The 115343-nt window shown below is 63.3% G+C and carries 98 protein-coding genes, 4 tRNA genes and 3 rRNA genes (2 of these 105 only partly in view); 66 read left to right on the top strand and 39 right to left on the bottom strand.

What is annotated here, in order from left to right; all coding sequences use genetic code 11:
• From AC1TXO_RS23200 to AC1TXO_RS23190, 3 genes are all read right to left on the bottom strand, one after another.
• Positions 1–2325, bottom strand: partial view of an FAD-binding and (Fe-S)-binding domain-containing protein gene (locus AC1TXO_RS23200; protein WP_486403891.1) — the 5' portion only. It extends 486 nt beyond the left edge of the window; 2325 of the gene's 2811 nt are visible here — the first part of the coding sequence; the start codon lies at positions 2323–2325; its stop codon lies beyond the left edge, outside the window.
• 74 nt (positions 2326–2399) lie between these two features.
• Entirely contained in the window at positions 2400–3545 is a 1146-nt protein-coding gene (lldD, locus tag AC1TXO_RS23195) for an FMN-dependent L-lactate dehydrogenase LldD (RefSeq protein WP_486403890.1), read from the bottom strand.
• A 63-nt stretch (positions 3546–3608) separates the two neighbouring features.
• The gene (locus AC1TXO_RS23190) at positions 3609–5279 is read right to left on the bottom strand and encodes a lactate permease LctP family transporter (protein WP_486403889.1); all 1671 of its coding nucleotides are present in this window, start codon (positions 5277–5279) and stop codon (positions 3609–3611) included.
• A gap of 248 nt (positions 5280–5527) precedes the next feature.
• Between AC1TXO_RS23190 and AC1TXO_RS23185 the strand changes: the two genes are divergently transcribed.
• Positions 5528–6295 (top strand): FCD domain-containing protein, encoded by a 768-nt coding sequence (locus tag AC1TXO_RS23185; protein WP_486403888.1) that lies wholly within the window; start codon positions 5528–5530, stop codon positions 6293–6295.
• 60 nt (positions 6296–6355) lie between these two features.
• Here the strand turns inward: AC1TXO_RS23185 and smpB are convergent, their stop codons facing one another.
• The gene (smpB, locus tag AC1TXO_RS23180; protein ID WP_317659921.1) at positions 6356–6838 is read right to left on the bottom strand and encodes an SsrA-binding protein SmpB; all 483 of its coding nucleotides are present in this window, start codon (positions 6836–6838) and stop codon (positions 6356–6358) included.
• 160 nt (positions 6839–6998) lie between these two features.
• Here smpB and AC1TXO_RS23175 point away from each other — a divergent pair, with 160 nt between their 5' ends.
• On the top strand, positions 6999–7433 hold the full coding sequence (locus tag AC1TXO_RS23175; RefSeq protein WP_486403887.1) for a type II toxin-antitoxin system RatA family toxin: 435 nt from the start codon (positions 6999–7001) through the stop codon (positions 7431–7433).
• A 136-nt stretch (positions 7434–7569) separates the two neighbouring features.
• Positions 7570–8901: an IS4 family transposase gene (locus tag AC1TXO_RS23170; protein WP_486403472.1), complete on the top strand. Its 1332-nt coding sequence runs from the start codon at positions 7570–7572 to the stop codon at positions 8899–8901.
• A 42-nt stretch (positions 8902–8943) separates the two neighbouring features.
• Here AC1TXO_RS23170 and AC1TXO_RS23165 read toward each other — a convergent pair whose 3' ends face one another.
• Positions 8944–9465: an outer membrane protein assembly factor BamE gene (locus AC1TXO_RS23165; protein WP_486403886.1), complete on the bottom strand. Its 522-nt coding sequence runs from the start codon at positions 9463–9465 to the stop codon at positions 8944–8946.
• Positions 9466–9562: 97 nt separating this feature from the next.
• Between AC1TXO_RS23165 and fur the strand changes: the two genes are divergently transcribed.
• Positions 9563–9967 (top strand): ferric iron uptake transcriptional regulator, encoded by a 405-nt coding sequence (gene fur / locus AC1TXO_RS23160; RefSeq protein WP_046788147.1) that lies wholly within the window; start codon positions 9563–9565, stop codon positions 9965–9967.
• Positions 9968–10056: 89 nt separating this feature from the next.
• Here the strand turns inward: fur and recN are convergent, their stop codons facing one another.
• On the bottom strand, positions 10057–11730 hold the full coding sequence (gene recN, locus AC1TXO_RS23155) for a DNA repair protein RecN (protein ID WP_486403885.1): 1674 nt from the start codon (positions 11728–11730) through the stop codon (positions 10057–10059).
• A 180-nt stretch (positions 11731–11910) separates the two neighbouring features.
• Between recN and grpE the strand changes: the two genes are divergently transcribed.
• The 8 genes from grpE to AC1TXO_RS23115 all read left to right on the top strand — a co-directional run bounded on the left by grpE (position 11911) and on the right by AC1TXO_RS23115 (position 22353).
• Positions 11911–12465, top strand: a complete 555-nt coding sequence (gene grpE, locus AC1TXO_RS23150) for a nucleotide exchange factor GrpE (protein ID WP_486403884.1) — start codon at positions 11911–11913, stop codon at positions 12463–12465.
• A gap of 101 nt (positions 12466–12566) precedes the next feature.
• Positions 12567–14492: a molecular chaperone DnaK gene (dnaK, locus tag AC1TXO_RS23145; protein WP_486403883.1), complete on the top strand. Its 1926-nt coding sequence runs from the start codon at positions 12567–12569 to the stop codon at positions 14490–14492.
• A gap of 202 nt (positions 14493–14694) precedes the next feature.
• Positions 14695–15819, top strand: coding sequence for a molecular chaperone DnaJ (gene dnaJ / locus AC1TXO_RS23140; RefSeq protein WP_486403882.1), 1125 nt, complete (start codon positions 14695–14697; stop codon positions 15817–15819).
• 13 nt (positions 15820–15832) lie between these two features.
• The gene (dapB, locus tag AC1TXO_RS23135) at positions 15833–16639 is read left to right on the top strand and encodes a 4-hydroxy-tetrahydrodipicolinate reductase (protein WP_486403881.1); all 807 of its coding nucleotides are present in this window, start codon (positions 15833–15835) and stop codon (positions 16637–16639) included.
• 343 nt (positions 16640–16982) lie between these two features.
• Complete coding sequence (carA, locus tag AC1TXO_RS23130; RefSeq protein WP_486403880.1) at positions 16983–18119, top strand: glutamine-hydrolyzing carbamoyl-phosphate synthase small subunit; 1137 nt, start codon at positions 16983–16985, stop codon at positions 18117–18119.
• 106 nt (positions 18120–18225) lie between these two features.
• Positions 18226–21447, top strand: coding sequence for a carbamoyl-phosphate synthase large subunit (gene carB, locus AC1TXO_RS23125; RefSeq protein ID WP_486403879.1), 3222 nt, complete (start codon positions 18226–18228; stop codon positions 21445–21447).
• Positions 21444–21926 (top strand): transcription elongation factor GreA, encoded by a 483-nt coding sequence (gene greA / locus AC1TXO_RS23120; RefSeq protein WP_081255197.1) that lies wholly within the window; start codon positions 21444–21446, stop codon positions 21924–21926. The genes carB and greA overlap by 4 nt, the downstream gene beginning before the upstream one ends.
• Entirely contained in the window at positions 21904–22353 is a 450-nt protein-coding gene (locus tag AC1TXO_RS23115) for an MFS transporter (protein WP_486403878.1), read from the top strand. The genes greA and AC1TXO_RS23115 overlap by 23 nt, the downstream gene beginning before the upstream one ends.
• Positions 22354–22365: 12 nt before the next feature.
• On the opposite strand, the gene yhbY is transcribed toward AC1TXO_RS23115, so the two are convergent.
• A complete protein-coding gene (yhbY, locus tag AC1TXO_RS23110; protein ID WP_486403877.1) occupies positions 22366–22674 on the bottom strand; it encodes a ribosome assembly RNA-binding protein YhbY in 309 nt (102 codons plus the stop codon).
• 102 nt (positions 22675–22776) lie between these two features.
• Here yhbY and rlmE point away from each other — a divergent pair, with 102 nt between their 5' ends.
• The 16 genes from rlmE (at position 22777) to AC1TXO_RS23030 (ending at position 38770) form a co-directional block, all read left to right on the top strand.
• The gene (gene rlmE / locus AC1TXO_RS23105; RefSeq protein ID WP_486403876.1) at positions 22777–23403 is read left to right on the top strand and encodes a 23S rRNA (uridine(2552)-2'-O)-methyltransferase RlmE; all 627 of its coding nucleotides are present in this window, start codon (positions 22777–22779) and stop codon (positions 23401–23403) included.
• 203 nt (positions 23404–23606) lie between these two features.
• On the top strand, positions 23607–25514 hold the full coding sequence (ftsH, locus tag AC1TXO_RS23100) for an ATP-dependent zinc metalloprotease FtsH (protein WP_486403875.1): 1908 nt from the start codon (positions 23607–23609) through the stop codon (positions 25512–25514).
• A gap of 8 nt (positions 25515–25522) precedes the next feature.
• Positions 25523–26374, top strand: coding sequence for a dihydropteroate synthase (gene folP, locus AC1TXO_RS23095; protein WP_486403874.1), 852 nt, complete (start codon positions 25523–25525; stop codon positions 26372–26374).
• Between the two features lie 17 nt (positions 26375–26391).
• A complete protein-coding gene (gene glmM / locus AC1TXO_RS23090; protein ID WP_486403873.1) occupies positions 26392–27732 on the top strand; it encodes a phosphoglucosamine mutase in 1341 nt (446 codons plus the stop codon).
• 66 nt (positions 27733–27798) lie between these two features.
• Positions 27799–28554 carry a triose-phosphate isomerase gene (gene tpiA, locus AC1TXO_RS23085; protein WP_486403872.1) on the top strand — a complete coding sequence of 252 codons (756 nt, stop codon included), beginning with the start codon at positions 27799–27801 and terminating at the stop codon, positions 28552–28554.
• 4 nt (positions 28555–28558) lie between these two features.
• Entirely contained in the window at positions 28559–28951 is a 393-nt protein-coding gene (gene secG / locus AC1TXO_RS23080; RefSeq protein WP_486403871.1) for a preprotein translocase subunit SecG, read from the top strand.
• Between the two features lie 21 nt (positions 28952–28972).
• Positions 28973–29058 (top strand) — tRNA-Leu (locus tag AC1TXO_RS23075).
• A gap of 98 nt (positions 29059–29156) precedes the next feature.
• Positions 29157–29233: transfer RNA gene (locus AC1TXO_RS23070), tRNA-Met, on the top strand.
• A 130-nt stretch (positions 29234–29363) separates the two neighbouring features.
• Positions 29364–29822, top strand: coding sequence for a ribosome maturation factor RimP (rimP, locus tag AC1TXO_RS23065; protein ID WP_402764248.1), 459 nt, complete (start codon positions 29364–29366; stop codon positions 29820–29822).
• 59 nt (positions 29823–29881) lie between these two features.
• A complete protein-coding gene (gene nusA / locus AC1TXO_RS23060) occupies positions 29882–31363 on the top strand; it encodes a transcription termination factor NusA (protein WP_486403870.1) in 1482 nt (493 codons plus the stop codon).
• Positions 31364–31390: 27 nt separating this feature from the next.
• Positions 31391–33928 (top strand): translation initiation factor IF-2, encoded by a 2538-nt coding sequence (gene infB, locus AC1TXO_RS23055; protein ID WP_486403869.1) that lies wholly within the window; start codon positions 31391–31393, stop codon positions 33926–33928.
• 117 nt (positions 33929–34045) lie between these two features.
• The gene (rbfA, locus tag AC1TXO_RS23050; protein ID WP_486403868.1) at positions 34046–34444 is read left to right on the top strand and encodes a 30S ribosome-binding factor RbfA; all 399 of its coding nucleotides are present in this window, start codon (positions 34046–34048) and stop codon (positions 34442–34444) included.
• 3 nt (positions 34445–34447) lie between these two features.
• A complete protein-coding gene (gene truB / locus AC1TXO_RS23045; protein ID WP_486403867.1) occupies positions 34448–35365 on the top strand; it encodes a tRNA pseudouridine(55) synthase TruB in 918 nt (305 codons plus the stop codon).
• 151 nt (positions 35366–35516) lie between these two features.
• Positions 35517–35786, top strand: a complete 270-nt coding sequence (gene rpsO, locus AC1TXO_RS23040; protein ID WP_029613930.1) for a 30S ribosomal protein S15 — start codon at positions 35517–35519, stop codon at positions 35784–35786.
• Positions 35787–36045: 259 nt separating this feature from the next.
• Positions 36046–38151 (top strand): polyribonucleotide nucleotidyltransferase, encoded by a 2106-nt coding sequence (pnp, locus tag AC1TXO_RS23035; RefSeq protein WP_486403866.1) that lies wholly within the window; start codon positions 36046–36048, stop codon positions 38149–38151.
• A gap of 265 nt (positions 38152–38416) precedes the next feature.
• A complete protein-coding gene (locus AC1TXO_RS23030) occupies positions 38417–38770 on the top strand; it encodes a BON domain-containing protein (RefSeq protein ID WP_402764259.1) in 354 nt (117 codons plus the stop codon).
• Between the two features lie 89 nt (positions 38771–38859).
• On the opposite strand, the gene AC1TXO_RS23025 is transcribed toward AC1TXO_RS23030, so the two are convergent.
• From AC1TXO_RS23025 to dksA, 16 genes are all read right to left on the bottom strand, one after another.
• Positions 38860–41796, bottom strand: coding sequence for a DUF748 domain-containing protein (locus AC1TXO_RS23025; RefSeq protein ID WP_486403865.1), 2937 nt, complete (start codon positions 41794–41796; stop codon positions 38860–38862).
• A 77-nt stretch (positions 41797–41873) separates the two neighbouring features.
• Positions 41874–42743 carry an oxygenase MpaB family protein gene (locus tag AC1TXO_RS23020; protein WP_486403864.1) on the bottom strand — a complete coding sequence of 290 codons (870 nt, stop codon included), beginning with the start codon at positions 42741–42743 and terminating at the stop codon, positions 41874–41876.
• 30 nt (positions 42744–42773) lie between these two features.
• Positions 42774–43145: an antibiotic biosynthesis monooxygenase family protein gene (locus AC1TXO_RS23015; protein ID WP_486403863.1), complete on the bottom strand. Its 372-nt coding sequence runs from the start codon at positions 43143–43145 to the stop codon at positions 42774–42776.
• Between the two features lie 33 nt (positions 43146–43178).
• Positions 43179–44162: a zinc-dependent alcohol dehydrogenase family protein gene (locus AC1TXO_RS23010; protein ID WP_486403862.1), complete on the bottom strand. Its 984-nt coding sequence runs from the start codon at positions 44160–44162 to the stop codon at positions 43179–43181.
• 164 nt (positions 44163–44326) lie between these two features.
• Complete coding sequence (locus tag AC1TXO_RS23005) at positions 44327–44629, bottom strand: ArsR/SmtB family transcription factor (RefSeq protein WP_486403861.1); 303 nt, start codon at positions 44627–44629, stop codon at positions 44327–44329.
• Positions 44630–44725: 96 nt separating this feature from the next.
• Positions 44726–46660, bottom strand: coding sequence for an acetate--CoA ligase (acs, locus tag AC1TXO_RS23000; RefSeq protein WP_486403860.1), 1935 nt, complete (start codon positions 46658–46660; stop codon positions 44726–44728).
• 130 nt (positions 46661–46790) lie between these two features.
• Entirely contained in the window at positions 46791–48455 is a 1665-nt protein-coding gene (gene pgi / locus AC1TXO_RS22995; RefSeq protein ID WP_486403859.1) for a glucose-6-phosphate isomerase, read from the bottom strand.
• Positions 48456–48692: 237 nt separating this feature from the next.
• Positions 48693–49556, bottom strand: coding sequence for a pantoate--beta-alanine ligase (panC, locus tag AC1TXO_RS22990; protein WP_486403858.1), 864 nt, complete (start codon positions 49554–49556; stop codon positions 48693–48695).
• Positions 49553–50353, bottom strand: a complete 801-nt coding sequence (panB, locus tag AC1TXO_RS22985) for a 3-methyl-2-oxobutanoate hydroxymethyltransferase (RefSeq protein WP_486403857.1) — start codon at positions 50351–50353, stop codon at positions 49553–49555. The genes panC and panB overlap by 4 nt, the downstream gene beginning before the upstream one ends.
• Before the next feature lie 251 nt (positions 50354–50604).
• Positions 50605–51081, bottom strand: a complete 477-nt coding sequence (gene folK, locus AC1TXO_RS22980) for a 2-amino-4-hydroxy-6-hydroxymethyldihydropteridine diphosphokinase (RefSeq protein ID WP_486403856.1) — start codon at positions 51079–51081, stop codon at positions 50605–50607.
• Positions 51082–51083: 2 nt separating this feature from the next.
• Positions 51084–52472, bottom strand: a complete 1389-nt coding sequence (locus AC1TXO_RS22975) for a polynucleotide adenylyltransferase PcnB (protein WP_486403855.1) — start codon at positions 52470–52472, stop codon at positions 51084–51086.
• A 733-nt stretch (positions 52473–53205) separates the two neighbouring features.
• Entirely contained in the window at positions 53206–54654 is a 1449-nt protein-coding gene (locus AC1TXO_RS22970) for a sigma-54-dependent transcriptional regulator (protein WP_486403854.1), read from the bottom strand.
• 4 nt (positions 54655–54658) lie between these two features.
• Entirely contained in the window at positions 54659–57634 is a 2976-nt protein-coding gene (locus AC1TXO_RS22965; RefSeq protein ID WP_486403853.1) for a sensor histidine kinase, read from the bottom strand.
• Entirely contained in the window at positions 57618–57794 is a 177-nt protein-coding gene (locus tag AC1TXO_RS22960) for a hypothetical protein (RefSeq protein WP_003250005.1), read from the bottom strand. The genes AC1TXO_RS22965 and AC1TXO_RS22960 overlap by 17 nt, the downstream gene beginning before the upstream one ends.
• Positions 57795–57936: 142 nt before the next feature.
• Positions 57937–58824, bottom strand: a complete 888-nt coding sequence (gene gluQRS, locus AC1TXO_RS22955) for a tRNA glutamyl-Q(34) synthetase GluQRS (protein WP_486403852.1) — start codon at positions 58822–58824, stop codon at positions 57937–57939.
• A 63-nt stretch (positions 58825–58887) separates the two neighbouring features.
• Positions 58888–59334 (bottom strand): RNA polymerase-binding protein DksA, encoded by a 447-nt coding sequence (gene dksA, locus AC1TXO_RS22950; protein WP_486403851.1) that lies wholly within the window; start codon positions 59332–59334, stop codon positions 58888–58890.
• A gap of 210 nt (positions 59335–59544) precedes the next feature.
• On the opposite strand from dksA, the gene AC1TXO_RS22945 reads away from it, so the two are divergent.
• Together AC1TXO_RS22945 and sfsA are read left to right on the top strand one after the other, a co-directional pair.
• Positions 59545–60717 (top strand): pyridoxal phosphate-dependent aminotransferase, encoded by a 1173-nt coding sequence (locus tag AC1TXO_RS22945; protein WP_486403850.1) that lies wholly within the window; start codon positions 59545–59547, stop codon positions 60715–60717.
• Complete coding sequence (gene sfsA, locus AC1TXO_RS22940) at positions 60717–61430, top strand: DNA/RNA nuclease SfsA (protein ID WP_486403849.1); 714 nt, start codon at positions 60717–60719, stop codon at positions 61428–61430. Before AC1TXO_RS22945 ends, sfsA begins: the two co-directional genes overlap by 1 nt.
• Here the strand turns inward: sfsA and AC1TXO_RS22935 are convergent.
• Complete coding sequence (locus AC1TXO_RS22935; RefSeq protein WP_486403848.1) at positions 61420–61737, bottom strand: Rieske (2Fe-2S) protein; 318 nt, start codon at positions 61735–61737, stop codon at positions 61420–61422. The two genes, sfsA and AC1TXO_RS22935, sit on opposite strands and share 11 nt — an antisense overlap.
• Positions 61738–61885: 148 nt before the next feature.
• Here AC1TXO_RS22935 and AC1TXO_RS22930 point away from each other — a divergent pair, with 148 nt between their 5' ends.
• From AC1TXO_RS22930 to AC1TXO_RS22915, 4 genes are read left to right on the top strand one after another with little or no spacing between them, the layout of a single operon-like run.
• Positions 61886–62770: a heme/hemin ABC transporter substrate-binding protein gene (locus AC1TXO_RS22930; protein WP_486403847.1), complete on the top strand. Its 885-nt coding sequence runs from the start codon at positions 61886–61888 to the stop codon at positions 62768–62770.
• A 50-nt stretch (positions 62771–62820) separates the two neighbouring features.
• Positions 62821–63804 (top strand): FecCD family ABC transporter permease, encoded by a 984-nt coding sequence (locus AC1TXO_RS22925; protein WP_486406892.1) that lies wholly within the window; start codon positions 62821–62823, stop codon positions 63802–63804.
• On the top strand, positions 63804–64571 hold the full coding sequence (locus tag AC1TXO_RS22920) for a heme ABC transporter ATP-binding protein (protein ID WP_486403846.1): 768 nt from the start codon (positions 63804–63806) through the stop codon (positions 64569–64571). The genes AC1TXO_RS22925 and AC1TXO_RS22920 overlap by 1 nt, the downstream gene beginning before the upstream one ends.
• 22 nt (positions 64572–64593) lie before the next feature.
• Complete coding sequence (locus tag AC1TXO_RS22915; RefSeq protein WP_486403845.1) at positions 64594–65493, top strand: ChaN family lipoprotein; 900 nt, start codon at positions 64594–64596, stop codon at positions 65491–65493.
• Between the two features lie 204 nt (positions 65494–65697).
• On the opposite strand, the gene AC1TXO_RS22910 is transcribed toward AC1TXO_RS22915, so the two are convergent.
• The 3 genes from AC1TXO_RS22910 to AC1TXO_RS22900 form a co-directional block, all read right to left on the bottom strand.
• A complete protein-coding gene (locus AC1TXO_RS22910; protein WP_486403844.1) occupies positions 65698–65976 on the bottom strand; it encodes a TfoX/Sxy family protein in 279 nt (92 codons plus the stop codon).
• Positions 65977–66137: 161 nt separating this feature from the next.
• Complete coding sequence (locus AC1TXO_RS22905) at positions 66138–66485, bottom strand: pentapeptide repeat-containing protein (RefSeq protein ID WP_486403843.1); 348 nt, start codon at positions 66483–66485, stop codon at positions 66138–66140.
• Between the two features lie 98 nt (positions 66486–66583).
• Complete coding sequence (locus AC1TXO_RS22900; protein WP_486403842.1) at positions 66584–68146, bottom strand: bifunctional aminoglycoside phosphotransferase/ATP-binding protein; 1563 nt, start codon at positions 68144–68146, stop codon at positions 66584–66586.
• A gap of 114 nt (positions 68147–68260) precedes the next feature.
• Between AC1TXO_RS22900 and mrcB the strand changes: the two genes are divergently transcribed.
• The 17 genes from mrcB (at position 68261) to AC1TXO_RS22815 (ending at position 87547) form a co-directional block, all read left to right on the top strand.
• Positions 68261–70582, top strand: a complete 2322-nt coding sequence (mrcB, locus tag AC1TXO_RS22895) for a penicillin-binding protein 1B (protein ID WP_486403841.1) — start codon at positions 68261–68263, stop codon at positions 70580–70582.
• 26 nt (positions 70583–70608) lie between these two features.
• Positions 70609–71388: a tetratricopeptide repeat protein gene (locus AC1TXO_RS22890; RefSeq protein WP_486403840.1), complete on the top strand. Its 780-nt coding sequence runs from the start codon at positions 70609–70611 to the stop codon at positions 71386–71388.
• Positions 71388–71717 (top strand): YqcC family protein, encoded by a 330-nt coding sequence (locus AC1TXO_RS22885; protein WP_486403839.1) that lies wholly within the window; start codon positions 71388–71390, stop codon positions 71715–71717. Before AC1TXO_RS22890 ends, AC1TXO_RS22885 begins: the two co-directional genes overlap by 1 nt.
• Before the next feature lie 408 nt (positions 71718–72125).
• Positions 72126–73850 carry an acetolactate synthase 3 large subunit gene (locus tag AC1TXO_RS22880; protein ID WP_486403838.1) on the top strand — a complete coding sequence of 575 codons (1725 nt, stop codon included), beginning with the start codon at positions 72126–72128 and terminating at the stop codon, positions 73848–73850.
• A 1-nt stretch (position 73851) separates the two neighbouring features.
• A complete protein-coding gene (gene ilvN, locus AC1TXO_RS22875) occupies positions 73852–74343 on the top strand; it encodes an acetolactate synthase small subunit (RefSeq protein WP_003250040.1) in 492 nt (163 codons plus the stop codon).
• 53 nt (positions 74344–74396) lie between these two features.
• On the top strand, positions 74397–75413 hold the full coding sequence (gene ilvC, locus AC1TXO_RS22870) for a ketol-acid reductoisomerase (RefSeq protein WP_486403837.1): 1017 nt from the start codon (positions 74397–74399) through the stop codon (positions 75411–75413).
• Between the two features lie 151 nt (positions 75414–75564).
• Positions 75565–76416, top strand: coding sequence for a CDP-diacylglycerol--serine O-phosphatidyltransferase (gene pssA, locus AC1TXO_RS22865; protein ID WP_486403836.1), 852 nt, complete (start codon positions 75565–75567; stop codon positions 76414–76416).
• Between the two features lie 78 nt (positions 76417–76494).
• Entirely contained in the window at positions 76495–77508 is a 1014-nt protein-coding gene (gene msrP, locus AC1TXO_RS22860) for a protein-methionine-sulfoxide reductase catalytic subunit MsrP (RefSeq protein WP_486403835.1), read from the top strand.
• Positions 77508–78110 carry a protein-methionine-sulfoxide reductase heme-binding subunit MsrQ gene (gene msrQ / locus AC1TXO_RS22855; RefSeq protein WP_486403834.1) on the top strand — a complete coding sequence of 201 codons (603 nt, stop codon included), beginning with the start codon at positions 77508–77510 and terminating at the stop codon, positions 78108–78110. Before msrP ends, msrQ begins: the two co-directional genes overlap by 1 nt.
• Before the next feature lie 516 nt (positions 78111–78626).
• Positions 78627–80163: ribosomal RNA gene (locus AC1TXO_RS22850) — 16S ribosomal RNA — on the top strand.
• A gap of 85 nt (positions 80164–80248) precedes the next feature.
• A tRNA-Ile gene (locus tag AC1TXO_RS22845) sits at positions 80249–80325 on the top strand.
• 26 nt (positions 80326–80351) lie between these two features.
• Positions 80352–80427: transfer RNA gene (locus tag AC1TXO_RS22840), tRNA-Ala, on the top strand.
• A 226-nt stretch (positions 80428–80653) separates the two neighbouring features.
• Positions 80654–83546 (top strand): 23S ribosomal RNA (locus AC1TXO_RS22835).
• A gap of 133 nt (positions 83547–83679) precedes the next feature.
• Positions 83680–83795, top strand: a 5S ribosomal RNA gene (gene rrf, locus AC1TXO_RS22830).
• The 16S, 23S and 5S rRNA genes sit together here with 2 tRNA genes alongside, the layout of an rRNA operon.
• Before the next feature lie 189 nt (positions 83796–83984).
• Positions 83985–84644 (top strand): paraquat-inducible protein A, encoded by a 660-nt coding sequence (locus tag AC1TXO_RS22825; RefSeq protein WP_486403833.1) that lies wholly within the window; start codon positions 83985–83987, stop codon positions 84642–84644.
• On the top strand, positions 84631–85254 hold the full coding sequence (locus AC1TXO_RS22820; protein WP_486403832.1) for a paraquat-inducible protein A: 624 nt from the start codon (positions 84631–84633) through the stop codon (positions 85252–85254). Before AC1TXO_RS22825 ends, AC1TXO_RS22820 begins: the two co-directional genes overlap by 14 nt.
• Positions 85247–87547 (top strand): PqiB family protein, encoded by a 2301-nt coding sequence (locus AC1TXO_RS22815; RefSeq protein ID WP_486403831.1) that lies wholly within the window; start codon positions 85247–85249, stop codon positions 87545–87547. The genes AC1TXO_RS22820 and AC1TXO_RS22815 overlap by 8 nt, the downstream gene beginning before the upstream one ends.
• Before the next feature lie 119 nt (positions 87548–87666).
• Here the strand turns inward: AC1TXO_RS22815 and rpsT are convergent, their stop codons facing one another.
• Entirely contained in the window at positions 87667–87945 is a 279-nt protein-coding gene (rpsT, locus tag AC1TXO_RS22810) for a 30S ribosomal protein S20 (RefSeq protein ID WP_029614579.1), read from the bottom strand.
• A 253-nt stretch (positions 87946–88198) separates the two neighbouring features.
• On the opposite strand from rpsT, the gene murJ reads away from it, so the two are divergent.
• From murJ to ispH, 6 genes are all read left to right on the top strand, one after another.
• Entirely contained in the window at positions 88199–89737 is a 1539-nt protein-coding gene (gene murJ / locus AC1TXO_RS22805; RefSeq protein ID WP_486403830.1) for a murein biosynthesis integral membrane protein MurJ, read from the top strand.
• 118 nt (positions 89738–89855) lie between these two features.
• Positions 89856–90806 (top strand): bifunctional riboflavin kinase/FAD synthetase, encoded by a 951-nt coding sequence (ribF, locus tag AC1TXO_RS22800; protein WP_486403829.1) that lies wholly within the window; start codon positions 89856–89858, stop codon positions 90804–90806.
• Positions 90803–93634 carry an isoleucine--tRNA ligase gene (ileS, locus tag AC1TXO_RS22795; RefSeq protein ID WP_486403828.1) on the top strand — a complete coding sequence of 944 codons (2832 nt, stop codon included), beginning with the start codon at positions 90803–90805 and terminating at the stop codon, positions 93632–93634. The genes ribF and ileS overlap by 4 nt, the downstream gene beginning before the upstream one ends.
• On the top strand, positions 93627–94142 hold the full coding sequence (gene lspA / locus AC1TXO_RS22790) for a signal peptidase II (protein ID WP_486403827.1): 516 nt from the start codon (positions 93627–93629) through the stop codon (positions 94140–94142). Before ileS ends, lspA begins: the two co-directional genes overlap by 8 nt.
• The gene (locus AC1TXO_RS22785) at positions 94135–94572 is read left to right on the top strand and encodes an FKBP-type peptidyl-prolyl cis-trans isomerase (RefSeq protein ID WP_486403826.1); all 438 of its coding nucleotides are present in this window, start codon (positions 94135–94137) and stop codon (positions 94570–94572) included. The genes lspA and AC1TXO_RS22785 overlap by 8 nt, the downstream gene beginning before the upstream one ends.
• Positions 94573–94586: 14 nt before the next feature.
• Positions 94587–95534, top strand: a complete 948-nt coding sequence (gene ispH, locus AC1TXO_RS22780; RefSeq protein WP_486403825.1) for a 4-hydroxy-3-methylbut-2-enyl diphosphate reductase — start codon at positions 94587–94589, stop codon at positions 95532–95534.
• On the opposite strand, the gene AC1TXO_RS22775 is transcribed toward ispH, so the two are convergent.
• A complete protein-coding gene (locus tag AC1TXO_RS22775) occupies positions 95535–96023 on the bottom strand; it encodes a GspH/FimT family pseudopilin (RefSeq protein WP_486403824.1) in 489 nt (162 codons plus the stop codon).
• Positions 96024–96131: 108 nt separating this feature from the next.
• Here AC1TXO_RS22775 and AC1TXO_RS22770 point away from each other — a divergent pair, with 108 nt between their 5' ends.
• From AC1TXO_RS22770 to thiO, 5 genes are read left to right on the top strand one after another with little or no spacing between them, the layout of a single operon-like run.
• Positions 96132–96494, top strand: coding sequence for a hypothetical protein (locus AC1TXO_RS22770; protein ID WP_486403823.1), 363 nt, complete (start codon positions 96132–96134; stop codon positions 96492–96494).
• Positions 96494–97156, top strand: coding sequence for a PilW family protein (locus tag AC1TXO_RS22765; protein WP_486403822.1), 663 nt, complete (start codon positions 96494–96496; stop codon positions 97154–97156). The genes AC1TXO_RS22770 and AC1TXO_RS22765 overlap by 1 nt, the downstream gene beginning before the upstream one ends.
• Positions 97153–97629 carry a hypothetical protein gene (locus tag AC1TXO_RS22760; RefSeq protein ID WP_486403821.1) on the top strand — a complete coding sequence of 159 codons (477 nt, stop codon included), beginning with the start codon at positions 97153–97155 and terminating at the stop codon, positions 97627–97629. The genes AC1TXO_RS22765 and AC1TXO_RS22760 overlap by 4 nt, the downstream gene beginning before the upstream one ends.
• Position 97630: 1 nt before the next feature.
• Entirely contained in the window at positions 97631–98020 is a 390-nt protein-coding gene (locus AC1TXO_RS22755) for a type IV pilin protein (RefSeq protein WP_486403820.1), read from the top strand.
• A 30-nt stretch (positions 98021–98050) separates the two neighbouring features.
• Positions 98051–99148 (top strand): glycine oxidase ThiO, encoded by a 1098-nt coding sequence (gene thiO, locus AC1TXO_RS22750; protein ID WP_486403819.1) that lies wholly within the window; start codon positions 98051–98053, stop codon positions 99146–99148.
• A gap of 44 nt (positions 99149–99192) precedes the next feature.
• Here thiO and AC1TXO_RS22745 read toward each other — a convergent pair whose 3' ends face one another.
• From AC1TXO_RS22745 to AC1TXO_RS22700, 10 genes are all read right to left on the bottom strand, one after another.
• Positions 99193–100602 carry an amidase gene (locus AC1TXO_RS22745; RefSeq protein ID WP_486403818.1) on the bottom strand — a complete coding sequence of 470 codons (1410 nt, stop codon included), beginning with the start codon at positions 100600–100602 and terminating at the stop codon, positions 99193–99195.
• 1 nt (position 100603) lies between these two features.
• Positions 100604–101881, bottom strand: coding sequence for a Zn-dependent hydrolase (locus tag AC1TXO_RS22740; RefSeq protein WP_486403817.1), 1278 nt, complete (start codon positions 101879–101881; stop codon positions 100604–100606).
• 111 nt (positions 101882–101992) lie between these two features.
• The gene (locus AC1TXO_RS22735) at positions 101993–102688 is read right to left on the bottom strand and encodes an ABC transporter ATP-binding protein (RefSeq protein WP_486403816.1); all 696 of its coding nucleotides are present in this window, start codon (positions 102686–102688) and stop codon (positions 101993–101995) included.
• A complete protein-coding gene (locus tag AC1TXO_RS22730) occupies positions 102688–103440 on the bottom strand; it encodes an ABC transporter ATP-binding protein (protein ID WP_486403815.1) in 753 nt (250 codons plus the stop codon). The genes AC1TXO_RS22735 and AC1TXO_RS22730 overlap by 1 nt, the downstream gene beginning before the upstream one ends.
• Positions 103440–104444, bottom strand: a complete 1005-nt coding sequence (locus tag AC1TXO_RS22725) for a branched-chain amino acid ABC transporter permease (protein WP_486403814.1) — start codon at positions 104442–104444, stop codon at positions 103440–103442. The genes AC1TXO_RS22730 and AC1TXO_RS22725 overlap by 1 nt, the downstream gene beginning before the upstream one ends.
• Before the next feature lie 2 nt (positions 104445–104446).
• Positions 104447–105307: a branched-chain amino acid ABC transporter permease gene (locus tag AC1TXO_RS22720; protein ID WP_486403813.1), complete on the bottom strand. Its 861-nt coding sequence runs from the start codon at positions 105305–105307 to the stop codon at positions 104447–104449.
• 65 nt (positions 105308–105372) lie between these two features.
• Entirely contained in the window at positions 105373–106575 is a 1203-nt protein-coding gene (locus tag AC1TXO_RS22715; protein ID WP_486403812.1) for an ABC transporter substrate-binding protein, read from the bottom strand.
• A 91-nt stretch (positions 106576–106666) separates the two neighbouring features.
• The gene (locus AC1TXO_RS22710) at positions 106667–107431 is read right to left on the bottom strand and encodes a FadR/GntR family transcriptional regulator (protein WP_486403811.1); all 765 of its coding nucleotides are present in this window, start codon (positions 107429–107431) and stop codon (positions 106667–106669) included.
• Positions 107432–107614: 183 nt separating this feature from the next.
• Positions 107615–107845: a PP0621 family protein gene (locus AC1TXO_RS22705; RefSeq protein ID WP_486403810.1), complete on the bottom strand. Its 231-nt coding sequence runs from the start codon at positions 107843–107845 to the stop codon at positions 107615–107617.
• Positions 107846–107941: 96 nt separating this feature from the next.
• The gene (locus tag AC1TXO_RS22700) at positions 107942–108961 is read right to left on the bottom strand and encodes an outer membrane protein assembly factor BamD (protein WP_486403809.1); all 1020 of its coding nucleotides are present in this window, start codon (positions 108959–108961) and stop codon (positions 107942–107944) included.
• Positions 108962–109108: 147 nt separating this feature from the next.
• On the opposite strand from AC1TXO_RS22700, the gene rluD reads away from it, so the two are divergent.
• The 4 genes from rluD to AC1TXO_RS22680 form a co-directional block, all read left to right on the top strand.
• Positions 109109–110071 carry a 23S rRNA pseudouridine(1911/1915/1917) synthase RluD gene (gene rluD / locus AC1TXO_RS22695; protein ID WP_486403808.1) on the top strand — a complete coding sequence of 321 codons (963 nt, stop codon included), beginning with the start codon at positions 109109–109111 and terminating at the stop codon, positions 110069–110071.
• The gene (pgeF, locus tag AC1TXO_RS22690) at positions 110068–110808 is read left to right on the top strand and encodes a peptidoglycan editing factor PgeF (RefSeq protein ID WP_486403807.1); all 741 of its coding nucleotides are present in this window, start codon (positions 110068–110070) and stop codon (positions 110806–110808) included. The genes rluD and pgeF overlap by 4 nt, the downstream gene beginning before the upstream one ends.
• A gap of 192 nt (positions 110809–111000) precedes the next feature.
• Positions 111001–113718, top strand: a complete 2718-nt coding sequence (locus AC1TXO_RS22685) for a winged helix-turn-helix domain-containing protein (protein ID WP_486403806.1) — start codon at positions 111001–111003, stop codon at positions 113716–113718.
• A 154-nt stretch (positions 113719–113872) separates the two neighbouring features.
• Positions 113873–115343: the 5' portion of a tetratricopeptide repeat protein gene (locus tag AC1TXO_RS22680; protein ID WP_486406891.1), read on the top strand. 137 nt of this gene lie beyond the right edge of the window; 1471 of the gene's 1608 nt are visible here — the first part of the coding sequence; the start codon lies at positions 113873–113875; its stop codon lies beyond the right edge, outside the window.

The following is a 115343-nucleotide window of genomic DNA, read 5'->3' as shown; positions in this document are numbered from 1 at the left end:
CGCGGCAATCAGTTCTTGGCGCTTGTGCTCGGCCTGCTCGGCATAGCCTTTGGAGGCGAACGGCTGACCGCAGCAGAGGCTGTCGGCGTTCTCCGGGAACACCACCTGATAGCCAGCTTTTTCCAGCAGCGCGCGGGTCTTGTCGAGCAGCGAACTTTGCTCGCGGTCGGCATAGGCCGGGCCCATGACGCGTGACACGCAGGCCGCCAAGTAGACGACACGAGGGCGTGCGTCGTGGCTGGCCGGGCCGAAACCGATCGGCTTGAGCGGCTGCGGCATGGCCGGCGTCCACTGCGGCAGGCGGTCGTTGCTGACCTTGCGCAGCACGCCGCTGATACGCTCCAGGCGCGGGGCGCCCAGTAGTCGGCGGGCGCCGTTGGCGGCAGCCAGGGTCAGGTGTGCGCCACTGAGGGCCGACTGGAAGTGCTCGGCCAGCCAGTCGGCGCTCTTGAGGTGCCGGGCCGCCTGGCCGCGCAGCTTCTTCACCAGTTCGCCGGTGTTGATCCCCACCGGGCAGCGCTGGGCGCACAGGCCGGTAGCGGCACAGGTGTCTATACCCTGGTATTGATAGGTCTGCAGCAGATCGCGCGTGTCCAGGCCAGCACGACGCTTGGCCTGGATATCGCGCCACATGACGATGCGCTGACGCGGGCTGAGGGTGAGGCCCTTGGATGGGCAGACCGGCTCGCAGAAACCGCACTCGATGCATTTGTCGACGATCTCGTCGGCGGCCGGCAGTGGCTTGAGGTTCTTCAGGTGAATGGCCGGATCGCTGCTGAGCACCACGTCCGGGTTGAGAATGCCATTGGGGTCGAGCAGCCGCTTGAGCGTCCACATCAGCTGATAGGCGTCCTTGCCCCATTCCAGTTCGACGAAGGGCGCCATGTTGCGTCCGGTACCGTGCTCGGCCTTGAGCGAGCCGCCAAACTCGACTGCCACCAGTTGCGCGACGTCATCCATGAACGCCTGGTAGCGCGCCACTTCCTCGGCACTGTTGAAGCCCTGGGTGAAGACGAAGTGCAGGTTGCCTTCCAGCGCGTGGCCGAAAATGATCGCCTCGTCATAGCGGTGCCGGTCGAACAGCTGGAGCAGACGGTTGACCCCCTCGGCCAGTTGCTCGACCGGAAAGGTCACGTCTTCGATGATCACCGTGGTGCCGGTCTGGCGCACCGCGCCGACGGCGGGGAAGGTGTCCTTGCGGATCTTCCACAGCAGGTTGTATACCGACGGGTCTTCGCTGAACTCGACTTTCTGCTCCAGCGGGAACTCGGCGATCGACCCCATCACCTGCGCCAGTTGCTCGTGCAGCAGGCTCTGGCTGGCGGCGCGCGACTCGATCAGCAGGGCACAGGCGTTGTCCGACAGCCCGCTCACCCAGGCCGGCATGCCCGGCATCGCCTGCACCGAGCGCAGGCTGCGGCGGTCGAGCAACTCGACCGCCGACACCGGCTGGCGCTTGAGCACGGTGACCGCGCGGCAGCAGCTCTCGACACTGGGGAACACCAGCAGCGCACTGGCCTTGTGCGGATGGTCGGGCACGGTGTCGTAGGTCACTGCACTGATGAAGCCCAGGGTGCCTTCGGAGCCGACCAGCAGGTGCTGGAGGATATCCAGTGGCTGGTCGTAGTCCACCAGTGCATTGAGCGACAGACCGGTGGTGTTCTTCAGCCGGTACTTGTGGCGGATGCGGTCGGCCAGTTCGGTGTTGGCGCGGGTCTCGCGGCCGAGGCGGGCAAGTGCGTCGAGCAGTGCGGCGTGGCTCTGCTCGAAGGCGGCGACGCTGGCCGGGTCTTCACTGTCCAGGCGCGTGCCGTCGGCCAGTACCAGGCGCAGTCCTGCCAGGGTGTGATAGGTGTTCTGCGCGGTGCCGCAGCACATGCCGCTGGCGTTGTTGGCGACGATGCCGCCGATCTTGCAGGCGTTGATCGACGCCGGGTCTGGCCCGATCTTGCGCCCATAGGGGGCCAGCCAGGCATTGGCCTGGGCGCCGATGACGCCGGGTTGCAGACGAATCTGTTCGCCCTGGTTGCGAATCTCGCGGCCGTTCCAGTTGTCGCCGAGCACGATCAGCACCGAGTCGCTGATGGCCTGGCCGGAGAGGCTGGTGCCAGCGGCCCGGAAGGTGATCGGCACGCGCTCGCGCTGGGCCAGGCGGATCAGCTCGACCACTTCGTCCTCGGACTCGACGCGCACCACCAGCTTGGGGATCAGCCGGTAGAAGCTGGCGTCGGTGCCGAAGGCCAGGGTCGAGGTCGGGTCGTCGAAACGGCGTTCGGCAGGGATCAGGCGTTCGGCATCACGCAGGAACGCAGCGGGCAGGCTCATGCTATCTCCTCGCGGGGCCGGCGCATCTGGCGCGCGACGTGCCCCGGACTATCAGGCGTTTGTTTCGCAAGGGCTCAGGCGCCCAGTTCGCGTACCAGCGAGTCGCGGCTGATCTCGCCGATCGACTTGGCGCCGGTCAGCACCATGGCCACGCGCATTTCTTTCTCGAACAGTTCCAGCAGATTCTTCACCCCGGCCTGGCCATGCACGGCCAGGGCCCAGAGGAAGGCGCGGCCGATCAGCACCGTGTCGGCGCCCATGGCGATCATGCGCACCACGTCCAGGCCGCTGCGGATGCCCGAGTCGGCGAGGATCTTGATGTCGCCCTTGACCGCGTCGGCGATCGCCGGCAAGGCACGGGCGCTGGATAGCACGCCGTCGAGCTGGCGGCCGCCGTGGTTGGACACGACGATGCCGTCGGCGCCGAACTTCACCGCGTCGCGAGCGTCATCGGCATCGAGGATGCCCTTGATGATCATCGGGCCATCCCAGAACTCGCGGATCCACTCCAGGTCCTTCCAGGAAATCGACGGATCGAAATTGTTGCCCAGCCAGCCGATGTAGTCGGCAAGGCCGGTCGGGTTGCCGCGGTACGTGGAAATGTTGCCCAGGTCGTGCGGGCGCCCCATCACGCCGACGTCCCAGGCCCACTGCGGGTGGGCCATGGCTTGCAGCACACGGCGCATCGGGCCGTTGGCGCCACTCATGCCGGAGTGGGCGTCGCGGTAGCGGGCGCCAGGCACCGGCATGTCGACGGTGAACACCAGCGTCTTCACCCCGGCGGCCCTGGCGCGCTCCAGGGCATTGCGCATGAAACCGCGGTCCTTGAGCACATACAGCTGGAACCACATGGGCCGGTCGATGGCCGGCGCCACTTCCTCGATCGGGCACACCGACACCGTGGACAGGGTGAAGGGAATGCCGTGCGCTGACGCCGCTCGCGCCGCCTGCACTTCGCCACGGCGGGCGTACATGCCGGTGAGGCCGACAGGGGCCAGGGCCACGGGCATGCTCAGGGTTTCATCGAACAGACGGGTCTGCAGGCTCAGCTCGGACATGTTCTTCAGCACCCGCTGGCGCAGGGCGATGCCGGCCAGGTCCGAGACGTTGTGGCGCAGGGTGTGCTCGGCGTAGGCGCCGCCGTCGGCGTAGTGGAAGAGGAAGGGGGGCAGCTTGCGCTGGGCCGCGGCGCGATAATCGGTGGAGGCGGAAATGATCATGAGTTCTCGCAGCGTGGGTTGAAGGACATGCCGGACGCCGATCAGCGTCCGGCCCCTCTCACTTTAGTGATGAACCAGCATGCCGGTCAGCCAATAGGCCTGGATCAGGGTGATCAGGCCGACGATGGTGGCGAAGAACAGGCTGTGCTTGACGGTGAAACGGAACAGGTCCGACTCCTTGCCGACCAGGCCGGTGGCGGCGCAGGCCACGGCGATCGACTGCGGCGAGATCATCTTGCCGGTCACGCCACCGCTGGTGTTGGCGGCGACCAGCAGGGTGTCGCTGACGCCGATCTGGTGCGCGGTGGTGGCTTGCAGCGAGCTGAACAGGGCATTGGACGAGGTATCGGAACCGGTGAGGAACACGCCCAGCCAGCCGAGGAACGGCGAGAAGAACGGGAACGCCGCGCCGGTGCCGGCCAGCACCAGGGCCATGGTCGAGGACATGCCCGAGTAGTTGGTGACGAAGGCGAACGCCAACACCATGCCAATCGACAGGATCGGCCAGCGCAGCTCCCAGAGCGTCTCCTTGAAAGTGGTCAGACCAGTTTTGACGTTGATCTTCAGTACCGCCATGGACACCAGCGCCGAGAGGAAGATCGCGGTGCCGGTGGCTGAGATCGGGTCGAGCTTGAACACCGCCGGCATCGCGGTGGGTGCGGTGACAATCGGCGCGGTCTTGATCACCAGTTGGTCGAGGTGGGGGATGGCGAAGTTGAACACGAAGTCGTACATCGCGCCGCCCGGGGCGAAGGCGGCCTTGAAGGGCTTGAGGGTCCAGATGGTCACCAGCACGGTGAGGATCAGGAATGGCGACCAGGCCTTGAAGATCTCGCCGAAACTGTACGGCGAAGGCTGGCTGCCGCCACTGCCGACCACGGCCGCGCCGACGCTGCCCTTGGCCTGGGCGAACGAGCGCTTGGGTTGCCAGACCTTGAGGAACAGGGTCAGGGCGATCAGGCTGGCCAGCGCCGAGGTGATGTCCGGCAGCTCCGGGCCGATGAAGTTGGAGGTGAGGTACTGGGTCACGGCAAAGCTCAGGCCGGCGACCAGGGCGGCGGGCCAGGTCTCTTTCACGCCGCGCAGGCCGTCCATCATGAACACCAGCCAGAACGGCACGAACAGCGACAGCAGCGGCAACTGGCGACCGGTCATGGCACCGATGTGGAAGGCGTCGATACCGGTCACTTGCCCGGCGACGATGATCGGGATGCCCAGGGCGCCGAAGGCCACCGGCGCGGTGTTGGCGATCAGGCACAGGCCGGCGGCGTACAACGGGTTGAAGCCCAGGCCCACCAGCAGCGCGGCGGTGATGGCCACGGGTGCGCCGAAGCCGGCTGCACCTTCGAGGAAGGCACCGAAGCAGAAACCGATCAGCAGCACCTGCAGGCGCTGGTCGTCGGTGATCGATAGCACCGAACTGCGGATCACTTCGAACTGGCCGCTCTTGACCGTCAATTTGTACAGGAACACCGCCGCGACGATGATCCAGGCAATCGGCCAGAGGCCGTAGAGGAAGCCGTAGCCTGCGGCGGCCAGGGCCATGTCGACAGGCATCTGGAAGGCAAGGATCGCCACCAGGATCGACAGGCCGAGGGTGATGCTGCCGGCCACGTGGCCCTTGAGGCGGAACACGGCCAGGGCAAGAAAGAAGAACACGATCGGAATGACTGCAGCCAGTGCGGACAGGCCGAGGCTACCGAGCGGTGTATAGAGTTGTTGCCAGGTTTGCATATGGGGTGACCCCTAATTGTTGTTGGTCAGCACTGGCATTGGATAATTGGTAATACCAATTTACAATGACTGGCCGCTAGGTTAAAAGCCTGATCAGGGGTGTGTCAATTTGTCCCAAGCAAAACTTTGGTCGGATACCGATGGGTGGACACTCCCATGGCTCGAGGAATACCTGTCGGGCTGGCGCGGATAGGCGCAGAATAGGGCGCCCCGAAATCGGTCCCGGGGTTTGTTGTGGAGAGCATGTGATGGTTTTTGATCAGGTCCGCCAACGGCGCCTGTCCGACGATATTGTCGATCGCCTGGAAGGGATGATTCTCGAGGGCACGCTGACCTCGGGGCAGCGCCTGCCTGCCGAGCGCGCCCTGGCCGAGCAGTTCGGCGTATCGCGCCCATCGCTGCGCGAGGCAATCCAGAAGCTGGTGGCCAAGGGGCTGCTGGTCAGTCGCCAGGGGGGCGGCAACTATGTGGCCGAGTCGCTGGGCTCGACCTTCAGCGACCCCTTGCTGCAGTTGCTCGAGCGCAATCCCGAGGCGCAGCGTGACCTGCTGGAGTTTCGCCACACCCTGGAAGCTTCATGCGCCTACTACGCCGCCCAGCGTGCCACCGAACCTGATCGGGCGCGGTTGAAGGCAGCCTTCGATGAGCTGCAGGACTGCTATGCCCGCGTCGATGAGGTCAGCCGGGCGGAGGAGGGCGCCGCGGATGCGCGCTTTCATTTGGCGATCGCCGAAGCCAGCCACAACGCAGTGCTGTTGCATACCATCCGTGGCTTGTTCGACCTGCTCAAGCGCAACGTGGTGACCAACATCGGCGGCATGTACCAGCAGCGCACGGAAACCCGCGACATGCTGATCAGTCAGCATCGTGAGTTGTACCAGGCCATCGTCGAGGGGCGGGCGGAGGATGCGCGCGAGGTGTCGAGCCGGCACATCCTGTATGTGCAGGAAGTGCTGGAGGAGGCGCAGCAGGAGGCTCAGCGGGTGGCGCGGGCTGAGCGGCGCAGCGGGCGCTAGATCGGTGTTGCGGCATTCGCGGGCAAGCCCGCGAAGAGGCTCTTGCAGGTCGAGGAGGGTCTACTCTTCCTTGCCCTTGTTGCGCACCGCACGCTGCAGCTCGCGGTTGGAGTCGCGTTCGCGCATGGTGTCGCGCTTGTCGAACTCCTTCTTGCCCTTGCCAAGCGCGATCTCGCACTTGATCAGGTGCTTGCTCCAGTACAGCGCCAGGGCAACGCAGGTGTAGCCCTTCTGCGCCACGGCCGCCTCCACGCGCTCGAGCTCGCGCTTGTTCAGCAGCAGCTTGCGGGTGCGGGTGGGGTCGGCGATGACGTGGGTGCTGGCGGTGTTCAGCGGGGTGATGTGGCTGCCGAACAGCCAGGCTTCGCCATCCTTGAGCAGCACGTAGCTGTCGGTCAGGTGCGCCTTGCCGGCCCGCAGGCTTTTTACTTCCCAACCGGACAGGACCAGCCCGGCCTCGAACTTGTGTTCGATGAAGTAATCGTGTCGCGCTTTCTTGTTCTGCGCGATGGTCCCGGTCGGATGTTTCTTTTGCTTAGCCATAGGGGCGGCATTATAGGCAGTCGCCGGGTCCTCTGGCTATGGGGTTCGGTGCGCTTGAGCCTGCAGGATGAATCCCGGACAATGCAGGTCTCGTTCCGTCATGCGGAACCGTTCCGAAGCGCTGCGATGCGCTGCCGCCCAGCTTGGAAGTGATGCCTGGATGACTACCCATATTCAACGCTCCGCCCTGCTGCCATACCCTGCCCAGGCGCTCTACGACCTGGTCAACGACGTGGCCAGCTACCCTGAGTTTCTTCCCTGGTGCTCGGACTCGACGGTGCTCGAGTCGGGCGACACGCACATGCGGGCGAAGCTGGAGGTGGCCAAGGGCGGGATGAGCCAGCAGTTCGTCACGCGCAATGTGCTGGTGCCGGGGCAATCGATCGAGATGAACCTGGAAGAGGGGCCGTTCACCCAGCTGCATGGTGTGTGGGTGTTCAAGGCGCTGGGCGAGAAAGCCTGCAAGATCAGCCTCGACCTGTCGTTCGACTACGCCGGGCCGCTGGTGCGTGCCACGCTTGGGCCGCTGTTCAACCAGGCGGCCAACACGCTGGTCGATGCTTTCTGCCAGCGCGCCAAGCAGCTGCACGGCTGAAGCACTGCCGCTCACAGCGTTTCGCTGCACCATGAAAAACCCCGGCGCAGGGCCGTAATGCTGTTCACTTAAGCATTTGAGTCCAAGCCGGGGTTTCTAGAAAATCCGATACCAGCCCTCTGGTATCGGATTTTTTATGCCCATTCAGCAGCAGTTGCTCGACCTCGGCGATCTCTTCAACTTCTCTGACCTCAGCACTTTTACCCAGAACATCCCTGTTGAGTGGGTTGCCAGTGCGCTTAATCTTTCGACACAAGCCACCATCCGGAGGCGCCGCTTGCCGAGCGATCAGGTGCTTTGGTTGGTGCTGGGCATGGCCTTGTTCCGTGATGAACCTGTGCACGAGGTGGCCAGACGCCTGAATATCTGTGCCCAAGGATTGGCTTCTGATCAGTTGTTAGCGCGCAGCGGCGTGACTGAGGCGCGTAAACGGCTGGGTGCCGACCCAGTCGAGTCGCTGTTCCGCCAGACTGCCAAGCAGTGGGGCTGCGAGCGATACGAAGGTGATGACTGGGGTGGCCTACAAGTGTTCGCGGTGGACGGCGCATTGATGCGAACGCCTGACTCACCTGAGTTGCGAGAGCATTTTGGCTCAGGCAACACCGGCACCGAGCGCCAGACACCGTTCCCGATGCTGCGCCTCGTTGCGCTGATGAATGTGCGCTCCCATGTGATCCTCGACGCCCAGCTCAGTCCTTACCGGGGCAGCGAAATGCGCCTGGCCGAAAGCTTCCTCGGGCAGATTCCAGATGACTCGATCACGTTATTCGATAAGGGCTTTTGGGGTGCCGACCTGCTATTGAGCGTCGCTGAAGGGGGTATAAATCGTCACTGGTTGACGCCGGCTCGCAAGAATCTGGTCATGGAAGAAGTTGAGCGTTATGGCGAGCACGACCGGCGTGTTCGCATGAAGGTCTCCCCCCAGGCTCGCAAACGAAACCCGGATTTGCCCACGCACTGGGAAGTGCGTGAAGTCACTTATGAAAGCCAGGGGCACGTCAGATCGCTGCTCACCTCATTGCCTGCCGACCGTTACAGCGCAGACGCGGTAGCCGAGCTGTACCTGGAGCGCTGGGAGATCGAGCTAGGTTTCCGGGACATCAAAAGCTCCATGCAACAGAATGCCGTGACGCTGCGCAGCAAGAAAATCGAGCTGATCTATCAGGAGGTCTGGGGACTCTTGCTGGCTTACAACATCATCCGTCGGGAGGCTAGCCAAGCGGCTGTAGCCTTTGGCCGAACGCCTTCTGACATACGTTTCAAGCCGGCCTGCCAGTACATCGCCGTGCAGTTGATCGTCATGGCTGCGGCCAATCCGGTATCGGCTACAGGTAGAAGGTTGGCTGAGATGCGGGGAGGTGTCGCGGGGATGTTTCTGGATCACCGCCCAAGGCCAGGGCGGCCAAGGACGGTGAAGATTTCCAAAACCCGGTATCCGGTGGACCGTAAGGCTGTTCCGCTTAAGTGAACAGCATTAGGACCAGGTCCGGGCTTTTTCGTGAGCCTGCCGTTATTGCGGCGAGGTTTCCAGCGGCGCCGGCGTAGGTACCGGGGTCGTCTCGATGGTGTCGATCTCGCGCTGGATCGACTCTTCGGTGGAACCGGCCTTGGCTGGCTTCTCCGCCTGGCGCGACGGCTGTTCGCCCGGGCTGACGGTGGTGTCGCTGCTGCCGCCGAGGATCTCCTGGTCGCGGCTCACACCCGGCATGAAGTCGCCGGACAGGCTGACCAGCTGGTCGCTCTCGTTGAAGAAGATGCTCATGCGTTCCTGCTGACGCTTACCGCCGCCAGGCTGGATGCTGTAGAGATAATCCCAGCGATTGGTATTGAAAGTGTCCTGCAGGAGCGGGTTGCCCATGATAAACCTTACTTGCCGTCGGGTCATTCCGGGGCGCAATTGGTCTATCATGTCCTGCGTGACGACATTGCCCTGCTGGATGTCGATTTTGTAAACCCCGGGAAACGAGCAACCGGCGAGTGCGAGCAGTCCCGCGAGGGCGAGGCTGTTTAGCAAGAGCTTGGTGTTTTGCATCGGTGGGCGACTTCCACTATCTTGGCTGGACAACGTAAACCCCGATCATACCCGTATTAAGAGAAGCTGCGAAGCAGCATCGGCGAGAAAGCTGACCATGGTTGAAAATAGCGAATTGCGCAAAGCCGGTCTCAAGGTGACCCTGCCTCGAGTCAAGATCCTTCAGATGCTCGATTCCACCGAGCAGCGTCACATGAGCGCCGAGGATGTCTACAAGGCGCTGATGGAAGCAGGCGAGGACGTCGGTCTGGCGACCGTCTACCGTGTACTGACCCAGTTCGAAGCTGCAGGCCTGGTGGTTCGCCACAACTTCGACGGCGGTCATGCGGTATTCGAGCTGGCCGATGGCGGCCACCACGACCACATGGTCAACGTGGACACCAGTGAAGTGATCGAATTCATGGATGCTGAGATCGAACGCCGTCAGAAAGAGATCGTGGCCGAACATGGCTACGAGCTCGTGGACCACAACCTGGTCCTGTATGTACGTAAAAAGAAGTAACGATTTCTGATCGTTATTGATGACAAAGGCGACCTCAAGGTCGCCTTTGTGCTTTCTGGATAACATCGCGCGCCCATACAGGGGCGCCGTCACGCCTTGCCGCTGACCACCATCTTGCGCGCATGGGCCAGGGATTCCTTGGTCAGGTCGATCCCGCCCAGCATCCGCGCCACTTCCTCGACCCGCTCGCGCTTGCCGAGGTTGGCCACTGCGGTGTGGGTGGTGTCGCTGTTGCGCACCTTGTGCACGAACAGGTGATGGTGCCCCTGCGCTGCCACCTGCGGCAGGTGGGTCACGGTCAGCACTTGGCCGCGTTCGCCGAGGCGGCGCAGCAGCTGGCCGACGATCTCGGCAGTCGGGCCGCCGATACCTACGTCCACTTCGTCGAACACCAGGGTCGGAATGCGAGAGGTCTGTGCGGTGATCACCTGGATCGCCAGGCTGATGCGCGACAGCTCGCCCCCGGATGCCACCTTGGCCAGGCCCTTGAGCGGTTGCCCGGGGTTGGCGCTGACCAGCAGCTCGATCTGCTCCAGCCCGTGCGGCGAAAGCTCGCCAGCCTCGTGTGCGGACAGTTCGATGCAAAAACGCCCGCCGGGCATGCCCAGGCGCTGGATTTCCTGCTCGACCGCCACCGCCAGTTGCGCCGCAGCCTGGCGACGCAGGCCGCTGAGTTCGGTTGCCTTCTCTTTATAGTGCTGGGCGTAGGCGGCCAGTTCCTCGCCCAGCCGCTCGATCGATTCGTCGCTGGCGTTGAGCCCTTCGAGCTCTTCCATCAGCCGCTGCTGCAGGTGCGGCAGTTCGGTCGGGTGCACCCGATGCTTGCGGGCGAGCGTATAGATGGTGTCGAGCCGTTCCTCGAGTGCCTGCAGGCGCAGCGGGTCGGCATCGAAGTGGTCGAGGAAGCGGTTGAGTTCGCCGACCGCTTCCTCGACCTGGATCTGCGCACTGGCGAGCAGGTTGACCGCCTCGCCCAGGGCCTTGGGTGCGTTGTTCACCGCAGTCAGGCGATTGAGGCTGACGGTCAGCGCGCTGAGCACGTTGCCGGAGTCGCTTTCGCTGCAGTGGTCGATGACCTGGCGGCAGATACCGAACAGCGCCTCGGCGTTGGTCAGGTTCTTGTGTTCGTGCTCGAGCTGCTCCAGCTCGTTTTCACCAAGCCCCAGGTTGTCGAGTTCTTCGAGCTGGTAGCTCAGCAGCTGGTGGCGCGCGCGCTGCTCGTCGCCGGAGTTGGACAGGCGCTCCAGTTCCAGGCGGGTCTGGCGCCAGCGCTGGGCGGCCAGCTGGACCTGGCGCGCCAGGTCGACGGCACCGGCGTACTCGTCGACCAGTCGGCGGTGGGTGTCGGTCTTGAGCAGCGACTGGTGCTCATGCTGGCTGTGGATGTCGATCAGCAGTTCGCCGAGGGCCTTGAGATCGGCCAGCGGGCAGGGGGTGCCGTTGATGTAGCCGCGGCTGCGGCCCTCGGCGGTGATGACCCGGCGCAGGATGCATGGCCCGTCGCTGTCGAGGTCGCGGTCGGCCAGCCAGGTGCGCGCTTCGGGAATGTCGACCAGGTCGAAGGTGGCCAGCAGGTCGGCCTTGTCTGCGCCGGGGCGGACCACGCCGCTGTCGGCGCGGTCGCCCAGGGCCAGGCCGAGGGCGTCGAGCATGATCGACTTGCCGGCGCCGGTTTCGCCGGTGATCACCGACATGCCGCGGGCAAGTTCGAGGTCGAGGTGTTCGACGATGGCGTAGTTGTGGATGGACAGGTGCACCAGCATGAAGGCCACTCCCGAGGGTCATGTCTGGTTATTTATACAGTACTTTTTTCCTCCCTGCCAATGCCTGCCCGGCGAACGGGAAAAGCCGCCTGCCCCTTGAACCTGGTTTTTCCGGCCCCATATATCCGGCAAACAAGGCAGGCATGGCCTGTACACCAGAAATTGCGGAGGAGAGACCCGATGGCTGACGAACAGCTGGATGAACAAAACCTTAACGCCGAAGAAGCCGGTTCCGAGGATCTCGGTGCCCGCGTCCAGGTGCTCGAGGAGCAGCTGGCCGCCGCCAAGGATCAGTCGCTGCGCGTGGCTGCCGACCTGCAGAACATCCGTCGCCGTGCCGAGCAGGATGTCGAGAAGGCGCACAAGTTCGCCCTGGAGAAGTTCGCTGGCGACCTGCTGCCGGTGATCGACAGCCTGGAGCTGGCCCTGGCCCACTCCAGCGCCGATGACGAAAACGTCAAGCAGATCCGCGAAGGCGTCGAGCTCACCCTGAAGATGTTCCAGGACACGCTCAAGCGCTACCACCTCGAAGCCGTCGACCCGCACGGCCAGCCGTTCAATCCCGAGCATCACCAGGCGATGGCGATGCAGGAAAACGCCGAGGTCGAGCCCAACAGCGTGCTCAACGTGTTCCAGAAAGGCTACCTGCTCAACGGCCGTCTGCTGCGCCCCGCCATGGTGGTGGTCAGCAAGGCGCCGGCAGCGCCGCAGCCTTCGATCGATGAAAAGGCTTGAAATCTGCCGGGGCATCCCCATCTAGATGTCAAGCCTTCAAGTATTACTGCAGTTGGCCAAAGTAGTCGCTGCTACCAAATTCAAGTTTCGGGAGAGTTAACATGGGCAAAATCATCGGTATCGACCTGGGGACCACCAACTCGTGCGTCTCCATTCTGGAAAACGGTAACGTCAAGGTCATCGAGAACGCCGAAGGTGCGCGTACCACCCCTTCGATCGTGGCCTACGCCAACGACGGTGAAATCCTGGTCGGCCAGTCGGCCAAGCGTCAGGCCGTCACCAACCCGCACAACACCCTGTTCGCAGTGAAGCGCCTGATTGGCCGCCGCTTCGAAGAAGATGTCGTGCAGAAAGACATCAAGCTGGTCCCGTACAAGATCGTCAAGGCCGGTAACGGTGACGCCTGGGTCGAAGCTGCCGGCAAGGAAATGGCTCCGCCGCAGATCAGCGCCGAAGTCCTGAAGAAGATGAAGAAGACCGCCGAAGACTACCTCGGCGAGCCGGTCACCGAAGCGGTCATCACCGTTCCGGCCTACTTCAACGACAGCCAGCGCCAGGCCACCAAGGATGCCGGCCGCATCGCCGGTCTGGACGTCAAGCGCATCATCAACGAACCGACCGCCGCTGCTCTGGCCTATGGCATGGACAAGGCCAAGGGCGACCACACCGTCATCGTCTATGACCTGGGTGGCGGTACCTTCGACGTGTCGGTCATCGAAATCGCCGAAGTCGACGGTGAGCACCAGTTCGAAGTACTGGCTACCAACGGCGACACCTTCCTGGGTGGCGAAGACTTCGACATGCGCCTGATCGACTACCTCGTCGACGAGTTCAAGAAAGAGTCCGGCATGGACCTGAAGAACGATCCGCTGGCCCTGCAGCGCCTGAAAGAAGCCGCTGAAAAGGCCAAGATCGAGCTGTCTTCCGCCCAGTCGACCGACGTCAACCTGCCGTACATCACTGCAGATGCAACCGGTCCGAAGCACCTGAACGTGAAGATCTCCCGCGCCAAGCTGGAGTCGCTGGTCGAAGACCTGGTCAGCCGCACCATCGAGCCTTGCCGCATCGCCCTGAAAGATGCCGGCATCGATGCGAGCAAGATCGACGACGTGATCCTGGTAGGCGGTCAGACCCGCATGCCGCTGGTGCAGAAAGCCGTTGCCGACTTCTTCGGCAAGGAAGCGCGCAAGGACGTCAACCCGGACGAAGCCGTCGCCATGGGTGCCGCCATCCAGGGCGCAGTACTGGCCGGTGACGTCAAGGACGTGCTGCTGCTGGACGTCAGCCCGCTGACCCTGGGTATCGAAACCATGGGCGGCGTGATGACTGCGCTGATCGAGAAGAACACCACCATCCCGACCAAGAAGTCGCAGGTGTTCTCGACTGCCGACGACAACCAGGGCGCCGTGACCATCCACGTGCTGCAGGGCGAGCGCAAGCAAGCCGCGCAGAACAAGTCGCTGGGCAAGTTCGACCTGGCTGACATTCCGCCAGCGCCGCGCGGCGTTCCGCAGATCGAAGTGACCTTCGACATCGACGCCAACGGCATCCTGCACGTCGGCGCGAAAGACAAGGCCACCGGCAAGGCCCAGTCGATCGTGATCAAGGCCAACTCCGGCCTGTCCGACGAGGAAGTCGAGCGCATGGTGCGTGACGCCGAGGCCAACGCCGAGGAAGACCGCAAGTTCGAAGAGCTGGCCGCTGCCCGCAACCAGGGTGATGCGCTGGTTCACTCGACCCGCAAGATGGTCGTCGACGCCGGTGACAAGGCGACTGCCGAGGAAAAGGCTGCGATCGAAGCTGCAGTGGTTGCCCTGGAAGCCGCCCTCAAGGGCGACGACAAGGCCGCCATCGACGCCAAGGTCGAGGAGCTGTCCAAGGTCTCCGCGCCGGTTGCCCAGAAGATGTACGCCGAGCAGCAGGCCCAGCAGCCTCAGGGCGGCGCCCAGCAGGCCGAGCCGGAAGCCAAGCACGACGACGTGGTCGACGCCGAGTTCGAGGAAGTGAAAGACAACAACAAGCAGTAATTTCTGCATGTTGTCGGCCAGCTCATCGTCATTTGACGGTGAGCTGGTAGGATGTCGCCGCGCGGGGGCTTGCTCCCGCGTTGGCGTGTCTGGAACACGGGAAATATTTCCAGCATCTGTCAGGGCGCATTCGGCGTGTTGCGGCAGGTGCTGACGGCACGGTGCACAGATGCCGAAAGCCCCTCAAGAGTGCAAATGACCTATGGCAAAGCGTGATTTTTATGAGGTCCTGGGTGTCGAGCGTGGCGCCAGTGAAGGTGATCTCAAGAAGGCCTATCGCCGCCTGGCGATGAAATTCCACCCGGACCGCAACCCGGGCGACAAGGAGTCGGAAGAGAAATTCAAGGAGGCCAACGAGGCCTACGAAGTGCTCTCCGACGCCAGCAAGCGCGCGGCATACGACCAGTACGGCCATGCCGGCGTCGACCCGAGCATGGGTGGTGGCGGTGCCGGATTCGGCGGCGCCAACTTCTCCGATATCTTCGGTGACGTATTCAGTGACTTCTTCGGTGGTGGCCGAGGCGGTGGTCGTGGGGGCGCCCAGCGTGGCAGCGACCTGCGCTACACCCTCGAGCTGAACCTGGAAGAAGCGGTGCGTGGCACCACGGTCAATATCCGTGTGCCGACGCTGGTCAACTGCCAGCCGTGCGATGGTACCGGCGCCAAGAAGGGCTCGACCCCTTCGACCTGTCCGACCTGTGGCGGCATCGGCCAGGTGCGCATGCAGCAGGGCTTCTTCTCGGTGCAGCAGACCTGCCCGCGTTGCCATGGTGCGGGCAAGATCATTACCGACCCCTGCAATGCCTGCCACGGCGAAGGCCGTGTCGAAGAATACAAGACGCTCTCGGTCAAGGTGCCGGCGGGTGTCGATACCGGCGACCGCATCCGCCTGTCCGGCGAGGGCGAGGCCGGGGCGCATGGCGGCCCGACCGGAGACCTCTACGTGGTCATCAGCGTGCGTGAGCATTCGATCTTCCAGCGCGATGGCAAGCACCTGTACTGCGAAGTGCCGATCAGCTACACCGATGCGGCGCTGGGTGGCGAGCTGGAAGTGCCGACCCTGGACGGCCGGGTCAAGCTGAAGATCCCGGAAGGCACCCAGACCGGCAAGCAGTTCCGCCTGCGCGGCAAGGGTGTGGCGCCGGTGCGCGGTGGTGCGGCGGGCGACCTGCTGTGCCGCGTGGCGGTGGAGACGCCGGTCAACCTGAGCCGTCGCCAGCGCGAGTTGCTCGAAGAGCTGCGCGATTCGCTGGAAGGCGACAGCTCCCATTCGCCCAAGGCCAGTGGCTGGTTCGAGGGTGTGAAGCGCTTCTTCGGCGATCTCTGACAAGGAACAGGCTATGCGACGTATTGCGGTAATGGGCGCGGCAGGACGGATGGGCAAGACCCTCGTCGAGGCCGTGCAGCACCAGGCGCCCCAGGCTGGCCTGACGGCGGCGATCGATCGCCCGGACAGCACCCTGGTCGGGGCTGACGCCGGCGAGCTGGCGGCACTGGGCCGGATCGGCGTGCCGATCTCCGACGACCTGACCAAGGTCGCCGACGAGTTCGACGTGCTGATCGACTTCACTCACCCGTCGGTGACCCTGAAGAACCTGGCGTTCTGCCGCAAGGCGGGCAAGGCCATGGTCATCGGTACCACCGGCTTCACCCCGGAAGAAAAGCGGCTGCTGGCCGAGGCGGGCAAGGAGATCCCGATCGTCTTCGCCGCCAACTTCAGCATCGGCGTCAACCTGTGCCTGAAGTTGCTCGATACCGCCGCGCGCGTGCTGGGTGACGAAGTGGACATCGAGATCATCGAGGCCCACCACCGGCACAAGGTCGACGCACCGTCGGGCACCGCGCTGCGCATGGGTGAAGTGGTTGCCCAGGCGCTGGGGCGCGACCTGCAGGAGGTGGCGGTCTACGGTCGCGAAGGCCAGACCGGCGCGCGTGACCGCCAGACCATCGGCTTTGCCACCGTGCGTGCCGGTGATGTGGTCGGCGACCACACCGTGCTGTTCGCGGCTGAAGGCGAGCGGGTGGAGATCACCCACAAGGCCTCGAGCCGCATGACCTTTGCCAAGGGGGCGGTGCGTGCGGCGCTGTGGCTGGATGGGCGCGAGCCGGGGCTGTATGACATGCAGGACGTGCTCGAGCTGCGTTGAGCCGTCGGCGCGGCGGTGGCTTCTTCGCGGGCAAGCCCGCTCCCACAGGATTTGTGCACGCTTTCAGGCTCATGCATTTACTGTGGGAGCGGCGGTTCGCCGCTGCGACTTGTCCCGCGAAGAAGCCACTGCCGATGCCAGTCTGTCGCAATCATGTGTTTTAGAGGCACATATGCGGTAGACCGAAACCTCACTTTTCTGTAAACTACAGCTTTAGTGTATCCACTAAAAGCGCGCAGAGAATTGAATTCAGCACATAAAAGCGGGGTGACGTATCCATACGGCACTCCGCTTTTTTGCAACCTGCGATCGCCCCTTCATGCGTCATTTACGGGAGGTCTTCTTGACAAAGCCAGCCATACTCGCCCTTGCTGATGGCAGCATTTTTCGCGGTGAGGCCATTGGGGCCGACGGGCAAACCGTTGGTGAGGTGGTGTTCAACACCGCTATGACCGGCTACCAGGAAATCCTTACAGACCCTTCCTACGCCCAGCAAATCGTCACCCTGACTTACCCGCACATCGGCAACACCGGCACCACCGCCGAAGACGCCGAGTCCGATCGCGTCTGGTCTGCCGGCCTGGTGATCCGCGACCTGCCGCTGCTGGCCAGCAACTGGCGCAACACCCAGTCCCTGCCGGACTACCTCAAGGCCAACAACGTCGTGGCCATCGCCGGTATCGACACCCGTCGCCTGACCCGCATCCTGCGTGAGAAAGGCGCCCAGAACGGCTGCATCCTGGCCGGTGACGACATCAGCGAGGAAGCCGCCATCGCCGCTGCCCGCGCCTTCCCGGGCCTCAAGGGCATGGACCTGGCCAAGGTGGTCAGCACCAAGGAGCGCTACGAATGGCGTTCCAGCGTGTGGGAGCTGAAGACCGACAGCCACCCGACCCTCGAAGCCTCCGAGCTGCCGTACCACGTCGTCGCCTACGACTACGGCGTCAAGCTGAACATCCTGCGCATGCTGGTCGCCCGCGGCTGCCGCGTGACCGTGGTGCCTGCCCAGACCCCGGCGAGCGAAGTGCTGGCGCTGAATCCGGACGGCGTGTTCCTGTCCAACGGTCCTGGCGATCCCGAGCCGTGCGACTACGCGATCCAGGCCATCAAAGAGATCCTCGAGACCGAGATTCCGGTGTTCGGCATCTGCCTCGGCCACCAGCTGCTGGCCCTGGCCTCCGGCGCCAAGACCGTGAAGATGGGCCACGGCCACCACGGTGCCAACCACCCGGTCCAGGACCTGGACACCGGCGTGGTCATGATCACCAGCCAGAACCACGGTTTCGCCGTTGACGAAGCCACCCTGCCGGGCAATGTCCGCGCCATCCACAAGTCGCTGTTCGACGGTACCCTGCAGGGTATCGAACGCACCGACAAGAGCGCGTTCAGCTTCCAGGGCCACCCTGAAGCGAGCCCAGGCCCGACCGACGTCGCGCCACTGTTCGATCGTTTCATCGATGCCATGGCCAAGCGCCGCTGAGCATCCTGCATCAAGGCCCCGGACCGGCATGCGCCGCGTCCGGAAGCGCCTGACCCAGATTGTTCAAGACGGCTTGCCGACTGACCCGCGGATTTGAGTGACAACCATGCCAAAACGTACAGACATCAAAAGCATCCTGATTCTCGGCGCCGGCCCGATCGTGATCGGCCAGGCCTGCGAATTCGACTACTCCGGCGCCCAGGCCTGCAAGGCCCTGCGCGAGGAAGGTTTCCGCGTCATCCTGGTGAACTCCAACCCGGCCACCATCATGACCGACCCGGCCATGGCCGACGCCACCTACATCGAACCGATCAAGTGGCAGTCGGTGGCCAAGATCATCGAAAAAGAGCGCCCGGACGCGGTGCTGCCGACCATGGGTGGCCAGACTGCACTGAACTGCGCCCTGGACCTGGAGCGCCACGGCGTTCTGGAGAAGTTCGGTGTCGAGATGATCGGTGCCAACGCCGATACCATCGACAAGGCCGAAGACCGCTCGCGTTTCGACCGGGCGATGAAGGACATCGGCCTGGAATGCCCGCGTTCCGGTATCGCCCACAGCATGGAAGAGGCCAACGCGGTGCTCGAGAAGCTGGGCTTCCCGTGCATCATCCGTCCTTCGTTCACCATGGGTGGCACCGGTGGCGGCATCGCCTACAACCGTGAAGAATTCGAAGAAATCTGCACCCGTGGTCTGGACCTGTCGCCGACCAAGGAATTGCTGATCGACGAGTCGCTGATCGGCTGGAAGGAATACGAGATGGAGGTGGTCCGCGACAAGAAGGACAACTGCATCATCGTCTGCTCCATCGAAAACTTCGACCCGATGGGCGTGCACACCGGTGACTCCATCACCGTGGCGCCGGCACAGACCCTGACCGACAAGGAATACCAGATCATGCGCAACGCCTCGCTGGCGGTGCTGCGTGAGATCGGTGTCGAAACCGGCGGCTCCAACGTGCAGTTCGGCATCTGCCCGAACACCGGCCGCATGGTCGTGATCGAGATGAACCCGCGGGTTTCGCGCTCGTCGGCCCTGGCTTCGAAAGCCACTGGCTTCCCGATCGCCAAGATCGCCGCCAAGCTGGCCATCGGCTACACCCTCGACGAGCTGCAGAACGACATCACCGGTGGCCGCACCCCGGCGTCCTTCGAGCCGTCGATCGACTACGTGGTTACCAAGCTGCCACGCTTCGCTTTCGAGAAATTCCCGAAAGCCGACGCCCGCCTGACCACCCAGATGAAGTCGGTCGGTGAAGTCATGGCCATCGGCCGTACCTTCCAGGAGTCCCTGCAGAAAGCCCTGCGCGGCCTGGAAGTCGGCGCCTGTGGCCTGGACCCGAAAGTCGACCTGGCCAGCGCCGACGCTTCCAGCATCCTCAAGCGCGAGCTGACCGTACCGGGCGCCGAGCGTATCTGGTACGTGGCCGACGCCATGCGTGCCGGCATGACCATCGAGGAAATCTTCGAGCTGACCGGCATCGACCTGTGGTTCCTGGTGCAGATGGAAGACCTGATCAAGGAAGAAGAGAAGGTCAAGACCCTGGCCCTGTCGGCGATCGACAAGGACTACATGCTGCGCCTCAAGCGCAAGGGCTTCTCGGACCAGCGTCTGGCCAAGCTGCTGGGCATCACCGACAAGAACCTGCGCCGCCACCGCCACAAGCTGGAAGTGTTCCCGGTGTACAAGCGCGTCGACACCTGCGCCGCCGAGTTCGCCACCGATACCGCCTACCTGTACTCGACCTACGAGCAAGAGTGCGAGGCCAACCCGTCGACCCGCGACAAGATCATGATCCTGGGTGGCGGCCCGAACCGTATCGGCCAGGGCATCGAGTTCGACTACTGCTGCGTGCACGCGGCACTGGCCCTGCGTGAAGACGGTTACGAGACCATCATGGTCAACTGCAACCCGGAAACCGTCTCCACCGACTACGACACCTCCGACCGCCTGTACTTCGAGCCGCTGACCCTGGAAGACGTGCTGGAAGTCTGCCGCGTCGAGAAGCCCAAGGGCGTGATCGTCCACTACGGCGGCCAGACCCCGCTGAAACTGGCTCGCGCCCTGGAAGAGGCCGGCGTACCGATCATCGGTACCAGCCCTGACGCCATCGACCGCGCCGAAGACCGCGAGCGCTTCCAGCAGATGGTTCAGCGCCTGAACCTGCTGCAGCCGCCAAACGCTACCGTGCGCAGCGAAGACGAAGCCATCCGTGCGGCCGGTGACATCGGTTATCCGCTGGTGGTGCGTCCGTCCTACGTACTGGGCGGTCGCGCCATGGAGATCGTCTACGAGCTGGACGAGCTCAAGCGTTACCTGCGTGAAGCGGTGCAAGTGTCCAACGACAGCCCGGTCCTGCTCGACCACTTCCTCAACTGCGCCATCGAGATGGACGTGGATGCGGTGTGCGACGGCACCGACGTGGTGATCGGCGCGATCATGCAGCACATCGAGCAGGCCGGCGTTCACTCCGGTGACTCGGCGTGCTCGCTGCCACCTTACTCGCTGAGCAAGGAAGTGCAGGACGAAGTCCGCGTCCAGGTCAGGAAAATGGCCTTGGAGCTGGGTGTTGTCGGCCTGATGAACGTGCAGCTGGCCCTGCAGGGCGACAAGATCTACGTGATCGAAGTCAACCCGCGTGCCTCGCGTACCGTGCCGTTCGTATCGAAGTGCATCGGCACCTCGCTGGCCATGATCGCCGCGCGCGTCATGGCGGGCAAAACCCTGAAGGAACTGGGCTTCACCCAGGAAATCATCCCGAACTTCTACAGCGTCAAGGAAGCCGTCTTCCCGTTCGCCAAGTTCCCGGGGGTTGACCCGATCCTCGGCCCTGAGATGAAATCCACCGGTGAAGTCATGGGTGTCGGCGACAGCTTCGGCGAAGCCTTCGCCAAGGCCCAGATGGGCGCCAGCGAAGTGCTGCCAAGCGGCGGTACCGCCTTCATCAGCGTGCGTGACGACGACAAGCCCCAGGTGGCTGGCGTTGCCCGCGACCTGATCAGCCTGGGCTTCGAAGTGGTCGCCACTGCCGGCACCGCCAAGGTGATCGAAGCGGCCGGCCTGAAAGTACGCCGTGTGAACAAGGTGACCGAAGGTCGTCCGCACGTGGTCGACATGATCAAGAACGACGAAGTGTCGCTGATCATCAACACCACCGAAGGCCGCCAGTCGATCGCCGATTCCTACTCGATTCGTCGCAATGCGCTGCAGCACAAGATCTACTGCACGACCACCATTGCGGCAGGTGAAGCCATCTGCGAGGCGCTGAAATTCGGTCCCGAGAAGACCGTTCGTCGCCTGCAGGATCTGCATGCAGGACTCAAAGCATGAGCATTACCAAGTACCCGATGACCGTCCAGGGCGCTCGCGCCCTGGAAGAAGAGCACCTGTTCCTGAGCAAGACCGAGCGTCCACGCCTGAGCCAGGCGATTGGCGAGGCCCGTGAGCTCGGCGATCTCAAGGAAAACGCCGAATATCATGCCGCCCGCGAGGAGCAGGGCATGGTCGAGGCCCGCATCCGCGACATCGAAGGTCGTCTGCAGAATTCGGTGGTGATCGACGTCACCACCATCGCCCACACCGGCAAGGTGATTTTCGGGACCACCGTGGACCTGGAAAATACCGAGACCGGCGATCAGGTCACCTACCAGATCGTTGGCGAGGACGAAGCGGATATCAAGAAGGGCAAGCTCTCGGCGAGTGCGCCTATCGCCCGTGCCATCATTGGCAAGGAAGAGGGTGATACGGTCGTGGTCAAGACGCCGAGCGGCACCGTCGAGTACGAGATTGTCGAAGTCAAGCACATCTGACCGGCGCCAGCGCGCGCCGTCCCTGGAGGGGATCCTCTGGCAACTGGCCCAGGTATTCTGGGTCGGTGGCCTGTGGGTGTTCCATGTGGGGCTGGTGCCGGCGCTCAAGGTCAGTGGCCTGGCACCGTTGCTGGTGCAGGATATCGCCGGGCAGATCGACCGCTGGTTGATCGGCGTGGCGCTTCTGGGGCTGTTGACCCAGCTGGCGGTGCTGGCACGGGTGGACGGCCTGACGGCCTGGTGGCGGCAGTTCCGCGGCCAGATGCTGCTGCTCGGCTTCGGCGCCTGTGTGGGCTACTACACGCTGCGCTACGGGATTTCCGTAGGGGAACGCTGGCAGATGTTCTGTTTCCTGGTGCTGGGCTTTTCCGGCATCGTGCTGGTGGCCCAGCCGGTCCCGGTCAGGGCGCGCAGTGCGCGCCACTGACCGGCGCCACCCTTACTTGTAACGGTGGATGTTGGACAGCTGCTTGTTCGGCTGTGGGTTCTTGCGGTAGATCAGCGCTTTCTTGCCGATGGTCTGAACCAGCTCGGCACGGCCTGCCTTGCACAGCTCGGCGATGGCGGCGGCGCGTTCTTCGCGATCTTCCGAGCGAATTTCGACCTTGATCAGCTCATGGTCGACCAGTGCGCGCTCCAGTTCGGCGATCACGCCTTCATTCAGGCCGTTACCGGCAACGATCAGGACCGGCTTCAGGTCATGACCAATGGACTTGTACTGTTTCTTCTGCTCGTTGTTGAGCGGCATAATCTGACCCTTTTCGTCTGATTCTGTAAAATTGGTGGCCATTTTACCCGAGGGCCACTGGCTCCGCCCAGTCAATCACGACGCTAATCATCGAGGTGCCCCGTGGCGCAGCGTTCCAAGAGCAGCCATAACTGGCTGAGAGAGCATTTCAACGATCCTTTCGTCAAACAGGCGCAGAAGGACGGCTACCGCTCGCGTGCGAGCTACAAACTGCTGGAGATCCAGGAGAAGGACAAACTCATCCGCCCCGGCATGAGCGTGATCGACCTCGGTGCCGCGCCTGGGGGCTGGTCGCAGGTGACCAGTCGTCTGATTGGTGGCCAGGGCCGGCTGATCGCCTCCGACATCCTGGAAATGGACTCGATCCCCGACGTGACCTTCATCCAGGGCGATTTCACCCAGGACTCGGTGCTTGCGCAGATCCTCCAGGCGGTCGGCGATTCGCACGTGGACCTTGTGATTTCCGATATGGCCCCCAATATGAGTGGTACGCCTGCCGTGGACATGCCGCGCGCGATGTTCCTCTGCGAGCTGGCCCTGGACCTGGCAACCCGCGTGCTCAAGCCCGGTGGCGACTTCCTGATCAAGATCTTCCAGGGAGAAGGGTTCGACGTGTACCTCAAGGACGTGCGCAGCAAGTTCGACAAGGTGCAGATGCGCAAGCCGTCGTCGTCGCGGGATCGCTCCCGCGAGCAGTACCTGCTGGCCAGGGGGTACAAGGGCGAGTGAGCGGGTTCTGGCGGGCTGGCCGATAGTTATTTCCAATCGGCCGCAGCGTCTGGACCGTCCGAACTTCGTGTAGTCTAGGTTTCACAAAGGGTTACAGACGGTGCCTGCGGATGCGCAGGTAATGTAGTAAGTTAGGGCGGTGAATATCATGCGAGGCACGGCTGCGTCGTGCGCCGACCTCAGAGGGTAGCTAATTGAACGACATGGCAAAGAATCTGATCCTGTGGTTGATCATCGCGGCTGTCCTCGTGACGGTGATGAACAACTTCTCCAGCCCTAACGAGCCGCAGACCCTCAACTATTCCGACTTCATCCAGCAGGTCAAGGACGGTAAGGTCGAGCGCGTGACCGTCGATGGCGCCATCATCACCGGCAAGCGGACCGACGGCGACAACTTCAAGACCGTGCGTCCGGCCATTGCCGACAACGGCCTGATCGGCGATCTGGTCGACAACCACGTCGTGATCGAAGGCAAGCAACCTGAACAGCAGAGCATCTGGACGCAGCTGCTGGTCGCCAGCTTCCCCATCCTCGTGATCATCGCGGTGTTCATGTTCTTCATGCGCCAGATGCAGGGGGGCGCAGGTGGCAAGGGCGGGCCGATGAGCTTCGGCAAGAGCAAGGCGCGCCTGCTTTCCGAAGACCAGGTGAAAACCACCCTGGCCGACGTCGCCGGTTGCGACGAGGCCAAGGAAGAGGTCGGCGAGCTGGTCGAGTTCCTGCGCGATCCGGGCAAGTTCCAGCGCCTGGGTGGTCGTATCCCGCGCGGCGTGCTGATGGTTGGCCCGCCCGGTACCGGCAAGACCCTGCTGGCCAAGGCCATCGCCGGTGAAGCGAAAGTGCCGTTCTTCACCATTTCCGGTTCCGACTTCGTCGAGATGTTCGTCGGTGTCGGTGCCAGCCGTGTCCGTGACATGTTCGAGCAGGCGAAGAAGCACGCGCCTTGCATCATCTTCATCGACGAGATCGACGCCGTCGGTCGCCATCGTGGCGCCGGCATGGGTGGCGGTCACGACGAGCGCGAACAGACCCTGAACCAGTTGCTGGTCGAAATGGATGGCTTCGAGATGAACGATGGCATCATCGTCATCGCCGCCACCAACCGTCCGGACGTGCTGGACCCGGCGCTGCTGCGTCCCGGTCGCTTCGACCGTCAGGTCGTGGTGGGCCTGCCGGACATCCGTGGTCGCGAGCAGATCCTGAAGGTGCACATGCGCAAGGTGCCGGTCGGCGAAAACGTCAACGCCGCCGTCATCGCCCGTGGTACCCCCGGCTTCTCCGGTGCCGACCTGGCCAACCTGGTCAACGAGGCCTCGCTGTTCGCCGCTCGCGCCGGCAAGCGCCTGGTCGAGATGAAGGAGTTCGAGCTGGCCAAGGACAAGATCATGATGGGCGCCGAGCGCAAGACCATGGTCATGTCCGAGAAAGAAAAGCAGAACACCGCCTATCACGAAGCCGGCCATGCCATCGTCGGCCGCGTGGTGCCCGAGCACGATCCGGTGTACAAGGTGTCGATCATCCCCCGTGGCCGTGCCCTGGGTGTGACCATGTTCCTGCCGGAAGAAGACCGTTACAGCCTGTCCAAGCGTGCACTGATCAGCCAGATCTGCTCGCTGTACGGTGGTCGGATCGCCGAAGAGATGACCCTGGGCTTCGACGGTGTCACCACCGGTGCGTCCAACGACATCATGCGTGCCAGCCAGATCGCGCGGAACATGGTGACCAAGTGGGGCCTGTCCGAAAAACTCGGCCCGCTGATGTACGCCGAAGAGGAGGGCGAGGTGTTCCTCGGTCGCAGCGCCGGCAGCCAGCACGCCAGCGTTTCGGGTGAGACCGCCAAGCTGATCGACTCCGAAGTGCGCAGCATCATCGACCAGTGCTATGCGACCGCCAAGCAGATCCTCACCGACAACCGCGACAAGCTCGACGCGATGGCCGAGGCCCTGATGAAGTACGAGACCATCGATGCCGACCAGATCGACGACATCATGGCAGGTCGTACCCCGCGCGAGCCGCGCGACTGGGACAACGATGCCGGCACCTCCGGCAACCAGGCCTCCCAGGGCGATCGCCCCGAGTCGCCGATCGGTGGTCCGGCGGCTCAACACTAAGGGTTCATATGACCTCTCAGCAGTACCCGACCCGGTTGCCTTGCGGCAACCGGGTTCTTGATTTGTCCCGTACCCATGTCATGGGTATTCTTAACATCACGCCGGATTCCTTCTCCGATGGCGGTCGCTTCAATGGCCGCGATGAAGCCTTGCGCCATGCCGAAGCCATGGTCAATGCAGGTGCCACCCTGATCGATGTCGGGGGCGAGTCCACTCGCCCCGGGGCGCGTGCGGTTTCGCCCACCGAGGAGCTGGAGCGCGTCGCGCCTGTCGTCGAGGCAATCAGCAGTCGGCTCGATGTGATCATTTCCGTCGATACTTCAACGCCCGCGGTGATGCGCGAGACAGCGCGTCTAGGCGCCGGGCTGATCAACGATGTGCGTGCGCTGGAGCGCGACGGCGCCCTGGATGCGGCGGCGGACACCGGTTTGCCGGTGTGCCTGATGCACATGCGCGGCGAGCCGGGTAACATGCAGGACGATCCGCGCTACGACGATGTCACCGAGGAGGTGGCGCGTTATCTCGAACAGCGCATGGCTGCCTGCGCGGCAGTCGGCATCGGTGCAGAACGAATCATTCTTGATCCAGGCTTCGGGTTCGCCAAGAACCTCGCGCATAACCTGAGCCTGTTCAAACATATGGAAACACTTTACCGCCTGGGACGGCCGCTGCTGGTGGGCGTCTCGCGCAAGAGCATGATCGGCCAGGCGCTGGATCGTCCGGTCGGCGAGCGGCTGTACGGCAGCCTCGCACTGGCGGCATTGGCCATGACCATGGGAACGAGCATCCTGCGCGTACATGATGTGGCCGAAACCGTCGACGTAGTGCGCATGATCGCTGCCGTACAGAACGCCGAATAAGAACGTTTGGAGTCACTATGAGCAGAAAATACTTTGGTACCGATGGTATCCGTGGCCGCGTTGGCGAATATCCGATCACTCCCGACTTCATGCTGAAACTCGGCTGGGCGGCAGGCATGGCCTTCCGCAAGCAGGGCAACTGCCGCGTGCTGGTGGGCAAGGATACCCGCATCTCCGGGTACATGTTCGAGTCTGCACTGGAGGCCGGGCTTTCAGCGGCCGGTGCCGACGTGATGCTGCTCGGGCCGATGCCGACCCCGGCCATCGCCTACCTGACCCGCACCTTCCATGCCGAGGCGGGCATCGTCATCAGCGCTTCGCACAACCCGCATGACGACAACGGCATCAAGTTCTTCTCCGGCAATGGCACCAAGCTGCCGGATGAAGTCGAGCTGATGATCGAGGAACTGCTCGACCAGCCGATGAACGTGGTCGAATCGAGCAAGCTCGGCAAGGTCTCGCGGATCAACGACGCGGCCGGGCGCTATATCGAATTCTGCAAGAGCAGCGTGCCCACCAGCACCGATTTTGCCGGCCTCAAGCTGGTGATCGACTGCGCCCATGGTGCCACCTACAAGGTCGCGCCCAGCGTGTTCCGCGAGCTGGGCGCCGACGTCACGGTGCTGCACGCCCAGCCCGACGGGCTGAACATCAACGAGGGCTGCGGTTCGACCCATATCGAGTCGCTGCAGGCCGCTGTGCTGGTGGGTCATGCCGACCTGGGCATCGCCTTCGATGGCGATGGTGATCGGGTGTTGATGGTCGACCATACCGGCGCGATCGTCGACGGTGACGAACTGCTGTTCATCATCGCACGCGACCTTCAGGACCGCGGCAAGCTGCAGGGCGGTGTGGTGGGCACGCTGATGAGCAACCTGGGTCTGGAGCTCGCGCTCAAGGACCTGGACATCCCCTTCGCCCGGGCCAAGGTCGGTGACCGCTATGTCATGGCCGAGCTGCTCGAGCGCGAGTGGCAGGTGGGCGGCGAGAACTCCGGGCACGTGGTGTGCTGCAACCACACCACCACGGGCGATGCGATCATCGCGGCGCTGCAGGTGCTGATGGCGCTCAAGCGTCGCGGCGAAAACCTCGCCCAGGCCCGTCAGGCCATTCGCAAATGCCCGCAGGTGCTGATCAATGTCCGTTATGCGGCAGGCAGTGCCGACCCGCTGGAGAACCCTGCGGTGCAGGAGGCCAGCGCCAAGGTGACCGAAGCCATGGCGGGCCGTGGTCGCGTGCTGCTGCGCAAATCCGGGACCGAGCCGCTGGTGCGGGTGATGGTCGAGGGTGACGACGAAAACCAGGTGCGCGGCCATGCCGAAGCCCTGGCCAAGGTCGTTGCAGAAGTTTGTGCCTGAAAGACGCTTGCCAGCGCGATTCTGGTTGGGTAAGATCTGCGCCCACTTTGACCGACGAGGTAGAGCATGCGTCGCCCCATGGTAGCTGGTAACTGGAAGATGCACGGTACCCGCGCCAGCGTCGCTGAGCTGAGCCTGAACCTGAGAAATCTGGTTCTTCCGAACGGTGTCGAAGTTGCGGTGTTTCCACCGTCTCTGTTCATCAACCAGGTGGTTGATGCGCTGAACGACAAGGGAATCATCGTTGGAGCACAGAATTCTGCAGTACAGCCCGAACAGGGCGCGCTGACGGGTGAAGTTGCACCCAGTCAGTTGGCTGAAGTCGGTTGCAAGTTGGTCTTGATCGGTCACTCGGAACGCCGCCAGGTTATTGGTGAAACGGACGAAGTGGTCAATCGCAAGTTTGCAGCCGCCCAGGCAAGTGGTTTGAAGCCGGTGCTCTGCGTAGGGGAAACTCTCGAAGAGCGCGAGGCGGGCAAGACGCTCGAAGTTGTCGGGCGTCAACTAAGCAGTGTTATCGAAGCATTCGGTATCAAGGCTTTTGCCAATGCAGTAATTGCCTATGAGCCTGTATGGGCCATCGGTACTGGTTTGACGGCCTCGCCTCAGCAAGCCCAGGATGTGCATGCCGCCATCCGCGAGCAGTTGGCGGTGCAGGACGCCGAAGTTGCAGCGAAGGTGCAGCTTCTCTACGGCGGTAGCGTGAAGGCGGCCAATGCGGCCGAACTGTTCGGCATGCCGGATATTGATGGGGGGCTCATTGGTGGAGCATCCCTGAACGCAGACGAATTCGGTGCAATTTGTCGCGCCGCAGGAAACTGAACATATGCTGGAAACAGTCGTAGTTGTTTTTCATCTGTTGGCTGCACTGGCGCTGGTAGCGCTGGTTCTGATGCAACAGGGTAAAGGTGCGGAAGCAGGTGCATCTTTCGGCGCAGGGGCTTCAAATACTGTGTTCGGAAGCCAAGGTTCTGCTACCTTCCTGAGTAAATTTACTGCTATACTTGCCGCCACTTTCTTTTTGACTGCACTTGGGTTAGGATACTTCGCCAAGCAGCAGGCACACCAGCTGACTCAAGCCGGTTTGCCAGATCCAGCAGTGCTGGAAGTCAAAGAGCCCAAGCCGGCAGTAAATGATGATGTACCGGTGCTCCAGGAACAGAAGAGCGAAGCCACCCCAAAAGGTGATGTACCTCCTCCGGCCGAAGAGCAGAAGTAACGGGTTTCAAGATGTAATATTGCCGAGGTGGTGGAATTGGTAGACACGCAACCTTGAGGTGGTTGTGCCCATAGGGTGTAGGGGTTCGAGTCCCCTTCTCGGTACCAATTGAAGCATGAGAGCCCGCTTTAGCGGGCTTTCTTGCAGGTGGAGGTCGGATTGACCCTGCAGAGGGTTCGGTCTTATACTTTCGCCCCAGCTTTGTCGCGGGGTGGAGCAGCTTGGTAGCTCGTCGGGCTCATAACCCGAAGGTCGTTGGTTCAAATCCAGCCCCCGCAACCAGCTTCAGCGGAGCCCCTTTTCAGGGGCTTTTTGCTAGCTGAACAGTTCTTCGCGTCGTTGTTCAACGGCGCTTTCAGGGATGGGCGCTTCGCCCATTTTTTATTTGCACAGCATGCACGAGGGGGTTCAGGTGTCGAGCAAGCTAGAACAGTTGCAGGCCTTGTTGGCCCCGGTTGTCGAGGGTCTGGGCTATCAGTGCTGGGGGATCGAATACGTTTCCCAGGGCAAGCATTCGGTACTGCGCATCTATATCGACAAGGAAGACGGCATCCTGGTGGACGACTGCGAAGCGGTCAGCCGTCAGGCCAGCGCCATTCTTGATGTGGAAGATCCGATCAGCAGTGAATACACCCTCGAGGTGTCCTCTCCAGGCATGGATCGCCCGCTGTTCACACTGGAACAATTTGCTTCGCATGCGGGCGAGCAAGTGAAGATCAAGCTGCGTACGCCTTTCGAAGGGCGTCGCAACTTCCAGGGCCTTCTCCGCGGTGTGGAGGATCAGGATGTGGTGGTCCAGGTGGACACCAACGAATTCCTGCTGCCGATCGACTCGATCGACAAGGCCAATATTATTCCCAGTTTTGACTGAGACGTGCCGGGCCCGGCGGACATTCCGGGTCTAATGGCTTGCGCAAGGCGAGGCGTACGATGAGCAAAGAAGTACTGCTGGTTGTTGAATCGGTATCCAACGAAAAAGGTGTACCGCCCGGCGTCATTTTCGAAGCGCTGGAAGTGGCCCTGGCCACTGCAACCAAGAAACGTTTTGAAGACGAAGTCGATCTGCGTGTGGAAATCAACCGCCACACCGGTAGCTATGAAACCTTCCGCCGCTGGACCGTGGTCGACGAGAACGACCTGGACGACCCGGCGATCGAGACCTGGCTGGACAAGATCAAGGACACGCATCCCGAAGCCAAGATCGGCGACGTGATCGAGGAAAAGATCGAGTCCATCGAGTTCGGCCGCATCGCCGCCCAGACCGCCAAGCAGGTCATCGTGCAGAAGGTCCGCGAGGCCGAGCGCGCCCAGGTGGTCGACGCCTACCGCGAGCGTGTCGGCGAGATCATCTCCGGCACCGTGAAGAAGGTCACCCGCGACAACGTCATCGTCGACCTGGGCAACAACGCCGAGGCGCTGCTGGCCCGTGAAGACATCATCCCGCGCGAGACTTTCCGCGTCGGCGTGCGCCTGCGTGCGCTGCTCAAGGAAATCCGCACCGAGAACCGTGGCCCGCAGCTGATCCTGTCGCGTACCGCGCCGCAGATGCTGATCGAACTGTTCCGCATCGAAGTGCCGGAAATCGCCGAGGGCCTGATCGAGGTGATGGCCGCTTCCCGTGATCCGGGCTCGCGCGCCAAGATCGCCGTCCGCTCCAAGGACAAGCGCATCGACCCGCAAGGCGCCTGCATCGGCATGCGCGGCTCGCGCGTCCAGGCGGTGTCCGGCGAGTTGGGTGGCGAGCGTGTGGATATCGTCCTGTGGGACGAGAACCCGGCGCAGTTCGTCATCAACGCCATGTCGCCGGCCGAAGTCGCGGCGATCATCGTTGACGAGGATGCCCACGCGATGGACATCGCCGTCGCCGAGGACAACCTGGCCCAGGCCATTGGCCGTGGTGGTCAGAACGTTCGCCTGGCAAGCCAGCTCACCGGCTGGACCCTGAACGTGATGACCGAGAAGGATATCCAGGCCAAGCAGCAAGCTGAAACCGGTGACATCCTGCGTAACTTCACCGAGGAACTGGAAGTCGACGAAGAGCTGGCACAGGTGCTGGTCGACGAAGGCTTCACCAGCCTCGAAGAAATTGCTTACGTACCGTTGGAAGAAATGCTCAACATCGATGGCTTCGACGAGGAAATCGTCAACGAGCTGCGTGCTCGTGCCAAGGACCGTTTGTTGACCAAAGCCATCGCTACCGAAGAAAAACTGGCAGACGCCCATCCAGCCGAAGACCTGCTCTCCCTCGAGGGCATGGACAAGGACCTGGCGGCGGAACTGGCGGTGCGCGGCGTGGTTAACCGCGAAGACCTGGCCGAGCAGTCGATCGACGACCTGCTCGACATCGACGGCATCGACGAAGAGCGTGCCGGCAAGTTGATCATGGCCGCCCGAGCCCACTGGTTCGAGTAATTAGGCGCGGCCTGAGGAGAGAAGTGCATGACGCAAGTCACGGTGAAAGAACTGGCCCAAGAGGTCGAGGCACCGGTAGAGCGCCTGCTGCAGCAGATGCGTGAGGCAGGTCTGCCGCACACCGACGCCGGTCAGGTAGTGACCGACAATGAGAAGCAGGTTCTGCTGACTCATCTGAAGAGCAGCCACAAGAGCAAGGCGGAAGAGCCACGCAAGATTACCTTGCAGCGCAAGACCACCAGCACCCTGCGTGTCGCCGGTAGCAAAAGCATCAGCGTAGAAGTACGCAAGAAGAAAGTCTTCGTGCAGCGCAGCCCGGAAGAGATCCAGGCCGAGCAGAAGCGCGAGGCTGAAGAGCGCCGCGCTGCCGAGAATGCTGCGCGCGAGAAGGTCGAGGCCGAAACTCGCCAGCGTAACGAAGAGCAGGCGCGCCGTCAGGCGGCCGAAGCTCCGGCTGCGGCCCCAGCGCCACGCGCCGAAGCGGCTCCAGCGCCTGCCGAGCCTGTAGTGGCCGATGCCCCGGTGTCCGACGACGCCGCCGCACGTGCCGCCGAGCGCAAGAAGGACGAGAACCGCCGCAACGAAAACCGCACCCGTGACGACGATCGTCGTGGCGCCGGTGGCGAGCGTCGTGGTGAAGCCCCGCGCGTCTCGATCAAGGTCAAGGTCAAGGAGAAGGAAAAGGCGCCGACTCCACGTGCTGCCCCGCGCACCACTGACGAAGAGAGCGATGGCGCACGTCGTGGCCGTGGCGGCAAGAGCAAGCTGAAGAAGCGCAACCAGCACGGCTTCCAGAGCCCGACTGGTCCGGTCATCCGTGACGTCAGCATCGGCGAGACCATCACCGTCTCCGAACTGGCCCAGCAGATGTCGGTCAAGGCCGCTGAAGTCGTCAAGTTCATGTTCAAGCTGGGGACTCCGGTCACCATCAACCAGGTGCTCGACCAGGAGACCGCCCAGCTGGTCGCCGAAGAGCTCGGCCACAAGGTCACCCTGGTCAGCGATACCGCCCTGGAAGACTCCCTGGCCGAATCGCTGAAGTTCGAAGGTGAAGTCGAGTCCCGCGCGCCGGTCGTGACCGTCATGGGTCACGTCGACCACGGCAAGACCTCGCTGCTCGACTACATCCGTCGTGCCAAGGTAGCTGCCGGCGAAGCCGGTGGCATCACCCAGCACATCGGTGCCTACCACGTGGAAACCGACCGCGGCATGGTCACCTTCCTCGACACCCCTGGTCACGCTGCGTTTACGCAAATGCGTGCCCGTGGTGCCAAGGCCACCGACATCGTCATCCTGGTGGTGGCGGCGGACGACGGCGTGATGCCGCAGACCCGCGAAGCCGTTCAGCACGCCCGTGCAGCCGGCGTTCCGCTGGTGGTTGCAGTGAACAAGATCGACAAGCCCGGTGCCGACCTCGATCGCATCCGCAACGAGCTGTCCGTCGAAGGCGTGACCTCCGAGGACTGGGGTGGTGACACGCCGTTCGTCAAGGTTTCGGCGAAGATGGGTACCGGTGTCGACGAGCTGCTCGAAGCCGTCCTGCTGCAGGCCGAGATTCTCGAGCTGACCGCCACCCCGACCGCTCCTGGTCGTGGCGTCGTCGTCGAATCGCGCCTGGACAAGGGCCGTGGTCCGGTGGCCACCATCCTGGTTCAGGACGGTACGCTGCGTCAGGGCGACATGGTCCTGGTCGGCTCCAACTATGGCCGCGTGCGTGCCATGCTCGACGAGAACGGCAAGCCTGTGAAGGAAGCCGGCCCGTCGATCCCGGTCGAGATTCTCGGCCTGGATGGCACTCCGGAAGCCGGTGACGAGCTGTCGGTGGTCGCCGACGAGAAGAAGGCGCGTGAAGTCGCCCTGTTCCGTCAAGGCAAGTACCGTGAGGTCAAGCTGGCCCGCGCTCACGCCGGCAAGCTGGAAAACATCTTCGAGACCATGGGTCAGGAAGAGAAGAAGACCCTCAACATCGTCCTCAAGACCGACGTGCGCGGCTCCCTGGAAGCACTCCAGGGCTCGCTCGGCGGCCTGGGCAACGACGAAGTTCAGGTGCGCGTCATCGGTGGCGGCGTCGGTGGTATCACCGAGAGCGATGCCAACCTGGCGCTGGCTTCGAATGCAGTACTGTTCGGCTTCAACGTGCGTGCCGATGCCGGTGCGCGCAAGATCGTCGAGCAGGAAGGTCTGGATATGCGTTACTACAACGTGATCTACGACATCATCGAAGACGTCAAGAAGGCCCTGACCGGCATGCTCGGCAGCGATGTCCGCGAGAACATCCTGGGTGTCGCCGAAGTGCGTGACGTGTTCCGTTCGCCGAAGTTCGGCGCCATCGCTGGCTGTATGGTCATCGAGGGTACCGTGTACCGCAACCGTCCGATCCGCGTACTGCGCGAGGACGTGGTGATCTTCGAAGGCGAGCTGGAATCCCTGCGTCGCTTCAAGGACGATGCTGCCGAAGTGCGTAACGGCATGGAGTGCGGTATCGGCGTGAAGAGCTACAACGACGTCAAGGTCGGCGACAAGATCGAAGTCTTCGAGAAGGTCCAGGTTGCCCGTACCCTGTAAGGGGCGGGCGTGGCCCAGGCGCCGCCGCAAGGCGGTTGGCCGGGCCTCTGAAGGTAACGCCCGGTCAGGCCAGCCGCCTGACCGGGCGTTTGCCGCTTCAAGATACAGGTAGCAAGAATGGCAAAAGAATACAGCCGTACCCAACGTATCGGTGACCAGATGCAGCGCGAGCTGGCCGATCTGATCCGCCGTGAAGTCAAGGACCCGCGTGTGGGCCTTGTCACCATCACCGCCGTCGACGTCAGTCGTGACCTCGGTCACGCCAAGGTCTACATCACCGTGATGGGCCAGGATGACAACGACGCCGTGCCGCAGACGCTCAAGGCCCTCAACAGCGCCGCCAGCTTCCTGCGCCTGCACCTTGGGCGCTCCATGCAACTGCGCAGCGTTCCACAACTGCATTTCCACTTCGATGAAAGTGTCAGCCGGGGTGTCCACCTCTCTGCACTGATCGAACGTGCGGTGGCCGAAGACCGCCTGCACAAGGATGCCGACGAGCCGGACACCAAGGAGTAAGCGGTGGCCCAGGTCAAACGCATCCGCCGCAATGTCAGCGGCATCATCCTGCTCGACAAGCCACTGGGGTTCACCTCCAACGCTGCTTTGCAGAAGGTCCGCTGGTTGCTCAACGCCGAGAAGGCCGGTCACACCGGCAGCCTCGATCCGCTGGCCACCGGCGTGTTGCCGCTGTGCTTCGGTGAAGCGACGAAGTTTTCGCAGTACCTGCTCGATTCCGACAAGGGCTACGAAACCGTCATGCAACTGGGGCAGACTACCAGCACTGCAGACGCTGAAGGCGAAGTCCTGCAGACCCGCGAAGTGACCGTTGGTCGTGCCGATATCGAGGCTGCGATCCCGCGTTTTCGCGGCGAGATCCGCCAGGTACCGCCGATGTACTCGGCGCTCAAGCGCGACGGCCAGCCGTTGTACAAGCTGGCACGTGCCGGAGAGGTAGTGGAGCGCGAGGCGCGTTCTGTTACTATTAACCGCCTGGAGCTGCTCGAGTGCGAAGGCACCCGCGCGCGCCTGTCGGTCGGCTGCAGCAAAGGCACCTATATCCGCACCCTGGTGGAGGATATCGGTGAGGTGCTGGGCTGTGGTGCCTATGTCGCAGAACTGCGTCGCACCCAGGCCGGGCCTTTCGCCCTGGCACAGACCGTGACGCTCGAAGCGCTCGAGCAGGCGCACGCCGAAGGTGGCAACGAGGCACTCGATCGCTTCCTCATGCCGTCCGACAGCGGGCTGCAGGACTGGCCGCTGGTGCTGTTGTCCGAGCACAGCGCGTTCTACTGGCTGCATGGCCAGGCGGTACGTGCACCGGATGCGCCACAGTTCGGCATGGTCCGGGTACAGGATCACAATGGTCGCTTCATCGGTATCGGTGAAGTGAGCGAAGACGGGCGCATTGCGCCGCGTCGACTGATTCGGTCGGAATGACCGAAACCGCAGGGCGAGGCTTCGGCCGAGCACTGCGGAACCGAGGATGGCTGTCAGTAGGCACGGTCAGACCTCTTTTTATTAATACAGGGATTTCAGTCCCTGGCCTATTGGACCCCGCTTGCGGGATCCGTTTATCAGGAGAAGCCAAATGGCCCTCAGCGTTGAAGAAAAAGCTCAGATCGTTGCCGATTACCAGCAAGCCGCCGGCGATACCGGTAGCCCGGAAGTGCAGGTTGCTCTGCTGACCGCCAACATCAACAAGCTGCAAGGCCACTTCAAGGCCAACGAAAAAGACCACCACTCCCGTCGTGGTCTGATCCGTATGGTCAACCAGCGTCGTAAGCTGCTGGATTACCTGAAGGGCAAAGACACCACCCGTTACAGCGCCCTGATCGGTCGCCTGGGCCTGCGTCGCTAATAGCGGCCCGGCCAGTGGTGTGCATGGCGTGTCGCAAGTGTGGGAAACGCTGCCTGGCAGCGTTGCCCGTGGACACGCCACGCGTATCTCCGAGGTTGGCAGCCTGATGCCGTCGTGCGGTTTTTCCGCCCGGCGCCCAGGCTCCCAGCCTCGTGTTGTATCTGGACGGTCAACGGAGACGACGCTCCCTTCCGCCCAAGAATTCGCAAGAACCCGTTTTCCAAGTTCCCCCAAGAGCCACTGAAGAAGGTAGGAAACCGTGAACCCGGTAATCAAGACGTTCCAGTTCGGTCAGTCGACCGTTACTCTCGAAACGGGCCGCATTGCCCGTCAGGCCACCGGCGCTGTGCTGGTCACCGTCGACAACGATGTCACCGTGCTGGTGACCGTGGTCGGTGCCAAGCAGGCCGATCCAGGCAAGGGCTTCTTCCCGCTGTCCGTGCACTATCAGGAAAAGACCTACGCCGCTGGCAAGATCCCTGGTGGTTTCTTCAAGCGTGAAGGCCGTCCTTCCGAGAAAGAAACCCTGACCTCGCGTCTGATCGACCGTCCGATCCGTCCGCTCTTCCCCGAAGGCTTCATGAACGAAGTGCAGGTCGTCTGCACCGTGGTTTCCACCAGCAAGAAGACCGATCCGGACATCGCTGCGATGATCGGTACCTCGGCTGCCCTGGCCATCTCCGGCATTCCGTTCGAAGGCCCGATCGGCGCCGCCCGTGTTGCCTTCCACGAAAGCACCGGCTACCTGCTGAACCCGACCTACGAGCAACTGGCTGCCTCGAGCCTGGACATGGTCGTTGCCGGTACCTCCGACGCCGTGCTGATGGTTGAATCGGAAGCCCAGGAGCTGACCGAAGACCAGATGCTGGGCGCCGTGCTGTTCGCCCACGACGAATTCCAGGCTGTGATCCAGGCCGTCAAGGAACTGGCTGCCGAAGCTGGCAAGCCGACCTGGGACTGGAAACCGGCCGTTGCCAATACCGCGCTGTTCGACGCCATCCGCGCCGAGTTCGGCGAAGCCGTTTCCCAGGGCTACACCATCACCGTCAAGGCCGACCGCTATGCGCGCCTGGGCGAGCTGCGTGACCAGGCGATCGCCAAGTTCTCCGGCGAAGAAGGCCAGCCATCGGCCGGTGAAGTCAAAGACATCTTCGGCGAGATCGAATACCGCACCGTTCGCGAAAACATCGTCAACGGCAAGCCGCGTATCGACGGTCGCGACACCAAGACCGTACGTCCGCTGAACATCGAAGTCGGCGTACTGCCGAAGACCCACGGTTCGGCGCTGTTCACCCGCGGTGAAACCCAGGCCCTGGTCGTTGCCACCCTCGGCACCGCCCGTGACGCCCAGCTGCTGGACACCCTCGAAGGCGAGAAGAAAGACCCCTTCATGCTGCACTACAACTTCCCGCCGTTCTCGGTAGGCGAGTGTGGTCGCATGGGCGGTGCTGGCCGTCGTGAAATCGGTCACGGTCGTCTGGCGCGTCGTTCGGTCCAGGCCATGCTGCCTGCCGCTGACGTGTTCCCTTACACCATCCGCGTCGTTTCGGAAATCACCGAGTCCAACGGTTCGAGCTCCATGGCCTCGGTCTGCGGTGCTTCCCTGGCCCTGATGGACGCTGGCGTGCCGATGAAGGCACCGGTTGCCGGTATCGCCATGGGCCTGGTCAAGGAAGGCGAGAAGTTCGCGATCCTGACCGACATCCTGGGTGACGAAGACCACCTGGGCGACATGGACTTCAAGGTTGCCGGTACCGCCAAGGGTGTTACCGCGCTGCAGATGGACATCAAGATCAACGGCATCACCGAAGAGATCATGGAAATCGCCCTGGGCCAGGCCCTGGAAGCGCGCCTGAACATCCTCGGCCAGATGAACCAGATCATCGGCCAGTCGCGTACCGAGCTGTCGGCCAACGCCCCGACCATGATCGCGATGAAGATCGACACCGACAAGATCCGTGACGTCATCGGCAAGGGCGGCGCCACCATCCGCGCCATCTGCGAAGAGACCAAGGCTTCGATCGATATCGAAGACGACGGCTCGATCAAGATCTTCGGCGAAACCAAGGAAGCGGCAGACGCTGCCAAGCAGCGCATCCTGGGCATCACCGCAGAAGCCGAGATCGGCAAGATCTACGTCGGCAAGGTCGAGCGCATCGTCGACTTCGGCGCCTTCGTCAACATCCTGCCGGGCAAGGACGGCCTGGTGCACATCTCCATGCTCAGCGATGCGCGTGTAGAGAAGGTCACCGACGTGCTGAAGGAAGGTCAGGAAGTCGAAGTACTGGTACTGGACGTGGACAACCGCGGCCGTATCAAGCTGTCGATCAAGGACGTCGCCGCTGCCAAGGCATCGGGCGTCTAAGCCTCCTCGGCAACGACTGAAAAAGGACCTCTTCGGAGGTCCTTTTTTATGCCGGATCAAAAAGCCTGCCGAACTTGCATCTTGCACGCAGGTTTTTCCGGGTACTTGCAAATTGCACGATGCAAAGGTTTGAGCAGATAGCCTAAGTCGTTGTTTTTAAAGGAATCAAGCGAAGCGGAAAAGCTGGCACAGGCCCTGCAACTACCTTCATACCTGCAGCCAGGAATCACGGCGCAGATCTTTCGAATAAACAGGAGTGACCCACATGAAGAAGTTTGCCATTGCTGCCGCTACTGCTACCGCCCTGACTCTGTCGATGGCTAACGGCGCGTTCGCCGCAGAGGCTACCCAGGCTCCAGTGATGCTGGCTTCCAACCAACCGGTGGCCGATGCCAAGCAAGAAACCTCGGACACCTGGATCACCACCAAGGTCAAGGCTGATCTGCTGACTGAAAAAGGCATCCCGGGCAGCGACATCAAGGTCGAAACCAGCCACGGTGTCGTTTCCCTGTCTTCCGACATGAAGGTTACCCCTTCGCAGAAAGAGACCGCGGTCAGCATCACCAAGAAGATCAAAGGCGTGAAGGATGTCACTGCTGAAGCGCTGAAAACCGAATAAGGATTGTCCCGTCGGTCAGATGGATCTGACCACCTTCCAAGAAGAAGCCCCGGCACTGCCGGGGCTTCTTCTTTTCTTGCGGGCGGGTTTCACTCAGCATCCAGGTGCATTGGCGTGACCACTCGACCATCGCGCTCGGCTTGCCCCAGGGTGGTGTCGATGAAGTACACCCGGTCATCCTCGAGCTTGCCCTTGTCCACCAGGTAGTCCTTGATGCTGCTTGCCCGGTCCTGGCCGAGGTTGCGCAGCAGGGCAGGGCTCTCGGCCCAGGACTTGATCACCGCATCGCGCAACTTGGTGGTGCGCTCGTCCCGGCTGAGCTGTTCCCATTCGGCGGGCGGCTGCTGCTTGAGGCGGGTGCGGTAGATGCCTTCGAGCATGGCTGGCTTGTCGCTGTCGTCGACCACCAGCATCGAGGCGTTGGCCGGCACCTTGTCGCCACGGCGCTGCAGGATCTTGTACCAGGTCGCCTGGTATTCGCGTTCCAGGCGCTGCTGGGCGATCAACGGGCCGTCGCTGCTCTGCGCACTGGTGCCTTCGATTTCAAGGCGTAGCTCAGGACGCTGCTGCAGCGCAGACGCCAGCTTGTCGAGAGCCGACTGGGCGTCGCTGCTGAGGTCGCTGGAGCCGGGAGCGAACGACACGTTGCCCAGATCCTCCGAGCCGCCTCCGGCGATCAGCCCGCCAATGAACTTGAACGGTGCCTGGGCCGCGCGCAGCACCAGGTTGCGCAGGGTCTGCCAGACAATCGGCATGACGCTGAACTGCGGGTTGTTCAGGTCACCGGTAACCGGCAGCTCGATGGAGATCTTGCCTTCGGTATCCTTGAGCAGTGCTACCGCCAGGCGGATCGGCAGGTCGACGGCATCGGGGCTGTCGACCTTCTCGCCCAGTTGCAGTTGTTCGACCACCACCTTGTTCTCCGCCTTGAGCTGGCCCTTGGTGATCACGTAGTGCAGGTCGAGGTTCAGGCGCCCCTTGCGGATGCGGAAGCCGGCGAACTTGCCGGAGTAGGGGGTCAGGGTGGTCAGCTCGACCCGCTTGAAGCTGGTGGCGATGTCGAGGCTGGCCATCGGGTCGAAGGGGTTCAGTGCGCCTTTGATCGTCACCGGGGCATAGCGATCGACCTTGCCCTTGACGTCAACCTTGGCCGGCAGCGGCTTGCGGTTGTCGATGGTGCCGATCTGGCCATTGAGCTGCTGCACGGCGGTGGCGAAGTTGGGGGTCAGGGTCAGGTCGGCGAAGTTGGCCGAGCCGTCGTTGATGTCGATCTGGCCGATACGGATGCCCAGCGGCTTGTCGTTGCTGGCCGTGGCCGGCTTCGCCTGGCTGGCTGCCGGTGCGCCGGCCGGCTGCGGGATCAGCAGATCGTCGACGCTGGTGGTGCGGTCTTCGTTGATGATGAAGCGGGCGTAAGGTTGCAGCAGGGTGACCTTGTCGATCGACAGGGCATTACCGTGCACGTACGACAGCCCATCGACGTTCACCTGCTGCCATTTGACGAAGTCGCGGCCCTTGATGGTGTCGAGGGTGTGCAACTGGTTGACCTGGGCCTTGCCTGCCACGCTGAAGGCCAGTGGCTCGGTGCCCTTGAGGTCCACCTTGAGGTCGCTGGCGAGCATGCCGCTGCGCAACTCCAGGCGAATGAACGGGCTGATGTAGGCCTGGGCCACGCGCAGGTCGATATCGCGGGTGCTGACATCGAGCTTGGCGGTCACCGGCGCCAGGTTGACCTGGCCGGCCGCCTGCAGCTTGCCCTGTCGACCGACGCCGGTGTCGAGCTTGAGGGTGAAGGGCGACTTGTTGAGGCTGTCGAAGCCCTGCATGTCCAGATTGAGCGGCCCTACGTCGAGCGCCACCGGCTCTTTCTGGCTGCGGTCGGCCAGGTGGATCATGTAGTTGCGGGCCTGCACATCCTTGAGCAGCACCTGCCAGGGCTTGGCGGGTTCGCTGGCAGCCTTTTGCTCAGGAGCAGGTTCGGCGGTGGCGGGCTCCGCTTTCTCCTTGGGCGTGGCCTTGGCAGGCTGGCTGGCGAACAGCTTCTGCCAGTCGAGTTGACCGTCGCGTTCGAGCGCTGCCCAGGTCTCGAGTTTTTCGCTGCGGATCTTGCCGACAGTCACCAGTTGTCTGGCCAGATCGATGGAGGTTTCGCTGACCTCGAGGCTGGCCAGGCGCGCCAGCGGACGGCCGTCGGGCGCCTTGATGGCGAAGGGCGCGACGCGCACGGAAGCGTTGTCGAGCAGCAGCTCGGTTTCCTTGGACAGGTTCAGTCTGTAGTGGGTATCGAGGCTGAGCACGCCGTCTTCCAGCACCAGCGGCACGGCATCACGCACGTAGGGCCAGAACAGCTTCATCTTGCTGTCGGTGATCTTCAGCGTGCCTTCGGAGGTGATCGGCGACAGGCTCAGGTTGCCGCTCCAGTCGATACGTCCGCCATTGGGGCCATTGGCGACCAGGGTCATGTCGGCGCTGTCGTCCGGCAAGGTGCTGAGGTTCTTCAGCTCGAGGTTCATCGAGTCGTAGAGGAACTCGATGGGTTCGCTCGGGCGCAGGTCCTGGAAGTGCAGGTAGCCTTCGTTGAGCTTGATGCTGGCGATACGCAGCGGGAACGGCTCGCTCGGCGGCTCGTCCGGCTTTGGCTCGCTGGGCGGTAGCTTGAACAGTTGCGTGAGGTTGAGGCTGCCGTCCTTGGCGAACAGCAGTTCGGTTCGCGGCTTGTCCAGCTCCACCGCGTCCAGGTGCAGGGCGCCGGTCCACAGGCTGTCGAGCGAGAGGTTGGCATAGATGCGCTCTGCCCCCACCTGCTCCTTGCCGGGTTCGCCGATCTGCAGGCCCCACAGGGTCAGCTCGAGGCTGAAGGGGTTGAACTCGATGCGCTGCAGATGCGCCGGCACCGTGGCGTACTTCGCCAACTGCTGGTTGGCGATGCGCAGGCCGACCCCGGGAAGAATGAAGAAGCCGAGCAGGCTGTACAGGGCCACGAGGGCCAGCAAGGCGCCAATGGCGCGAGTCAATCCTTTGGGCATGTGCGGCGTCGTCTGTCTCGAGCGGAGGTGCTTGGAGTATGGCACGTTAAATCGGTTCCGATATGACGAGCAAAATCCTATTCCAGGCCCATCCGCCGCCGTGCCCGGTGCGACGAACCATCGCGCATGGCCCAGCGCAGTATCGGTGCGGTCCGTTCCACACCCAGGCGCACCATGCGTCGCTGCAGCGCCCCTTGATGCAGGCCGAGCTGGTCGCTGGCCCAGTCGGGCAGCAAGTCTACGCCGGCCTGCAGCATCAGTTTGCCCACCGGCTCCGCCAGGCGGCTGGGGGCGGGGGCGTCGAGCAGGATGCCGACCACTTCCCGGCTGCGCGCGTCGCAGCGCAGTTGTGCCCGCATGCGTTGCAGGTAGTCCTGCACCTGACGGCACGAGCGCGGTACCTCGCGTGCACCGAGACGTTCGGCGATCAGCGCGATCTCGTCGTAGTAGGCGTCCTGGTCGGCGCGGGACAGGTGCGGGTTGCGGTAGCGCAGGTGGGCCGCGAGGAAACTGCTGACCTCCGCCACGTGCACCCAGGTCAGCAGGTCCGGGTCGCTGGCTGCATAGCTGCGTCCGTCCGGCGCGGTGCCGACTACCTTGAGGTGGATGGTGCGCACTTTGTCGATCAGCCATTCGGCATCACGGGTCGAGCCGAAGGTGGTGCCAGAGATGAACTGGCTGGTGCGGCGCAGGCGTCCGAGCAAGTCCTGGCGAAAGTTCGAGTGGTCCCACACGCCGGCCAGTGCCAATGGATGCAACAGTTGCAGCATCAGGGCACTGATTCCGCCGACCAGCATGCTGGGGAAGTCGCCATGTACTTGCCAGCTCACGCTTTGCGGACCGAACAGGCCTGGATCGCCCTTGGGGGACTCCAGGTCGAGCTGGCCGAGGGCCAGCCCTGTAAGGCTAAAGACCTGGGTTTCGATGCGGCGGCGTAAAGCTTCCATGGCGACCTGTACTGGCCGCAGGGCGACCGTCTATTGACTGGATGGAGTGCGCGTCAACCCGGGCCTTTCAGCGGCCAGGAGACTGTGCGCAGCAGCGGGAGCGTTCGCAGCGAATGTGCTCCCTTCGACATGATAAACCCTTGGCTCTGCCGAGAAGTATGGCTCCAGGCGACTCATGAACAGTTGGTGGTCATCGCTTGCCTCGAAATCGGGCGTGTGGGCGCTGAGCGACTGCCAGTGCACGATGAGGTTGAACTCGTGAGGGCTTTCGACGCCTTGTGCAAGCACATGGGCGATATGGCCACGCGCCCTGGCAAGCAAGGGGGCGACATCGGCGAAGGCCTGCCTGAATGCGTCGATCTGTGCTGGATGGATGGGAAGTACGGCGATTTCATAGATCATGGCGTTGGTCTCGCGATCGGGTTCAAGGGCAGTTCAGGCTTGGCCGGCAATGGAGTCCGCTACGACCGCGATGGCGATCTTTCCCTGCAGGCCATTGTTCGGGCTTTCCAGGCGGGCGTGGGCGAGGGGGATCTCTGCAAGCGAGTACACGGCGCCGACATGCGGTTTCAACTGCCCACGCTCGATCAGTGCGGTCAGCTCATCGAGCTTGCCGCGATTCTGTCGGGTGAAGACGAAGTGGTAGCTGGCGTTCTTGCCCCAGGCCTGGACCAGGTTCTGCGGCCGCGAGATATCCACGATGGACACGACACGGCCCAATTGCGCGAGCACCTCGGGGCTGCGTGTCAGCGTGTCGCCGCCGATGGTGTCGAACACCACGTCCACGCCCCGGCCCTGTGTTTCGCGCTGGATCACCTCGGCATAGTCGTGCTGTTCGTAATCGATGACCACATCGGCGCCCATGGCCCGTACGAAGTCGGTGTGCGCCGCACGCGCGGTGGTGAACACCCGGGCGCCCATGGCCTTGGCCATCTGGATCGCGACATGACCGACACCGCCCGCACCACCATGCACCAGGATGCTCTCGCCGGCCTGCAGCGATACCCGCACTGCCAGCGCTTCCCAGGCTGTGCCACCGACCAGGCTCAGGCTTGCAGCCTCGAGGTGGCTAAGGGAAGGAGGTTTCCTGGCAACGATGCTTTCGGCGGCAACATGGTACTCGGCATAGCTGCCGGGGCCGTCGAAGATCTGCGGGGTGTACCAGACCTCATCGCCAGGGGCGAAGGCTGTCACGCCTGGCCCGACCGCTTCGACGACACCGGAGACGTCATGACCGGTGATGGCCGGCAGTGGAACCAGGTCGGCGTAGTCACCGCGCCGCACCTGGTAATCCAATGGGTTGATGGACGTCGCATGCACGCGGACCAGCACCTGGCCTGCCTGGGGAGTCGGTGTGGCCACGTCGCGATAGACGAAGGCCGACGGATCGCCGAATGAGTCGAGAATCAGTGCTTTCATGGTGAAACCTCGTTTCGTTAAAAAGGGATATCGGGAATTGTCGATGTATTAGGGTGGAGCGAATGGCGGTTTGTCTCTCCTGGGTGGCGGCTGACTCAGGCACCTCTCTTTGTTTCGTTTAATAGGGATATCGGGAAATATCGATATGAAGGCTGCAAAAAAAACTACAGCTCCTCTCCGATCAGCTTGGCCAGCGCGCTGATCGCTGCTTCGTTGCGCTTGTAGTAGGTCCACTGGCCAATACGCCGCACTTCGACCAGACCCGCGCGTTGCAGCGTTGCCAGGTAATCGGAGACCGTCGACTGCGACAGCCCGACGCCTTCCTGGATGCTGCTGACACAGACGCCCACGGTGTTGACGTCACCTTCGTCCTGGGGAGGAAAGTGTTTTGTGGGGTCTTTCAGGCCTTTGAGAATCTCGAGACGGGTACGGTTCGAAAGGGCCTTGAATACGTCGAGCAGTTCCATGACGCGATAATATCGGGATTTACCGATATGTCAATGCATGCTCCACAACGTCACGACGCACGGGTTGGCGGCCGTAGCGGCCGCCAACCCGACAGGCTATTGGTTGAGGCGGGTATCGATCAGCCCCTGCACCACTCCAGGGTCGGCGAGGGTGGAGGTGTCACCGAGGTTGTCCAGCTCGTTGCAGGCGATCTTGCGCAAGATGCGCCGCATGATCTTGCCCGAGCGTGTTTTCGGTAGCGCCGGCGCCCATTGGATCAGTTCCGGTTTGGCGAAGCTGCCGATCTCCTTGCTCACCAGCGCCAGCAGTTCGGCCTTCAGCGCATCGTCCGCGGTGATGCCGTTCATCGTGGTGACGAAGGCATACACCCCCTGGCCCTTGAGATCGTGGGGGTAGCCGACCACCGCGGCCTCGGCCACGCTGTCATGCAGCACCAGCGCGCTCTCCACCTCGGCGGTGCCGATGCGGTGACCGGAAACGTTGATCACATCGTCGATGCGCCCGGTGATCCAGTAGTCGCCATCGGCATCGCGGCGCGCGCCGTCACCGGTGAAGTAGTAGCCGGGCATGGGCTTGAAGTAGGTGTCGACCATGCGCTGGTGGTCACCGTAGACGCTGCGGATCTGCCCCGGCCAGCTGGCCTTGATGGCCAGCAGTCCGGCGCCTGCACCCTCGATCAGCTTGCCCTTTTCGTCCAGCAGCACCGGTTGCACGCCGAACATCGGCTGGGTGGCACAACCGGGCTTCAGCCGGCGGGTGCCGGGCAGGGGGGTGAGCATGATGCCGCCGGTTTCGGTCTGCCACCAGGTGTCGACGATGGGGCAGCGTTTTTGCCCGACTTCCTCGAAATACCATTCCCAGGCTTCCGGGTTGATCGGCTCGCCGACGCTGCCCAGCAGCCGCAGGCTCTGGCGCGAAGTGTTCTGCAGAGGCGTGGTGCCTTCGCGCATCAGCGCACGCAGGGCGGTGGGCGCGGTGTAGAAGATGTTGACCTGGTGCTTGTCGACCACCTGCCAGAAGCGTGAGCTGTCCGGGTAGTTGGGCACCCCTTCGAACATCAGCGAGATCGCGCCATTGGCCAGCGGTCCGTAGACGATGTAGCTGTGGCCGGTTACCCAGCCGACATCGGCGGTGCACCAGAACACCTCGCCCTCGCGATAGTCGAACACCACCTTGAACGTCATCGTCGCCTGCAGCAGGTAACCGGCCGTGGTGTGCAGCACGCCTTTGGGCTTGCCGGTGCTGCCGGAGGTATAGAGGATGAACAGCGGGTCCTCGGCAGCCATGGGCTCTGGCGGGCAGTCGTCGCCGGCCTTGTCGGTCGCTTCGTGGTACCAGAGGTCGCGCCCAGCGTTCCAGGCCACATCGCCGCCGGTGCGCTTGACCACCAGCACGCTGCTGACGTTCGGGCAACTGGCCAGGGCCTTGTCGACGTTGTGCTTCAGCGCAATGCGCTTGCCACCGCGCACGCCTTCGTCGGCGGTGATCACCGTGCGGCAGTCGGCGTCGAGGATGCGGTCGCGCAGGGCATCCGGGGAGAAACCGCCGAACACCACCGAGTGAATGGCGCCGATGCGCGTGCAGGCGAGCATGGCGTAAGCGGCTTCGGGGATCATCGGCATGTAGATGCACACCCGGTCGCCTTTCTTCACTCCGCGTGCTTTCAGGGCGTTGGCCAGGCGGCAGACCTGCCGATGCAGCTCGCGGTAGGTGATCGGTTTGGCGTCTTTCGGGTCGTCGCCTTCCCAGAGCAGGGCGGTCTGCTCGCCACGCTTGTCCAGATGACGGTCGATACAGTTGTAACTGACGTTGAGCTGGGCGCCATCGAACCAGCGTGCTGTGCCGGTCCTGAGGTCGCACTGTTGCACGCTCGACCAGGGTTTGATCCAGTCCAGGCGTCTGGCCTGCTCGGCCCAGAAGGTATCGGGGTCGTCCACCGACTGGCGGTAGAGGCGGCGGTAATCTGCGTCGGAGAGTTCGGCGGCCTGGCTGACGGCCAGGGCCTGGGGGTAGTTGCGGATATCGAACATGGCGGGTGGTCCTGCTCTTGTCGGAGGGACTTCAACGGCTATTCGATGGACAGTGTAGCTGGAGCTGTTGTTCAACCCTTGCCGGTCTCTTGGCGGGCAAGCCCGCCAAGGAACCAGCGCAGTGTTCAGGTCAACCGCGATGACGCCCGCGGAAGTAGTTGATCAGCCCTTGGGTCGAGCCGTCTTCGGCGCTGTCTTCCAGGCTGCCGACCAGGCGCTGGTAGACACCCTTGCCCAGTTCCTTGCCCAGCTCGACGCCCCACTGGTCGAAGGCATTGATGCCCCAGACCACGCTCTGCACGAAGACCTTGTGTTCGTACATCGCCACCAGCGCACCGAGGCGACGCGGGCTGATGCGTTCGACCACCAGGGTGTTGCTCGGGCGATTGCCCGGGATCACCTTGTGTGGCGCCAGCTTCTCGATGTCCGCCTCGTTCAGGCCTTTGGCGCGCAGCTCGGTCTCGGCTTCCTCGCGGGTCTTGCCGAGCATCAGGGCCTGGCTCTGCGACAGGCAGTTGGCGTACAGCCACTGGTGGTGGTCGGCCACCGGGTTGAAGCTGACCACCGGCACGATGAAATCGGCCGGAATCATCTGCGTGCCCTGGTGCAGCAACTGGTGGTAGGCGTGCTGGCCGTTGCACCCTACGCCGCCCCAGATCACCGGGCCGGTCTCGGTCTTCACCGGCGAGCCGTCGGTCAGCACGCTCTTGCCGTTGGACTCCATGTCCAGCTGCTGCAGGTGCTTGGTGATGTTGCGCAGGTAATGGTCGTACGGCAGGATCGCATGGCTGCTGGCGTTCCAGAAATTACCGTACCAGACGCCGAGCAGGGCCAGCAGCACCGGCATGTTCTTCTCGAACGGCGCGGTCTGGAAATGCTGGTCCATGGTGTAGGCACCGGACAGCAATTCCTTGAAGTTGGCAGTACCGATGGCCAGGGCGATCGGCAGGCCGATGGCCGACCACAGCGAATAGCGCCCGCCCACCCAATCCCACATCGGGAAGATGTTCTCTTCACGGATACCGAAGGCCACGGCGGCGGCCTTGTTGCTCGACACCGCGATGAAGTGGCGATACAGCTCGGCCTCGGAGCCGCCCTGGGCCAGGTACCAGGTGCGCGCCGCCATGGCGTTCTTCAAGGTCTCGAGGGTGTTGAACGACTTCGACGACACGATGAACAGCGTGGTTTCGGCGCGCAGGTTGGCCGACAATTCGTGGAACTCGCTGCCGTCGATGTTAGCCAGGTAGTGGCAGCGCACACCGCGCTGGGCGTAGGGCAGCAGGGCTTCGGAGACCAGTTCGGGGCCGAGGAAGGAGCCGCCGATGCCGATGTTGACCACGTCGGTGATCGGCTTTTCGCTGTAGCCGCGCCATAGTCCGTCATGGATGCGCCCGACCAGTTCGGTGATCTGGTTGAGGACCTTGTGCACTTCGGGCATCACATTGACGCCGCTCACGCTGAGCTTGTCGCCAACAGGGCGGCGCAGGGCGGTGTGCAACACCGGACGACCTTCGGAGCCGTTGATGATCTCGCCGCTGAACATCGCCTTGATCGCATCGTCCAGGCCGACTTCCCGGGCCAGGTCGACCAGCAGTTCACGGGTATCTTCGTTGATCAGGTTCTTCGAGTAGTCGAGGAACAGGCCGCAGCTGCTGAGCGAGAATTGCTCGAAGCGCTTGGGGTCGGCGGCGAAGGCGTCGCGCATGCTGAATCCCTGCATGGCATCGCGGTGCTGCTGGAGCGCCTGCCAGGCGGGCAGGGCCGTCACATCGTGGGGAGTGCGGTAATACGCCATTGCGGATGGTTTCCTTCGGGCATGGTCAGGCTTTGACACTGGCAGTCTTTGCCAGTTGCAGGAGAGGCCCATTATAGGCATTGGCGGGTCGGCGGGAATGGGGGGCGGCTGGCGGGGGCGTGAAATATTTGGGGGTGGGTGTCAATGCTGGCCTCATTGCGGGACGCGCCCGCCCCCACGAGTGCAGCACCGTTTTCAGTGGCGGCGCTGTGCTTGTGGGGGCGGGTAGCGTTGCGATCAGGCGGTCTTTTCGTCCAGGTGCAGGTAGAGGTTGTCGATCAACCGTGTGCTGCCCTGGTACGCCGCGCCCAGGATCACCAGGTCGCGGTCGTCCAGTTGCGCGGGCCTGAGGGTCAGTGCGTGGCGCACCTCCAGGTAGTCCGCACGGAACCCTGCGGCCACCAGCTGAGCCTGGCCTTCGTCGAGCAATGTCGCGTAGTCCCGACGCCCGCGACGAATGCCTTCGGCCAGTTGGGTCAGTGTACGGTACAGCGCCGGTGCTGCAGCGCGCTGCTGCGGGCTCAGGTAACCGTTGCGCGACGACAGCGCCAATCCGTCCTCAGCGCGCACGGTCGGCTCGCCGATAATCTGGATCGGCATGTTCAGGTCGCGCACCATGGCGCGGATAACCGCCAGTTGCTGGTAGTCCTTTTCGCCAAATACGGCCAGATCCGGCTGGACCATGTTGAACAGCTTGCTGACCACCGTCGCCACGCCCTCGAAGTGCCCAGGGCGACTGGCGCCGCACAGGCCTTCGGACAACTGCGGCACGCTCACCCGGGTCTGGACGGTCATGCCGTCGGGGTACATTTCTTCGACCGTGGGCGCGAACAGCAAGTGGCAGCCGGCCTGCAGCAGGGTTTGCTGGTCGGCGGCAAGAGTGCGGGGATACTTGTCGAGGTCTTCGCCCGCGCCGAACTGCAGCGGGTTGACGAAAATGCTGGCGACCACGAAGTCGGCGCGCTGGGCCGCCTTGGTCACCAGGGCCGCGTGGCCGCTGTGCAGGTTGCCCATGGTCGGCACGAAAGCGATACGCTTGCCCTCACCCCGGGCACGCGCGACGGCCGCGCGCAATTCGCGAACGGTCTTGACGGTATTCATGCGCTGAACCCATGTTCGGCGCCAGGGAAGGTCACGTCCTTGACCTCCTTGACGTAGGCGGCCAGGGCGCTCTGGATGTCAGGTTGGCCGGCCATGAAGTTCTTCACAAACTTCGGCACTCGGCCGCTCAGCGACAGGCCCAGCATGTCGTGCAGCACCAGCACCTGGCCGTCGGTGCCACTGCCGGCACCGATACCGATGACCGGGATGTTCACCGAACGGGAAATTTCCGTGGCCAGTTCGCTGGGGACGCATTCGAGCAACAGCATCGCGGCGCCGGCCTGCTCCAGGGCGATGGCATCGGCACGCATCTGCTGCGCCTGGGCTTCCTGGCGCCCCTGCACCTTGTAGCCGCCCAGCACGTTGACCGTCTGTGGGGTCAGGCCCATGTGCGCGCACACCGGCACGCCACGATCGCTCAGCAGGCGGATGGTCTCGGCCAGCCAGGCAGCGCCTTCGACCTTGATCATGTGGGCGCCTGCACGCATCAGCAGGGCGCTGTTGGCGAACGACTGTTCGAGCGTGGCATGGGCCATGAACGGCAGGTCGGCGAGGATCAGCGCGCCGTCGTTACCGCGTTTGACGCAGGCGGTGTGGTAGGCCATGTCGGTGATGGTCACCGGCAGGGTGCTGTCATGGCCCTGCAGGACCATGCCGAGCGAGTCGCCGATCAGCAGCACCTCGACACCGGCCTGGCTTGCGGCCTTGGCGAAGGTGGCGTCGTAGCAGGTCAGCATGGTGATTTTCTCACCCTTGGCCTTCAGGCCATTGAGGGTGGTCAGGGTTACTTCAGGCATGTCGCGAAATCCTCGTTCAGGCGCTGTGAAAAACGACTGCGTACAACGCGTGTATTCATCTTCCGGAGCGGCACATCATCGTGCGTGATGTTCGGGTCGCAGGGCTGTCCGGGCCTAAATGGGTGTGGTGCGGCAGACAGGCGCCGCGGGACGCCTATAGTCGTGAGCGATGGGGGGGAAGTCAATGACCCTGTTACCGCATTGTTACGGTCGGAGTGTTACTGGCGTTACCCTTGGCTGGAGCGCCCGGATTACAGGCGTTCCAGGCCGACGAACGGGCAACCTTGAAGAAGCTCGGCCAGGGCGCGGCCATCGGCCAGGCGGAAATCGGCAGGCACCAGCTCGGCCAGCGGATAGAGCACGAAGGGGCGGGCGTGCATGTGGTAGTGCGGAACTCTCAGGCGCGGTACGTCGATGACCTGGTCGCCATACAGCAGCACGTCCAGGTCCAGTGTGCGTGGTCCCCAGCGTTCCTTGCGCACCCGGCCCTGGTCGTTCTCGATAGCCTGCAGGGCGTCGAGCAAATCCAGTGGCGCCAGTTCGGTGTCCAGTGCTGCCACGGCATTGGTGTAGCGTGGCTGGCCGGGCAGCAGGGAGTCGCTGGTATACAGCGCCGAGGCGTCGGCCAGATGCGTGCCATCGATCTGGCCGAGCGCCTGGAGGGCGCTGCGCAGTTGCTCGGCGGGCGCATCCAGGTTGCTGCCCAGGCCGATGTAGGCACGTACCATGTTCAGTCGAAGGCCTCTTCGCCGCCGCTCTTGCGCTTGCTGTTGCTGCGCTTGCGCTTGCGCGGGGCCGGTCCCGAACTGTCGTCACGGCTGCCCAGCTCGCGAATCATGTCGCGGCGTTCGCTGTCGTGGGCGTCCTGGTAGTCGGTCCACCATTGGCCGAGGTCATCGGTTTGCTCGCCGGCGCTTTCACGCAGCAGCAGGAAGTCGTAGCCGGCGCGGAAACGCGGGTTGTCCAGCAGCAGGTCGGCACGCTTGCCGCTGCGCCGTGGCAGGCGCTCCTGCATGTCCCAGATCTCGCGGATCGGCAGGGTGAAACGCTTGGGGATGGCGATGCGCTGGCACTGCTCGGCGATCAGGTCGTGGGCGGCTTCGTTCATCGCCGGGATCGGCGGCACGCCCTGGCTTTGCAGGTACAGCGCACGCGCCGGCAGGGCAGGCCAGAGCAGGGCGGCGAACAGGAAGGCCGGGGTCACCGGCTTGCCCTGCTTGACGCGCAGGTCGGTGTTGGCCAGTGCCTGGCTGATCAGGGTGTGGGTGTAGGTCGGGCGCTCGTCCAGAGCGTGGGCACTGGCCGGGAACAACGGCTCGAACAACTCCAGGTCGACCAGCATCTCGAAGGCGATCGCGCCCTGGCCGGAAAGGAACAGCTTGAGCACTTCCTCGAACAGACGCGCTGGCGGAATCTCGCGCAGCAGCTTGGCCAGTTCGCGGATCGGTTGCACCGTGTGCTTCTCGATGCCAAAGTCGAGCTTGGCGGCGAAACGCACCGCACGCAGCATGCGCACCGGGTCTTCCTGGTAGCGATGGGTCGGATCGCCGATCAGGCGCAGCAGGCGGTTACGAATGTCGTGAACGCCATTGGCGTAGTCCAGGATGCGTTCGCTGACCGGATCGTAGTACAGCGCGTTGATGGTGAAGTCGCGACGCTGGGCATCGTCTTCGAGGGTGCCGTAGACGTTGTCGCGCAGGATTCGCCCGCTGGCGTTGTGCGACGAACGGTGGCTGTCACCCTGGTCATCCTCGCTGTGGTGGGCGCGGAAGGTGGCGACTTCGATGATTTCGCGACCGAAATGGATGTGGACCAGCTTGAAGCGCCGGCCAATGATCCTGGCATTGCGGAACTCCGCACGTACCTGTTCGGGCGTGGCGCTGGTGGCGACGTCGAAATCCTTGGGGCTGATGCCCAGCATGAGATCGCGCACGCAGCCGCCGACCAGGTAGGCCTGGTAGCCGGCGCCCTGCAGGCGCTCGACGATGCTCACGGCGTGGCGGCTGAACTGGCTGCGCTGCAGCGAGTGCTGGCTCTTGTTGATCACTTCAGGCGTGGTGCGCCTGTGGTGCTGGCCTCGGACGGGAGGACGGAACGACTGGAACAGCTTCTTCAGCATGGGATGCACTGTTTGAAGGAATGTTCGGCCAAGAATAGGAGAATGGCCGCATGATGGCGGGGGATTCTAGCATTTACTGTCGGAATGGTGTAGGCGCAGCGGCAAGGCGATTCAGGCGGGGAGAAACGACATGGGGAGCCTAGGCTCCCCATCAAGTCGTTGCGTGCTCTTATTGTTTTTTTGTCGGGCTTCTTGTTTTTGTTGAGTGCCCTGCCCACAAAGCCTGAAGCTCGTGGGCTACCCCGAAATCAGGGGTGAAGAGCAAACGGATTGCTTTGGTCGCTGATGCTATGCTGATCAATCGATCCAACCAGTTCAGGCGCTGCTTTAGTGCAGTTTTTGTTGTTCTCTGCCTGGTTGTGGGGCAAGCCCCAAACACAACTCCTCTCCAAAAGAATCAGTTAGCTGCGCCTCCGCCGTCTTGTTCTTGTTATGCGTGAGCCGTTTCGTCTTGTTCTTATTCTGAGTAGCAGTGCTTGTTATTGTTCTTGTACGAAAGATATAGCAGGTGCCGTGCCAACTTTTGCAAACTCAATGAAATCAGGGGTTTGGCGATTTTTGGCGCGCGCTGAAGGCGGGCAAATGTAGAAATTTCGTTACCGTATGCCTCGATTTGTTACGGCGCTGACAGGTGAGGTAACAGATTTTTCACAGCAACCGGGTGTTACCGAGTGGCCATGTGCCAGAAAGCAAAGCGCCGACCCAGGGTCGGCGCATCGGCATGAAGAGGTGCTCAGTTCTCGCTGGCGACGTTGCTCTTGCGCCGTGGAATACCCAGGCGCTGGCGACGTTCCCACAGGCACTTGCGGCTGACGCCCAGCTTGCGGGCCAGCTCGGTTTCGGTCATGTGGTCCTGGTGCTCGAGAACGAAGTGCTGGAAATAGTCTTCCAGTGACAGGTCTTCGGTGGGCTCGTGGCTGGCGTTGTTGCCGCTGACGCCGGCAACAACAGGCAGGCTGGCGAGCATGACGTCGTCTTCCAGGTCGCCCAGTTCGATGTCGATACCCAGCAAGTCGGCGGAAATTTCTGCGCTCTCACTGAGAATCACCGCGCGCTCGACGGCATTTTCCAGTTCGCGGACGTTACCCGGCCAGCTGTAGTGGCGGATCGCTTGCTCGGCATCGCTGGAAAAATGCAGGTCGTCGCGACCGATGCGGGCGCTCTGGCGTGCGAGGAAGGCGTTGGCGATTTCGTTGACGTCGCTGCCACGCTCGCGCAGCGCCGGCAGCTTCAGGGCGATGACGTGCAGGCGGTAATAGAGGTCTTCGCGGAACTGGCCGGACTTGGCCAGATTTTTCAGGTCGCGGTGGGTGGCGGCGATCAGGCGCACATCGACCTTTTGCGACTGCACCGAGCCGACCCGGCGGATCTCGCCTTCCTGCAGCACCCGCAGCAGGCGGGCCTGGGCTTCCAGCGGCAGCTCGCCGATCTCGTCGAGGAACAGGGTGCCGCCGTCCGCCGCCTCGACCAGGCCGGCACGACCGGCACTGGCGCCGGTAAACGCGCCCTTTTCGTGGCCGAACAGCTCGGACTCGATCAGGGTTTCGGGGATCGCGGCGCAGTTGACCGAGATCATCGGCGCCTTGGCCCGGCGCGACAAGTTGTGCAGGGCGCGGGCGACCAGTTCCTTGCCGGTCCCGGACTCACCCTGGATCAGCACGTTGGAGTCGGTCGGGGCGACCTTGCGGATCTTGCTGTACATGTCCTGCATCGGTGGGCAGGAGCCGATGATGCCGATTTCGCCATTGGCCGAGGCGGCGGGCTTATCGCCTGCCGGTGCCTTGCCGTTGCTGCGCGGGTCGGCCGCGGGTGCGGCGGCTGCCGGAGCGTTCTGCCGATCGCGCAGGATGCGGGCGACCGCCTGCAGCATTTCGTCGTGGTCGAAAGGCTTGGCGATGTAGTCCACCGCGCCCATCTTCATCGAGTCGACCGCCGAGCGCAGGCTGGCATAGCTGGTCATGATCAGTACGGGAGTGCCCTGGCCGAGCTTGATCAGCTCGGTGCCCGGAGCCCCGGGCAGGCGCAGGTCGCTGACGATCAGGTCGAAGGTGGCAATGCTGAAGCGTTCCTGGGCTTCCTGCACCGAGCCGGCTTCGCTGACCTGGTACTGATTGCGCTCGAGCAGGCGACGCAGGGCCGAACGGATGATGGTTTCGTCTTCGACGATCAGAATGTGCGGCATTGATTCAATTCTCTCGACGGTCTCGAATTTCAGGGGACGTCGCTACGACATGCCGGGGCAGGGTCACGCGGATCCGTGTGCCACGCTGCCGATCGGGATCGGCCGGGCTGTCGATGGTGATTTGCCCATAATGCTCTTCCACGATGGAATAGACCAGAGCAAGCCCCAGTCCGGTTCCCTCACCTGGGTCCTTGGTGGTGAAGAAGGGTTCGAACAGGCGGTCCATGATGTTCTTCGGGATGCCGCTGCCCTCGTCCTCGACGATCAGGTCGACGGTGTGTTCGCTCGCCTCGCTGCGTACCCGTACCGCGCTGCCCGGTGGCGAGGCGTCGCGGGCGTTGGACAGCAGGTTGATCAGCACCTGGGCCAGGCGTTGTGGGTCACCCTCGGCCCAGTGGTCCGGGTCACAGAGGTTGAAGAACTGTACTTCGAAATTGCGCCGGTTCAGGGCCAGCAGACCGATGGCATCCTGGGCCACCTCGGCCAGTGACACCGGTTCCTCGGTGTTCTGGTGGCTGCCGCCGGCATGGGCGAAGCTCATCAGCGACTGGACGATGCGCGACACGCGCTTGGTCTGCTCGAGGATCTGGCTCGACAGCTCGATGATCTCGCCATCACCTTCGCGCTCCTCGCGCAGGTTCTGCGCCAGGCAGGCAATGCCGGTGATCGGGTTGCCGATCTCGTGCGCCACGCCTGCCGCCAGGCGACCGATGCTGGCCAGGCGTTCGGAGTGCACCAGCTTTTCTTCCAGCGCCTGGTTCTCGGTGAGGTCCTCGACCAGCAGGACCAGGCCACTGTTGCCCGGCGCCAGAGGTTCGTCGATGGCCGCCTTGTGCAGGTTCAGCCAGCGCGGCTGGCCGTCGAGGGCCAGGCGTTGCTTGTGCAGGTGCTCGTCGGGAAGATCGATGAAGCCCTGCAGCAATCCGCGCCAAGGTTCGGCGATGGTCACCAGGCGCGAGCCAACCACGTGCTTGGCGGCGATGCCGGTCAGCTCTTCCATGGCCCGGTTCCACATCAGGATTTCCTGGTCCTTGGCCAGCGAGCAGACGCCCATGGGCAGTTCCTGCAGGGTCTGGCGGTGGTAGCGGCGCAGGGCGTCGAGCTCGGCGGCAAGGCCGGTGAGCCGCGAGTGGTAGTCCTCGAGGCGGCTTTCGATGAAGTGGATATCCTCGGTGACGTAGTTTTCGTTACCGGATTTGTACGGGAGGAAGGTCTCGACCATGTCCTGGGCTACGCTGGGGCCCATCAGCCCCGAAAGGTTGGCCTCGATGCGGTCGCGCAGGCGGCGCAGCGCGTAGGGACGGCGTTCGTCGAAGGGCAGGTAGAGATCACGCAGGGCTTGTTCGACCTCCTTCTGCGCGGCCTTGGCGCCCAGCGGCTTGGCCAGCTGCGTGGCGAATTCCTGCGGCGAGGCTGCGTGCAGTTCGCGGCGCTGCGGGCGACGGACGTTGTCGACCGCACAGGCCTCGGCGGCGCTGACTTCCTCGCTGCTGGCGTTGGTGAACAGCGAGATCAGGGTGAACAGCAGCACGTTGGCCGCCAGCGAGGCGATGGCCGCCATATGCCAGCTGGTGTCGTCCAGCACGTAGATCATGTTCAGCAGCGGGATGTAGAAACCCTGCACGTTGCCCAGCAGCGGCAGCAGCATGGTGACCATCCACACCAGCGTGCCGGCGAGCAGGCCGGCGATGAAGCCGCGCCGGTTGGCGGTCGGCCAGTACAGGACCGAAAGCACGCCGGGCAGGAACTGCAGCGTGGCGACGAAGGCGACGATACCGAGGTTGGCCAGGCTCTGGTGGGTGTTCTGGGTCAGGTAGAAGACGAAGCCTGCGGTGATGATCGCCACGATCAGCGCCCGGCGCGTCCACTTCAACCAACGGTAGATGTTGCCTTCGGCCGGTGGCTGGTACAGCGGCAGCACCAGGTGATTGAGCGCCATGCCCGACAGCGCCAGGGTGGTGACGATGATCAGGCCGCTGGCCGCCGAGAGGCCGCCGACATAAGCCAGCAGGGCGAGCGCTTCGTTGTTGGCGGCGATGCCCAGGCCCAGGGTGAAGTACTCGGGGTTGGTGCTCGCTCCCAGGCGCAGGCCGGCCCACAGTACCAACGGAACCGCCAGGCTCATCAGCAACAGGAACAGCGGCAGGCCCCAGCTGGCGCTGACCAGCGAGCGCGGGCTGAGGTTCTCGGTGAAGGCCATGTGGTACATGTGCGGCATGACGATTGCCGAGGCGAAGAACACCAGCAGCAAGGTGCGCCACGGGCCTTCCTGCAACGGCGTGTGCAGCGCGGCCAGCGCGGTCTGGTTCTGCAGCAGCCAGACTTCCAGTTCATGCGGGCCGCCGAACACGCCGTACAGCGCATACAGGCCGATGCCGCCCAGGGCCAGCAGCTTGATCACCGACTCGAAGGCAATGGCGAACACCAGCCCTTCGTGTTTCTCGCGGGTGGCGATGTGGCGCGAGCCGAAGAAGATGGTGAACAGGATGATCAGCACGCAGAAGGCGAAGGCCACCCGCGCCTTGACTGGCTCACCGGTAAGGATGCTGATCGAGTCGGCCACCGCCTGGATCTGCAGGGCCAGCAATGGCAGCACGCCGATCAGCATGATCACCGTGGTCAGGGCGCCGGCCCAGGTGCTGCGAAAACGGAATGCCAGCAGGTCGGCGAGCGAGGAAAGCTGGTAGGTACGGGTGATCTTGAGAATCGGGTAGAGCAGCACCGGCGCCAGCAGGAAGGCGCCTGACACCCCCAGGTAGCAGGCGAGGAAACCGTAGCCGTACTGGTAGGCCAGGCCCACCGAGCCATAGAACGCCCAGGCACTGGCATAGACGCCCAGCGACAGGGTGTAGGTCAGGGGGTGGCGGATGACCGAGCGCGGGATCAACCCGCGTTCGCTGATCCAGGCCACGCCGAACAGCACCAGCAGGTAGGCGGCGCTGATCAGGATCATCTGGGTCAGGCTAAAGCTCATCGGCATCTCGTTGGCTCTGCAGGATGAAGGTGACGACGATCAGGATCAGCCAGAGCAGATACGGGCGGTACCAGGCTCCGGTCGGTTCGATCCACCAGTCCATGATGGCCGGGGAGAACAGATAGATCCCCACGACCAGAAGCAGGACCAAGCGATAGATATACATGCGGGCCTCGATGACAGGGCGCTGCGGGTTTGGGCTTCTTATTATTGGCGCAAATGGCTGGGGCGATGCTAGCGGGAATCCAGCGGGTTAGCCAAGGATTTGAATTTACTGGGCTTTTGTTTTCTGCCTGGCTGGGGCTGTTTCAGCGCAAATCGGCCTCAGGCACTGTTGTGCGCTGTGCAATTCGTTCCGCGCGCCATTGTGTGCGCGCCACCGCCAGCACCTCGGCGGGGCTTGCCAGTTCCAGCGCTGAGTCGGTCTCCTGGCCCAGGGCACGCAAGGCGCGCAGCAGCAAGGGCGTGGCCTGCTCCGCCTGCAAGGGCGGCGAGCGGTAGGATTTGCCCAGCTTGTGCCCGTCGGGTTGCACGATCAGCGGAACATGCAGGTAGCGTGGCTGCGAAAAGCCCAGCAATTCCTGCAGGTACAGCTGACGTGGCGTGTTGTCGAGCAGGTCGGCGCCACGCACGATGTCGGTCACGCCCTGCCAGGCATCGTCCAGCACCACCGCCAACTGATAGGCGTACAGGCCGTCGCGGCGCTGGATGACGAAGTCGCCGACCTCACACCCCAGATGCTGCTGGAACTCGCCCTGCACCCGGTCGGTGAAGCGGTAGGTCAGTTCCGGCACGCGGATACGGATCGCGGCGTTCTCGCGGGAGTGACCGGCATTGCGGCACAAGCCGGGATAGATGCCGCCGTAGGCTTCCAGTTGTTTGCGCGAGCAGGTGCAGGCGTAGGCCAGGCCCATGCTGAACAGGCGATCGACCACCGCAGCATAGGCTTCATGCCGCTGGCTTTGGAACACCACCTCCCCGTCCCATTCCAGGCCGTAGCGTTCCAGGGTCTGCAGGATCGCGTCGCGGGCGCCGGGCATTTCCCGGGGCGGATCGGTGTCTTCCATGCGCAGCAGCCAGCGGCCATCGACCGCGCGGGCATCGAGCCAGGAGGCGAGGGCGGCGACCAGTGAACCGAAGTGCAGGAAGCCACTAGGGGTGGGGGCGAAGCGCCCGATGTAGCGGGAGTCGTTCATGGATGTGCTGGGCATATAAATGAAACGGGGCGCATGATGCGCCCCGTTCGGAGGTAGGAAGAATCAGCCTTTACCGACTGTCTTTTCCTTCTTCTCGGCGATTTCCTTGCAGTCGAAGCACAGGTCCGCAGTGGGGCGTGCCTCCAGGCGACGCAGGCCGATCTCGATACCGCAGGAGTCGCACCAGCCGTAGTCTTCGTCCTGGATCTTCTGCAGGGTCTTGTCGATCTTCTTGATCAGTTTGCGTTCACGGTCGCGGTTGCGCAGTTCGAGGGCGAACTCTTCTTCCTGGCTTGCGCGGTCCGCAGGATCGGGGAAGTTGGCTGCCTCGTCCTTCATATGGGTCACGGTCTGGTCGACACTGGTCATCAGCTCGAGCTTCCAGGCACCAAGCAGCTTGGTGAAGTGCTTGCGCATGGGCTCGCCCATGTACTCCTCACCCTTGGTTTCCTTATAGGGCTCGACACCGTACATGGTCTGACCGGTTTTTTGCTTTTCTACGGTGGACATGAATAGACCGCCTCTCACTCATCTGATCCAATGCGCAGGATGCTCCATCTCCGGCGACCGCCGGCCCTGCGACTGCGAGCCGCCGAACTTACCAGATAGATCGGGGGTGCGCTACCCCGCCCGATCCGAGGTATTGACAGCGGCCCGCGTTGCTCGTTCGGTGTTTCTCGACAGTAGAATCACCAGTTTAGACTCAATTGAGAGAAGGTCATGGATCAGTCCTACAGTGCGCGCAGCCGCGCCATCGAACCCTTTCATGTCATGGCGCTGCTGGCGCGGGCCAACGAGCTGCAGGCGGCCGGCCATGACGTGATCCACCTGGAGATCGGCGAGCCCGATTTCACCACGGCGGCACCGATCGTCGAAGCGGGCCAGGCCGCCCTGGCTGCCGGCCATACCCGCTATACCGCCGCCCGTGGCCTGCCGGCGCTGCGCGAGGCGATCGCTGGCTTCTACGGTCAGCGTTATGGCGTGGCGGTCGACCCCCAGCGCATCCTCGTCACCCCAGGCGGCTCCGGCGCACTGCTGTTGGCCAGCAGCCTGCTGGTGGATCCGGGCAAGCACTGGCTGCTGGCCGATCCGGGCTATCCGTGCAACCGCCACTTCCTGCGTCTGGTCGAAGGCGGCGCACAGTTGGTGCCGGTGGGGCCGCAGGACAACTACCAGCTCAACGCCGAGCTGGTCGACCGTCACTGGGACAACGACACCGTCGGTGCCCTGGTGGCCTCGCCGGCAAACCCGACCGGCACCGTGCTCGACCGCGACGCGCTGGCCAGCCTGTCTCGCGCCACGCGACAGCACCAGGGGCACCTGGTGGTGGACGAGATCTACCATGGCCTGACCTACGGCATGGATGCGCCCAGCGTGCTGGAAGTGGATGACGACGCCTTCGTCCTGAATAGTTTTTCCAAGTATTTCGGCATGACCGGGTGGCGCCTCGGCTGGCTGGTGGCGCCGCCTGCAGCGGTGGGCGACCTGGAAAAGCTGGCGCAGAATCTGTACATCAGTGCACCGAGCATGGCCCAGCATGCCGCGCTGGCCTGCTTCGAGCCCCGTACGCTGGCGATTTTCGAGGAGCGCCGCGCCGAGTTTGCCCGTCGTCGCGACTACCTGCTGCCCGCCCTGCGCGAGCTGGGCTTCGGCATTGCCGTGGAGCCGCAGGGCGCCTTCTATCTATATGCAGACATCAGTGCCTTCGGTGGCGACGCCTTCGCCTTCTGCCGGCACTTCCTGGAAACCGAGCACCTGGCATTCACCCCCGGGCTGGACTTCGGTCGTCACCAGGCCGGTCATCATGTGCGTTTTGCCTACACCCAGAGCCTGGCGCGCCTGGAAGAGGCGGTGCAGCGCATTGCCCGTGGCCTGCGGAGCTGGCAACCCTGATGCGTTTCCTTCCCGAACTCGAAGAGGCGCGCCTGCTGCGCCGCTACAAGCGCTTCCTGGCCGACATCGAACTGGCCAACGGCGAGCAAATGACCATCCACTGCCCGAACACCGGCTCCATGCTCAATTGCATGCGCGAAGGCGGGCGGGTCTGGTTCAGTCGTTCCAACGACCCCAAGCGCAAGCTGCCGGGTACCTGGGAGATCAGCGAAACGCCCCAAGGGCGCCTGGCCTGTGTGAACACCGGTCGGGCCAACGCGCTGGTCGAACAAGCCCTGCGCGCTGGCGTGATCACCGAGCTTGCCGGGTTCACTGCGCTCAAGCGCGAAGTGGCCTATGGCGAGGAGGGCAGCCGTGTGGATTTTCGCCTGGAGTTCGCTGATGGGCCGGCGTACGTCGAGGTCAAGAGCGTGACCCTGGGCTACCCGGATACCACAGTGGCCGCCTTTCCCGACGCGGTGACCCAACGCGGCGCCAAGCACCTGCGCGAACTGGCCGCCTTGGCGCGACAAGGGATTCGCGCGGTGCAGCTCTATTGCGTCAACCTGACCGGCATCGATGCGGTGCGCCCGGCCGAGGAGATCGACGCCGCCTATGCCCAGGCGCTGCGCGCCGCGGTGGCAGAGGGTGTCGAGGTGCTCGCCTATGCGGCGCGCCTGGACGCCGAACAGATCGTCATCGATCGTCGCCTGCCGGTGCTGCTCAACCCTTGAGCCAGATGCCCTGGCTGTCCTCGTGGCAGTCCAGGGCCTGCAGCGCCTCGCCTTCACAGGGGCCGGACACGCACTCACCGGATTCGATCAGGAACAATGCGCCGTGGTGGGCGCAATGGATCAGGCTGGCGCTGGCGTCGAGGAAGTCGTCCGCTGCCCAGTTCAGGGCGATGCCGCGATGCGGACAGCGATTGCGGTACAGGTACACCTGTCCCTGGCGGCGTACGCCGAACAGTGTTTCACCCGCTACGCTGAAGGCGCGGCTGGACCCTTCGGCGAGATGCTCGCCGGAGCAGAGAAAATGCATTGCAGGTAACACTCTTGAACCAATGGTGGCTTGACGCTTCAATGCGAATAATTATCAAATTGCCCGCATTCACTGCGCCAAGCCGTTCATGGTGCGCAGTTCTGCCAGGTGCTACAAGGTGTCTGGCCGCCTTCTGCAAAGGAATCCGATGATGCGCCGTCCTGCTGCCCTGATCGCCTTGTGCGCCGGTCTTGCCCTTTCCACCCAGGCATTGGCCGCCGATCTGCCGCAGCGCTGGGTCAGCGCCGGCGGCGCGCTGAGCGAGTGGATCAGCGCGCTGGGCGGTGAAGCGCGGCTGGTCGGTGTCGATACCACCAGCCAGCACCCGCAGTCGCTCAAGGCGCTGCCCAGCATCGGCTACCAGCGCCAGTTGTCGGCCGAGGGCATCCTCAGCCTGCGCCCGGACGTGCTGGTCGGCACCGAGGAGATGGGGCCGCCTCCGGTGCTGGCGCAGGTGCGCGGTGCCGGGGTGCGCGTCGAATTGTTCTCCAGCGAAGCCAGCCTGGCGGCGGTGGACCGGAACCTGAAACAGCTGGGCGAGCTGCTCGGTGCGCAGCAGAAGGCCAGCGAGCTGACCACCGGCTACCACCAGCAGCTCGATGCGCTGCAGGCGAAGATCAAGCAGGCACAGGCCGGGCAGAAGGCTCCGGGGGTACTGCTGCTGGTCGGTCATGCCGGGGCCAAGCCGTTGATCGCCGGGCAGGGCACCTCAGGCGACTGGCTGCTGCGTGAGGCTGGGGCACGCAACCTGGCTGACCATCAGGGCTACAAGAACTTCTCCGTCGAGGCCCTGGCGGCGCTGGACCCGGACGTGGTGGTGTTCTCCGATCGTGCGCTGGACGGCGAGCAGGCGTTGCAGGCGCTGCTCAAGGAAAACCCGGCCCTGGCTGCCTCGCGGGCGGTGCGCGACAAGCGCCTGGTGTCGCTCGACCCGACCTTGCTGGTCGGTGGCCTCGGCCCGCGCCTGCCCGCCACCCTGCATGAGCTGGCTGCGGCCTTCTACCCTGCGGCCAAGGCCAGCCTCGCCCAATGAAGCAGCGGGTTCAGCCGCGCACGCTGTTCATCTGCCTGACCTGCCTGTGCCTGCTGGCGGTGTGGCTGTCGCTGGCGCTGGGGCCGGTGAGCCTGCCGTTGGCCGATATCCTGCGTGCCGGCTTGCGTTTGCTGGGCCTGCCCGTCGATGGCGCCGGGCTGGAGCAGGCTGAATTGATTCTCGGGCAGATCCGTCTGCCGCGCACACTTCTAGGGCTGGCGGTGGGTGCGGTACTGGCGCTGTCCGGCGTGGCCATGCAAGGGTTGTTTCGCAACCCTTTGGCCGATCCCGGGCTGGTCGGGGTTGCCAGTGGTGCCGCGCTGGGCGCTGCGGTGGCGATTGTCGGCGGTGCCTGGCTGGGCGGTCTGCCGGACGCGTTCGCGCCCTACCTGCTGTCGTTTTGTGCCTTCATCGGCGGGCTCGGGGTCACCGCGCTGGTCTATCGCCTCGGTCGGCGCGACGGCCAGACCGACGTGGCGACCATGCTGCTGGCCGGTATCGCCATGACCGCCCTGGGTGGCTCGGCGGTGGGGTTGTTCACCTACCTGGCCGACGACGCCACCTTGCGCACCCTGACGTTCTGGAACCTGGGCAGCCTCAACGGCGCCAGCTACCAGCGCCTGTGGCCGTTGTTGCTGGTGGCCCTGGGCGTGACGCTGTGGCTGCCGCGTCGGGCGCAGGCGCTCAATGCCCTGCTGCTGGGCGAGTCGGAGGCACGCCACCTGGGGGTCGATGTCGAGGGGCTCAAACGCGAACTGGTGTTCTGCACCGCCCTGGGTGTTGGCGCGGCGGTGGCGGCCGCAGGCCTGATCGGCTTCATCGGCCTGGTGGTGCCGCACCTGGTGCGGCTGGTCGCCGGCCCCGATCATCGGGTGCTGTTGCCGGCATCGTTGCTGGCGGGGGGCGCATTGCTGCTGTTCGCCGACCTGGTTGCGCGCCTGACCCTGGCACCGGCCGAGCTGCCGATCGGCATCGTGACCGCCTTCATCGGTGCGCCGTTCTTCCTGTTCCTGCTGGTCAGAAGGGGGCGCTGATGCTCGAAGTCCAGGATCTGTCGCTCAAGCGTGGCAGCACTGAAGTGCTGCACGGCATCGACCTGCATCTCAGGCCCGGGCAGGTGCTCGGGGTGCTTGGCCCGAACGGGGCTGGCAAGAGCAGCCTGCTGGCGGCGCTGTGTGGCGAGCTGGCGCCCAGCCAGGGGCGCGTCATGCTGCAGGGCAGGGCGCTGGCGCACTGGTCGGGCCAGGAGCGCGCGCGGCACCTGGCGGTACTGCCGCAGGTATCGAGCCTGGGGTTTGCCTTCAGCGTCGAAGAGGTGGTGGGCATGGGCCGCCTGCCCCATGGCAGCGGGCAGCAGCGCGACGGTGAAATCGTCGAGGCTGCGTTGCGCGCGGCGGATGCCTGGCATCTTGTAGCGCGCAGCTATCTGGCATTGTCCGGAGGCGAGCGTCAGCGCGTGCACCTGGCGCGAGTGCTGGCGCAGTTGTGGCCGGGCGAGGAGGGCGCCACCTTGTTGCTCGACGAGCCGACCTCGGCGCTCGACCCGTTGCACCAGCACACCACCCTGCAAGCGGTGCGCAGTTTCGCTGATCGCGGTGCGGCCGTGCTGGTGATCCTGCATGACCTGAACCTGGCCGCACGCTACTGTGATCATGTGCTGTTGCTCGAGCAGGGCCGCAGTCACGCCCTCGGCACCCCGGCCGAAGTACTGACGCCGCAGGCGCTGAAGACAGTGTTCGGTATCGATGTGCTGGTACAGGCCCACCCGGAGCGTGGGCATCCGTTGATCATCATCCGCTAGGTTCTGATTCTGGGAGCATGTCATGCGCAATACCCTGCTGTTTGGCCTGGCGCTGGGTGTGTGGGTGGCAGTGAGCGGCTGTCAGACCCACCGGCCGGCCTTGCCGGCGCTGCCGGCCTGGCAGAGCAGCCAGGGCTTGGACGATGCAACGCTGGGCCAGGTGGTGGAACTGGCCAGCGGCCGTGTGCTGACGCCCGAGGCGCTGATCGACACCTTGCAGGATGTGCCGCGGGTGCTGGTCGGTGAAAAGCACGACAACCCCGATCACCATGCCCTTGAACGCTGGCTGCTGCAGGCGCTGCAGACTCGGCGGGCGCAAGGCAGCGTATTGCTGGAAATGCTCCAGCCCGCACAGCAGCCTTTGGTCGAGGCGCTAAAGGGCCAGCCCCGCTTGCCGCCCGACCTGGCTGCCGCACTCGATTGGCAGCAGGGCTGGGACTGGCGGCTGTATGAGCCGGTGGTGCGCGAGGCGCTGCAAGGCCCAGGCGTTCTGCTGGCCGCCGACCTGAGCCCCGAGGCCATGCGCGAAGCCTATCGTCGACAGCCGCCGTTGAGCGGAACACGTTCGAATGCACCGACGGTAAAGGCTGCCCTGCTCGAGCAGGTACGCGAGGGCCATTGCGGGCTGCTGCCGGAAAGCCAGTTGCCGGCGATGCTGGTGATCCAGCAGCAACGCGACCGGCACATGGCCGAACGCCTGCTGGCGGCGCCGCAACCTGCGCTGTTGGTGGCGGGGGCCTACCATGTGCGCAACGATCTCGGCGTGCCGTTGCACCTGGCCGATCTGCAGGCGAAGGGCCAGACCCGGGTGCTGTTGCTGGCCGAAGCGGGTCAGAAGGTGGAGGCGGAGATGGCAGACTATGTGTGGTACACCGCAGCACTTCCTGAGCAGGACTACTGCGCCCAGTTGCGCGGCCGTTAGGTTCAAGGCCGTTCCTGAAGTGGCATGCAGTTTGTGCAAGGCAAAAAAAGACCCGGCAAATTGCCGGGTCAATAACCGTGATTAGCCTGATGAGGAGATAATCTGAGAGTCCGAACCAGGGGCTTTCAGTTTATCCAACCAGTCTCGCGACCAGTTGTGATAATCATAACGATTCTCATTTCGGAGTCAATAGACTTTCTTCACTTATTCCGGTTTTTTTTGCGCCGGGGTCTTGGCATCCAGTTGCTGGTTGAGCGCCTGCTTGCGTTCGGCCGGCAGGTCGTTCCAGTGCATGTCCAGCAATGCCCCCTCGATGGCGTACAACAACACCTTCGAAGCGCGAAACCCCCGTGTCTTCACCGCCTGGTAGGCGCCGACCGCGCCCAGCCGACGCAGGTCAGAGGCACTGTGGATACCGGCGGCATGCAACCACTGCGCGGAGGTCTTGCCCAGATTCTTCAGGTGCTGCAACTCATCGTTCATCGAGCCTCCTTTCGATGGCCGAACGGGTTTCAAATAAATCGCGAGCGGGTTTGAGAGGAGTGTAGCGGGGCTTGGCGAATACGCGGCCTTTTGCCATGTGGTGGCGACGGGATGCTGTGTCCCAAGGTTTCAGGCGCGAGGGAAGAAGGCGGGGGTTGCCTTCACCCCTGAGGACGGTAACGCATGCGCGTGCCGAATTTCAGCGACATGAGGATCTCGTCGGCACTGAGATCACCGGGGAAGTAAGTGCCGGAGATCTGCGCATGGGAAATGCTGGCGCCTTCCATGCCGGTTTCGCGCAGGTCCAGGCCACGCAGGTCGGCGGCGTGGAAATAGGCGTCGGTGAAGTCGATGCCGCGTACGTCGAGGTTGCGCAGGTCAAGGCCGCGGAAGTCGCCACCGCGGAAATCGATGGGGCCGTCGAGTGGCTTTTCGCGGTTGAAGGTGGCGATCTGCTCATCGCGCACCAAGGTGTACAGGGCGTTGTCCAGTTGCCGGGGCTGGTTCATGGCGGCGCCTCCTCAGGGTTGTGATGATATTGTAATGCCATCACTGAGGCGGCGCCGAAGATCCGGCGTGAACTGTGGACTGCTTCACGCCTTGTGGGTCAGAGCCCCGGCAGACGCTGGCGAATCTGCTCGATGAGCTGGTCCATGCTGGCGCTTTCATGGGTGTCGACGCGCTTGCCGTGGGCCGCCTCTTCCTCATCCAGTGGGTCGCGGCTGGCCTGTTGGGCCTTGACCACTTCCAGGGTGGCATCGGAGGGGTCGACGTTTTCGCTCTGGCGTTGCTCCAGCCAACTGATGATGACGGCCTCGGGCGCCTGGCAGTCGAGGATCAGGAACGGCACGCCGGTTCGGTTGGCAATCTCGGACGCCGCCTTGCGCTGTTCGCGCTTGAGGTAGGTGGCGTCGAGCACGACCGGGAAACCGGCCTGCAGGATGGTCGCCGCCAGCTCGTTCAGGCGCTGGTAGGTGGCCGCGCTTGCATCCTGGTCATAGATGCCTGCCTGCAATTGCCCGGAACTCTGCGACGGCTGCTCGCCGAACAGGCGCTTGCGCTCGACATCCGAGCGCACGCGGATCGCGCCCAGCGATTCGACCAGGCGCATTGCCACATGGCTCTTGCCCACGGCAGACACGCCGTGGGTGATGGCCAGCAGGCGCGAAGGGATGGCGCTGTAGCTCTCGGCCAGGTTGGCGTAGTTGCGGTAGGTGCGCAGGGTGGTGGCGCGCTGTACGCCGTCGGCATCGGGCGACAGGCTGAACAGCGCGACCTTGGCGCGTACCAGGGCGCGGTAGGCCTTGTAGAAGTTCAGCAGTTCCAGGCCTTGGTAGTCGCCGGTCAGCTCCAGGTACTGGCTGATGAAACGGCGGGCCAGGCACTTCAGGCCGCGGTCTTCCAGGTCCATGGCCAGGAAGGCGGTGTCGGCATACACGTCGGTCAGGCGGAACGGCTCGTTGAATTCGATGCAGTCGAAAATCACCACCTTGCCGTCGATCAGGGTGGCGTTGCCCAGGTGGATGTCGCCGTGGCACTCGCGGATGAAACCGTTGGCCTTGCGCGCTTCGAGCAGGCCGTGCAGGCGCTCGAAGCTGCTGCGGGCCCAGGCTTGCAGGGCGTCGAGTTGTTGCAGGTCGGCCTTGTCGGTGAGGAACGGGCGGATCTGCTCGAAATTCTGCTCCACCGGTGCCATTACCGCATCCGGCGTGCCCAGCGGGTGGTCGACCGCTACCTTGGGCGCCTGCAGGTGGAACTCGGCGATCTGCCGGGCCATCTGGTCGATGTGCCCGGCGTTCAGTTCACCGTTGGCCTGCAGGGTGCTGAGCATCTGGTCCTGGGGGAACTGGCGCATCTTCAGGGCGTATTCGATCGGCGTACCGTCGCCGCCGAGCTGTGGCGCTTCGGCGCTGCCGGTGATCGGCAGCACTCCCAGGTACAGGCCTTCGGTCAGGCGCTGGTTCAGGCGCAATTCTTCGTTACAGAAATGCTGGCGCTGATCCAGTCCGGTGAAGTCGAGGAAACCGAAGTTCATCGGCTTCTTTATCTTGTAGGCGTATTCGCCGGTAAGCAGTACCCAGGAGATGTGCGTCTCGATGAGCTGGAAGCCTTCTACGGCGTGAGGGTAGAGGGCGGGGTTCTGCAGCGCGCTGATCAGGGCTTGGCTCACGGAGATCCTTCCGGGGTCAGGGAATTCGAAGGCGACATTATGGTCAATGGAGCCGTCCCTGCCTACCGCCAGAGGGCGTCCCCAGCCTTTGCAAAGTGCGTATAATCCGCCGCCATGACTCGTACCCGAAATTCCCGAACCCCCAAGAAACGTCCGCCCAGCCGCTCCCGCGCCTGGCTGGGCTGGGCGCTCAAGCTCAGCCTGGTCGGTCTGGTGGTGATCGCAGGCTTTGCGGTCTATCTCGATGCCGTCGTCCAGGAGAAGTTCTCCGGCAAGCGGTGGACCATCCCGGCCAAGGTCTATGCGCGGCCGCTGGAGCTGTTCACCGGCCAGAAACTGAGCAAGGACGATTTCCTCACCGAACTCGATGCCCTCGGCTATCGCCGTGAGACCGCGGCCAACGGCCCCGGCGAGGCGTCGGTCAATGGCGGTACCGTCGACCTCAACACCCGCGGCTTCCAGTTCTACGAGGGCATGGAGCCTGCGCAGTTCGTGCGTGTGCGCTTCTCCGGCGACTACGTTGCCGGGCTGTCGGGCGCCAACGGCGGCAAGCTCGATGTGGTACGTCTGGAGCCGCTGATGATCGGCGGCATCTATCCGAAGAATCTCGAGGATCGCATCCTGATCAATATCGATCAGGTGCCGCCGTACCTGCTGGAAACCCTGATCGCCACCGAAGACCGCGATTTCTACAGCCACTTCGGCGTTTCGCCCAAGTCGATCGCGCGCGCGGTGTGGGTCAACACCTCGTCCGGCGCCATGCGCCAGGGCGGCAGTACCCTGACCCAGCAGTTGGTGAAGAACTTCTTCCTGACCAACGAGCGCAGCCTCAGCCGCAAGCTGACCGAAGCGATGATGGCTGTGCTGCTGGAAATGCACTACGACAAGCGCGAAATCCTCGAGGCCTACCTCAACGAGGTATTCGTCGGCCAGGATGGCCAGCGCGCCGTGCACGGCTTTGGCCTGGCCAGCCAGTTCTTCTTCAGCCAGCCGCTGTCGGAGCTGAAGCTGCACCAGATCGCCTTGCTGGTGGGTATGGTCAAGGGGCCGTCCTACTACAACCCGCGCCGTTACCCCGAGCGTGCCCTGCAGCGCCGCAACCTGGTGCTCGACCTGCTCGCCGAGCAGGGTGTGGCCAGCCAGGAAGTGGTCGACGCGGCGAAGAAGATGCCCCTGGGCGTGACCAAGCGCGGCAGTCTGGCCGACAGTTCCTTCCCGGCCTTCCTCGACCTGGTCAAGCGCCAGCTGCGCCAGGACTACCGCGACGAAGACTTGACCGAAGAAGGCCTGCGGATCTTCACCAGTTTCGATCCGATCCTGCAGATGAAGGCCGAAACCGCAATGAGCGAGACCTTCAAGCGCCTCGCCGGTCGCAAGGGCGCGGACGAGGTCGAGTCGGCGATGGTCGTCACCAATCCGGAAACCGGTGAAGTGCAGGCGCTGATCGGCAGCCGTCAGTCGGGCTTCGCCGGTTTCAACCGTGCCATCGATGCGGTGCGCCCGATCGGCTCGCTGGTCAAGCCGGCGGTGTACCTGACCGCGCTGGAGAAACCGAGCCAGTACACCCTGACCAGCTGGGTCCAGGACGAGCCGTTCTCGGTCAAGGGCGCCGACGGCCAGGTCTGGCGTCCGCAGAACTACGATCGCCGCCCGCATGGCACCATCTACCTGTACCAGGGCCTGGCCAACTCCTACAACCTGTCCACCGCCAAGCTCGGCCTGGAAGTCGGCGTGCCCAACGTGATCAAGACCATCGGTCGGCTCGGCGTGCAGGTCGACTGGCCGGCGTTCCCGTCGATGCTGTTGGGGGCGGGCGGCATGTCGCCGATGCAGGTCGCGACCATGTACCAGACTATCGCCAACGGCGGCTTCAACACGCCGATGCGCGGCATTCGCAGCGTGCTGACCGCCGAGGGCGAGCCGCTCAAGCGCTATCCGTTCCAGATCCAGCAGACCTTCGACCCGGGTGCCATCTACCTGGTGCAGAACGCCATGCAGCGGGTGATGCGCGAGGGCACCGGCCGTTCGGTGTACAACGTGCTGCCGAACAACCTGACCCTGGCGGGCAAGACCGGTACCAGCAACGATTCGCGCGACAGCTGGTTCTCGGGCTTCAGCCAGGATCTGCTGGCGGTGGTCTGGCTGGGCCGCGACGACAACGGCAAGACGCCGTTCACCGGCGCTACCGGTGCGTTGCAGGTGTGGACCAGCTTCATGCGCAAGGCCGATCCGCTGCCGCTGGACATGCCGCAGCCGGACAACGTGGTCAAGGCCTGGATAGATCCACACAGCGGCCAGGGCTCCGACGGCAGCTGTCCGGGAGCGGTGCAGATGCCGTATATTCGCGGGAGCGAACCGCCGGCGGGCACGACCTGCGGCGGCGAGCAGAATCCGGCCGAGTCGGTCATGGACTGGGTCAAGGGCTGGATGAATTGAGCGGCCTGTATTGAAGAGGGTGTGAAGTGAACAAGTGGTGGTTTCCTGCCTTGACCGCGCTGGCCGTGTTGCACGGCTGCGCCAGCGTCCCGCGTGGCGCCATTCCGGTGGTCGATTCGAGTACCCGGGTCTCGAACAGCGAGCGCGTCTCGGCCAACCGTGGCGCGCCGGTCTCGTCCGGCGGCAGCGGTACGTCCCAGGCCCAGTCCCTGCCTGAAGACTCCGGTGTCACCGTGATGATTCCCCAGGGAGCGGGGGCATCGCCGATCCAGACCTTCCCGGCGCAGACCGGCTCGGCGCCGCTGAGCACCGGCCCGATCACCCCCGGTCCGGTCAGCAGCGGCCCGATCACCACCAACCCCAACCCGGCGGGTGACGAACCGTTCGACATCGCTTCGATGAACAGCGCCCCGACGGCTGCCAGCCGCGCGCCGACCGGCATTCCGCGCAACAGCGGCGGCGGGCTTTCGGCCGACGAGCAACTGGACGGGCCGGTGCTGGCCTTGCTCACCACAGCCCAGCAGCAGCAGGGCAGCGGTGACTTCAACGGCGCCGCCTCGAGCCTGGAGCGTGCCCAGCGTATCGCCCCGCGTGAGCCGCAGGTGCTGTTCCGCCTGGCTCAGGTGCGCCTGTCGCAGGGCGATGCCGCGCAGTCCGAGCAGCTGGCGCGTCGTGCATTGACGTATGCCAACGGACGCCCCGACCTGCAAGCCGAACTGTGGAACATCATCGCCCAGGCTCGCGAAAAACAGGGTGACAGTGCCGGTGCCGCCCTAGCACGGCAGAAGGCGCGGACCGCTTCGTGATGGAACAGCGCATCCTCGATATCGCCGACCACCTGCTGCTGATCGAGCGCGAGCTTCAGGTCCGCGGCTGGTGGGACCAGGCCGCTCCGGCCGCCGAAGCGCTGGCCAGTACAGTGCCATTCGCGGTCGATACGCTGTCGTTCGAGCAGTGGCTGCAGTGGATTTTCCTGCCGAGAATGAAAGTGATTCTCGAACACGGGCATCCCCTGCCCAATGCCTCGGGAATTCTGGTGATGGCTGAAACGGTATTCACCGATCGTCCGGAAGAAAGCCGCGAACTGCGGCGCCTGCTGGCAGCATTCGATCAATTGATCGCGCCTTCCGCCTGATTTCTTCTCTTTTTCCTTCAAGGGCCGCAGATTGTGGCCCTTTTTTATGGAAATCTTTGCTTTCCTGCTGCTGGCATCCTTTTTCGTGGTGGCAGGAATTCATCTCGGGGAAAAATTGGCAATAATTTTTCTTGACTTGAGCGCGGCGAATCAGAAGAATCCAGTTTCCGCTGTAGGGGGACTGCCAGAAGCAGACCCGCTAGGCAGATCATGAGGCGCACACCCGCGCCGACTCGCTACACCCCGCAACGCGTTACCTCGCGCTGGGTGGGAAAGCCCCGCAACACTCAGGGGTGCTCCCAATACTTGCTCAGTCAGTGCTGACGTTCGCTCATGCTCTGCTTGGCAGTAAACCTATTAAGACCCGCCCGGATGGGGCGGTATTCTGGCGTTTTAGAGGTGAACAACGTGGAGCTTTTATCTGGCGCTGAGATGGTCGTCCGCTTCTTGCGTGACGAAGGCGTTAAGCACATCTACGGGTACCCTGGTGGTGCTCTCCTTCATGTTTACGATGCCCTGTTCAAGGAACCGGAAGTCCAGCACATCCTGGTTCGTCACGAGCAGGCTGCCACCCACATGGCAGACGGTTATGCCCGTGCCACCGGCAAGGCCGGTGTGGTCCTGGTGACCTCCGGTCCCGGTGCGACCAACGCCATTACCGGTATCGCCACCGCCTACATGGATTCCATCCCGATGGTCATCCTGTCTGGCCAGGTGCCCAGCACCATGGTCGGCACCGATGCCTTCCAGGAAACCGACATGATCGGGATCTCCCGGCCGATCGTGAAGCACAGCTTCATGATCAAGAACCCGACCGAGATCCCGGAAGTTCTGAAAAAAGCGTTCTACCTGGCGCAATCCGGTCGTCCAGGTCCGGTCGTGGTCGACATTCCAAAAGACATGACCAACCCGGCCGAGAAGTTCGAATACGTCTACCCGAAAAAGGTCAAGCTGCGCTCCTACAGCCCTGCGGTCCGTGGTCACTCCGGCCAGATCCGCAAGGCCGCCGAGATGCTCCTGGCCGCCAAGCGTCCGATCGTCTACTCCGGCGGTGGCGTGATTCTCGGTGGCGGCTCCGAAGCCCTGACCGAAATCGCCAAGTCCCTGAACCTGCCGGTCACCAACACCCTGATGGGGTTGGGCGGCTTCCCGGGTACCGACCGCCAGTTCCTCGGCATGCTCGGCATGCACGGCAGCTACACCGCCAACCTGGCGATGCACAATGCCGACGTGATCCTTGCGGTCGGCGCGCGCTTCGACGACCGCGTGGTCAACGGCCCGGCCAAGTTCTGCCCGAACGCCAAGATCATCCACATCGACATCGACCCTGCGTCGATCTCGAAGATGATCAAGGCCGACGTGCCCATCGTGGGGCCGGTCGAGAGCGTGCTCAGCGAGATGCTGACCATCCTCAAGGAAATCGGCGAGAAGCCTGAAAAGGCAGCGCTCGATGCCTGGTGGAAGCAGATCGACGAATGGCGCGGTGATCGTGGCCTGTTCCCTTACGACAAGGGCGACGGCAGCGTGATCAAGCCACAGCATGTGATCGAGACCCTGTGCGAAGTGACCAATGGCGATGCCTTCGTTACCTCGGACGTGGGCCAGCACCAGATGTTCGCGGCGCAGTACTACCGCTTCAACAAACCCAATCGCTGGATCAACTCCGGCGGCCTGGGCACCATGGGCTTCGGTTTCCCTGCAGCCATGGGCGTCAAGCTCAACTTCCCGGACCAGGACGTGGCCTGTGTCACTGGCGAAGGCAGCATCCAGATGAACATCCAGGAGCTGTCCACCTGCATGCAGTACGGCCTGCCGGTGAAGATCGTCAACCTGAACAACGGGGTGCTGGGCATGGTTCGCCAATGGCAGGACATGTCCTACAACGGTCGTCACTCGCACTCCTACGTCGAGTCGCTGCCTGACTTCATCAAGCTGGCCGAGGCCTATGGCCATGTGGGCATCCGCATCACCAGCCTCAAAGACCTCAAGCCGAAACTGGAAGAGGCCTTTGCGATGAAGGACCGCCTGGTGTTCATCGACATCGCGGTCGACCGGACCGAGCACGTCTACCCGATGCAGATCAAGGACGGCTCGATGCGTGACATGTGGCTGAGCAAGACGGAGCGTACCTGATATGCGGCACATCATTTCCCTGCTGCTGGAAAACGAACCTGGTGCCTTGTCGCGCGTGGTCGGCCTGTTCTCCCAGCGCAACTACAACATCGAAAGCCTGACTGTCGCACCGACCGAGGACCCGACCCTGTCGCGCCTCACTCTCACCACCGTGGGTCATGACGAAGTGATCGAGCAGATCACCAAGAACCTGAACAAGCTGGTGGAAGTGGTCAAGCTGGTCGACCTGTCGGAGAGCGCTCACATCGAGCGTGAACTGATGCTGGTCAAGGTCAAGGCTACCGGTGCCCAGCGCGCCGAAATCAAGCGCACCACGGATATTTTCCGTGGGCAGATCGTCGATGTCACCGCCAGTGTGTATACCGTGCAACTGAGCGGTACCAGCGACAAGCTGGACAGCTTCATCCAGGCGATAGGCACCGCTTCGATTCTCGAAACCGTGCGCAGCGGCGTCACCGGCATTGCCCGTGGCGACAAAGTACTCAGCATCTAACTTCATCAATTAGCGATGGCCCTGCGGGCCGAGATATAACCAGGGGTATTTCCATGAAAGTGTTCTACGACAAAGACTGCGACCTCTCCATCATCCAGGGCAAGAAAGTCGCCATCATCGGCTACGGCTCCCAGGGTCACGCCCAGGCGTGCAACCTGAAGGACTCCGGTGTAGATGTCACCGTCGGTCTGCGTAAAGGTTCGGCCACCGTTGCCAAGGCAGAAGCCCACGGCCTGAAAGTCGCTGACGTCGCCACCGCCGTCGCCGCTGCCGACCTGGTCATGATCCTGACCCCGGACGAATTCCAGGGCGCCCTGTACAAGAACGAAATCGAGCCGAACATCAAGAAAGGCGCCACCCTGGCCTTCTCCCACGGCTTCTCGATCCACTACAACCAGGTCGTTCCGCGTGGCGACCTCGACGTGATCATGATCGCGCCGAAGGCCCCGGGCCACACCGTTCGCTCCGAGTTCGTCAAGGGCGGCGGCATCCCTGACCTGATCGCTGTCTACCAGGACGCCTCGGGCAACGCCAAGAACGTCGCGCTGTCGTACGCCGCAGGCGTCGGCGGTGGCCGTACCGGCATCATCGAAACCACCTTCAAGGACGAGACCGAAACCGACCTGTTCGGCGAGCAGGCCGTTCTGTGCGGCGGTACCGTCGAGCTGGTCAAGGCCGGTTTCGAAACCCTGGTCGAAGCAGGCTACGCGCCTGAAATGGCCTACTTCGAGTGCCTGCACGAACTGAAGCTGATCGTCGACCTCATGTACGAAGGCGGTATCGCCAACATGAACTACTCGATCTCCAACAACGCCGAGTACGGTGAGTACGTCACCGGCCCTGAGGTCATCAACGAAGAATCCCGCAAGGCCATGCGCAATGCTCTGAAGCGCATCCAGGACGGCGAATACGCGAAGATGTTCATCAGCGAAGGTGCCACCAACTATCCTTCGATGACCGCCAAGCGTCGTAACAACGCCGCCCACGGCATCGAGATCATCGGCGAGCAACTGCGCTCGATGATGCCTTGGATCTCGGCCAACAAGATCGTCGACAAGACCAAGAACTGAGTCTTGCTTCGATAGATTAAAAACGCGGCTTCGGCCGCGTTTTTTCGTTTACGCAGTCAGCTTCTGGTATAAAGCGACCAGAGGCCCGCCGTCAGAACCTGTTTCGCCGGCCTCTGTCGAACTTATTCCACCCAGTTGCAAGGTACTTTTCATGAGCGAACGTCCCGAAGAGCCGAACAAGCCCTCCGACGCCGAAAGCCTGCTACCTGTCGATGAACATGTCGAAGAAGGTCATGACGCCGAAGGGCGCAAGGTCCGGCACCGCGGTATCTACCTGCTGCCCAACCTCTTCACCACTGCCAACCTGTTCGCCGGCTTCTACTCGATCATCAACTCCATCAGTGCGCAGAGTGCACTGAGTGCAGGTGACCCGCGCGAGGCGAGCAAGTATTTCGCCTTCGCCGCCATCGCCATCTTCGTCGCCATGGTGCTGGACAGCCTCGATGGCCGCGTGGCACGCATGACCAATACGCAAAGTGCCTTCGGTGCCGAGTACGACTCGTTGTCGGACATGGTCGCCTTTGGCGTGGCCCCCGCCTTGCTGGCGTTCGGCTGGGCATTGGGCGACATGGGCAAGGTGGGCTGGATGGTCGCCTTCATCTACGTGGCCGGTGCTGCGCTGCGCCTGGCGCGTTTCAACACCCAGGTCGGCACTGCCGACAAGCGCTACTTCATCGGTCTGGCCAGCCCGGCCGCGGCAGGGGTGGTCGCCGGCACCGTCTGGGCGTTCAGCGACTACGGTATCCAGGGCTCGAAACTGTCGTTCCTGGTCGCGTTGCTGGTGGCTGCCGCAGGCATGCTGATGGTCAGCAACATCAAGTACAACAGCTTCAAGGAACTCGACCTCAAGGGCCGTGTACCCTTCGTGGCCATCCTGGCCGTGGTGCTGGTGTTCGCCGTGGTGTTCAGCGACCCGCCGCGCATCCTGCTGCTGATCTTCCTCGGCTATGCGGCTTCTGGTCCGGTGCAGTACCTGCTGCGCGTGCGTCGCCGGAAAAGCTGAAAAAAGATTTAATGCTGGAATAACCCTCCGGCTCCATAGTCTTACTGGTACATCCGTCACCAGTGCTGTGGAGCCGCCATGCTCATCAAGCTTCCCCGATCGTCCGATTGTCATGAATCGGAGGTCACGCCCGAAAGCCTCTATTTCTCCCGTCGCTCCCTGCTGGGCGCGTCCCTGGCCGGGTTCGCGCTGGGTGCCCTGCCTGCGCTTGGCCAGGCCGCCGAGCCGTCGCGCTATGCCGATGTCGAGGCAGGTGCTGCGCCGGCCTGGTTCAAGGACAAGCTAGGTGCGGCGCGCTGGCAGGCGGTCACGGTGAAGGACGAGGCGATCACGCCCTTCAAGGATGCCACCCACTACAACAACTTCTATGAGTTCGGGCCCGACAAAGGCGATCCGGCCGCCAATGCCGGCACCCTCAAGACCGAGCCCTGGAGCGTGGTGGTCGATGGCGAGGTCGGCAAGCCCGGGCGCTATGCGCTGGAAGACTTCGTCAAGCCGCTGCAGTTGGAGGAGCGCATCTACCGGTTGCGTTGTGTCGAGGCCTGGTCGATGGTCATTCCCTGGCTGGGCTTTCCCCTGGCCGACGTGCTCAAGCAGGTGGAGCCGACTTCCAAGGCGCGCTATGTACGCTTCGAGACCTTGCAGGATCCCAAGAGCATGCCCGGGCAGCGCTCCGGTTTCGCCCTGATCGACTGGCCTTATGTAGAAGGGCTGCGCCTGGATGAAGCGATGAACCCGCTGGCCATCCTCGCGGTGGGCATGTACGGGCGTGAGCTGGCCAACCAGAACGGTGCGCCGCTGCGCCTGGTGGTGCCGTGGAAGTACGGTTTCAAGAGCATCAAGTCGATCGTGCGCATCAGTCTGGTGGCCGAGCAGCCGCAGACCACCTGGCAGGGCCTGGCACCGACCGAGTATGGCTTCTATGCCAACGTCAACCCACAGGTCGATCACCCGCGCTGGAGCCAGGCCCGCGAGCGACGCCTGCCCAGCGGGCTGTTCAGCCCCAATGTACGCACCACGCAGATGTTCAATGGCTACGAGGAGGAGGTCGCTTCTCTTTATAGCGGTCTCGACCTGCGGAAGAACTACTGATGCGCCATCCCTGGTTTCGTCTGGCGATCTTCATCATCGGCTGCCTGTTCCCGGCCTGGTGGCTGTATGAGGCGGCCATGAATCTGCTGGGGCCTGATCCCGGCAAGATACTGGTCGACAGGCTCGGGCTGGGTGCGCTGGTGTTCCTGCTGGTGACCCTGGGCATGAGCCCGTTGCAGCGCCTGACGGGGTGGGGCGGGTGGATCGTTGCCCGGCGTCAGCTGGGTCTGTGGTGTTTTGCCTATATCGTGCTGCACATGACGGCCTATATGGTGTTCATCCTCGGGCTCGACTGGGGGCAGCTTGGTGTCGAACTGCGCAAGCGGCCCTACATCATTGTCGGGGGCATTGCCTTCCTCGGACTGCTGGCGTTGGCAGTGACCTCCAACCGCTACAGCCAGAGGCGGCTGGGCGCGCGCTGGAAGAAGCTGCACAAGCTGGTGTATGTGATCCTCGGGCTGGGCCTGCTGCATTTCCTGTGGATCGTGCGTTCGGACCTTGAAGAGTGGGCGATCTATGCCAGCGTTGGCGCACTGCTGATGCTGGTGCGCGTTCCGCCAGTGTGGCGGCGTGTGCCACGCCTTATCGGGCGGCGAGCTTAAGCTTTTCATTTTTATCGGTTTTTTTGAAATTAACGGTTGACGCCTTCTCGAATCCCCTTATAATGCGCCCCACTTCCGCAGCAAACGGAACGCGAAACTCCTTGTTAATCAACGAGTTAAGCGAGTTCGGTGTAGCGCGAAGGGCTTCGATCTGGTGATCGGCAGCGGTGAAAAAGGCAGTTGACAGCATCGTTTGGTGCTGTATGATTCGCCTCCCGCTACGAGAGATCGCAGCGAGTCAAGTGTTTGAAGCTAAACGAGTTTCTCGCGAAAAACTTCAAAATAAATGCTTGACACCGAATGAGGAAAGCGTAGAATGCGCGCCTCGGTTGAGACGAAAAGCTCTTGACCAAACGCTCTTTAACAAATCGAATCAAGCAATTCGTGTGGGTGCTTGTGAGTGCGGACTGATAGTCGCCAAGATTATCAGCATCACAAGTGGCCATGCGAGAAATCACATAGTCATTTGAGATTGCTGAGCCAAGTTTAGGGTTTCTTAAAAACCCAAGCAGTATTGAACTGAAGAGTTTGATCATGGCTCAGATTGAACGCTGGCGGCAGGCCTAACACATGCAAGTCGAGCGGATGACGGGAGCTTGCTCCTTGATTCAGCGGCGGACGGGTGAGTAATGCCTAGGAATCTGCCTGGTAGTGGGGGACAACGTTTCGAAAGGAACGCTAATACCGCATACGTCCTACGGGAGAAAGCAGGGGACCTTCGGGCCTTGCGCTATCAGATGAGCCTAGGTCGGATTAGCTAGTTGGTGAGGTAATGGCTCACCAAGGCGACGATCCGTAACTGGTCTGAGAGGATGATCAGTCACACTGGAACTGAGACACGGTCCAGACTCCTACGGGAGGCAGCAGTGGGGAATATTGGACAATGGGCGAAAGCCTGATCCAGCCATGCCGCGTGTGTGAAGAAGGTCTTCGGATTGTAAAGCACTTTAAGTTGGGAGGAAGGGTTGTACGTTAATACCGTGCAATTTTGACGTTACCGACAGAATAAGCACCGGCTAACTCTGTGCCAGCAGCCGCGGTAATACAGAGGGTGCAAGCGTTAATCGGAATTACTGGGCGTAAAGCGCGCGTAGGTGGTTCGTTAAGTTGGATGTGAAAGCCCCGGGCTCAACCTGGGAACTGCATCCAAAACTGGCGAGCTAGAGTATGGTAGAGGGTGGTGGAATTTCCTGTGTAGCGGTGAAATGCGTAGATATAGGAAGGAACACCAGTGGCGAAGGCGACCACCTGGACTGATACTGACACTGAGGTGCGAAAGCGTGGGGAGCAAACAGGATTAGATACCCTGGTAGTCCACGCCGTAAACGATGTCAACTAGCCGTTGGAATCCTTGAGATTTTAGTGGCGCAGCTAACGCATTAAGTTGACCGCCTGGGGAGTACGGCCGCAAGGTTAAAACTCAAATGAATTGACGGGGGCCCGCACAAGCGGTGGAGCATGTGGTTTAATTCGAAGCAACGCGAAGAACCTTACCAGGCCTTGACATGCAGAGAACTTTCCAGAGATGGATTGGTGCCTTCGGGAACTCTGACACAGGTGCTGCATGGCTGTCGTCAGCTCGTGTCGTGAGATGTTGGGTTAAGTCCCGTAACGAGCGCAACCCTTGTCCTTAGTTACCAGCACGTTATGGTGGGCACTCTAAGGAGACTGCCGGTGACAAACCGGAGGAAGGTGGGGATGACGTCAAGTCATCATGGCCCTTACGGCCTGGGCTACACACGTGCTACAATGGTCGGTACAGAGGGTTGCCAAGCCGCGAGGTGGAGCTAATCTCACAAAACCGATCGTAGTCCGGATCGCAGTCTGCAACTCGACTGCGTGAAGTCGGAATCGCTAGTAATCGCGAATCAGAATGTCGCGGTGAATACGTTCCCGGGCCTTGTACACACCGCCCGTCACACCATGGGAGTGGGTTGCACCAGAAGTAGCTAGTCTAACCTTCGGGAGGACGGTTACCACGGTGTGATTCATGACTGGGGTGAAGTCGTAACAAGGTAGCCGTAGGGGAACCTGCGGCTGGATCACCTCCTTAATCGAAGACATCAGCCTGCTGATGAGCTCCCACACGAATTGCTTGATTCATTGTAAAAGACGATGCTGTAACGCGACCCTGTTATAGGTCTGTAGCTCAGTTGGTTAGAGCGCACCCCTGATAAGGGTGAGGTCGGCAGTTCAAATCTGCCCAGACCTACCATTACATGGTGCGGCCTAGGACAAAACGGGGCCATAGCTCAGCTGGGAGAGCGCCTGCCTTGCACGCAGGAGGTCAGCGGTTCGATCCCGCTTGGCTCCACCACTCTTTCAAGATGCAGCACTGTTCAGAACTTAGAAATGAACATTCGGACATGAATGTTGATTTCTGACTTTTGTCAGATCGTTCTTTAAAAATTCGGATATGTGATAGAAATAGACTGAAGACCAGTTTCACTGCTGGAATTCAGGCTAAGGTAAAATTTGTGAGTTCTCACGAATTTTCGGCGAATGTCGTCTTCACAGTATAACCAGATTGCTTGGGGTTATATGGTCAAGTGAAGAAGCGCATACGGTGGATGCCTTGGCAGTCAGAGGCGATGAAAGACGTGGTAGCCTGCGATAAGCTTTGGGGAGTCGGCAAACAGACTGTGATCCAGAGATCTCTGAATGGGGGAACCCACTCAGCACAAGCTGAGTATCTTGTACTGAATACATAGGTGCAAGAGGCGAACCAGGGGAACTGAAACATCTAAGTACCCTGAGGAAAAGAAATCAACCGAGATTCCCTTAGTAGTGGCGAGCGAACGGGGACCAGCCCTTAAGCTGGTTTGAGATTAGTGGAACGCTCTGGAAAGTGCGGCCATAGTGGGTGATAGCCCCGTACACGAAAGTCTCTTGCCAGTGAAATCGAGTAGGACGGAGCACGAGAAACTTTGTCTGAACATGGGGGGACCATCCTCCAAGGCTAAATACTACTGACTGACCGATAGTGAACCAGTACCGTGAGGGAAAGGCGAAAAGAACCCCGGAGAGGGGAGTGAAATAGAACCTGAAACCGTATGCGTACAAGCAGTGGGAGCCTACTTTGTTAGGTGACTGCGTACCTTTTGTATAATGGGTCAGCGACTTATATTCAGTGGCGAGCTTAACCGAATAGGGGAGGCGTAGCGAAAGCGAGTCTTAATAGGGCGCTTTAGTCGCTGGGTATAGACCCGAAACCGGGCGATCTATCCATGGGCAGGTTGAAGGTTAGGTAACACTGACTGGAGGACCGAACCGACTACCGTTGAAAAGTTAGCGGATGACCTGTGGATCGGAGTGAAAGGCTAATCAAGCTCGGAGATAGCTGGTTCTCCTCGAAAGCTATTTAGGTAGCGCCTCATGTATCACTGCTGGGGGTAGAGCACTGTTTCGGCTAGGGGGTCATCCCGACTTACCAAACCGATGCAAACTCCGAATACTAGCAAGTGCCGAGCATGGGAGACACACGGCGGGTGCTAACGTCCGTCGTGAAAAGGGAAACAACCCAGACCGTCAGCTAAGGTCCCAAAGTCATGGTTAAGTGGGAAACGATGTGGGAAGGCTTAGACAGCTAGGAGGTTGGCTTAGAAGCAGCCACCCTTTAAAGAAAGCGTAATAGCTCACTAGTCGAGTCGGCCTGCGCGGAAGATGTAACGGGGCTCAAACCATGCACCGAAGCTACGGGTATCACCTCTGGTGATGCGGTAGAGGAGCGTTCTGTAAGCCTGTGAAGGTGAGTTGAGAAGCTTGCTGGAGGTATCAGAAGTGCGAATGCTGACATGAGTAACGACAATGCGAGTGAAAAACTCGCACGCCGAAAGACCAAGGTTTCCTGCGCAACGTTAATCGACGCAGGGTTAGTCGGTCCCTAAGGCGAGGCTGAAAAGCGTAGTCGATGGAAAACAGGTTAATATTCCTGTACTTCCAGTTATTGCGATGGAGGGACGGAGAAGGTTAGGCCAGCCTGGCGTTGGTTGTCCAGGTTTAAGGTGGTAGGCTGAAATCTTAGGCAAATCCGGGATTTCAAGGCCGAGAGCTGATGACGAGTGCTCTTTAGAGCGCGAAGTGGTTGATACCATGCTTCCAAGAAAAGCTCCTAAGCTTCAGATAACTGGGAACCGTACCCCAAACCGACACAGGTGGTTAGGTAGAGAATACCAAGGCGCTTGAGAGAACTCGGGTGAAGGAACTAGGCAAAATGGCACCGTAACTTCGGGAGAAGGTGCGCCGGCGAGGGTGAAGGACTTGCTCCGTAAGCTCATGCCGGTCGAAGATACCAGGCCGCTGCGACTGTTTATTAAAAACACAGCACTCTGCAAACACGAAAGTGGACGTATAGGGTGTGACGCCTGCCCGGTGCCGGAAGGTTAATTGATGGGGTTAGCGCAAGCGAAGCTCTTGATCGAAGCCCCGGTAAACGGCGGCCGTAACTATAACGGTCCTAAGGTAGCGAAATTCCTTGTCGGGTAAGTTCCGACCTGCACGAATGGCGTAACGATGGCGGCGCTGTCTCCACCCGAGACTCAGTGAAATTGAAATCGCTGTGAAGATGCAGTGTATCCGCGGCTAGACGGAAAGACCCCGTGAACCTTTACTATAGCTTTGCACTGGACTTTGAGCTTGCTTGTGTAGGATAGGTGGGAGGCTTTGAAGTGGGGACGCCAGTTCTCATGGAGCCATCCTTGAAATACCACCCTGGCAACCTTGAGGTTCTAACTCAGGTCCGTGATCCGGATCGAGGACAGTGTATGGTGGGTAGTTTGACTGGGGCGGTCTCCTCCCAAAGAGTAACGGAGGAGTACGAAGGTGCGCTCAGACCGGTCGGAAATCGGTCGTAGAGTATAAAGGCAAAAGCGCGCTTGACTGCGAGACAGACACGTCGAGCAGGTACGAAAGTAGGTCTTAGTGATCCGGTGGTTCTGTATGGAAGGGCCATCGCTCAACGGATAAAAGGTACTCCGGGGATAACAGGCTGATACCGCCCAAGAGTTCATATCGACGGCGGTGTTTGGCACCTCGATGTCGGCTCATCACATCCTGGGGCTGAAGCCGGTCCCAAGGGTATGGCTGTTCGCCATTTAAAGTGGTACGCGAGCTGGGTTTAGAACGTCGTGAGACAGTTCGGTCCCTATCTGCCGTGGACGTTTGAGATTTGAGAGGGGCTGCTCCTAGTACGAGAGGACCGGAGTGGACGAACCTCTGGTGTTCCGGTTGTCACGCCAGTGGCATTGCCGGGTAGCTATGTTCGGAAGAGATAACCGCTGAAAGCATCTAAGCGGGAAACTTGCCTCAAGATGAGATCTCACTGGGATCTAGAATCCCCTGAAGGGCCGTCGAAGACTACGACGTTGATAGGTTGGGTGTGTAAGCGCTGTGAGGCGTTGAGCTAACCAATACTAATTGCCCGTGAGGCTTGACCATATAACACCCAAGCAATCTGCCTTGCAGATTGTGGTGGTGAAGACGAAACGAACCGAAAGTTCGAAGCGACCCACAAAGATCACATATCCGAATTGGCTGGCGTGTCTGAAAGGACGCACTGGCAACCGAATTTCTTGACGACCATAGAGCATTGGAACCACCTGATCCCATCCCGAACTCAGCAGTGAAACGATGCATCGCCGATGGTAGTGTGGGGTTTCCCCATGTGAGAGTAGGTCATCGTCAAGATTCATTTCGCAAAACCCCTATCTGCGCGAGCAGGTAGGGGTTTTGTCTTTTCCGGGCTGGCGAGGCTGACAGTGCCCGCAACCCTGTGCCGGCTGCAGACACCTGCCGTAACGGCCTTTGCAAAGCACCATCTCCCACATTTCGGGTCGGAACACTAGAATAGAGCCGACATCCCAATCAGACCCTTCTATGTCCAATCCTGCCGATCCCGAAGCGCTGCCGAACCTGCCGCTGCAAGACCTCGTGGCCTGCCACGAGTGCGACCTGCTGCTGCGCAAGCCCGTGCTCCAGCATGACGAGAAAGCCCAGTGCCCGCGCTGTGGCTACGAGCTGTACGCGCATCGCCACAACGTCGTCAATCGCAGCCTGGCACTGGTGCTGACCGCATTGTTTCTCTATATCCCGGCCAACTTCCTGCCGATCATGCAACTGCACCTGCTCGGGCAAACCTCCGACGACACGGTATGGAGCGGCGTGCTGGGTCTGTACAACTCGCAAATGCGCGGTATCGCCGTGGTGGTGTTCCTGTGCAGCATGGCCATTCCCTTGCTCAAGTTGCTGTGCCAGCTGCTGGTCCTGCTGAGCATCCGCCTGAACATCGGCCGCAGTCATGGCCTGTTGTTCTATCGCATCTATCATCACCTGCGGGAGTGGGGGATGCTCGAGGTGTACTTCATGGGAGTGCTGGTCGCGATCGTCAAGCTGGTCGACCTGGCGCAGCTGACCGTCGGGCTCGGCCTGTTCTGCTTCATCAGCCTGCTGCTGGTTCAGGTCTGGCTGGAGGTAGTGATGTCGCCGCACCAGATCTGGGTTGCGCTCTCCGGGGAGGATACCCATGCGGGCGATTGATGCCGGTATCCTGGTCTGCAACGAATGCCATGAACTCAACCGCAAGGAGCCCGGCAGCGATTCGCAGACCTGCACCCGCTGTGGCGCGATCGTGCATGCCCGTCGCCCCAACAGCATCGTGCGCACCTGGGCATTGCTGGTCACTGCGATGATCCTGTATATCCCGGCCAACCTGCTGCCGATCATGACCGTGAGCACCCTGGGCAAGGGCAGCCCCGACACCATCATGTCCGGGGTCATCACCTTGATGAAGCATGGCATGCTGCCCATCGCTGCGGTGGTGTTCATTGCCAGTATCCTGGTGCCGACCTTCAAGCTGGTGGGGATCGGCCTGCTCCTGTACTCGGTGCAGCGTCACCAGCCGCTTTCGGCCCGGCAACGGATCCTGATGTACCGCTTCATCGAATTCATCGGCCGCTGGTCGATGCTCGACATCTTCGTCATCGCCATTCTGGTGGCAGTGGTGAATTTCGGGCGCATCGCCAGTGTCGAAGCCAACCTGGGCGCCATCGCCTTTGCCAGTGTGGTGATCCTGACGATGCTTGCCGCTTTAACTTTCGATCCCCGACTGATCTGGGATAACACGGAGTCGGACGACGACCATGAGTGACTTGCCAACGGCCAAAACACGCCCAGCCTCGAACTGGTCGGCCATCTGGATTCTGCCGCTGATTGCCCTGATGATCGGCGGCTGGCTTGCCTGGCAGGCCTATCGCGATGCCGGCGTGGAAATCCAGGTACGCTTCGAGACCGGCGAGGGCATCGTCGCCAACAAGACCGAGGTGATCTACAAGGGCATGTCGGTGGGCAAGGTCACCGCCCTGAAGCTCGATGCCGAAGGCAGCAACACCGGGGTCATCGCCACCATCGAGATGAACAAGACGGCCGAGGCGCACATGAACACCGGCACGCGCTTCTGGCTGGTCAAGCCGAGCGTCAGCCTGGCGGGCATTTCCGGCCTGGAGACCTTGGTCTCGGGTAACTACATCGCGGTCGATCCGGGGCAGGGCGAGCCTACCCGGCGCTTCACCGCCCTGGCCGAGGCGCCGCCGCTGTCCGACAAGGAGCCGGGCCTGCACCTGACGCTCAAGGCCGAGCGGCTGGGCTCGCTGAACCGTGAGAGCCCGGTGTTCTACAAGCAGATCCAGGTGGGCAAGGTGAAAAGCTATCGCTTGTCCGACGATCACGGCACGGTGGAGATCAAGCTGTTCATCGAGCCCGAGTATGCGGGCCTGGTGCGCAAGCACACGCGTTTCTGGAATGCCAGCGGCATCAGCATCGATGCCAACCTGTCGGGTGTAAAGGTGCGCAGCGAGTCGCTGTCGAGCATCGTGGCCGGGGGGATCGCCTTCGCCACGCCGGAGCATCGCAAGGACAGCCCGCCTACCGACCCGAACCTGCCCTTCCGCCTGTATGAGGATTTCGAGGCGGCCCAGGCCGGTATCCGCATCAAGGTGCACCTGACCGACTATGAAGGCCTGCAGGCCGGGCGCACGCCGGTGATGTACAAGGGCATCCAGGTCGGTTCGATGAAGACGCTGAAGATCGACGACGACCTCAGTGGCGCCATGGCCGAGCTGACCCTCGATCCGCTCGCCGAGGACTATCTGGTGGATGGCACCCAGTTCTGGGTGGTCAAGCCGTCCATTTCCCTGGCCGGCATCACCGGCCTCGAGGCATTGGTGAAGGGTAACTACATTGCCATACGTCCGGGGGAGAAGGGCGCGCGACCGCAGCGTGAGTTCGAGGCGCGGGCCAAGGCGCCGCCACTCGACCTCAAGGCTCCGGGCCTGCACCTGGTGCTGTTCGCCGATGCCCTCGGTTCGCTCGAAGTCGGCAGCCCGGTCACCTATCGTCAGGTCAAGGTCGGTAGCGTGCAGAGCTATCAGTTTGCCCGCAACAGCAAGCGCATCCTGATTGGCGTGCATATCGAGAAAGAGTACGCGAGCCTGGTCAATGGCTCGACGCGTTTCTGGAATGCCAGCGGCATCACCCTCACCGGTGGCCTGTCAGGCATCAAGATCAAGAGCGAGTCGCTGCAGACCTTGATGGCTGGCGGCATTGCCTTCGATACGCCGCAGCAGAACGTGCCGCTCAAACGGCATATCCCGCGCTTCCGCCTGCTGGAGAACGAAGAGGCGGCCAATCGCGCCGGTGCCCTGGTGACCATTCGCGTCGAGCGTGCCGATGGTATCAAGCCCGGGACGCCGATCCGTTTCCGTGGCCTGGATGTGGGCAGCATCGAAAGTGTCGACCTGACCGCCGACCTGCAGGCAGTCCTGCTGCGCGCGCGGATCACCGATGCCGCCGACCGCATCGCCCGTGTAGGCACCCAGTTCTGGGTGGTCAAGCCGGCGCTCGGGCTGCTGCGCACCGAAAATCTCGACACCCTGATCGGTGGCCAGTACCTGGAGGTGCAGCCTGCGCTGAAGAACCAGGGGCCACAACGGGACTTCATCGCCTTGCCCGCTGCGCCGGAAGTGGTCGGCCAGGAGGTGGGCCTGCCGCTGACCCTCAGCGCCGCGCGGCGTGGCTCGATCAAGCCGGGCGTGCCGGTCACCTACCGTGAGGTGCAGGTCGGCAAGGTCACCGGTTACGAGCTGGGTCAGAGTGCCGACAGGGTGCTGATCCACATCCTCATCGAGCCACGCTATGCGGCCCTGGTGCGCGGAGGCAGTCGATTCTGGAACAGCAGCGGCTTCGGCTTCGACTGGGGGCTGTTCAAGGGTGCGACGGTGCACACCGAGTCTCTGGAAACCCTGGTCGACGGAGGGATCGCCTTCGCCACGCCGGACGGCGAGCAGATGGGCAACCCGGCGCGACCGCAACAGACCTTCGCGCTGTTCGACAAGCCGGAGGACGGCTGGCTGCAGTGGGCGCCGAAGATCCCGCTGGGCAAGTGACAGCAAGGCCGGGCCGCCTGATGCGGCCCGGCTTTACCCATGTTGGGGAAGGTGGGTCTACCCGAATTGCAGGCAACAAAAAACCGACCCTGGGGTCGGTTTTTGTTCAAGCGCGTCGCTTAGGCAGCTGCAGCTTCTTTCAGCGCCTTGATGTGGCCATTCAGACGGCCTTTGTGGCGAGCAGCCTTGTTCTTGTGGATGATGCCCTTGTCGGCCATACGGTCGATTACAGGCACAGCCAGAGTGTAGGCAGCTTGCGCTTTTTCGGCGTCTTTAGCGTCGATGGCCTTGACTACGTTCTTGATGTAGGTACGGACCATGGAACGCAGGCTGGCGTTGTGGCTGCGACGCTTCTCAGCCTGTTTTGCACGTTTCTTGGCGGAAGGTGTGTTGGCCACCGTCGAGCTCCTCGAAAGACTTTTGGGTAAATAGCAAACAAATAAGGCCGCGAATCATGCCGATGAGTCGGACGGATGTCAAGGCCAGTTGCAAGGATCTGCCGAGTGGCATGTGTGCGCGGAAGGAGAGATTCCTTTCTACGCAACGACCTGTAAACTCGGGAGTTTTTGGCACCCCTGCAAAGAAGCGGGATTATCGCACACTCGGGCGCAATCTGGCAGCGCTCTCAAGTCCCAGGCGTAAAACTTTTCGATGAACCTGCTCAAATCCCTTGCCGCGGTCAGTTCTATCACCATGATTTCACGGGTGCTGGGCTTCGTACGCGACACCATCCTGGCGCGGGTCTTTGGCGCCGGCATCGCCACCGACGCCTTCTTCATCGCCTTCAAGCTGCCCAACCTGCTCCGGCGCATCTTTGCCGAAGGTGCGTTTTCCCAGGCGTTCGTGCCCATTCTTGCCGAATACAAGACCCAACAGGGCGAGGAGGCGACACGCACCTTCATCGCCTATGTCAGCGGCCTGCTGACCCTGGTGCTGGCCCTGGTCACCGCCCTGGGCATACTGGCCGCGCCCTGGGTGGTGTGGGTGACGGCGCCCGGTTTCGTCGACAGTGCCGAGAAGTACGAGCTGACCACTGCCCTGCTGCGGGTGACCTTTCCTTATATATTGCTGATCTCCCTGTCTTCTCTGGTGGGGGCGATCCTCAACACCTGGAACCGCTTCACGGTTCCGGCGTTCACGCCAACCCTGCTGAACGTGGCGATGATCGGCTTCGCGGTGTTTCTGACCCCCTATTTCGACCCGCCGATCATGGCCCTGGCCTGGGGCGTGCTGGCCGGCGGCCTGGCGCAACTGCTCTACCAGCTGCCAGCGCTGAAGAAGATCGGCATGCTCGTGCTGCCACGCCTGAACCTGCGCGACACCGGGGTGTGGCGTGTGCTCAAGCAGATGCTGCCGGCGATTCTCGGGGTGTCGGTGAGCCAGATTTCGCTGATCATCAACACCATCTTCGCCTCCTTCCTGGTGGCCGGCTCGGTTTCCTGGATGTACTACGCCGACCGCCTGATGGAGCTGCCTTCCGGCGTGCTGGGCGTGGCGCTGGGCACCATCCTGCTGCCGACCCTGGCCAAGACCTACGCCAACAAGGACCGTGAGGAGTATTCGCGGATCCTCGACTGGGGCCTGCGCCTGTGCTTCCTGCTGGTGTTGCCCTGCACCCTGGCCCTGGCGATCCTCGCCGAGCCGCTGACCGTGGCGCTGTTCCAGTACGGCAAGTTCACCGCCACCGATGCCGCGATGACCCAGCGCGCACTGATCGCCTATTCGGTCGGCCTGCTGGCTATCATCCTGGTCAAGGTGCTGGCGCCGGGCTTCTATGCCCAGCAGAACATTCGCACTCCGGTGAAAATCGCCATCTTCACCCTGGTCTGCACCCAGCTGTTCAACCTCGTGCTGATCGGCCCGCTGCAGCATGCCGGGCTGGCCCTCGCCATCAGCCTGGGCGCCTGTCTCAACGCCGGCCTGCTGTTCTGGAAGCTGCGCAGCCATCGGATGTTCCAGCCCCAGGCCGGCTGGACGGTATTTTTGCTCAAGCTGGTTCTGGCGGTGGCGCTGATGTCCGGGGTGCTGCTGCTGGGCATGCATTTCATGCCGCCCTGGGCACAGGGCGGCATGCTCGAGCGTTTCCTGCGTCTGGGCGCACTGATCGGCGCGGGCGTGGTGACTTACTTCGGTTGCCTGCTGCTGTGTGGTTTCCGGCCCCGGCATTTTGCCCGCAAGGCGCTGCACTAGGGCGCACAGAGGGTCAGGCGTCGGTTTTTCGCATTCCACGACCCACAGTGGCGCTGCTGCCTGTCACCAGCGCCCGGGTGTGGTTATAATCGACCACTTTATGAGCAAGAAGCGCGTTATGCAGCTGGTTCGAGGTCTTCACAACCTGCGCCCCGAGCACCGGGGCTGTGTCGCCACCATTGGCAACTTCGACGGGGTTCACCGTGGCCACCAGGCAATCCTGGCGCGCCTGCGCGAGCGCGCCCTGGCGCTGGGCCTGCCCACCTGCGTGGTGGTGTTCGAGCCGCAGCCGCGCGAGTACTTCGCCCCGGAAACCGCGCCGGCACGCCTGGCACGCCTGCGCGACAAGGTCGAGTTGCTGGCCGCCGAAGGCATCGATCGCGTCCTGTGCCTGGCCTTCAACCAGCGCCTGAGCAAGCTCAGCGCCGAGCAGTTCGTCAAGGCGGTGCTGGTCGACGGCCTGGGTGTGCGCCATCTGGAAGTGGGTGACGATTTCCGCTTCGGCTGCGATCGCCTGGGCGATTTCGCGTTCCTGGTCCAGGCCGGCGAGCAGTACGGTTTTACCGTCGAAGCCGCCAACACCGTGATCCAGGATGGCCTGCGCGTGAGCAGCACCGAGGTGCGCAAGGCGCTGGCCGAAGCCGATTTCAAGCTGGCCGAGCATCTGCTGGGTCGGCCCTACAGCATCACCGGGCGCGTGCTGCACGGCCAGAAACTGGCCCGTCAGCTCGGCACGCCCACCGCCAACATCCAGCTCAAGCGCCGCCGCGTGCCGCTGTCAGGGGTCTACCTGACCAGCATCGAGATCGACGGCAAGCCGTGGCCGGGTGTCGGCAACATCGGGGTGCGTCCCACCGTCAAGGGTGATGGACGCCCCCACCTGGAAATCCACCTCCTGGACTATGCCGGCGACCTCTACGGCCGGCGTCTGACGGTGGAATTCCACGAAAAGCTGCGCGAGGAGCAGCGATTCGCCTCCCTGGAGGCGCTGAAGTCGGCGATCGACGCGGACATCGCCGCCGCACGTGCCCACTGGCACGCTCAACCGCTAACCAAGAGCCTGAAATGACCGACTACAAAGCCACGCTTAACCTTCCGGACACCGCCTTCCCCATGAAGGCCGGCCTGCCTCAGCGCGAACCGCAGATCCTGCAGCGCTGGGACAGCATTGGCCTGTACCGGAAGTTGCGCGAGATTGGCAAGGATCGTCCCAAGTTCGTCCTGCACGACGGCCCGCCCTATGCCAACGGCAAGATCCACATCGGTCATGCGCTGAACAAGATCCTCAAGGACATGATCGTCCGCTCCAAGACCCTGTCGGGCTTCGACGCGCCGTACGTGCCGGGCTGGGACTGCCACGGCCTGCCGATCGAGCACAAGGTCGAGGTCACCCACGGCAAGCACCTGAGCGCCGACCAGACCCGCGAGCTGTGCCGTGCGTATGCCGCCGAGCAGATCGAAGGGCAGAAGACCGAGTTCATCCGCCTGGGTGTGCTGGGTGACTGGGACAACCCCTACAAGACCATGGACTTCGCCAACGAAGCCGGCGAGATCCGCGCCTTGGCCGAGATGGTCAAGCAGGGCTTCGTGTTCAAGGGCCTCAAGCCTGTGAACTGGTGTTTCGATTGCGGTTCGGCCCTGGCCGAGGCCGAGGTCGAATACGCCGACAAGAAATCCCAGACCATCGACGTGGCCTTCCCGGTCGCCGACTCGGAGAAACTGGCCGCCGCCTTCGGCCTGGCCTCGCTGGCCAAGCCTGCGGCCATCGTGATCTGGACCACCACCCCGTGGACCATCCCGGCCAACCAGGCGCTGAACATCCACCCGGATTTCAACTATGCCCTGGTCGATACCGGCGAGCGTCTGCTGGTGCTGGCCGAGGAACTGGTCGAAGCGTGCCTCAAGCGCTACGCGCTGCAAGGTTCGGTAGTGGCCACCGCGCCGGGCAAGGCGCTGGAACTGATCAACTTCCGCCACCCGTTCTACGAGCGCCTGTCGCCCATCTACCTGGCCGAGTACGTCGAGCTGGGTGCCGGTACCGGCGTGGTCCACTCCGCACCGGCCTACGGTGAGGACGACTTCGTCACCTGCAAGCGCTACGGCATGGTCAACGACGACATCCTCACGCCCGTGCAGAGCAACGGGGTGTATGCACCGTCGCTGGAGTTCTTCGGTGGCCAGTTCATCTGGAAGGCCAACCCGGCCATCGTCGAGAAACTGCAGGAAGTCGGTGCGCTGCTGCACACCGAAACCATCAGCCACAGCTACATGCACTGCTGGCGCCACAAGACCCCGCTGATCTACCGCGCCACCGCGCAGTGGTTCGTGGGCATGGACAAGCAGCCCAACAGCGGCGAAAACCTGCGTGAGCGTGCGCTCAAGGCCATCGAGGACACCAAGTTCGTGCCGTCCTGGGGTCAGGCGCGCCTGCACGCGATGATCGCCAACCGTCCCGACTGGTGCATCTCGCGCCAGCGCAACTGGGGCGTACCGATCCCGTTCTTCCTCGACAAGCAGACCGGCGAGCTGCACCCGCGCACCGTGGAGCTGATGGAAGAAGTGGCCAAGCGCGTCGAGAAGCAGGGCATCGAGGCCTGGTTCAAGCTCGACGCCAAGGAACTGCTGGGTGACGAGGCCGGGCAGTACGACAAGATCGCCGACACCCTCGACGTCTGGTTCGACTCCGGCACCACCCATTGGCACGTGCTGCGTGGCTCGCACAACATCGGCCATGCCACCGGCCCGCGCGCCGACCTCTACCTGGAGGGCTCCGACCAGCACCGCGGCTGGTTCCACTCCTCGTTGTTGACCGGTTGCGCCATCGACGGCCACGCGCCGTACCGCGAGCTGCTGACCCACGGCTTCACCGTGGACGAGAACGGCCGCAAGATGTCCAAGTCGCTGGGCAACACCATCGAACCGGAGAAGGTCAACAACACCCTGGGCGCCGACATCCTGCGCCTGTGGGTAGCCGCTACCGACTATTCCGGCGAGATGGCCGTGTCCGAACAGATCCTGCAGCGCAGCGCCGACGCCTACCGGCGTATCCGCAACACCGCGCGCTTCCTGCTCTCCAACCTGTCCGGCTTCGACCCGGCCCGCGACCTGCTGCCGGCCGAGGACATGCTGGCGCTGGACCGCTGGGCGGTCGACCGCACCCTGCTGCTGCAGCGCGAGCTGGAAGAGAACTACGCCGAGTACCGGTTCTGGAACGTCTACTCCAAGGTGCACAACTTCTGCGTCCAGGAGCTGGGTGGCTTCTATCTCGACATCATCAAGGACCGCCAGTACACCACCGGCGCCAACAGTGTCGCGCGCCGCTCCTGCCAGACCGCGCTGTACCACATCAGCGAGGCACTGGTGCGCTGGATCGCGCCGATCCTGGCGTTCACCGCCGACGAGATCTGGCAGTACCTGCCGGGCGAGCGCAACGAGTCGGTGATGCTCAACGAGTGGTACCAGGGCCTGGCCGAGCTGCCGGCAGACAGCGAGCTGGATCGCGCCTACTGGGACCGCATCATGGCGGTCAAGGCGGCGGTCAACAAGGAGCTGGAGAACCAGCGCGTGGCCAAGGTCATCGGTGGCAACCTGCAGGCCGAAGTCACCCTGTTCGCCGAGGAAGGCCTGAGCGCCGACCTGGCCAAGCTGGGCGACGAGCTGCGCTTCGTGCTGATCACCTCCGCTGCGAGCGTAGTGCCGTTCGTCCAGGCGCCGGCCGAGGTGGTGACAACCGAAGTCGAAGGCCTCAAGCTGAAAGTGGTCAAGTCCGGTCACACCAAGTGCGGCCGTTGCTGGCACTTCCGCGCCGACGTCGGCAGCCATCCGGAGCACCCGGAGATCTGCGGTCGTTGTGTCGACAACATCAGCGGCAACGGTGAGGTGCGCCACTATGCCTAATCCTGCAGCGGGGCGCTTCGGGCGCCTTGCCTGGCTCTGGCTGAGCCTGGTGGTGCTGGTCCTGGACCAGGCCACCAAGCTGTATTTCGACAACGCCCTGACCATGTACCAGCAGATCGTGGTCATCCCCGACTACTTCAGCTGGACCCTGGCCTACAACACCGGCGCAGCGTTCAGCTTCCTGGCCGACAGCTCCGGCTGGCAGCGCTGGCTGTTCGCCCTGATCGCCGTGGTGGTCAGTGCCGTGCTGGTAGTCTGGCTCAAGCGCCTGGGGCGCAACGAGACCTGGCTGGCGGTCGCGCTGGCGCTGGTGCTGGGCGGTGCGATCGGCAACCTGTGGGATCGCGTCGTGCTGGGCCACGTGGTCGACTTCATCCTCGTCCACTGGCGCAACACCCATTATTTCCCGGCCTTCAACCTGGCCGACAGCGCCATCACCGTCGGTGCGGTGATGCTGGCGCTGGACATGTTCAAGAGCAGGAAGTCCGAGGAAGCCGTCCATGACTGAGACCCGTATCGGCCAGAACACCGAAGTCACCTTGCACTTCGCGCTGCACCTGGATAACGGCGATACCGTCGACAGCACCTTCGACAAGGCGCCGGCCACGTTCAAGGTCGGCGACGGCAACCTGCTGCCAGGCTTCGAGAACGCGCTGTTCGGGTTCAAGGCCGGTGACGAGCGCCGGTTGAGCATTGCGCCGGAGAACGCCTTCGGCCAGCCCAACCCGCAGAACGTACAGGTGATGCCGCGTTCCCAGTTCGACGGCATGGAGCTGTCCGAAGGCTTGCTGGTGATCTTCAACGATGCCGCCAACACCGAGCTTCCGGGCGTGGTGAAAGCTTTCGATGAGCACCAGGTGACTATCGACTTCAACCATCCACTGGCTGGCAAGACCCTGAGTTTCGAGGTCAAGATCCTCGACGTGAAGGCGCTGTGAGCCTGGAGCCGAGCATGCAAATCAAACTCGCCAACCCCCGTGGCTTCTGTGCCGGGGTCGACCGGGCGATCGAAATCGTCAACCGCGCCCTGGAAGTCTTCGGTCCACCGATCTATGTGCGTCACGAAGTGGTGCACAACAAGTTCGTCGTCGAAGACCTGCGCAACCGCGGCGCGGTGTTCGTCGAGGAGCTGGACCAGGTTCCGGACGATGTCATCGTCATCTTCAGCGCCCATGGCGTTTCCCAGGCCGTACGCCAGGAAGCGGCCGGTCGTGGCCTGAAGGTATTCGATGCCACCTGCCCGCTGGTGACGAAGGTGCACATCGAGGTGGCCAAGTACAGCCGCGATGGCCGTGAGTGCATTCTCATCGGTCACGCCGGACACCCGGAAGTCGAGGGCACCATGGGTCAGTACGATGCCAGCAACGGTGGCGCCATCTACCTCGTCGAGGACGAGAAGGATGTCGCCACCCTGCAGGTGCGCGACCCGGAGCACCTGGCCTTCGTCACCCAGACCACGCTGTCGATGGATGACACCAGCCGGGTCATCGATGCCTTGCGCGCACGCTTCCCGAACATCGGCGGCCCGCGCAAGGACGATATCTGCTACGCCACCCAGAACCGCCAGGATGCCGTCAAGCAACTGGCCGACGAGTGTGACGTGGTGCTGGTGGTCGGCAGCCCCAACAGCTCGAACTCCAACCGCCTGCGTGAGCTGGCCGAGCGCATGAGCACCCCGGCCTACCTGATCGATGGCGCCGAAGACCTGCAGCGTGCATGGTTCGACGGCGTTCAGCGTATCGGCATCACTGCCGGCGCTTCGGCCCCCGAGGTGCTGGTGCGAGGCGTGATCGAGCAGCTCAGGGCCTGGGGCGCCAGCGGCGCCGAAGAGCTCGATGGTCGCGAGGAGAACATCACCTTCTCCATGCCCAAGGAGCTGCGGGTCCGCTCGCTGATCTGATCAGGGTTCTGCGCAGCGCGGCGCTTCGCTCGCCTCGCTGCGCAGGCTGACTCGTCCGCTGGGCGCCAGCACTACGCGATGCGCACTGAAACCTTGCGCACGCTGGCAAAGCTGCAAGGTGCCACCCAGCAGCGCGCCGTTGCCCTGCACGGGCACCCCCAGGCCGCTGAACTTCACTTCCTCCAGGTTGGCGACGATCTTCACGCGTCGGGCCAGCCTCTGCTCGCGCAGCACCTGTTGCGTGGCGTGCAGTACCGTTCGCCAACCACGCCCCCAGTCATCCTCCAGAGGTTGCACCCACACTGCCTGGTTCTGCAGCAACGCGTGGCTGCGCGCGCTGCGCAGGGCCTGTGCCAGGTCCCGGGCGGCTGTAGCCTGGTGCAGGTCTTCGGTCAGCTTGGCGTAGGCCGGTGCGCCGAGCTGGGTCAGAAACGCGAGTATGGCCAGCACACTCATCATTTGTATCAGTGTTACTCCCTGTTGCCGCATCGTGCATTCCTCCCTGGAACTGCTTCTCTGTAGCTTCGAGGTTCGGGACCAGGAGGTCCAGTCGGGCAAGCCAGTCACAATCGGCGGGAAAATTCGCAGGAGGCGAACATGAGGCTCAGGGAGCAGGGCATGACCTTGCTGGAGGTGGTGTTGTCGGTGCTGGTGCTGTCGTTCGGGCTGTTCGCCTCGGCTGCGGTGCAGATGCGTGCGCTGCAGGCTGGCGAAGGTGCCCGCCGCGATGCCCAGGGCGTGCATCGGGTCCAGGCGTTGCTTGAGCAGGCGAGATCGGCGGGCACGCTCGATGCCGATGCGCTGCAGGTGTGGCAAGCGCAGGTCAGGTCGCTGCTTGGCGCGTCTGCCGAAGGGCAGGCCAGCGCTGCCGGGAGCTGGCTGCAGGTAGAGCTGCGTTGGCACGATGCGCGCGATACCGAGGCGCAGTTCATCGCGCTGCAGGGCAGGGTGCTGCCCTGATGGCCCGGCAGCGCGGTGTTGCGGTGCTCGAAGCCTTGCTGGCACTCACCCTGGGCTTGATGCTGCTGGCCGCGGCGGGGCAGGTGCTGGTGTCGGCCCAGCAGGCCTGGCGTGTGCAGGGCGCGTTGGCGCGTATGCAGGAGGACGCGATGCTGGTGCTGCAGCGCCTGGCACAGGATATTCGCATGACCGGCAGTTTCGGTTGCCTGTCGGTGGACAGCATCGAGTTCGTCGATGTTTCCGCCATGCCCCACGTTGCACTGCCATTGCAGATCACCCGTTCCGCCGATGGTAGCCTGGCCAGTCTCGAGTTGCTGACGGCCGAACTGCCTGGCTCGGTCGGGCCACCGGACTGGACGCTGCTCACCGATTGCCTGACGTGGGCGCAGGTGCACGAGAGGCGACGCGAGGGTGACGCGGCGACCCTGGCCATTGCCTTGCGTCGCCAGGTTTATCGGCTGCAGGGCAGCAGCCTGATGCTCAGCAGTGGTGGCCTGAACGCAGCGCTCATCGACAACGTGCGGGACTTTCGCATAACACGTGTCGATGGCTCGCAGGGCGAGCGCCTTGATCTGCACCTGACCCTTGCCGACCCCCGGCACCAGGTCGAACGGGAGTTCGCCTTGAGCGTCGCCCTGCGCAACCGGTTGCCTGCGTCATGAATGGCCAGCGCGGGATGGTCCTGCTGCTGGCCCTGGTGTTGAGCCTGCTGCTTGGCCTGTTCTCCACCTCGGCCATGCGCGATGCGCTGCTGCAGTCGGCACTGGCCGGTAGCGCACGGGCAGCGGCAAGCGCTCTGGAGGAGGCCGAGGCGAGCCTGCTGTCCGGTGTCGACCAGCTTGTTCTGCTCGAGCCGCCGCCTTGTCAGTGGTGCCTGCCCCCTGGCAACCCTCACGATCTCGTGGACGACGCAGGCGCATGGCAGGCAGTTGGGCACGGCTTTTTCCTGTTGCAGCAACTGGGTGTCAGCACCCGCGCGGCGCACCTGCCAGACGGGACGCGGGTGACGCTGTTCCGCATCACGGCCGTGAGCCGCCAGGTTCGCGCGCGCCAGGCGCTGGAGGCGATCTACGCCGTCGAGGTCGGGCAGGCGCCTCGGCGTATCGCCTGGCGCCAGCGATTCAGGGAGTCTTGAGATGCAGCGAGGCCTCAGCCTGATGGAGTTGTTGATTGTCGTGGCCGTCACCGGCATTCTGGCGGGCATTGCCTACCCCGGTTACAGCGACCAGCTTCGACGTGCGGCGCGCAGCGAAGTGGTCGGCCTGCTCCACGATGTGGCCCAGCGCCTGGAATACCATCATGCCCGCACCGGCCAGTACGCCGACAGCGACCAGTTGCAGACGCCGCTGCCCGATGGCAGCCGTTTCTACCGGCTGCACGCCTGGCGTGAAGACGACCGCTATCGCCTGCTGGCCGAGCGCCTGCCCCAAGGCTTGATGGCGAGTGACCGCTGTGGCGATTACCAGCTCGACCAGGCCGGTATCCGCGCAAACCTGGACGCGCTGGACGGGGCGGATTGTTGGTGAGCGTTTTTACTTCAGGTGTTGGATCGACAGATGAGCAAGCACGTAGTGATTGTCGGCGGTGGTGTGATCGGCCTGCTGACTGCGTTCAACCTGGCGGCAAAGGTCGACCGGGTGGTGGTGTGCGACCAGGCGGAGGTCGGCCGTGAGTCGTCCTGGGCCGGAGGCGGTATCGTCTCGCCGTTGTATCCCTGGCGGTACAACTCGGCAGTGACGGCCCTGGCGCACTGGTCGCAGGATTTCTATCCACAGCTGGGCGAGCGCTTGTTCGCCAGCACTGGTATCGATCCTGAAGTCCATACCACCGGGCTGTACTGGCTCGACCTCGACGACGAGGCCCAGGCCCTGGCCTGGGCGCAGCGCGAACAGCGCCCGTTGAGCGCGGTGGATATCTCGGCAGCCTACGATGCGGTGCCTGTGCTCGGCCCTGGCTACCGGCATGCCATCTACATGGCCGGCGTGGCCAACGTGCGTAATCCGCGCCTGGTGAAGGCACTGAAAGCGGCCTTGCAGGCGCTGCCCAACGTCAGCCTGCGCGAACACTGCCAGATCACCGGCTTCGCCCGGGACGGCGGGCGAGTCACCGGTGTGCTGACCAACGAAGGTGTGCTGGCGGCAGACGAAGTGGTGCTCAGCGCCGGCGCCTGGAGTGGTGATCTGCTGCGCACACTGGGGCTGACGCTGCCGGTGGAGCCGGTGAAAGGGCAGATGATCCTGTTCAAGTGCGATGCCGACTTCCTGCCGAGCATGGTCCTGGCCAAGGGGCGCTATGCGATCCCGCGGCGTGACGGGCATATCCTGGTGGGCAGCACGCTGGAGCACGAAGGCTACGACAAGACCCCGACCGAGGTGGCGCTGCAAAGCCTGCGGGCCTCGGCCATCGAGCTGTTGCCGCAACTGAAGGATGCGCCGGTGGTGGCGCATTGGGCCGGCCTGCGGCCAGGCTCGCCCGAAGGTATCCCCTACATCGGGCCCGTGCCCGGACATGCCGGGTTGTGGCTCAACTGCGGGCATTACCGCAACGGCCTGGTGCTGGCGCCTGCTTCGTGCCAGCTGTTCACCGACCTGCTGACCGGGGCCGAGCCGATCATCGATCCTGCACCCTACGCCCCGGCAGGCCGCCTGAGCTGAAACGCCGCAGCGGCCTTTCGCGAAAAGGCCGCTGCACAGTCCGCTCAGGCTACGTTCGGCGCCTGCAGATGCCGGCTTGGATAGTGCTGTTCGTACACCTTGCACACCCTGAGCACCTGCTCGTCGGCAAAGCGCGCGCCCACCACCTGCAGCCCCACCGGCAACCCCTCGCGAGTGAAGCCGCAGGGAACCGAGGCCGCAGGCTGCTGGGTCAGGTTGAACGGGTAGCTGAAGGGTGTCCACTCCATCCACTGCGTCATCCCCGACCCTGGCGGGACGTTGTGTCCGGCCTCGAACGCGGCCAGCGGCAGCATCGGTGACAACAGCACGTCATGGCGCTGATGGAAGGCGTTCATCTTCGCGATCAGCTCGGCGCGGGCCTCCAGCGCGCGGGTGTAGTCGCCCAGGCTGATGCCGGCGCCCTGCTCGGCGATCCGACGCAGGCCCGGATCCAGCAGTTCCACTTGCGTCGCGTCCAGCCCACTGGCCAGTCGTGCCGCGCCTGCGAACCACAGGGTATTGAACGTCTCGAGCGGATCGGCGAAGCCTGGATCGACTTCCTCCACCGCTGCCCCCAGGCGCGCCAGGCGTTGCACGGCCTGCGCGACCAGGGCCTGGATCTGCGGGTCGACCTTGATGTAGCCGAAGTCGGCACTGTAGGCGATGCGCAGCCCGCGCAGGTCTGGCGTGGCATCCAGCCAGGGCGACTGGCGCGGGGCGCCGGCCAGGCCGTCGCGCGGATCAGGCCGGGCCACGCAGTCGAGCATCAGTACCGCGTCGTCCACCGTGCGGGTCATCGGCCCCAGGTGCGACAGCACGGTCATGGCACTGGCCGGCCACTGGGGGACGTAACCGAAGGTCGGCTTGATGCCGAAGGTGCCGGTGAAGGCGCAGGGAATGCGGATCGAGCCGCCGGCATCGCTGCCCTGGTGCAGCACACCGAGGTTGAGCGCTGCCGCCGCCGCGGCGCCGCCGGACGAGCCGCCTGTGGTCAGGCGGGTATCCCAGGGGTTGCGGGTGATGCCGTAGAGCGGGTTGTCGGTGACGCCTTTCCAGCCGAATTCCGGCGTGGTGGTCTTGCCCACCAGCACGGCGCCGGCCTCGCGCATGAAGGCACTGAAGGGCGCATCGACCTCCCAGGGGCCAGCGCCTGAGGTGGTACGCGAGCCTTTGCGGGTCGGCATGCCACGGGTCAGGGTCAGGTCCTTGATCGACGCGGGCAGACCGTCCAGGCGCCCGCACGGCTCGCCCCGCTGCCAGCGGCGTTCGCTGGCGCGGGCAGCGGCGCGTGCGCCTTCGCCGTCGACGTGACAGTAGGCGTTGACGGCCGGGTTGTGCAGGTCGATGCGCGCCAGCACGTCGTCGACCACTTCGAGCGGCGACAACTGGCGGCGGCGGTACAGTTCGAGCAGCTCGGTGGCGCTGAATTCACCGATGGCGGTCTTGCCGGTCATCTCAGAGGCCTCCCTGGTTGGCGGCCTGGAACATGGCGCGCAACAGCACGTCGCAGCCGTCCGCCAGGTCCTGTGGCGCGGCGTTCTCGATCTCGTTGTGGCTGATGCCGCCCTCGCACGGTACGAAGATCATCCCGGCCGGGCCGAGCTCGGCGAGGAAGATCGCGTCGTGGCCGGCACCACTGACGATGTCCATGTGGCTCAGGCCCAGCTCGCGTGCGCCCTGGCGTACGGCGTCGACGCACTGCTCGGCGAAGTACAGCGGCGGGAAGTCGGCAGTGGGGGTGAGCTCGAAACGCAGGCCGTGATGGGTTGCACTGGCTTCGATCACCTCACGCACCTCGGCGACCATCGCGTCCAGGTGGGCCGGGTCGAGGTGGCGCAGGTCGAGGGTCATCTGCACCTGGCCGGGAATCACGTTGCGCGAACCGGGGTGCACGTTCAGGCAGCCGACGGTGCCACAGGCATGCGGCTGGTGGGCATGGGCCACGCGGTTGACCGCAGCGACCACCTCGGCAGCCCCAACCAGCGCATCCTTGCGCAGGTGCATCGGCGTCGGGCCGGCATGGGCTTCGACCCCGGTGAACACCAGGTCGAACCATTTCTGGCCCAGGCAGCCCTGCACCACACCGATGGTGGTGCGTTGGTCTTCCAGAACCGGCCCCTGCTCGATGTGCGCTTCGAAATAGGCGCCGACCGCATGCCCGGTGGGCACGCGCGGGCCGGCGTAGCCGATGCGCTGAAGCTCGGCGCCCACCGAAAGCCCCCGATCGTCGACCTTGTCCAGGGTTTCCTGCAGGCCGAACTTGCCGGCAAATACCCCCGATCCCATCATGCACGGGGGGAAGCGCGAACCCTCTTCGTTGGTCCACACCACCACTTCCAGGGGCGCTTCGGTCTGCAGGCCCAGGTCATTGAGGGTGCGCATCACCTCGAGCCCGGCCATGACCCCGTAACAGCCGTCGAACTTGCCACCGGTGGGCTGGGTGTCGATGTGGCTGCCGGTCATCACCGGCGCCAGGGACGGATTGCGTCCCGCACGGCGGGCGAAGATGTTGCCGATGGCGTCGACACTCACTGTGCAGCCGGCCTCTTCGCACCACTGCACGAACAGGTCACGGGCCTGGCGATCGAGGTCGGTCAGGGCCAGGCGACAGACGCCCCCCTTGGCCGTGGCGCCAAGCCGGGCCAGGTCCATCAGCGACTGCCAGAGGCGGTCGCGGTTGATCAGGGCGCCTTGGCCAAGCAGGTGTTGCGAGGGATCGATGCGGGTGTTCATGGGGCGTCTCTCCTGTAGCAAATAGGGCGGCTTGTTCGCGGGCTGCACGTGGCGACTCCCAGTGGGAGCTGGCTTGCCCGCGAAGAGGCCGATACAGAGCAAGGCCTGGAATCAGGCACTCAGGGCCAGGTAACGGTTCTTGATGCTCGGGTCGTCGCGAAACTGTGCAGCGGTGCCCTGATAGGCCACGCGGCCCTGTTCGAGCACGTAGTGGCGGTCGGCCAGGGCATCGCAGACCATCAGGTTCTGCTCCACCAGCAGGATCGACAGGCCTTCGTCCTTGATCCGCCGCAGGATCTTCACCAGTTCGTCGACGATCACCGGCGCCAAGCCTTCGGTCGGCTCGTCGAGAATCAGCAGCCGCGGGCCGTTGAGCAGGGCCCGGGCGATGGCCAGCATCTGCTGCTCGCCGCCCGACAGCGCGAAACCGCCGTTGCGCCGGCGCTCCTCCAGGCGCGGGAACATCGCGTAGATGTCACGCAACTGCCAGCGGCTCTCCTTGCGCACGGCGATCTTCAGGTTTTCCTCGACACTGAGCTGGCGGAAGATGCCGCGATGTTCCGGCACCAGGGCGATACCCCGGCGGGCGATATCGAAGATCTCGCGGCCGACCAGGGGCTGGCCGTCGAAGCTGATCTGGCCCTGGCGCGGACGGACGATGCCAAGGATGCTGCGCAGGGTGGTGGTCTTGCCGGCGCCGTTGCGCCCCAGCAGGGTCACCAGCTCACCCGCACCGACCTGCAGCGAGACGCCTTCGAGCACATGGCTCTTGTCGTAGTAGGAATGGATCGAGTCGACGTTGAGCATCAGGCGGCCTCTCCAAGGTAGGCGGTGCGCACGCGTTCGTCGTTGCGCACGAAGTCCGGGGTGCCCTCGACCAGGATCCGGCCGTGGCTCATGACGGTGATGCGTTGGCTGATCGACATGACGATGCTCATGTTGTGCTCGATCAGCAGCACGGTGTGGTCGCGGCCCAGGTCGCTGATCAGCTCGGTCATCAGCGGAATGTCGTCGATGCCCATGCCCGAAGTGGGTTCGTCGAGCATCAGCAGGGTGGGCCTGGCGCAGATCGACATGCCGACTTCCAGCACGCGCTGCTGGCCGTGGGACAGTTCGCCGGCGAGGGTCTCGGCGCGTCCTGTGAGTTTCAGGCGTTCGAGCACCTGGTCGGCGGTGTCCCAGTGGCTGCGCTTGTGCTCGACGCTGCGCCAGAAGTTCAGCGCACCCAGCCCGTCGCGGCCCTGGGCGGCCAGGCGCAGGTTCTCGCGCACCGAGAGGTTCTGGAACAGGCTGGTGAGCTGGAACGAGCGCGCCATGCCCAGGGCCACGCGGCCATGTGAGGGCTTGCGGACGATGTCGCGGCCGTTGAACAGGATGTTGCCGGCAGTGGCCTGGCGTTCGCCGGTCAGGCAGTGGAACAGGCTGGTCTTGCCGGCGCCGTTGGGGCCGATGACCGTGTGGATGGTGCCGGGGCGCACTTTCAGGTCGACGCCACCGACCGCACGGAAGGGACCGTAGGCCAGTTCCAGGTTGCGGGTTTCGAGCAGGAACTCGCTCATCACAAGGTCTCCTCCGTTTTGTTCGACAACCGGCGTCGCGGACGCAGGCGCTTGCCCAGCTCGGCCAGCCCGCCCCACAGGCCGCCCCGCATGAACACCACCACCAGGATCAGGATCAACCCGAGCAGCATCAGCCAGCGCGGCCACAGCTCCGACAACACATCGCCCAGCACCACGATGGCACCGGCCCCCAGCAGCGAGCCGAACAGCGAGCCGGTGCCACCGATGATGGTCATGATCAGGATGTTCTCGCTCATCATCAGGTCGATGTTCGACAGCGGCGCGAAGTGCAGCAGCATCGCGTAGAGCGCGCCGGCGATACCGGTGATGGCGCCGGACAGCATGAACACCAGGATCTTGAAATGCCGGGTGTCGTAGCCGATCGCTGCCGCGCGCGTCTCGTTCTCGCGGATCGCCAGCAGGGTGCTGCCAAAGGGCGAGCGGATCACTCGCAGGGCGAAGGCGAAGATCAGCAGGAACAGCAGCGCCACGAAGGCGTAGAAGTGCCGGGGATCGCCCAGGTCGACCAGCACGTGGCCGGCGACCTCGATGTTTGGCCGTGGCACGTCGAGCAGGCCGTTGTCGCCACCGGTCCAGCCGCTGAGGGTGTAGGCAAGGAAGTACGCCATCTGGCTGAAGGCCAGGGTCAGCATGACGAAATAGATGCCCTTGCGCCGAATGGCCAGCGCCCCCACCAGCAGGGCCAGCAACGCCCCGAACACGGCGGCGCCCAGCAGCGAGGCGAACAGCCCCCATTTCAGGTGGATCATCAGCAGCGCCGCGCCATAGGCGCCGACGCCGAAGAAGATGCCCTGGCCGAACGACAGCAGGCCGGTGTAGCCCAGCAGCAGGTTGCAGGCCAGCGCCGCCAGGGCAAAGATCAGGATCTCGGTCGCCAGGGTCGCCGAGGGCAGCACCAGCGGCAGCAGCACCAGGCTGGCGACCACCAGCGACAGCAGGACGGGCGTGCGCGGCCCGGCAGGTAATGGAGTCTTGTCGCTCATCGTCATGCTCTCCCGAACAGGCCATAGGGACGGACCAGGATCACCGCGGCCATGGCCCCGTAGATCATCAGGCTGGCGCCTTGTGGCCAGAGGCTGGTCATCATGCTTTGCACCACGCCGACCAGCAGTCCGCCGACCAGCGCGCCGCCGAACGAGCCCATGCCGCCGATCACCACCACCACGAAGGCGATGCCGAGGATCTCCGGGCCGACGAAGGGCTGTGCACCGCGCAACGGCGCGAACAGCACCCCGGCGACCCCGGCCAGGCCCACGCCGAGAGCGAAGGTCAGGGAGAACAGGCGGAAGATGTTGGTGCCCAGTAGCGACACGGTTTCAGTGCTCTCGCTGCCGGCACGGACCAGTGCGCCGAAACGGGTGCGCTCGAGCAGCAGCCACAGTGCCAGGCCGATCAGCGCGGCAAAGCCGATGAGGAACAGGCGGTAGTAGGGGTAGATGAACTCGCCAAGGATCATCACGCCGCGCAGCTCGGGCGGTACCGCGATGTTCTTGCCCACCGGCCCCCAGATCAGCACCGAGGCTTCCTGGATGATCAGCGCGATGCCGAGGGTGACGAGGATCTGGAACGTGTGCGGCAGGTGGTAGATGCGCTTGATCAGCAGGCGCTCGACCGCCCAGGCCAGCGCTGCCACGACCAGTGGCGCGATCAGCAGCGCCAGCCAGAAGTTGCCGGTCACGGCCACGGCCGTGTAGCACAGGTAGGCGCCAAGCAGGAAGAACGCGCCGTGGGCGAAGTTGACGAAGTTGAGCAGGCCGAAAATGATGGTCAGGCCCACGGCAATGAGGAAGTAGATCATCCCCAGCCCCAGGCCGTTGAGCAGTTGGAACAGGTACAATTCGAGCATGAGCGTGCCCCCGACAGCGCGCGTCGCGGCTGCCTGTACAGGTGTTGTTGACTGGCGTCGTGGCCTCAGGCCAGGGCGCAACCGGTGTGATCGACCTCGACGAACGAGCGGCCCGAACTGATGACTTCGGCCAGGTCGTCCTCGTCGCGCAGCTGGCCCTGGGGCTTGCCGCGCAGCAGGTAGTAGTCCTTGAGCACCTGGTGGTCGCCAGGACGGATCAGCTCTTCGCCGGTCGGGCCCTGGAAGCGCATGCCCTGCAAGGCCCTGGCGACGGCGGCGCCGTCGAAGCTGCCGGCCTGGACGATGGCGTCGAGCATGACCTTGGTGCCGATGTAGTCGGCGGCCAGCGGATAGTTGGGATTGATGCCGTACGCTTTTTGCGTGGCGGCGACCAACGCCTTGTTCAAGGGCGTGTCCACCTGGTGCCAGTACTGGGCGCCGAGGTAGACCCCCTCGAGCACATCGCTGCCCAGCTCCTGGAACTGGTCGAGCCCGGCCGACCACACCAGCAGCATCTTCATCCGTTCCTTGATGCCGAAGTTGACCGCCTGGCGCAGGGCGTTGGACGACTGGCTGCCGAAGTTGAGCAGCACCAGCACGTCGGGCTTGGCGGCGATGGCGTTGGTCAGGTAACCGGAGAACTCCTGTTCCTGCAGCGAGTGATAGCTGTTGCCGATGTGTTCGACGCCGAACTCGGCAAAGACCTTGCGGGCGTTGTCCAGCAGCGCATCACCGAACACGTACTGCGGGGTGATGGTGTACCAGCGCTTGGCTTCGGGCAACTGACGGATCATCGGCACCAGGGTTTCGCGGATGGCGCCGTAGGTGGGGACCGACCAGCGGAAGGTCGAGGCATTGCAATCCTTGCCGGTGATCTCGTCGGCGCCGACCGGGGTCATGAACACGCCGCCGGCCTTGTCGATCTCCTTGGACACCGCCAGGGCAGACGAAGACAGGGTGCAGCCCTGGAAGAACCGTGCACCATCCTGGCCGATGGCTTCCTGTACCTTGCGCACGGCCTTGCCGGCATTGCCTTCGGTGTCGATGACCTTGTACTGCAGCGCACGTCCCAGCAGTTGCGGGCGCTCGGCGATGGCCAGGCGCGAACCCATGTCGGCGTACTTGCCATAGCTGGCGAAGGCGCCAGACATCGACTTGAGGCCATAGAACACCAGCGGCTGTTCGGCGAATGCCCGCTGCGCTCCCAAGGGGAGGCTGCCGAGGGCACCCAGGGCAAGGCCTGCCTTGAGCAGGGTACGTCTTTGCATGGAAAACTCCTTGATTCTGGTTATTAGGCAGGAGTGGCAATGGCAAAGCGGGTACGGCCGGGCCTGTGCGCAGGCCTCTGTGCAGGCTGGATCAGTGGTGGTGCTCGAACTCCAGCAGGAAGTTGCGTTCGACCTCGCCCTCCAGCGCGGTCATGTGGTGTTCGGCGTCGCACATGTGTTCATGCATCAGCCGGCGCACGGCCTTCTCGTCGCTGGCTCGCAGGGCGACCAGCAGTTGCTTGTGGTAATCGATGTTGGCGGCGGCGAACTGCTGGCGCTTGGGCAGGTAGGCCTTCTTCAGCACCACAAGGTCGCGCAGCAGATCGTTGAGGAATACCGCCATGAAGCGCAGCAGCGGGTTGGGGCAGCGGCGTGCCAGCAGGGTGTGGAACTCGATTTCTGCCAGGCGCTGCTCGCGCTGGCCCTGTTCGCTGTCCTCCGGGGTGCTGCAGAAATCGATATTGGCCTGCAGCGCAGCGTAATCGGCCTCGCTGAGCTGGCCCATGACCGCCACGGCCAACTCGACCTCGATGACCTTGCGCAACTGGTAGACCTGCTCGCCGTCCAGGTGCTGGAAGTGCAGGTAGTTGCGCAGCGCGCGGCTGGCGGGCTCGGTGCCGACTTCGGCGAGGTAGGCGCCGCCCGTGGGACCGGTACGGGTGTTGACCAGGCCCTCGACTTCGAGGGCCTTGAGCGCCTCGCGGGCGGTGCCCTTGGAGCATTCGAAGTGCTCCATCAGCTCGCGTTCGGTCGGCAGGCGGTCACCGGGGCGCAGGGCCTCGGTGACGATCGAGCGCTTGACCGATTCGACGATCACGTCGGAAAGCTTCTGGCGCTTGCGTTTGGGTTTGAGCATTTCGCTATTTTTCATATTTATGCGGATAAATAGGATTTAGCGAGTTTTGCCCGGCAGGGTCAATGGTGGCGAGGGAGCAGGGGTCGCAAATGAAGCGAAAGGGTCGGGGAGGGATAAGTGAGGTTTGGGATTGTCGCTGTGGGAGCGGGCTCCCACGCGCGGGGGGGAGCCGGTGGTCGGGAATCAGCCGTTGCGGCCAGGCCCCTGCTCGAGGTGAGCCTGGCTGCAGTACCACTCGCTGCCGAGCTTGAGCGCCCGGTCGTTGGGCAGGTGCACGCCGCAATGGGCGCAGCGCACCATGGTCAACGGGTCTTCGAGACGCGGTTCCGGGCGCGCTTGCTGGCTGATCTTGAATTTGCGCCACAGCCAGAATGCGGCGGCGATCAGGGCGATCCAGAAGAGTAGACGAACCATGGTGTCCAGCTTGTCGTGAATTGGGAGGAGACAGTCTAGGGCGCGGCCATGAAAAAAGGGAGGCCTGGGCCTCCCTTTCTCTCGTTGCGCGATCTGTCAGTCGAACAGACCGAAGGTCAGGTAGCTGAACCAGGAACGGTCTTCCTCGGCGTCCTTGGGACCTGCAGGCAGGATCGGGTCGCCATTCTCATCCTTGGGCAGCAGGTCGGCCGGCATTTCCGAGCGCGCATCCTTGAACTGACGGACCACGTCCTGGTTGGCGCGGGTTTCACCCGGCGGCAGCGGAGTGTCGGTCTCGATCAGGCCCAGGGTGGCCCTGGACAGCCAGGAGCGGCCGTCCGACTCGCCCTGCTTGGGCACGAACTGGCCATCGACCAGGCTCGGGTGATCAGGGTAGTTGAGCTTGAGGGTTTCCAGGCTGGTGGCCGCCAGCTCGTCCAGGTGCATCTTCTGGTAGGCCTCGGTCATCACTGCCAGGCCGTCGCCGACGGACGGCGTTTCCTGGAAGTTCTCCACCACGTAGCGGCCACGGTTGGCGGCAGCCACATAGGCCTCGCGGCTCAGGTAGTAGTCGGCCACGTGGATTTCGTAGGAGGCCAGCAGGTTGCGCAGGTAGATCATGCGCTGCTTGGCGTCCGGGGCGTAGCGGCTGTTGGGGAAGCGGCTGGTGAGCTGGGCGAACTCGTTGTACGAGTCGCGCGCCGCGCCCGGGTCACGCTTGGTCATGTCCAGCGGCAGGAAGCGCGCCAGCAGGCCGCGGTCCTGGTCGAACGAGGTCAGGCCTTTCAGATAGTAGGCGTAGTCGACGTTCGGGTGCTGCGGGTGCAGGCGGATGAAGCGCTCGGCAGCCGATTTGGCGGCTTCCGGCTCGGTGTTCTTGTAGTTGGCGTAGATCAGCTCGAGCTGGGCCTGGTCGGCGTAGCGGCCGAACGGGTAGCGCGATTCCAGGGCCTTGAGCTTGTTCACGGCGCTGGTGTAGCTGTGGTTGTCCAGGTCGGCCTGCGCCTGCTGGTACAACTCGGCTTCGCTGAGGTTCTCGTCAATGACTTCCTTGTTCGAGGAACAGGCAGCAGTGAGCCCGAGGATGGCGATCAGCAGCAGGTGTTTCACTTGCATGGCGGCTTGCGTCCTTTGACGGCCGCTGTCTTGGGCGGTGCCGTCCTGTTATGATGAGCGCCCCCGGCGAACCCCGGGGCAAAAGAAGCCGTATTTAACCACAAGCACGCAGCCGAAACCAAAGGCTGTAAGCCCATCGATTCGAGCATGTCCGAGATCATTCAACTTAGTGCAGAGGTCCCGTCCGAGCTGGGCGGCCAACGCCTCGACCAGGTCGCCGCCCAATTGTTCGACGAGTACTCGCGTTCGCGCCTGACTTCGTGGATCAAGGAAGGCCGCCTGACCGTCGATGGAGCGGTGCTGCGCCCGCGCGATACCGTCCACAGCGGCTCCGTCCTTGCCCTGGAGGCCGAACACGAGGCCCAGGGCGAATGGGAGGCCGAGGACATCGAGCTGGACATCGTCTATGAAGACGACCACATCCTGGTGATCAACAAGCCCGCCGGGCTGGTGGTCCACCCGGCGGTCGGGCATGCCAGCGGCACCCTGCTCAACGCCCTGCTGCACCATGTGCCGGACATCGTCAACGTGCCGCGCGCGGGCATCGTCCACCGCCTGGACAAGGACACCACCGGTCTGATGGTGGTGGCCAAGACGCTGCAGGCGCAGACCAACCTGGTCGACCAGCTGCAGAAGCGGTCGGTCAGCCGCATCTATGAATGCATCGTGGTCGGCGTGGTTACCGCAGGTGGCAAGATCGACGCACCGATCGGTCGCCACGGCGGCATGCGCCAGCGCATGGCAGTCACCGACGGCGGCAAGCCAGCGGTCAGCCACTACCGCGTGCTCAAGCGCTTCCGTTCGCACACTCATGTGCGGGTCAAGCTGGAAACCGGCCGTACCCACCAGATCCGCGTGCACATGGCCCATGTCGGCTTCCCGTTGGTCGGCGACCAGACCTACGGCGGGCGCTTCCGCATCCCGCCAGCGGCCAGCGTGGCCATGGTCGAGGCGGTCAAGCACTTCCCGCGCCAGGCCCTGCATGCACGCTTCCTGGCACTGGATCACCCGGAGACCGGCGAGCGCATGGAGTGGAAATCGCCCTTGCCGGACGACTTCATGTGGCTGTTGTCGCTGCTCGACCAGGACCGCGAGAGCTTCATCGGATGAGTGAGCTGGCGCAATCGCTGATCCTCCCCGACTGGCCGGCCCCGGCCTCGGTTCGCGCTTGCGTCACCACCCGGGCAGGCGGCGTCAGCCTGCCGCCCTACGAAACCTTCAACCTGGGCGACCACGTGGGCGACGATCCTGCGGCGGTCGCCGAGAACCGTCGTCGTCTGGGCGATGAGTTCGCCATCCAGCCCGCCTGGCTCAGGCAGGTGCACGGCCTGACCGTGGCCGACGCCGATCCCGCGGTGGTCGCCGAAGCCGATGCCAGCTGGACCGACCAGCCGGGTATCGCCTGCACCGTGATGACCGCCGACTGCCTGCCGGCACTGTTCTGCGACCGCGCCGGCACGCGCGTTGCTGCTGCCCATGCGGGCTGGCGCGGGTTGGCCGGTGGTGTGCTGGAAGCCACCCTTGATCGTCTGGCGCTGGCGCCTGAAGAGGTGCTCGTGTGGCTCGGCCCGGCCATCGGCCCGCAGGCGTTCGAGGTCGGGCTGGAAGTACGCGATGCTTTCACCTCGGTGCATCCAGAATCCGCCAGTGCCTTCGTCGCGGGTCAACGCCCCGACAAGCTGATCGCCGACATCTATGCACTGGCGCGTATCCGCCTGGCCGCGCGCGGCGTGACAGCCGTCTATGGCGGCGGGTTCTGCACGGTCAGCGACCCACGCTTCTTCTCCTATCGACGCACCCCGCGGGGCGGGCGTTTCGCCTCGCTGGTCTGGCTCGAACCCCGCTGAGTCTCTGCGCCCGTGCCGGGGCTGTCGGTGCTATGTCCTGCAATAGATCTCACTGATGTCCATCAGCGTTGTTGCTTTTTGTCGTAGTCTTTTCCCTGGCAAGCGTTTTGATCGTCTTCAAATGCGCGGCAATAGCCGCTAGTCTCGCAACAATCCGTACCGCCGTGATCTTCCAACCAGAACGAGTCGGCCATGACAGATCTGTCCCGTACGCATGGAGTCGCCAGCCAGGCCCTTGGCCTGCTGGACGGGCGTTTCTTCCGGCCACCGCTGCCGGAGGGGCATGTGCTGCGCGCGCGGTTGTGCCAGCGGCTGGAAGCCGGGCTGGACGGGCGCCTGCTGTTGGTCAGCGCACCGGCGGGGTTCGGCAAGAGTTCGCTGGCCATCGAGTTCTGCCAGCAGTTGCCCAGCCAGTGGCGCAGCCTCTGGCTGGGCCTGAGCCAGCGCGACGCCGACCCGGGGCGTTTCCTCGAACGCCTGCTCGAAGGCCTGCAGCAGTTCTGCCCGGCGCTGGGTGGCCAGGCCATGGGCCTGTTGAAAATGCGTCAGCGCCACCAGCCATTCGCCTTCGAGGAGTGGCTCGACAGCCTGCTCGACGAGCTGGCCCTGTACCTGGATCCCGGCACACCGCTGCTGCTGGTGCTGGATGACTACCATCTGGCCCAGGGCGCGGTGCTGGACCGTTGTCTGCAGTTCTTCCTCAATCACCTGCCGCCAGGGCTGGCGCTGCTGGTCACCAGCCGCCAGCGCCCGGACTGGCACCTGGCGCGGTTGCGCCTGTCGCGCCAGCTGAGCGAACTCAACGAACAGGACTTGCGCCTGACCCCGGACGAAGCGCTGGCGGTGATCGGCCACCAGCCGGCCGGCTTGCGCGGCCAGGCGCTGGACAACCTGATCCAGCGCAGCGACGGCTGGGTCGCGGGGTTGCGTTTCTGGCAGTTGGCAAGCAGCGAATCTGGCGCAGAGCCTGGCTTGCCGCAGGCGCTGCACGGCGGTGAAGGGCTGATCCGCGATTACCTGCTCGAAGAGGTGATCGAGATGCTGCCGGCGGAGGTTCAGGCCTTCCTTTACGACACCGCCTGCCAGGACCGCTTCTGCAGCGAGCTGTGCGATGCCCTGCGCGAGCGCGAAGACGGCGCGACAGTCTTGCGCTACCTGCAGGCTCACCAGGTATTCCTCGTGCCGCTGGACGAGCATGGTCGCTGGTTCCGCTATCACCACCTGTTCTCCGACCTGCTGCGCAGCCGCCAGGCCGGCACACCGTCGGCAGCCCTGCACTTGCGTGCCTGTCGCTGGTTCGAGCAGCAGGGGCTGCTCGACGAGGCGGTGGAGCAGGCCCTGCGCGCCGGCTCGCTGGACGTTGCCGCCGATCTTGTGCAAAGCCTCTCCGAGGAACAACTGCTGGCCGAGCAGAACGTCGGCATGCTGCTGCGCTGGAAGATGGACCTGCCCGACAGCCTGCTGATCAGCACACCGCGCCTGATCGTGCTGTACAGCTGGGCGTTGGGGCTGGCCTGCCAGCTGGACGCCGCCGAGGAACTGGCGGCCTACCTCAGTCGGTTCCTGCCGGCACCTTCGGCCACTGCCCAGAAATCCATGCTTGCCCAGTGGCTGGCGCTCAGCGGTGTGATCGCCCGTGGCCGTGGCGATCGCCAGCGCACGCTCGGTTACTGCGAAGAAGCGCTGCAGAGCCTGCCGTGCAAACGTTATGGTCAACGCCTGGTGTGCCTGTCGACCTTGTCCAACCTGGCGATCGCCGATGGCGATTTCTGGCGCGCACGGGGCTGGAACCGCGAGGCCCTGGAGCTGGCCCAGCGGGTCGGCAATCCGCTGTTCGAGGCCCTGGCCCATTACGACCGGGCCCGTGTGCTGCACGCCCGCGGCGAGGTGCTGCGGGCGCTGGACGAGGTGCGCCAGGGGCTGCAGCGTCTGCAGGGGCTGTCGGGGCAGCGCCTGTATGCCGTGCGCGCCCGCCTGACCCTCTACGAAGGCTACCTCCATGCCTCGCGCCTGCAGCCGGGGCAGGGGCGGGCGCGTTTGCGCGCCGGGCTCAGCGAGGCGCGGGCCTGCCGGGACATCAGCGTGTTGATCGGTCACTGCGTGATCGCCTCGCTGGAGGGCCGCGACGGGCGCTTCGCCGAGGCTTTCGCCGAACTTGCCGAGGCCGAGCGGCTGATGCACATCTGGGACGTGCCGCCGGTTTTCTACCTGGCCATGATCACCCTGGTGAAGTGCGAGTTGTGGCTGGCCCAGGGGCGCACCGACCTTGCCGAGTCCTGGCTGCTGCGCCTGGGGCAGACCTATGGCGGCGAGCAGCCGGCGGCAGCGCCCGAGTTCCAGCCGTTGCTGCCGTTGCATATCGAACTGCAGCAGGCGCTGCTGGAGCGCACGCTGGCGCGTGTCGAGCCCGCCGAGCAGCGCCTGCGCGCGCTGGTGGCACAGGGCGAGGCCAGTGGCGGCATGATGCTGGTGGTCAGCGCGTTGTGCCAGTTGGTCGACCTGCTGCTGGCGCAGGGCCGTGAGCAAGAGGCGGGGACGTTGCTCGGCAAGGCGCTGGACGCTGCGCGAGGCGGGGCGTTGTATGCCTTCCAGCGGTTGCTCGAAGAGCGCCCGGTTTGGCTGCGCGAGCAGCTTGCGGCCAACCCGACCAGCCTGGTCCAGGCTGAACTGCTGGCGCGCCTGCCGCAGGCCCAGCCCATGGTCGCGGCCACCAGCGAAGCCCTCAGCGGCCGTGAGCTGGCGGTACTGGAACTGATCGCCCAGGGGTGCTCGAACCAGCAGATCAGCGAGCGGCTGTTCATCTCGCTGCACACGGTCAAGACCCACGCCAGCCACATCAACAGCAAGCTCGGCGTGGAGCGCCGCACCCAGGCAGTGGCGCGGGCCAAGTCGCTCGGGCTACTGGTCTAGGAAGCGCCTTGTCGCTAAAATAATGGCTAGTTGCCACTATCTTGTCATGGGCTGACTTCCCGGTCTCATCTTTCCCGTTGCCCGGCCGATACAGACTGCGCCGGGCGAAGGCGCCGCAGGCCGTTATCCACTCTTCTCAATACAGGTCGTGTTGATGCTGCAGTATGGGCAAAAAAGCTTTCTGATCGTCGACGACTTCACCGACTTTCGCACCTCGACGCGCTCCATGCTGCGCGAGCTCGGCGTGCGCGACGTGGACACCGCCGACAGCGGCGAGCAGGCCCTGCGCATGTGCGCGCAGAAGCGCTACGACTTCATCCTCCAGGACTTCCACTTGGGCGATGGCAAGAAGAACGGCCAGCAGGTGCTTGAAGACCTGTTGCTGGACAAGCTCATCAGCCATGAATGCGTGTTCATCATGGTCACCGCCGAAAGCAGCCAGTCGATCGTGCTCAGTGCCATCGAGCACGAGCCGGACGCCTACCTGACCAAGCCGTTCAACCGCCTGGGCCTGGCCCAGCGCCTGGAAAAGCTCGTACAGCGCAAGACCCTGCTCAAGCCGATCCTGCAGGCCCTGGACCGTGGCCGGCCCGCCGAGGTGCTGGCCGCCTGTGCCGAGCTGTGCAAGCAGGACCCGCGCTTCGCACCCCTGTGCCTGCGCTACCGGGCCGATGCATTGCGCGACCTCAATCGCTTCGACGACCTGGAAAAGTTTCTCACCAACATTCTTGCCAGCCGCCCGCAGCCCTGGGTGTATGCGGCGCTGGGCAGCCTGATGCACAAGCGTGGCCAGTACGAGCAGGCCCAGGGCGTCTACGAGCAAGCGCTCAAGGCCTTCCCGATCATGCCCGGGCTCTACGACGGGCTGGCCGAGGTGCTGGTGGCCAAGGGCGACAACAAGCGCGCCCAGCACATGCTCGAGGAAGCCGTGCGCCTGTCGCCGCTGGCGGTGCGTCGCCAGGCGGCGCTGGGCAAGCTGGCGCTGGACAACGAAGACTACGAAGGCGCCTCCAAGGCCTATCGCCATGCCGTGAGCCAGGGCCAGAGTTCGCGCTACAAGAGCGCCGAGAGCAACCTGGGGCTGGTCCAGGCGCTGATGAACAAGAACGCCGGCAACGGCCTGGATGCGCGTACCCGGGTCGAGATCAACACCGTGCTCAGCGAAGTTGCCAAGGAGAATACCGAGGACCAGGGCCTGCAGGTGCGTGCCCGGTTGATGAAGGCCGCCAGCCTGCAGCAGGCCGGCGATGCCGAGACCGCCGCCAAGCTCACCGAACAGGCCATGCAACGCCTGGACAAGATGGACCAGTTCTTCTCGGTCGATGCGGCGCTGACCGTGGCCCGGCAGCTCAAGGAGCTGGGCCAGGATTCGGCCGGCACCTCCATCCTCAAGGGCTGCGTGGAAACCTACGGCGACGATCCCAAGGTCATGCAGAGCGTGGCCAAGGTCACCGACGATCCGAGTGTGCTCGGCGCCGTCACCGAGGCCGTGGACCTCAATCGCCAGGGCGTGCGCAGCTACCAGGGCGGCCAGTTGAACGAAGCCCTGCAGCTGTTCCGCAAGGCCCTGTCGCTGCAGCCGAAGAACATCAGCATCGCCCTCAATACCGCCCAGGCGCTGCTGC

It is taken from the genome of Pseudomonas sp. FA117, from assembly GCF_057370475.1.
Note: the sequence above shows the minus strand (reverse complement) of the source record. Positions and strands in the feature narration are given on the sequence as shown.

Coding starts and splice junctions, on each gene's coding strand:
- lldD (WP_486403890.1), bottom strand. CDS start 3,545: ATGATCATTTCCGCCTCCACCGATTATCGCGCCGCGGCCCAGCGCAAG.
- AC1TXO_RS23190 (WP_486403889.1), bottom strand. CDS start 5,279: ATGCAAACCTGGCAACAACTCTATACACCGCTCGGTAGCCTCGGCCTG.
- AC1TXO_RS23185 (WP_486403888.1), top strand. CDS start 5,528: ATGGTTTTTGATCAGGTCCGCCAACGGCGCCTGTCCGACGATATTGTC.
- smpB (WP_317659921.1), bottom strand. CDS start 6,838: ATGGCTAAGCAAAAGAAACATCCGACCGGGACCATCGCGCAGAACAAG.
- AC1TXO_RS23175 (WP_486403887.1), top strand. CDS start 6,999: ATGACTACCCATATTCAACGCTCCGCCCTGCTGCCATACCCTGCCCAG.
- AC1TXO_RS23170 (WP_486403472.1), top strand. CDS start 7,570: ATGCCCATTCAGCAGCAGTTGCTCGACCTCGGCGATCTCTTCAACTTC.
- AC1TXO_RS23165 (WP_486403886.1), bottom strand. CDS start 9,465: ATGCAAAACACCAAGCTCTTGCTAAACAGCCTCGCCCTCGCGGGACTG.
- fur (WP_046788147.1), top strand. CDS start 9,563: ATGGTTGAAAATAGCGAATTGCGCAAAGCCGGTCTCAAGGTGACCCTG.
- recN (WP_486403885.1), bottom strand. CDS start 11,730: ATGCTGGTGCACCTGTCCATCCACAACTACGCCATCGTCGAACACCTC.
- grpE (WP_486403884.1), top strand. CDS start 11,911: ATGGCTGACGAACAGCTGGATGAACAAAACCTTAACGCCGAAGAAGCC.
- dnaK (WP_486403883.1), top strand. CDS start 12,567: ATGGGCAAAATCATCGGTATCGACCTGGGGACCACCAACTCGTGCGTC.
- dnaJ (WP_486403882.1), top strand. CDS start 14,695: ATGGCAAAGCGTGATTTTTATGAGGTCCTGGGTGTCGAGCGTGGCGCC.
- dapB (WP_486403881.1), top strand. CDS start 15,833: ATGCGACGTATTGCGGTAATGGGCGCGGCAGGACGGATGGGCAAGACC.
- carB (WP_486403879.1), top strand. CDS start 18,226: ATGCCAAAACGTACAGACATCAAAAGCATCCTGATTCTCGGCGCCGGC.
- greA (WP_081255197.1), top strand. CDS start 21,444: ATGAGCATTACCAAGTACCCGATGACCGTCCAGGGCGCTCGCGCCCTG.
- yhbY (WP_486403877.1), bottom strand. CDS start 22,674: ATGCCGCTCAACAACGAGCAGAAGAAACAGTACAAGTCCATTGGTCAT.
- ftsH (WP_486403875.1), top strand. CDS start 23,607: ATGGCAAAGAATCTGATCCTGTGGTTGATCATCGCGGCTGTCCTCGTG.
- folP (WP_486403874.1), top strand. CDS start 25,523: ATGACCTCTCAGCAGTACCCGACCCGGTTGCCTTGCGGCAACCGGGTT.
- glmM (WP_486403873.1), top strand. CDS start 26,392: ATGAGCAGAAAATACTTTGGTACCGATGGTATCCGTGGCCGCGTTGGC.
- tpiA (WP_486403872.1), top strand. CDS start 27,799: ATGCGTCGCCCCATGGTAGCTGGTAACTGGAAGATGCACGGTACCCGC.
- secG (WP_486403871.1), top strand. CDS start 28,559: ATGCTGGAAACAGTCGTAGTTGTTTTTCATCTGTTGGCTGCACTGGCG.
- nusA (WP_486403870.1), top strand. CDS start 29,882: ATGAGCAAAGAAGTACTGCTGGTTGTTGAATCGGTATCCAACGAAAAA.
- infB (WP_486403869.1), top strand. CDS start 31,391: ATGACGCAAGTCACGGTGAAAGAACTGGCCCAAGAGGTCGAGGCACCG.
- rbfA (WP_486403868.1), top strand. CDS start 34,046: ATGGCAAAAGAATACAGCCGTACCCAACGTATCGGTGACCAGATGCAG.
- rpsO (WP_029613930.1), top strand. CDS start 35,517: ATGGCCCTCAGCGTTGAAGAAAAAGCTCAGATCGTTGCCGATTACCAG.
- AC1TXO_RS23030 (WP_402764259.1), top strand. CDS start 38,417: ATGAAGAAGTTTGCCATTGCTGCCGCTACTGCTACCGCCCTGACTCTG.
- AC1TXO_RS23025 (WP_486403865.1), bottom strand. CDS start 41,796: ATGCCCAAAGGATTGACTCGCGCCATTGGCGCCTTGCTGGCCCTCGTG.
- AC1TXO_RS23020 (WP_486403864.1), bottom strand. CDS start 42,743: ATGGAAGCTTTACGCCGCCGCATCGAAACCCAGGTCTTTAGCCTTACA.
- AC1TXO_RS23015 (WP_486403863.1), bottom strand. CDS start 43,145: ATGATCTATGAAATCGCCGTACTTCCCATCCATCCAGCACAGATCGAC.
- AC1TXO_RS23010 (WP_486403862.1), bottom strand. CDS start 44,162: ATGAAAGCACTGATTCTCGACTCATTCGGCGATCCGTCGGCCTTCGTC.
- AC1TXO_RS23005 (WP_486403861.1), bottom strand. CDS start 44,629: ATGGAACTGCTCGACGTATTCAAGGCCCTTTCGAACCGTACCCGTCTC.
- acs (WP_486403860.1), bottom strand. CDS start 46,660: ATGTTCGATATCCGCAACTACCCCCAGGCCCTGGCCGTCAGCCAGGCC.
- pgi (WP_486403859.1), bottom strand. CDS start 48,455: ATGGCGTATTACCGCACTCCCCACGATGTGACGGCCCTGCCCGCCTGG.
- panC (WP_486403858.1), bottom strand. CDS start 49,556: ATGAATACCGTCAAGACCGTTCGCGAATTGCGCGCGGCCGTCGCGCGT.
- panB (WP_486403857.1), bottom strand. CDS start 50,353: ATGCCTGAAGTAACCCTGACCACCCTCAATGGCCTGAAGGCCAAGGGT.
- folK (WP_486403856.1), bottom strand. CDS start 51,081: ATGGTACGTGCCTACATCGGCCTGGGCAGCAACCTGGATGCGCCCGCC.
- AC1TXO_RS22975 (WP_486403855.1), bottom strand. CDS start 52,472: ATGCTGAAGAAGCTGTTCCAGTCGTTCCGTCCTCCCGTCCGAGGCCAG.
- AC1TXO_RS22970 (WP_486403854.1), bottom strand. CDS start 54,654: ATGCCGCACATTCTGATCGTCGAAGACGAAACCATCATCCGTTCGGCC.
- AC1TXO_RS22965 (WP_486403853.1), bottom strand. CDS start 57,634: ATGCCGATGAGCTTTAGCCTGACCCAGATGATCCTGATCAGCGCCGCC.
- AC1TXO_RS22960 (WP_003250005.1), bottom strand. CDS start 57,794: ATGTATATCTATCGCTTGGTCCTGCTTCTGGTCGTGGGGATCTATCTG.
- gluQRS (WP_486403852.1), bottom strand. CDS start 58,824: ATGAACGACTCCCGCTACATCGGGCGCTTCGCCCCCACCCCTAGTGGC.
- dksA (WP_486403851.1), bottom strand. CDS start 59,334: ATGTCCACCGTAGAAAAGCAAAAAACCGGTCAGACCATGTACGGTGTC.
- AC1TXO_RS22945 (WP_486403850.1), top strand. CDS start 59,545: ATGGATCAGTCCTACAGTGCGCGCAGCCGCGCCATCGAACCCTTTCAT.
- sfsA (WP_486403849.1), top strand. CDS start 60,717: ATGCGTTTCCTTCCCGAACTCGAAGAGGCGCGCCTGCTGCGCCGCTAC.
- AC1TXO_RS22935 (WP_486403848.1), bottom strand. CDS start 61,737: ATGCATTTTCTCTGCTCCGGCGAGCATCTCGCCGAAGGGTCCAGCCGC.
- AC1TXO_RS22930 (WP_486403847.1), top strand. CDS start 61,886: ATGATGCGCCGTCCTGCTGCCCTGATCGCCTTGTGCGCCGGTCTTGCC.
- AC1TXO_RS22920 (WP_486403846.1), top strand. CDS start 63,804: ATGCTCGAAGTCCAGGATCTGTCGCTCAAGCGTGGCAGCACTGAAGTG.
- AC1TXO_RS22915 (WP_486403845.1), top strand. CDS start 64,594: ATGCGCAATACCCTGCTGTTTGGCCTGGCGCTGGGTGTGTGGGTGGCA.
- AC1TXO_RS22910 (WP_486403844.1), bottom strand. CDS start 65,976: ATGAACGATGAGTTGCAGCACCTGAAGAATCTGGGCAAGACCTCCGCG.
- AC1TXO_RS22905 (WP_486403843.1), bottom strand. CDS start 66,485: ATGAACCAGCCCCGGCAACTGGACAACGCCCTGTACACCTTGGTGCGC.
- mrcB (WP_486403841.1), top strand. CDS start 68,261: ATGACTCGTACCCGAAATTCCCGAACCCCCAAGAAACGTCCGCCCAGC.
- AC1TXO_RS22885 (WP_486403839.1), top strand. CDS start 71,388: ATGGAACAGCGCATCCTCGATATCGCCGACCACCTGCTGCTGATCGAG.
- ilvN (WP_003250040.1), top strand. CDS start 73,852: ATGCGGCACATCATTTCCCTGCTGCTGGAAAACGAACCTGGTGCCTTG.
- ilvC (WP_486403837.1), top strand. CDS start 74,397: ATGAAAGTGTTCTACGACAAAGACTGCGACCTCTCCATCATCCAGGGC.
- pssA (WP_486403836.1), top strand. CDS start 75,565: ATGAGCGAACGTCCCGAAGAGCCGAACAAGCCCTCCGACGCCGAAAGC.
- msrP (WP_486403835.1), top strand. CDS start 76,495: ATGCTCATCAAGCTTCCCCGATCGTCCGATTGTCATGAATCGGAGGTC.
- msrQ (WP_486403834.1), top strand. CDS start 77,508: ATGCGCCATCCCTGGTTTCGTCTGGCGATCTTCATCATCGGCTGCCTG.
- AC1TXO_RS22825 (WP_486403833.1), top strand. CDS start 83,985: ATGTCCAATCCTGCCGATCCCGAAGCGCTGCCGAACCTGCCGCTGCAA.
- AC1TXO_RS22820 (WP_486403832.1), top strand. CDS start 84,631: ATGCGGGCGATTGATGCCGGTATCCTGGTCTGCAACGAATGCCATGAA.
- AC1TXO_RS22815 (WP_486403831.1), top strand. CDS start 85,247: ATGAGTGACTTGCCAACGGCCAAAACACGCCCAGCCTCGAACTGGTCG.
- murJ (WP_486403830.1), top strand. CDS start 88,199: ATGAACCTGCTCAAATCCCTTGCCGCGGTCAGTTCTATCACCATGATT.
- ribF (WP_486403829.1), top strand. CDS start 89,856: ATGCAGCTGGTTCGAGGTCTTCACAACCTGCGCCCCGAGCACCGGGGC.
- ileS (WP_486403828.1), top strand. CDS start 90,803: ATGACCGACTACAAAGCCACGCTTAACCTTCCGGACACCGCCTTCCCC.
- lspA (WP_486403827.1), top strand. CDS start 93,627: ATGCCTAATCCTGCAGCGGGGCGCTTCGGGCGCCTTGCCTGGCTCTGG.
- AC1TXO_RS22785 (WP_486403826.1), top strand. CDS start 94,135: ATGACTGAGACCCGTATCGGCCAGAACACCGAAGTCACCTTGCACTTC.
- ispH (WP_486403825.1), top strand. CDS start 94,587: ATGCAAATCAAACTCGCCAACCCCCGTGGCTTCTGTGCCGGGGTCGAC.
- AC1TXO_RS22775 (WP_486403824.1), bottom strand. CDS start 96,023: ATGCGGCAACAGGGAGTAACACTGATACAAATGATGAGTGTGCTGGCC.
- AC1TXO_RS22770 (WP_486403823.1), top strand. CDS start 96,132: ATGAGGCTCAGGGAGCAGGGCATGACCTTGCTGGAGGTGGTGTTGTCG.
- AC1TXO_RS22765 (WP_486403822.1), top strand. CDS start 96,494: ATGGCCCGGCAGCGCGGTGTTGCGGTGCTCGAAGCCTTGCTGGCACTC.
- AC1TXO_RS22760 (WP_486403821.1), top strand. CDS start 97,153: ATGAATGGCCAGCGCGGGATGGTCCTGCTGCTGGCCCTGGTGTTGAGC.
- AC1TXO_RS22755 (WP_486403820.1), top strand. CDS start 97,631: ATGCAGCGAGGCCTCAGCCTGATGGAGTTGTTGATTGTCGTGGCCGTC.
- thiO (WP_486403819.1), top strand. CDS start 98,051: ATGAGCAAGCACGTAGTGATTGTCGGCGGTGGTGTGATCGGCCTGCTG.
- AC1TXO_RS22745 (WP_486403818.1), bottom strand. CDS start 100,602: ATGACCGGCAAGACCGCCATCGGTGAATTCAGCGCCACCGAGCTGCTC.
- AC1TXO_RS22740 (WP_486403817.1), bottom strand. CDS start 101,881: ATGAACACCCGCATCGATCCCTCGCAACACCTGCTTGGCCAAGGCGCC.
- AC1TXO_RS22735 (WP_486403816.1), bottom strand. CDS start 102,688: ATGCTCAACGTCGACTCGATCCATTCCTACTACGACAAGAGCCATGTG.
- AC1TXO_RS22730 (WP_486403815.1), bottom strand. CDS start 103,440: ATGAGCGAGTTCCTGCTCGAAACCCGCAACCTGGAACTGGCCTACGGT.
- AC1TXO_RS22725 (WP_486403814.1), bottom strand. CDS start 104,444: ATGAGCGACAAGACTCCATTACCTGCCGGGCCGCGCACGCCCGTCCTG.
- AC1TXO_RS22720 (WP_486403813.1), bottom strand. CDS start 105,307: ATGCTCGAATTGTACCTGTTCCAACTGCTCAACGGCCTGGGGCTGGGG.
- AC1TXO_RS22715 (WP_486403812.1), bottom strand. CDS start 106,575: ATGCAAAGACGTACCCTGCTCAAGGCAGGCCTTGCCCTGGGTGCCCTC.
- AC1TXO_RS22710 (WP_486403811.1), bottom strand. CDS start 107,431: ATGCTCAAACCCAAACGCAAGCGCCAGAAGCTTTCCGACGTGATCGTC.
- AC1TXO_RS22705 (WP_486403810.1), bottom strand. CDS start 107,845: ATGGTTCGTCTACTCTTCTGGATCGCCCTGATCGCCGCCGCATTCTGG.
- AC1TXO_RS22700 (WP_486403809.1), bottom strand. CDS start 108,961: ATGCAAGTGAAACACCTGCTGCTGATCGCCATCCTCGGGCTCACTGCT.
- rluD (WP_486403808.1), top strand. CDS start 109,109: ATGTCCGAGATCATTCAACTTAGTGCAGAGGTCCCGTCCGAGCTGGGC.
- pgeF (WP_486403807.1), top strand. CDS start 110,068: ATGAGTGAGCTGGCGCAATCGCTGATCCTCCCCGACTGGCCGGCCCCG.
- AC1TXO_RS22685 (WP_486403806.1), top strand. CDS start 111,001: ATGACAGATCTGTCCCGTACGCATGGAGTCGCCAGCCAGGCCCTTGGC.